The sequence below is a fragment of the Verrucosispora sp. WMMA2044 genome (genome assembly GCF_027497155.1).
GTDB classification, from domain to species: Bacteria; Actinomycetota; Actinomycetes; order Mycobacteriales; family Micromonosporaceae; genus Micromonospora; species Micromonospora palythoicola.
The window spans coordinates 5,913,623-6,028,965 of record NZ_CP114913.1; the positions used below are offsets into that span (position 1 = coordinate 5,913,623).

The window sequence follows — 115,343 nt, forward strand, 5'->3', positions numbered from 1 at the left end:
CGGCTGGTTAGCTACGTTCGGAAGGGATAACCGCTGAAAGCATCTAAGCGGGAAGCCTGCTTCAAGATGAGGTATCCCACCACCTTCGGGTGGGTAAGGCCCCCAGCTAGACGACTGGGTTGATAGGCCGGAAATGTAAGCCCGGTAACGGGTTCAGTTGACCGGTACTAATAGGCCGAGGACTTGACTACAACGATCGCTCGCGTCCACTGTGTAACTCACAACAAACAAACAACACACCCCTGACACGATGGTGTCGGCGAACGGTGTTGTTTGACATGTTGATAAGGTTACGGCGGTCATGGCGGAGGGGAAACGCCCGGTCTCATTCCGAACCCGGAAGCTAAGCCCTCCAGCGCCGATGGTACTGCACCCGGGAGGGTGTGGGAGAGTAGGACACCGCCGGACATTCTTCCCGTTCAGGGCCACCCACAGGGTGGCCCTGAACGCATTTCAGCAAGTATTGCGGGGTGCGCCCTTGGCCCAGCACGAGAAGCGCGCGACCTGTCCTAGGCTTGCTTCGTGGACGGCGTGCTGATGTTCGTGGTGGTCGTCGCCTGTCTGGCCGCGATCCTGGGCGCGCTCGGCTGGCTGGGAGTTCGTGTTCGTCGCCGCGGTATCGGCGGCGAGATGATGGGCCCGTTCGAGGAGATCTGGCATCCGGCTGCCTATCGATCTCGCATGGAGATCAGGGTGCAGGAAGAACGCATGGTTCCGACGCCGTCTCCCGACGACCTGGGTAAGCGGCGCCGTCGCGAAGCCGGTCAGGCATAGTCGCGCAGCTCGTCGGAGCGCCGCGACAGGGAACGGCCCCGCCGGCGCGGAGCCGACGGGGCCGTGACGGTGCTGGAGCCCGGTGGACGTCAGGCGGGTCTCTTGGCGCAGATGAAGCGGGGTTCCGCACTGTAGGTCCAGCTGAACTTCTCCCGCTTGACGACCTTGCCGTCCTTCTTGATGACCCGGAACGCGTCCTGGGTGAAGCCCTGGCTGCCGTTGGCGGGAATGCAGGTTGGCCCGGGCTCCAGGTAGACGGTCTTCGGCGAGGTGATGTTCCGCCGAGGGCCGTACTCGGTCTTCACGCTGTCCCAGATCGTCGTGCTCCACATCGACACCGTCACCGAACTGCCGGTGTAGGAGGTGTCGATCAGAACGCCGTACTCGGTGTTGTTGCGGAACTTGAAGTCGAGGTTGGGCCAGAAGATGGTCGACTCGATGACCGCCGGGTACCGGCTGAAGTAGTACGAGTGTGGCTTGTGCTCGACGTCCTCCAGGCCGGCGTAGTAGGAGGCGTTGAAGAGGGTCGTCGTGAACTGCGAGGTGCCGCCGCCGACGCCCGGCACCAGCTTGCCGTCGAGGATCACCGGCGCGTCACGGTAGCCCTGGGCGTAGCCGCGTTCGCCGGTGTGACCGTTCAGCGAGAACGTCTCGCCGGGCAGCACCACCGTGCCCTTCACGTCGTTGGCGATCGTCACGATGTTCTGGCTACGGGGCGAGGAGAGGCCGCCGGTGAAGTTGGTGGTGAAGGACGACACCTTCTCCTTGATCCCCAGGCTGCGGAGCTTCGCCGCGGTGAGCTTCGGCTCGACCGGCTTCAACTCGGCGGAGATCGCACGATCCTCGCCGCGTGGCAGGACGGCGAGCAGGTCGGCGCCGAGGCTGCTGGTGTCGACCTGCTTGCCGGGCCGTCCGTCCTTCACCTTCGGTTTGCCGCCGGAGATGCTCATCGTGGCGTTCTTCGGGGCCACCTCGACGGTGTCGAGCTTGCTGCCGAGCGCGGCCTTCAGCTTCTTGACGTCCACGCTGGGCGTGAGCTTGCCGGTCTTGTCGGCCTTGAAACGGAGGCCCTTCGCGATGGCCTCCGGCGCAATGGTGACCGAACCACGCTCCGTGGTCAGCTTGACCGGTGCCGCCACCGCCGGTTCGGCCAGCTCGGCAACCAGCCGGTCGACGTCCTCTCTGGTGCTGGCCGGGTGGTTCTCGACAAGCGGGACGGTCACCGGCTGCCCGCTCAACCAGCCCTGCTTGACGGCCTCGGCGGAATGCTCCGGGTCGATGGTGAGGCTGGGCTTCGGGTAGCGCACCTTCGGCTTCGTGCCGGAGAAGGTGATCGCCGGCATGGTCATCTTCCGGCCCTGGTCGCCCACGAGCTTCTTCAGCGCGGACTCCAGCTTCGGCACGTCGACCGAGACGACCGGCTCGATCTCCCGCGAACCGACCAGGCGGTCCACGGCGTGGGCATTCGTCGCGGCGGCGGCGGCCACGGTGGCCTCCACGTCGACGGTGAGCCCCACCTCGGCCGGATTGATCTCGGCCGTCCGCTCGCCGACGCGTACCTGGATGGGGGCCTGGAGTTCGGCCGCGCGGCGGTCCAGTTGCGCCTGTAGCTCCCGCGCGGCGTCCGTCCGGCTGCGCCCACCGAGTTCGGTGCCGAGGACGCTGGTGCCGCGCGGCACGTCACCCGCGTAGGCCCAGACCGCCACCGCGCCCACCGAGCCGAGCACGGCGGTGGCCACGCCGGAGGCGAGCAGCAGCCGGAACCGGCGGGAGCGGGAACGGTTGCCGTCCGGCGGAACGGGCGCCGGTCGGACCGGCTCCTCGATCGGCCAGCTGACCGCAGCCACCTGCACCGTGGGCCGATCGTCGGCCGGCGGGGGGCGTTCTTCGCCGTACAGCGTCACAACTACCTCTTAGCGACATACCGCATGTGGAGCCAGGGGATCCTACTCCGGAAGAGAACCACGGTAGCCAACCGAACCACCGTCGGGGAGCCCGAGCCGGCACGGAACTCCAGTCGTGCCCGTTCGGCGTGGCGAGCATGCCAGATTATCACTCATAGTGACGGTCGGATGTCCCGCGTGTCAGCGCCGACCGCGCCCGAACACCAGCCAGGCCATCACCACGGCAGCCAACGTGGCGACGGTCAGCGAGCAGCTCAGCACTCCCGTCACGGTGCGTGGCGCGACCAGGGCGGCTGCTGCGGTCAACCCGGCCGTCGCCAGCCAGAGGGGCGCGGCGGGCCATCGAGCGGCGGTCGCCACCCGATCGTTGACCAGCATGAACACCACCGCGTAGAGCGCCCCGACGGCCGCGAACATCGGCGCCGTTCCGGCCAGGTGCAGGTAGTCGGCGCCGCCGACAAGCCGGAAGGCCAGTTCGCCGGCGACCGCCGAACTGACCACCAGGACCGCCCCGCACGTCAGGATCAGCGCCAGGGCCACCAGTCGAGCCCGCCGATCACCCTTAGCCAGCCGGGGCAGCACCAGCAGCGTGACGACCTGAGGCGCCCAGAGGGCACCCTTGCTGAGGACCGCGCCGACGGCGTACGCGCCGGAGTCGGCCGCCGGTAGGAGTTGGCGGGCCAGGATCAGGTCCGCGTACGAGATGGTGAGCATCGCCAGCGTCGCTCCGCAGGCCGTCATCACCTGCCGCGCCCCCAGTCGCCGCCCAGCGGGGCTCTGGGCGGGTGAGGTTTCGGTCGGCACGACATCGGGGCGATCGGACGTAGCCGGGTCGGCCGGTCGCGGGTACTCGGGTGAACTGGCGAGACGGGCCAGGAGCGGCAGCGCGAACAGGCCGGTCAGGGTGGTCAGGAGCAGGCACACCTCCGGCCCCCGGCCGAGCAGCAGCCCGACGACCAGTCCCCCGTAGCGACCGAGGGCCACCGCGACCATCGCCGCGGCGAGCCGCAGGAAACGTTCCTGCCCCTGGAGTTCGCCGAGCCACCGGCCGCTGAGCACGGTGGCGAACGTGGTCGTGGCGAGCAGCAGCGTGAGTGCCAGCGGCAGCCGCAGGGCGATGGTCAGCACCGGTGCGCCGGCAACTGTCACCCCGGCCGTGAGGGCTGCGGTTCGTAACCCGAGACGACGGGTGTCACCAGCGCCCCTGCGGGCCCGGTGCGCGGCCACCGCGATCTGCAGACCGAAACCGGGTACCGCCGCGATCGCGGCCAGCGCGAGTACCGTCGCCAGCGCGCCCAGGTCGGCGGCGGTGAGCCGGCGCGCACCGAGCATCGGAACGACGTACGCCAGGGCGTTGGTCACCACGGTCGCGACGGTGACCGCGGCACCGGCCGCGCCGAGTCGCACCCGTGCGACGTCCCTGCTCGTGGTCTGGGCCATGCCGGCTCGGCCTACTCGGGCTTCGGTGCCGGGTTGCCGATCGCGATCTCGTTGGTGCAGAACGAGATGTCCGTCCCGCGCACGGTCAACTCGACCGAGTCCCCGCCGCCGATGATGCGGAAGAATCGCTGGTTGAGGCCCTTCTTGATCGGGAACTCGGCGGTGCCGGTGCCGAGCCGTAGCGTCCCCGTGCCGGTCGTCGAGCTGAGATAGCCGATCCGGACCACCCAGTGCCAGTCCTGACGGGGCTCGTTGAGCGGCATTCGTACGCTCTGCCCGCCGGAGACGAGGTAGCCGCAGCCTTCCTGCGGTCCCGGCTGGATGGTGCTGCCGACGACCGTGGCCACCTGGATGCGGCCGAGGGAGTCCAGCACCGACAGGTTGTCGGCCTCGTCCACGAACGTGGGACGGGTGCCGAAGGCGCGGAAGAACCGGGACTGCAGGTTGTACGGCCAGGACAGGTTGGGCACCACCTCGTCGGGCACCGGGCCGTCGAAGAACACCGTGTCCGGCGGCGCGCTGGCCATCTCGATCCGCACCGTGTCGACGTACGACCTGCCGGACTTGGCTGCCCACTCGTCGCTGTACCGGGACGTGGTCCAGACGGTGCCCAGGCAGATGGCGACGAGCACCAGGGCGAGCATCACGTGCACCGCCTCCCGGTAGCGCTCCGGCAGCGGACCGAACAGCCCGGGCGGAGGCGGAGAGTCGGCGGCCAGCGGTCGCCGTTCCGACTCGGCCGGTTGTTCGACGGACTGGCGCGGGGGCGGCGTTGGAGCCGTGGCGTCGTCCGGATCCGGCCCACCGGCCGGGTGCTGGCTGGCGACCGGCCCCGGGCTGTCGACTGCGCCGGCCTCGTCGTCCGGCACGCGTTCGGCGGCCAGCACCGACGGCGCCGGCTCGGCTGCTGCTGCGGGCTGCGGCTCGGGATCGACGGGAGCTTCCGCGTGGATGACGCCGAGCCTCGCCACCACCTGTTTCGGCGGCCCGGTCCGGACCGACTCGGCCAGCACCGGTGTGGTCGCGCTGGCCGTCGACGCGGTCGAGTCGGGGTCCGGTGCCGTCGAGGCGGCGCTCGGTGTGGCGACGGTGCGGTCCGGAGCCGTCCCGTCCGCTGGTTCCGGGTTGGTCTCCGACCCTGCCGGCGGTGTGTCGAGGACGGCAGGCGCGGCCTCGCCGGTGCCCCATGATGGGCGGGCCAGCCCGACCACGGCGACGCCGAGACAGATGGCGGCCACCACGACGACGTCGCTGACATACCGGGGCACGCCACCGGCGACCCCACTGAACGTGGAGCCGAGTCGGGTCGCGGCCAGCATGCCCGCCACCAGGACCAGGTACGCCCCGAGCAGCAGCCAGGCGCGGCCGGCGCGACGACGACGGCGTACGGTGGCCACGATCAGGGCCACGACGAGCGTCCAGGCCACCCACCTGCCGAGTTCCGGCGGTGCCGCGACCGGTGCGCCGTCCCCCGCCCCCAGCCATCGCCACGGCCCACCGACCAGGCCCGGCATCACCGTGGACCCGAGCATCTGGGTGAGGAAGGTGAACACCTCGCCGACCGACGTCGGCCGCCGCAGCGAGGACTCCGAGTTGCTCAGGTAGGCGGCGAGGAAGCCGAGCGACAGCGCGGTCAGCAGCAACCAGGACGGCCACCAGCGGCGGATGGTGGTCCAGATGGTGCGGAAGAAGCCCCCGTCGGCGTAGAGGGCGGCGGTGAGCAGGAAGACCAGCGCGACGACCAGGATCGCCTTCTCGAAGAAGACGAGGCCGAGCAGCACGGACAGGGCCAGCGTCACCAGATGCCGTTTGCGCCCGGTCTGCACATAGCTGACCTGTGCGCTCACCGCGAGCACCATGGCGATCTGCATCGGTAGCATGTTGACCCCGACGGCCCACCACGACGTGGCCTCCAGCGTCAGCGGGCTGAACATCAGCGCGCCGAGCGGCAGGAGCAGCAGCCAGGACGGTCGCAGCAGCCTGCGCAGCAACCGGAGGAAGGCGATGCCGAGGATCGCCTGGCCGAGCGCCATCAGCAGCACGTACGGCCAGTACACCATCCCGAGGTGTTCGGTGATCAGCCAGGTGATCAGCCGGCCGGCGGGCATGAGGTGGTTGTTGTAGAGGGTGAGCAGGTGCCCGACGGTCAGGTCGGACTCCGCCGCCTGTGTGATCATCACGTAGTCGTCGGCGGCCAGAAAGCCGCGCGAGGCCATCTGGGCACGCCACAGCACGCTGAGCGCGATGATCGCGAGCGCCGCCGTCCGGATCCGGTCGGTGCCCAGCCAACCGCCGGTGCCCTCCGCCGCCGGGGCACCGTCCGTGGGCATCGACGAACCCGCACCAACCCGGTCCGGGCGCGGTGCGTCCGGCCCAGCGGTCCGGTCGACCGTGAGGGGAGGCGGAGAGGGGTTCGCGGCCATGGCGGGAACACTGCCACACCGACCGTCGCGCCTTGCATCAGGTCAACGGATGGTTCGATGGTCATCGGGCCGACGAAGGCCGCGTACAGTGGCCGCCACCAGCGCGGCCGATCGCCGCGCGCCGGCAGTGGTGAGGTCGACGGATGCGGGAACGGCTGGTGCCGCACGCGGTGGCCGCCACCGTGACCACGGTGGTGCTCGCGCCGCTGGCCCTGCCCGGGTACGTGCTGCGCTACGACATGGTCTTCGTGCCCCGGCCGGCCCTGAGCTGGGAGGTGATCGCCCCGGCCACGGCCCTGCCCAGGGCCGTCCCACAGGACGCCGTGGTGGCCCTGGCCTCGCAGCTGCTCCCCGGGTGGCTGCTGCAACGACTGGTGCTGGTGGCGATTCTCTACCTGGCCGCGCTGGGTGCCGCACGGCTGGTGCCGACGCAGCGGGTCGGGGTGCGGGTGGTGGCCGCCTTCGGGTACGCGTGGACGCCGTACCTGGCCGAGCGGCTGCTGATCGGGCAGTGGGGGCTGTTGGTCGCGTACGCCGCGTTGCCCTGGTTGGTGCGGGCCGCGATCGGGGTGCGTGACGCCGAGCGGGGTGCCCTGCGTCGGCTGTTGCTGGCGGTGGCGGCGTCCGCGATCACCCCGACCGGCGGGCTGCTCGCCCTGGTCGTGGTCACCGTGCTGCTGGTTGGGCGGTACCCGGGGGCGACCCGGACGGCGCTGACCGGGGTGGGTACGACGCTGCTGCTGAACGCGCCGTGGCTGGTGGCCGGGTTCGTCAGTACGGGCTCCGGCCGATCCGACCCGGCTGGAGTGGCGGTCTTCGCCGCTCGCGCGGAGAACTGGGCGGGGCCGCTGGTGGCGCTGGCCGGCACCGGTGGAATCTGGAACGGACAGGCCACCCCGGCGTCCCGCAGCGGATGGCTGATACCACTGGCGACGCTGCTGGTGCTGGCGGTCGCCGGGTACGGCGTGCCGGTGCTGTGGCGCCGCTGGCCGCGGCCGGTCGTCGGTCGGCTCGGGTGGTTGGCGGTCGCCTCGTGGCTGGGTGCCGCGCTCGGGGTGCTGCCCGGCGGGGCCGGTCTGCTGGGCTGGTTGGTCACCGCCGTGCCGGGTGCCGGGTTGCTCCGCGACGGGCAGAAGCTGCTGGTGCCGTACGTGCTGCTGTTGGCGGTCACCGGGGCGCTCGGCGCGGAGCGACTGGCCGGACGACTCGCGACCCGGTTCGACCTGGCCACCGGGCGGGTGCTGCTGGCCGGCGCGGCGTTGCTGCCGGTGGCGGTGCTGCCCGACCTCGCCGTCGGTGGCGCGGGACGGCTGCGGCCGGTGGCGTGGCCGGCGGACTGGGAGACGGTGGCGCGGCTCGTCGACGAGCGGCCGGGCGAGGTGGTGTCGCTGCCGTTCCAGGAGTACCAGAGCTACGGGTGGAACGGTGGCCGGGTGGTGATCGATCCGGCGCCTCGTTACCTCGGCGTGTCGGTCCTGATCGACGACACGCTGCGCGTGGACGGTACCGCGGTCGCCGGTGAGGACCCGCGCGCCGCCCGGTTGCGTGAGCTGCTCGCGGCCGGTGAGCCGGTGGCGGCGGCCGGCCCGCGCTGGGTGCTGGTGCAGCGCGCCGCCGGCCCGACCCCGGACCCGGCGACGTTGGCCGGGCTGCGGCCCGTGTACGCCGGGGCCGAGCTGGCGTTGTACGAGAATCCGGCGTGGCGTCCGGCGGCGCGGCCGAGCCACCCCGGCCCGGTGGGCCTGGCGCACCTGTTGGCCGGAACGGTGGTGCTGGTCCTCGTTTCTTCGGGCACTGCGCGATGGTGCTACCGCGTGGTAGCGTCCCGGCACGCGAGTCCCGCGGAAGGAGAAGGTGGATGAGGAACCTGCCCGCGTTCGTCGCCGTCGGGGTACTCGGGGTCGTGCTCGGCATGCTCGGCAGCGTCGGTCTGGCGAACGTGCTCAGCCCGTCCGCCAAGGAGGCTGCCAACACCAAGGTGAGTGAGCAGACCGAGGCCCCGCTGTACGGCACGCGCTGACCTCGAACGGCGCAAAGGCGCCCGCAGCACGCGGGCGCCTTTCGTCGTGTCCAGGGTCGACGGCCTGAGCGCGGCCGATCGAGCTGGCCGGATCAGCGGGTCTGATCGGCCGGCTCGATCGGCCGGTCAGCCGGTGCGCTGAGTTGCCGCCGTGACCAGCTGAGCGAACCGGGCACCGGTCGCTGTCCAGGTGTAGCGGGCGGCATGGGACTGGGCCGCCTCGCCCATCGCCTTGCGCCGGACATCGTCGGCGAGCAGTTCCCGAACGGCCGCGGTGAACTCCTGCTCGTCGTCGACCAGCAGGCCGGTCTCGGTGTCGACCATCGCCTCGGCGACCCCGCCCGCGTACCTGAAGGCCACGGTCGGGGTGCTGCGGGCGGCGGCCTCCACGATGGTCAGACCCCAGCCCTCCTTGAGTGACGGGGTGAGCGCGAGCCAGGCCGAGCAGAGCAGGGCGTGCTTCTCCTCCTCGCTGACGAAGCCGGTGAACCGTACCCGGTCGCTGATCCCGAGGGCGGCGCATCGCTCGCGCAGCGGCTCCTCCCACCACCCCTGCCCGGCCACGACCAGCTCCAGCTCGGGCAGCTCCGCGGCCAGTTCGGCGACCGTACGCAGGGCGATCTCGACCCGCTTGTGCGGAACCAGGCGGCCGAGCACCAGCAGCGACGGGTTGAGGGTGCGGGGCAGGGACGGACCGGTCGCCGGAGGGGTTCCGTTGGGTACCACGTCGATCCGTTCGGCGTCGACGCCGAGGGTCGCCAGCTCGGCGCGGGTCGCCTCGGAGACGGTGACGTAGCGGCACCGCCGGTAGAGCCGGACCGCGAGCCAGGATTCGATCCACCACCCGAGTCGGCACATCCACGGTCCGAACACCACCGGCCACTGCTCCCGGTGCACGTGGTGGACCAGCGCGATGACCGGCCGCCCGGCGTAGAGCGGGGCGAAGAACGGCACGCCGTTGCAGACGTCGACGATCAGGTCCGGTCGGCCGAGACCTCGCCGGCTCAGCGGGCCCAGGCCGAACCGGCCGGCGAGGCAGACCAGCGCCGCCCGGAGGTACACGGTCATCCGCGAACCGCGACGCAGCACGCGTACGCCGGATTCGGTGGTCCCGGCGGGCCCGGCGTTGTCGTGGGCGGCACAGAGCAGAGTCACCCGGTAACCGAAGGTGACCAGTTCGGCGGCGATCCGCTCGATGTAGACCTCCGAGCCGCCGCCCTCTGGGTTGGTGGTGTCTCGCCAGTTGAGGAACAGGACGTGGCGGGAGGGGGTGTCGGTGTTGTCCACGCTGCTCCTACTGGTGAGTAAGTGAGCACGATCGCGCCACCCTAGGGCGGTCCGGCCCGGCTGCGCAATGGGCAGATCTGGCGGCGACGATCCGGTAACGGGTCGTGGCCGAGGGGTTTGCCGACGGGCCGAAACCTTGGCAGGGTGTGCAGCGCAACCGCGTGCGATGCCCGGTGTCTGGTGGCCGATGTCGTCGCGGCAGGTGTTGTGACCTGCGGCGGGACATCGTCCGCAGGCGTGACGAGGAGGTGAGGCGGCGGTGGTTGCCGACCGTCCCGCGCCGGCGCGCGTCCTGTCCCGCTGTTCGCCGGTGGTGCTGCTCAGTGCCGCCCTTGCGCTGCTGCTTGCCGGCTGGGCGGCGGTGTCGTACATCCGGGCCGATCGGGGCACCCCGACCTGCGTCGAACAGGTCCGGCTCCGGGTGGTGGCCGCTCCGGTGATCGCCCCGGCCCTCGACCGGGTGGCCCGAGCCAACGCCGGAAGCCAACCGTGCGTCTCCGTCGAGGTGCGGGCCCGACCGTCGGTGGCGGTCGCTCGGGAACTCGCCGACGACGCCGACGTGGCCGACGCGTGGCTGCCGGAGTCGACGTTCTGGCTGCGCCGGGCCCGTGCCGCTGGTGCTTTCGAGGTGCCCGGACAGGGCACGTCGGTGGCGAGCACTCCGGTGGTGCTGGCCGTCACCGACCGGGTCGCACGGCGATCCGGTTGGCCGGACAAGCCGCTGAACTGGGCGTCGCTCCTGGGTACCCGGGCGAAAGCGGTCCAGGTCGGGCTGCCCGATCCGGCGGCCGACCCGGCCGGGGTCGGCGCCCTGCTCGGCGCCCGTGCACTGGCCGACGACAACCGGGACTCGGCCGCGACAGTGGCGGCCACGTTGCGTCGGCTCGCCGAGCGGACCTTCAGCCCGGGCGAGGAAGCCAGCTCGTTGACCCCGAACCAGGACCTGCCCGGCCGGGTGAGCGTCGTCGCCGCCAGCGAACAGGCGGTGCTGGAACACAACGCCCTGGCGGCCAGCGGCAAGCTGGTGGCGGCGTACCCGGAGGTCGACGTGCCCTGGCTGGACCTGCCGTACGTGGTGCTGCCCGCCGCGCAGGGACGCGCCCGCGACGCCGCCGGCGCGTTCCTCGACACGTTGCTGACCGGCGAGGCCCGGGAGGTGTTCGCCGGTTACGGTTTCCGGACCGCGGCCGGTTTCCCGCCGGCCATGCCGGGGGACGACCGGCTGCGGGCCGAGGAACGCCGGCCGGTGCCGCTGCCCGCCGAGCAGACGGTCAGCGACGTGTTGACCGGTTGGAGCGGCGTGCAGCGCAGCGCCCGGATTCTCACCCTGCTGGACATCTCCGGTTCGATGGCCGCGCCGGTACCCGCCGGTGGCACCCGACTCGACGCCACGGTGCGGGCCGCTCGGGAGGGGGCGGCGCTGCTGCTGGACAACAGCGAACTCGGCATCTGGGCCTTCTCCACCAAGGTCGACGGCGACCGGGACCACCGCGAGATCCTGCCGGTACGCCCACTGGGTAGCCAGCGCAAACGGTTGACCGAGGCGTTGGCCGAGATCCGGGTCAAGCCGCAGGGCGGCACCGGGCTGTACGACAGCACGCTGGCCGCGTACCGCGATGCGCGCCGCAACTGGACGCCGGGCCGGATCAACCTGGTGCTGGTGATGACCGACGGGCGCAACGAGGACGACGACAGCATCGGCCGCGCCGACTTCCTGGCCGAACTCAAGCGGTTGCAGGAACCACGCCGCCCCTTGCCGATCATCTTCATCGGTCTGGGCACGGACATCGACCCGGAGGAGCTGAAGGCCATCACGAAGGTCACCGGCGGACGGGTTTTCGTCACCGAGCAGCCGGGCGGGATGCGGCGCATCTTCTTCTCCGCACTGGCCGACCTGAGCTGCCTGCCACCGGAGTGCCGCCGATGAGGGGAATTCCGGCGCGGCTGCGCCGCTCGCCCGGCACGGTGCTGTCGCTGCTGCTGCTCACCGCGATCGCCTTCGGCCAGCGGCCCGGTCAGGTCACCTTCGACACGAAACTCGACCTGGCCGCGAACCCGATCCACTTCATGGCCCGGGCGCTGCACCTGTGGAACCCGGAAGCCACCTCGGGTGAGTTGCAGAACCAGGCGTACGGCTACCTGTTCCCGATGGGACCGTTCTTCGCCGCCGGGCAGTGGCTGGCGGTACCGCCCTGGATCACGCAGCGGCTGTGGACGACACTGCTGCTGGTCGCCGCCTTCTACGGGCTGCTGCGGCTGGCCCGGGCGCTGCACATCGGCACCGAACCGACGCGGTACGCGGCGGCGCTCGGCTACGCGCTGGCCCCGCGGATCCTCACCGAGGTCGGCGCGCTCTCCTCGGAGGCACTGGCCGCCTCGATGCTGCCCTGGGTGCTGCTGCCGCTGGTGACCGTACGCCGGATCGGTTCTCCGCGCCGGGCGGCGGCGCTCTCCGCCCTGGCCGTGCTCGGCATGGGCGGGATCAACGCGGCGGTGGTGCTGATGGCGCTGCTGCTGCCCGGCGTCTGGTTGCTCACCCGACGGTGGGACGCGCAGCACGTACGGCTGGTCGCCTGGTGGTGCGCCTGCGTCGTCGGGGTCTGCCTGTGGTGGATCGTGCCGCTGCTGCTGCTCGGCCAGTACAGCCTCCCCTTCCTCGACTACATCGAGTCGTCCACCACGACCACCGCGGTGGCCTCCCTGTTCCAGGCGGTACGCGGCACCAACCAGTGGGTCGCGTACATCGTGCAGGGCGAGCCGTGGTGGCCGGCGGGCTGGCTGCTGATCGACCATCCGGTGCTGATGGCGCTGACCGCGGTGGTGGCGCTGATCGGGCTGGCCGGGCTGGCCGGCAACCTGCTGCCGCAGCGGCGCTTCCTGGTGACCGGGTTCCTCACCGGGCTGACCCTGCTCACCATCGGTTACGTCGGGGCGGTCGACAGTCCGCTCTCCGAGCTGGTCCGTGATCTGCTGGACGGCCCGTTGGCACCGTTCCGCAACGTGCACAAGCTCGACCCGGTGCTGCGGCTGCCGCTGATGCTCGGTTTCGCGCACGGTGTCGACGCGGTGGCCACCCGGATGCATCACGCCCTGGCCCGCCGTCGGCCCGGGATCCGGCTGCGTCCGCTGGTCTTCGTACCGGTGCTGCTGCTCGTGCTGGGTGCCGCCGCACCGGCCTGGCTGGGCCTGTTGCGTCCCGGCCCCGGCTGGTCCGACCTGCCGCCGCACTGGCGATCGGCGGCGACCTGGCTGGCCGACCGCGATGCGCTGGCCCGCACGCTGGTGGTGCCCGGCTCCGGCTTCGGTCAGTACGACTGGGGCCGCACGGTCGACGAGCCGTTGCAGGCGCTGGCCGAGGCACCGTGGGCGGTCCGCAACCAGATCCCGCTGGGGTCGGCGGGCAACACCCGGATGATGGACGCCGTCGAGGAGGTGCTGGCCAGCGGCCGGGGTTCGGCCGGCCTGGCCGACCTGCTCGCCCGCTCCGGCTTCCGGCACCTGGTGCTGCGTAACGACATCGACCGGACCCAGGTTGACGCGCCGCCGGTGACGGTGCTGCGTCGGGCGTTGGCCGACTCGCCCGGCATCGCCCGGGTGGCCACCTTCGGCACCACCGAGGCACTGTCCCGGACCCTCGGCAGCCCGGTGGACGACGGTGCCGGTGCCTCACCGGCGATCGAGGTGTACGAGGTGCGGCGCCCGGTCCCGACAGCCTCGGCGGTGCTGACCGCCGACGTGCCGACGGTCAGCGGTGGTCCGGAGTCACTGCTTCCCCTGCTCGAACAGGGGGTGGTGGAACGGGACCGACCCGTTTTGCTCGCCGGTGATCGGACCGCGTCCCCGGACGATGCGGTGGGCGACCGGTGGATCGTCACGGACGGTCTACGCCGCCGGGAGCGCGACATCGGCCGGGTCCGGGACAACCTCTCCCAGACGTTGACCGCGAACGAGGCGGGACGGCAGCGCCGGGTCGCCCTCGACGTGCTGCCCTTCCCTGGCGAGCAGCACCAGACGACCGCGACCTACCAGGGCATCCGTGAGGTGACGGCGTCCTCGGCCGCGAGCTTCGTGGACAGCTTCGGCCCGGCCGACCCGTCGCACCTGCCGTTCGCCGCCATCGACGGGGAGCGGGCCACGGCCTGGCACTCCGCGCCGTTGGTCGGGCCGGTCGAACAGTGGCTCCAGGTGGATCTGGACACCCCTCGCCAGGTCGACAGCGTGCGACTCGCGTTCGTGAGCGACCTGGCGGTGGGCTGGCCGGTGCAACGGTTCCGGCTCACCACGGACCGCGGCTCGGTCGATCATGAGGTGGCGCCCACGCTGGGCGGTCACTCGTACTACACGCTGCCCGGCCCCACCAGCCGGATCCGGGTGACGGTGCTGTCGGTGGCCGGCGGCCGCCTCGACGGGGCCGTCGGCATCGAGGAGTTGTCCATCCCGGACACCGAACCACGCCGCGCGCTGCGGGCCCCGGCGGATCTGCCGGACGACCTGTCGACGCCGGTCAGTTGGGCGTTCAGCCGTGGGCCGGCGGACCGCCCGGCGTGCTATCCGGCGCAGCAGACCAGCCCGGAGTCGGTGCCCGCCGGTGGCTCCGGTGGGGCGGCCACCCGGCCCGACGGCACGGTGATCCGTTGCGACCGGTTCCTCGCCCGGGCCGGTGAGGAACCACTGGGCCTGGACCGGTTGTTCCGCAACCCGGCCGCCGGCACGTACCGGTTGGAGCTGTCGGCGGTGCCGAGGCCGGGTGGTGAGCTGACGCTTTCCGGTACGAAGGTACGGGCGGCTTCGTCGTCCCGGCTGAGCGGCGACCCGGCGGTCGCCGCGTACGCGGCGATCGACGGTGACCCGGGAACGGCCTGGCTGGCCGGCACCGGAGACCTGCGTCCAACCCTGACGCTGCGCTGGTCCGGCGAGCGTCGTATCGACCGGTTGCGGCTGCGGGGGAGCGAGTTGCCGATCGGATCGCTGCCACGACAGGTGGAGATCCACACGCCCGGCCGCGAGGTGCGGGTGCCGGTCGAGGCCGACGGAACGGTCCGCTTCCCGGCGGTGCGTACCGACCGGCTCGAGATCGTGGTGCGGGAGACCGAGCACCGGCTGGCGGATCTGCGGGGCAACGGCTGGCCTGCCACGGCCGGCATCGCGGAGGTGGAGATCCCGGCGCTGGCGAGCCTGCTGAGCCCGGTCGACACCGAGACCCGGGTGGTGGAGCGCTGCGGTGACGGACCGACAGTCGAGCTTGCCGGTTTCCGGTACGACACCTCGGTCGCGGCCAGCCTGGCGGACGTGCTGGCCGGACGGCCGGTGCCGGTCGACATCTGCGGCGAGGACGGTGCGGTGCTGGACCTGCCGGCGGGCGGACAGCGGCTGGCCACCACGCCGTCGGCGGGTTTCGTGGTCCAGGACGCGACCCTGCGGCCGGACAGCGACGCGCGCCCCGCACCCCGGCACCGGGAGGTGACGGTGCTCGACTGGGCGGCGACCGACCGGACGGTCCGGGTCGCCGCCGGTGAACAGGCGTTGCTGGTGGTGCCGGAGAACGCCAACGCCGGCTGGACGGCCACTCTCGACGGGGAGACGCTGGCCAGTTCCCGGGTGGACGGGTGGCAGCAGGCCTGGGTGCTGCCGGCCGGCGCCGGCGGTGAGGTCCGGCTCGTCTTCGCCCCCGACCGGGCGTACCGGGGCGGTCTGGCGGCCGGCGCGGTGGCGGTGGCGGCCGTGCTGGTGCTGGCCGCTTGGCCGGCGCGCCGCCGGACGACGACCGACGGGGACGCCGCGGTGCCGGGCGGGGACGCGGCGGACGCCATCGCGGCGGAGGCTCCCGCCTGGGTGATCGGGGTGCTGCTGGTGGTGTTGCTCGCCGCGTTGGGCGGGGTGCTTCCGGTGGCCATCGTGCTGGCCGCGATGCTGCTGCGACAACTGGCGGTACGCGCGCTGCCGGTGGTGGTGCTCGGCGGGCTGACCGTGGCCACCGTGACCGCCGTGGCCGGTCGGCTGCAGGGGCACGGACAGGACTGGGCCTACCGGTCGTGGGTGCAGGCGGCGATGCTGGTCGCGATCGGTGCGGTGGTCGCCGCGGTCGTGCCGGTCCCCGGTGTACGCCCCGGACCAGTCGTCCCGGATGATGTGACGCCGGGCACGTCCGGTGGGCCGCCGGACGTGGCTGTCGGCCGGGGTGAGGAAGAGGACGGGACGGTGGCGCGGTGACGGCAGCGGACGACCGTACGCGGCGGGCGGAGCGACGCCGTTTCGCCTCGCTGCGCCGGTCGGTGGCCCTGTTCCGGGCGTTCCTGGTGGAGCAGACCGACCCCGACCACTTCTACGGCCTGCTGGCCGCCGACTCGGTACGTCAGGTGTCCGGCTACGCCGAGCTGGCCGGCCGGACACTGCTCGACGTGGGCGGCGGCCCGGGATACTTCGCGGCCGCCTTCCGAGCTGCCGGTGCCCGCTACCTCGGGCTGGATCCGGACGTCGGGGACTTCTCCGCGGCCGGCGAGTCGGTGGCGGGAATGTTGCGGGGCAGCGGCACGGCGCTGCCGATCCGTAGCGGCAGCGTGGACGTGGCGTTCTCCTCGAACGTCGTCGAACACGTCGCCGAGCCACCCCGGATGCTCGACGAGATGGTGCGGGTGACCCGGCCCGGCGGGCTCATCTTCGTGTCGTACACCCCCTGGTTGTCGCCGTGGGGCGGCCACGAGACGGCGCCCTGGCACTACCTCGGCGGCAACCGGGCCCGCCGTCGCTACGAGCGGCGGATGGGACGGCCGCCCAAGAACCGCTACCGGGAGACGCTTTTCCCGGTCTCGATCTCGGACACGCTGCGTTGGGCCAGGGGCAACGGTGACGTCGAGGTGCTGGACGCGTTGCCGCGTTATCACCCGTGGTGGGCGCGGTGGGTGATCCGGGTGCCCGGCGTTCGCGAGGTGGCGGCGTGGAACTTCGTGCTCGTACTGCGCAGGGCCGGTGAACGGCAGCCCGGTGCGGTGGAGAAATCAGAGCTGACCGGGGGTCGCGTGGCTATGTGACTTGGTAGTAACCTCGCGGCCATCCCACTGATTGACATCGACGATATTGAGCTCCTCAGGGAGGAAACATGAAGCACCGCGCCGTGGGTGCCGTGCTGTTCGGCGGCGGCGTCCTGCTCCTGGCGCTGGCCGCCGGGTTGGTGTTCGTCGTCAAGCCTGCGATGACCAAACTGCCCTACGACCTCGATTCGTCGACGTCGGTAGCCGAGGCAAAAGGGGCGACGTTCCTACAGATCACCAACGGCGCGGTCGCCATCAACCGGGGTGACCTGAGGTCAACCGTCCAGGTCACTCCGGAGCGTGTCAAGACCGCGGCGCTCAGCGGTGACCTCGCCGGTGACGCGGTGGTCTGGCGGGTCGGCCAGACCGTCGAGCGGACCGACTCCAAGGAACTGGTCAGTGCGTACGGTGCCGAACTGGCACTGGATCGGGTCTCCGCCGCGGCTGTGGATTGGAACGAGCAGTTCCTCGACGAGAGCGGCACGCCGGAGAAGGTCGCCTTCGCCGGTCAGGTCTACAAGTTCCCGTTCGACTCGGCGCAGGACAATTACGAGGTCTTCGACCGGGATCTGCGGCAGACCCGGATGGCCGAGTTCAAGGGCACCGAGGACATCAACGGCGTCGAGGCGTACCGGTACGAGCAGGTCATCACCGACGAGAAGCTGCCGTTGGCCACCGACCGGGTGGGACTGCTCCTCGGTGCGCTCGCCCCCGGCTCCACGTCGGGTGACGTCGTCTACAGCAACACCCGTACGGTCTGGGTGGACCCGGTCACCGGTTCCTACCTGAAGGTCCGGGAGCAGCAGAAGAAGGTGCTCGTGCCGAACACGGGCACCCCGGTGACGCTGCTCGACGCCGACTTCTCCTACAACGAGGAGACTGTGGCGTCCTCGGTGGACCGGGCCAAGGAGAGCCGGAACCAGCTCAACATCCTCGGTGTGTTCGCGCCGCTCGGGCTCGCCGTGCTGGGCCTGGTGCTGATCCTGGTCGGGCTGCTGGTTTCCCGTAGCCGTACGCCGGCCACCGTGGCCAGGCACGCCGCCGTGGACCCGGCACCGACCCGCGTCGACCAGCCGCCGGTGCGGGACGACGCGCGGGAGGCCGGGCCGTTGACCGACGAGATCCCGCCCGCCTCGACCAACTGGAAGTCCGAGGAGTCCACGGTGCCGAGCCAGCGGTCGGCACAGGGCGAGTCGGAGAAGCAGTAGCACCAGAAGTGACGTCGCGGGGCGGGCCTGTCAAGGTCCGCCCCGCGGTGTCAGAGTCGGGCCAGGGCACGGCGCAGCGGGTCGAGACCGAGCCCGCCGAGGTCGAGTGCCTGCCGATGGAACTCCCGCAGATCGAAGTCGGCGCCCTTGCGGGCCTTCGCGTCCTCCCGCGCCTGAAGCCAGATCCGCTCGCCCACCTTGTACGACGGTGCCTGCCCGGGCCAACCCAGGTACCGGTTCAGCTCGAAGCGCAGTATCTCGTCCGGCACCCGGCAGTGCGCCCGCAGGAACTCCCAACCAAGCTCCGGGGTCCAGCGCTCACCAGGGTGGAAGTCGAACGGGTTGTCCTTGGGAATCTCCAGCTCCAGGTGCATGCCGATGTCCACGATGACCCGGGCCGCCCGCAGCGCCTGGCCGTCCAGCATGCCGAGCCGGTTGCCCGGGTCGTCCAGGTAGCCCAACTCCTCCATCAACCGCTCGGCGTATAACGCCCAACCCTCGCCGTGCCCGGAGACCCAGCAGAGCAGCCGCTGCCAGCGGTTGAGCAGATCGGCCCGGACTGCGGTCTGGCCGATCTGGAGGTGATGACCGGGGACCCCCTCGTGGTAGACGGTGGTCACCTCCCGCCAGGTGGAGAAGTCCGTCAGACCCTGCGGCACCGCCCACCACATCCGACCCGGCCGGGTGAAGTCCTCGCTCGGGCCGGTGTAGTAGATCGAGCCGTCGCTGGTCGGCGCGATCATGCACTCGATCCGCCGGACCTGCTCGGGGATGTCGAAATGGGTGCCGTGGAGGTCGCTGATCGCCTGCTCGGCCAACTCCTGCATCCAGTCGCGGAACGCGTCCCGACCCCGGATGGTGCGCGCCGGGTCGGCGTCCAACGTCGCCACGGCCTCGTCGATGGTGGCGCTCGGACCGGCGATCTGTGCGGCCACCGTCCGCATGTCGGCCTCCAACCGGGCCAACTCGGCGAACCCCCAGGCGTACGTCTCGTCGAGGTCGATCCGGGCACCGAGGAAGTACTGGGAGGCCATCTCGTAGCGCTCGCGGCCGGCGGCTTGCTTCTCCCGCCCGTGCGGGGCCAGCTCGGTGCGCAGGAACTGGCCGAACTCGGCGGTCGCCGCCGTGGCCGCCGCCGCACCGCGACGCAGCTCGGAGCCGAGGCTACCCTCCTCGCCCAGCCGTTCGACAAGCCCGTGGAAGACGTTGTCACCGTCCGGATCGACCCAGACGTCGCACTGCTTGGCCACCTCGATCAGCTGGGTCCGCGAGCTGACCCGCCCGGCGGCCGCCGCCTCGCGCAACGTGGTCTTGTACTCCTCCAACGCGTGCGGGAAGAGGTTCAGCCGGGCGGCCAGGTTGGCCCGTGCCTGCTCCCCGTCGGTGGGCATCAGGTCGAAGACCATCCGGATCTCGTGCAGCCCGCTGGTGATGACGCTGACCTCGCTGGTGGTCTCGCCGGCGTCGTACAGGTCCAGTTCGAGACCGAGACGCTCCTGCATCGCCTCGCGCGCGGTGCGCTCGGCCTCCGTCTCCGGCTCGATGGTGCCGAGCTCGGCCAGGGTGCGTCGGGCCAACTCGGCGCGCGCGGCGTACCCGTCCGGTGACAGGTCGTCGAACTTGTCGTCATGGCCGGCGATGCCGACATAGGTGGCGCCGGTCGGGCTCAGCGCCGCCCACTCGGCGACGTAGCGGTCGGCCAGATCGTCGATTCTTCCCACGCTGCGCACCCTACGCGAGGTGGGCGTCGAGGTGGTGCCGCCGAACCGGTCAGGGCAGCAGGTCGGCCGGGTCGAAGTCGATCGGGAACGGCTCGTCGGCGCGGAGCCGGTCGCCGCTCACCGCCTTGGCGAGCGTGTCGTAGCCGCCGAACTTGCCGAGGGTGAACAGCTCCACCGCGACGTGCCGCAGCCGGCGCGAGATCTCCACCCGCATGAAGTAGGGCACCCCTCCCTCGGCGCAGCGCATCGGTTTGTCGACGAAGTCCTGCCGGCGGCTGCCGGGGGAGACGAACTCCACGGCCATGGTGCACAGGTGGGCCGGGATCCAGCGATCCTCCTCGTCGGTCTTCGGCAACGCGTGCAGCACGGTGAGGTCCGGCTGGATCCACCGCTGCGCGGAGAAGGTCAGGTTCACCTGCCCGAAGACGTAGAAGCCGTGGGCCTCGGCAGAGGGTGAGATCAGCCGGGCGAGCTTCATTTCGCCGTAGCTGTTCGTGCCGACCTCGGCGGGCGTCATGACCAACCTCCCGTCGATGCACTCGTATCGCGCATCGGGTAGCTCAGGCAACGGGAGGTAGCGGTCGGCGAGCTGGGTCGTCCACATGCCGTCGAGGTCGACGAGCGGGTCGAAGCGGATCGGCATCGCCATGGTGTTACACCTCCTCGGTCGGTCAACGCTCTACAAATGTAGGTGGTTTCTGTGGCGCGCGACACGACGGCCGAAAACCGCAGGACAATGTCGTACCCCGGCGGCAGAGTGTCAGGGGTGACAGGCGACTTCACCCCTGACCGACCGGCGTTGCGGAGCTGGCTGCCCGGCTTCGTCGCCCTCGCCGCGATCTGGGGTTCCAGCTTTCTCTTCATCAAGGTCGGGGTGGCCGAGCTGCACCCGCTGCACCTCACCCTCTACCGGGTCGGCTCCGGCGCGCTGACCCTGCTGGTGGTGCTCGCCGTGCTGCGTGACCGGCTACCGCGCGATCCGCGGGTCTGGGGTCACCTGACGGTGATCGCCGCTTTCGGGGTGGCGCTGCCGTTCACCCTGTTCGGCTACGGCGAGCAGCGGGTCGAGTCGATGCTCGCCGGCATCTGGAACGCGACCACTCCGCTTGTCGTGCTGCCGCTGGCGGTGCTGGTGTTCCGCACCGAGCGGCTGACCGCACGCGGTGCGGTCGGGCTGGGGCTCGGCTTCACCGGGGTGATGGTGGTGCTCGGCGTCTGGCAGGGCATCGGCGGTGCGCACTTCGTCGGCCAGCTGATGTGCTTCGGTGCTGCCGCCTGCTACGGCCTGGCCATCCCGTACCAGAAGAAGTTCATCGCCGGCAGCACCCTGTCGGGGCTGTCCCTGTCGGCGGCGCAGCTGATCGTCGCGGCGGCCCAGCTTGCGATCGTGGCACCGGTGGTGGCCGGTGCGCCGCCGCTGCCGACCGCGCTGTCGCCGCGGGTGCTCGCGGCCGTGCTGGCGCTGGGCGCGCTCGGCACCGGGCTCGCCTTCGTGATCCACCTGCGGAACATCCGGATCGTGGGCGCGACCACCGCCTCCACCGTGACGTACCTGATTCCGGTGTTCGCGGTACTCATCGGTGCCGTCGTGCTCGGCGAGCGGCTCACCTGGCACCAGCCGGTCGGAGCGCTGATCGTGCTGCTCGGCGTGGCCGTGTCGCAGGGCCTGCTCGGCCGTCGGCGTCGCCGGGTCGCGCCGGGGGTGGGCGCCCCGACGGCACCGCTCGTCGAGCCCGCCACCCGCTGACCGAACGCGGGTCAGCGGGGCGGTCAGGCGCGCGCCCAGGCGACCAGTTCGTCGGCCGTCCACGTGTTGACCACGCGATCGGCGGGGACTCCGCACCGGGCGGCCCGCTCGCAGCCGAAGCGCTGCCAGTCCAACTGGCCCGGAGCGTGCGCGTCGGTGCTGATGGCGAACCGGCAACCGGCCTCCAGCGCCCGCCGGATCAACCGCTTCGGCGGGTCCTGCCGCTCCGGCCGTGAGTTGATTTCCACGGCGGTGTCGTGTGCCACGCAGGCGGCGAAGACGGCGTCGGCGTCGAAGTCACTCTCGGCCCGGGTCCGGGCGCGGTGCCCCCGGTCGCCCGGCCCGGTCACTCCGGCCGGACGCGACGAGACCATCCGACCCGTGCAGTGGCCGAGGATGTCCAGGTGCGGATTGGCGACGGCGGTCAGCATCCTCCGGGTCATCTTCGCCCGGTCGTCGTTCAGCCCGCTGTGCACCGACCCGACCACCACGTCCAGCCGGGCCAGCAACTCCTCGTCCTGGTCGAGCGAACCGTCGGCGAGGATGTCGACCTCGATGCCGGTGAGGATGCGGAACCCCTCCGGCAGCGCCTCGTTGAGCCGGGCCACGTGGTCGAGCTGGCGGCGCAGCCGGTCCGCGGTGAGTCCCCGGGCCACCTTCAGCCGGGGCGAATGGTCGGTCAGCACCAGGTACTCGTGGCCCAGCTCCACGGCGGCCAGCGCCATCTCCTCGATCGGTGACCCACCGTCGGACCAGTCGGAGTGGGTGTGGCAGTCGCCGCGCAGGGCGGTACGCAGGGCGGTGGCCTCGGCGTCCAGGTCGCTGCCCTCGGTGGCGACCAGCCGGCGCAGGTAGACCGGCTCCTCCCCGGCCAGCGACTCGGCCACGCAGCGAGCGGTGACGTCGCCGACCCCGGCCAGCTCGGTGAGCTTGCCGGTCCGGGCCCGCTCGGCCACCTCCTCGGCCGGCAGCGCGGCCAGCGCCTTCGCCGCCGAACGGAAGGCGCGGACCCGATAGGTGGCCTCGTTCGCCCGCTCCAGCAGGAAGGCGATCCGGCGCAGGTCGGCGATGGGGTCCCGCTGCTGGTTCGCTCGCTGGCGCTCGCTCATGTCGGCAAACCTACGCGGCCGCGCCGCCGGTCGCGGTACGACCGGCGGCGCGGGGCGGATCAGGGTGCGGGATCAGGCGTACGGCAGCCGCACCAGGGAGCGGTTCCCGACACCGAGGGTGGTGGAGTTGTTGCCGATGGCGGACCACACCTCCACCCGGACGGTGCCACTCCGCAGGTTGCCGAGGGAACCGCTGCTGGAGTGCAGTCCGGCGGCCTGGGTGTAGTGCTCCCAGCCCGGCACCGGGTCGGTGGCGAAGTAGCGGTACGTCTCCACCCGCTCCCAACTGCCGTCACCGGTCAGGTCGTACGAGACGCGGGCCTGCACCCCGTTGCCGACCGCCGTGCCGGCGTCCAGGAACAGGTCGAACGCGGTCTGCCCACCGTTGTGGTCGAGGTTGAGCCCGGTCGCGGTGAAGACCACCGGGTTGCGCGGCGTGCCGTCGTGGTTCGCGCCGCCAGCGCTGCTCACGCTGGTCGTGCCGGCGCTGCCGGAGGCACCCAGACCGCCACCGGACAACAGGTAGCGCACCGGTGAGCTGGACGGCGGGTCGGTCGGCGTGGGAGTGGGCGTAGGGGTCGGCGTCGGGGTGGACGTCGGCGTCGGCGTCGGCGTCGGGCTCGGTGGCGTACCCCCGCCGCCGCTGCCTCCGCTCCAGGTGTGCGCCCCACTCGTGGTGGTGCGCCCGGCCGCCACGGTCAGCTGTGTGCCGTCGGAGAACCGTACGGTCAGCGGCGAACCGGAGATGTTGCTGGCCACGTACGTCCGGGCGCCGTTGCGGTTGAACACGGCGGCCAGCGGGTGGTCGGCGGTGATCCCGGTGTCGACCCGGCCGAGGGCGGCCAGGTTGCGGACCCAGTGGAAGGTGTGCGCCCTGCTCTCGCCCTCCTCCGGGGTGTAGCCGGGGTTGGCCCGCAGCTTGGCCAGCGCCGCGTCGGCGTCACCGAGGGCGAGGAACTGCCAGTGGATGTCCTGCCACACGGTCGGCTCGCCGCCGTTGTTGCGGACCAGTTCGGCGTACTTCACCGAGTTGTAGTTCGGGTGCTGGCCAAGGTAGAGGTGCCCACCGGTGATCGGCAGCAGGTTGATGCCCTGGATCATCTCGGGCTCGGCGCTGAACCAGGTGGCGTACGCGCCGCCGTCACCCCAGACCATGCCCACGTTGGAGTGTCCGAACTCGGTGGGGAAGTTCTCGCCGGTGACGTCGAACCAGTACTCGTGGATCGCCGCGGCCTGGGTGGTGTAGAGGTAGATGCCGGCGTCGCGTACCGCGGTGTTGCCGGTGACCTGTCCCCACTGGATCAGGGCGTTGGCGAAGTTCATCCCCTCCGACGACGACTCCTGGTTGTTGCCGCTGGCGAACGCGCCGTGCCCGGAGGCCCAGTCGTGCCCGGCGTAGATGTCGAAGTCGCGCAGGTACGGGAAGCGGGTGTCCGACCGGTCGTAGTTGTTCGCGTCCCGGATGAGCAGGTCGATCATGCCGCCGTACTGGTCCTGCCGGGCCCAGTTCGGGTCGAACTTGGCGAGCGTGGCGGCGGCGGCGATGTAGTAGCCGTAGTGGAAGTGGTGGTCGTTGAGTTCCTGGTCGGAGCCGTACGACGCCGGGTAGCCGATGAGCGTTCCCCACCGCTGGTCGTAGTAGAACAGCCGTTGGGTCTCGCCGGACGAGGCGGTGAGCCAGTCGTTGAGGGTGGCGCGGATGGCGTTCAGCGCCGAGGTGCGGGTCTCGCTGTCGCCGACCAGGTCGGCGATCTCGGCGATGCGGGCCGCCCGGCCGAGTCCCTTGCCGGTCCAGTAGGTGTCGTTGCCGCGCTGGTCCATCGGGTTGGCCCGCACCGCCGCCAGGTGCTGCCGCAGCGTGGTCAGGTCGGCGCCGGTTCCGGTGGCGACGGCGGGCAGCTCGGGCAGTACCCCGTTGAACCGCATCGAGGTGCGGAACTCACCGACGCCGGTGACCACCTTCATCCGGCCCCGGGCGGACGGGTAGGTCGGTGTGATCGTGGTGGCCCCGGTCAGCGCCCGCCACTGGTGCGGGTAGAGGCTGACCACGGTCCGCGTCTCGGTGCCCTCGCGGGGCGTGGTGGTGAAGGTGTACCGGGTCTCCACCCGGCTGGTCGCCGCGTTGTAGCTGTAGCTGACCCGGGTGCCGGTGACGTGGGCGTGCGCGTACTGACCGTAGGTGTTGGCGAGCTGGGTACGGGCGGTGCCGCCACCGGTGGCCGGCAGCAGTGCGACGGTGAAGTAGCCGCGCCCGGCGAGGTTGGAGCTGATCCGGCTGCCGCTGACGGTCCAGGTCGCGCCGGCCGGCGCGTACGCCACGTAGTCGTGGCCGCGCACGGTGAAGCCGATGCTGCTGCCGTTGTTGGACCAGACCGTGGGGCTGCCGCCGGTCGCGTTGATCACCGCGTCGCCGCCGCTGGTGCGGAAGTACGCAAGCGGCAACCCGTGGCCGATGGTGGCGCGCATCGTCCGCGCCCCGTCACTCCAGTACGGGGTGACCGTCCAGTCCGTCCAACCGTCCACCAGCGCGTTGGGGGCGGCCAGGCCAGCCACACCGACCCGGATGTCCTCGACGTACGGGTACTTGAACTCGCCCACCCCGGTGGCGGTGCCGGAGATGGCGGGAGTCGAGGTGGCGGAGAAGCCCAGCCCGTCGGTGACGGGTTGGTAGGACGCCGGATGCGCGTGCAGGGGCTCGCTGAAGGTGCAGTTCAGCCGCTTCCACAGCAGCGACGACCACCAGTCGTTTGTGGGTACGGCCCCCGATGGCGCGGCGGCGGTGACGTACTGCCGGGGGTTGTTGGCGATGGTGCCGCAGCCGCCGGGAAGCGGGCCGACCGCAGTGGTGGTGTAGCTGCCGGCACCGACCGGCGCGGCCTGCGCCGCGGAGCCGGCGATGACGGCCAGTCCGCCGAGGACCAGGGTCGCGGCGGCGGTGGCGGCCAGGATTCGATGGTGGGGGCGGCGTGGGACGGGAGGTCTCATCTTTCCTCCAACGCGTGCCGGCCCGGCCGCGCCGGTCGGCGCACGCTTCGTCGGGATTGTGAACTTAAGTGCTTGAGAGAGCGCTCTCTCTGGTTAGCCGGACGGTAGTTCACCGGCGAGACCTGCGTCAATGTTTCGGACTGATGAAACGCGGATGACGCTTGTCAGCGCGCGGGCGGTTTCCTCGGGCAGCCGTGCTTGCGATGCCAGGCGGCCACCTCGGCCGCCGGCTCCCGGTTGCCACCCTTGCGCCACGAGTTCAGGTACGGCGCGGGCCAGACCACACCCCGGCGGATCCACCAGCCGTCCTCGCCCAGGCACGGCGGGGAGATGCCGAAGTGCAGATGGCAGACGTTGTTGGCGTTGCCGGTGCGGCCCACCGTGCCGAGCCGTTGGCCGGCCCGTACCCGCACCCCGGCCTCGATGCCCTCGGCGATCTCGGTCAGGTGCGAGCCGTAGTAACGCACCCCGTCGTCACCGATGACCGACACGGACAGGCCGCCGTTGTACGGCCCCTGCGGACCGCTCTTCTTGTACCGGTCGCGCCGGCTGACCTCACCGATCGTGCCGTCGGTGACCGCGACGACCGGCTCACCGCAGTCGGCGAAGATGTCCGTTCCCGGGTACGCCGAGTGGGTCGGGTGGTACGCCACCTTCCTGGCGCGTACCGGAAAGACGTGGGGCAGGCCCTCGCGCGGTGCCGCCGTCGGCTGGTCCGGACGATCGGGTGCCGAGCTGGTCGCGCCGGGTGCGCCAGTGTTCGCAGCGACCGTCGGACTCACCGCGGCCGTCGGGCTGACCAGTGCGGTCGGCCCGGCGATCGTCGGTGCGTCGGGAGCACCGCAGCCGCTCACCGCGAGCACCGGCGCAAGCAGCAACAGGGCGTACGCGCGCCGGCGTCCGATCGTCAGCGGAACCATCCGGCCATCCTGACAGACTCGGTACGGTGGTGGGCACAGCGTCCGTTCGTGCGGAGGAGTGGGTACCGGTGTTGCCGTACAACCCGTCGGGCCTCTTTCCCACCGGACGGCCACCACGCCCCACCTACCGCGAGCCGAACCCGGTCGGCGGCGCCGGCGTCGCCGCGGGTGCGCTCGGAACCCTGGCCTGGCTGGTCCTCTTCGGCCTGCTCGGTGGCAGCCTCGTCGGGTACGTCTGGTGGACCCTGCTCGCCGGCGTGCTGGCCTGGCTCACGGCCCTGGTGATGGTCGGGTACGGCGACCGGGGAGTGGCGGCCGGCATCGCTATCGTCACCGCCGGAGGGTGGAGCATCGCCACCGCCGCGGTCGTCACCCGCTGGATGAGCAGCGGCGACTGGCCCCTCTGGTGAGCACCTCCGGCGGCGACTGCGGTGCGTCGTCGCGCGGACACCGAAACCCGTCTTGACTTCGATGGCCAGGACTCGGCACTCTCCCGGTATGGCCTGGACCACTCCGCGGCTGGATCCCGATCGCAGCCGCCGCCGCCTCCAGCTCCTGGCGCAGTTGGCGGACGCGCGCGCGGTACGCGAACGCGAACGGCCACAGCGCGCCCGCACGGCGCAGCTCCGCCAGCTGATCGCCACTCGTCGGCGTCTCGCTGGCTGAGCGGCTCGAAGATCCTTCCCCAGGAATGACCGGCCCTTCGGGGCGTTGACCGGTCGCCTGCCGACCCGACCGGCTAACGTGCACGCGTAACGGATCGGCGAGTGCTGTGCCGAGGCAACTTGGGGGAACCGTGTCGTACTTCGCTGCGGCCGTCGTGCGCGAGAAGGGCGGCTGGACCGCCGCCGAGCTCAGTCTGCGGGGTGCCGCCGACGTCGACGAGGTCGCCGAGCGGCTCCGCGACGTCGCCCCGGACGCGGACCTGTCGCTGCTGTTCGTCGAGGCGGACGACACCTATCTGGTGATCCTGCGCCTCGACGAGGGTGAGGACCTGCGGGTCTTCGGCTCCGACTCGGCGTACGCGGAGGAATCCCGGCTGGGCGCGCTGCTGGTCGGTGACCTGAAGACGTCGGTGACCGGGCTCGACGAGCCCGAAGAGGTGCGTCCGGCCGCCACCAGCGGTGACGAGGACAGCGACCAGCCTGCCGTCGACCCGGAGGCGGACCCGGTCGGCGAGGCGGATCTCCTGACCGACCTGGGCGTTCCCGCGCAACGGCTGCTCGCGCTCTGCGCCCACGAGGGAATGATGCCGGCCGACGTCACCGCCGAGATCTGCCAGGTGCTGGGCTGCGTCGACGACGTCGAGGAACTGCGTGAGGTCTGAGCCCTCCGACGTCACCGATCCGGCGCTGGAGACGGTCCGGCCGGGGCAACCCACTCCCGGATCGGTCGGTCGGCGCGGGCCGGGAGCGGACGAGGGCCTGGCCGACCCGACCGGCACCGGCCGGCGACAGCGCCACGAACTCTGGATGCGCCGCGCCCTCGAAGTCGCGGTGACCGGGGATGTTGCGCCCTCGGGCGGCGGTGCGGCCGGCGCGGCGGTCGGTGACGCCGTCGCAGGTGAGTCCGGCCAGTCCGGCGACGTGCCGGTGGGCGCGGTGATCTACGGGCCGGACGGCCGTGAGCTGGCGATCGGTCGCAACGAACGCGAACTGACCGGCGACCCGACCGCGCACGCCGAGGTGCTCGCGCTGCGCCGGGCGGCCGAGCGGCTGGGACACTGGCGGCTGGACGGCTGCACCCTCGTGGTGACCCTCGAACCCTGCACGATGTGCGCCGGTGCGCTGGTGCTGGCCCGGGTCTCGACAGTGGTCTTCGGTGCCTGGGAACCCAAGACCGGCGCCGCCGGTTCGCTCTGGGACGTGCTGCGCGACCGCCGGCTCAACCACCGGCCCGAGGTGTACGGCGGCATCCTGGAAGCCGAGACCGCCGCCGTCCTGCGCGCCTTCTTCCGCTGACGCCGAGGGTCAGGAGCGGAGCAGCGTGCTGGCGACCGCCCGGGCGGTGTCGGTCCAGGCGGCCGGTCGCAGGGTCGCCGGGTCGAGGCGGACGACCGCGCGGTGTCCTTCCGCGTACGTCGTGGTGCCGTCGAGCGAATGGAAGCGGAAGGCGTACCGGGCGCTGCTGGTGCCGAGGTGCTCCAGCCAGAAGTGCACGGCGACCGGGCCGGTGCCGGTGACGGGCGCGAGGTAGCTGATGGTGAACTCGCGTACCGCGTGGAACACGTCGGGCGTGCTGGCCCGTCCGGCCTGGTAGGCGACGCCACGGTCGGACCAGTACGCGGTGAGCGCCCGTTCCAGCAGCAGCGCGTACCGGGCGTTGTGCAGGATGCCGAGCGCGTCGAGATCGTCGAAGTGGACCATGGCGGGCTCGACGTGGCCGTACTCGACGGCCGGCTGTTCGGCGACTGCGTTACTCATGACGGGCCTTCCGGTAGCAGAGCGGGATCGGGGCAGAGCGCCCGCAGGCGGCCCAGCACGCCCGAGCGGGCGTGCCGGTAGGTGACCTCCGGGTCGAGTAGGCGGGAGCGCATGGCGGCGGCGATGCCGTAGGCGTCGATCTCGTACGCCAGCAGCGCGACATCGGTGTCGGCGGGCAGCTCGCCCAGCTCGACCGCCTCGGCGACGAGCCGTTCCAGGAACGCCGTCCAGGCCGCGATGACCTCGGCGAGGCGGTCACGGACCGCGCCGGGCCGGGCATTGAACTCGAACTCAGTGGTGGCGAAGAAGCAGCCGCCGGGCAGCACCCGGCCGGCGTAGAAGACGATCCGGGCCTCGTGCAGGGCGTGGATCCGGCGTACGCCCCGGGGGGTGCGCAGCGCCGGGGCGATTATCTGTTCCTGCCACTGGGCGACGGCCCGGTCGATGGTGGCGAGCTGCAACTCCTCCTTGGAGCGCCAGTGCGCGAAGAGGCCGGACTTGCTGACCCCGAGCGACTCGGCGAGATGTCCGAGCGAGAGCCCGTCGAGACCGCTCGCGGAGGCCAGGCTGACGGCGGCGTCCAGCACGGCGGTGCGGGTGCGCTGCCCCCGGGCGAGCCGGCCGTCGACGTTCATACGGCGAGACTACTAAAAAGAACGACCGGTCGTATATATTTATCGAGTGGAGACCGTCACACCGACGCCGACACAGCACGTCCCGCCACCACACGGGGGGTGGCGGGACGTCGCGGCGGCGCTCAGGCGGTGATGGTGTCCAAGGCGATCTCGACCATCTGGCTGAAGGTCTGCTCCCGCTCCTGGGAGGTGGTCTTCTCGCCGGTCTTGATGTGATCGCTCACGGTCAGCAGGGTCAGCGCCCGCGCCTTGAACCGGGCCGCGATCGTGTACAGCGCCGCCGACTCCATCTCCACCGCCAGCACGCCGTACTCCGCGAGACTGTCGTAGAGGTCCGGCCGATCGGTATAGAAGGCGTCCGCGGCCAGGATCGGCCCGACCCGCATGGCGATGCCGCGCCGCTCGGCCACCTCCACCGAGGTACGCAGCAACCCGAAGTCGGCCACCGGGGCATAGTCGATCAGCCCGTCGAAGCGCATCCGGTTCATGTTCGAGTCGGTGGACGACCCGATCGCCGCGATCACGTCGCGCAACTGGAGATCCTCGGTGAGCGCGCCGCATGAGCCGACCCGGATCAGCGACTTCACGCCGTACTCGTTCACCAACTCGTGGGCGTAGATCGACGCCGAGGGCATGCCCATCCCGGAGCCCTGCACGGAAACCTCGACGCCGCTCCAGCGTCCGGTGAAGCCCAGCATGCCCCGGACCGTCGAGTAGCAGTTCGCGCCCTCAAGGTAGGTCTCCGCGATCCACTTGGCCCGCAGGGGGTCTCCCGGCATCAGGACCCGCTCGGCGATCTCGCCCGGCTTCGCGCCGATGTGCGTACTCATGGCGTTGATCCTGCCAGGCCGGGCTGGCCGGGACCGGTTCGGCGTCGGAACCTGTGGTCCTGTACCCTCGTCGGCGGTGGCGTGTCCGAGCGGCCTAAGGAGCACGCCTCGAAAGCGTGTGAGGGTTTACGCCCTCCGAGGGTTCAAATCCCTCCGCCACCGCTCGTGAACAGGCGAAACGCCCGGCACGGTCCGTCAGGACCGGCCGGGCGCTGCGCACTCGGTCTCAGCCGGTGCTCAGGAGGCGGTCTGCTGCCCGGTCGTGGTCAGCCCGGGAAATCCCGCAGGTACTCCTCGAACGGGATGTCCGGCGCGGCGTCACCGCCGATTTCGATGAAGTGTTCAAGGTCGTCGTAGCCAGGCTGGCCCGTGACGAGCACCCGGAGCGGGTGGCCGGCGTGGTCGGCCAGGAATTTCCAGAGCGCTCGTGTCAGGTCCGGCTGGGCGGAGTTCGCCACGTATCCCACCTGGAAGTAGCGGATTTCGTCGCCATCGGGCCGGATCGGCTTGCCCAGAGCGAGGCACATCCGGCACTCGATGCATGCCAGCCACCCGTCCAGCGACATCAACCCTCCTTAGAACGCCATGCCCCGAAGACCCAGCATCGCCGCCGCCACCCGCTTGCCGTTCGGATCGTGCATCACGACCCACACGTGCCGGAACTTCAGCAACTGCTCGTCGGTCCGAGCACCTCAGAAGCCGATGGTCCGGGCAACTGTCGGCGGTAGATCGTGGACCTCGGCGGCGGCGCTCCGAGCCGGTCGTCGCCACTGCGACAGGTAAGAGATACGCCGGCCAGCAACTCCGGCCGTGGAGGTTGTCAGGTATGGCCGACCGGACATGGTTTTTGATCTACGTATCCCTAGGATGTGGGAGCGACTACGGGGATGTGAGGATTTTCGATGCGGCGCAAACTTGCCGGGATGAGTGTTCTGACGGTGTTGGCCGGGCTGGCGGTGAGTGCACCGGCACAGGCGGCGAGCGAGGTCCGGAACATCACCCGGGACGGTGTCGTCATGCAGCACCTGCGGGTAGCGAAGGCGGCCACCCCGGTGCAGGGGACGGGTGCCACCCGATCCGACTTCGACGGGGACGGTGTCGACGACATCGCGGTAGCTGCCGAAATCGGCGGTACCGACGCGATCCCCTACTACGCGACCGGTGGGGTCGTGGTGCGGTATTCGTCCGCGCCGCAGGTCGACTACCTGAACGGCACATGGACCATCAACCTTCCAGCTGCTTTCGGCAGCGATCTGGCGGCCGGTGACTTCAACGGTGACGGGTTCGACGATCTGGCGATCGGCGCCGAACTGGAGGTCGACCTGAGCAACAAGGCCCCCGGTGGCGCCGTCTGGATCATCCCGGGCAGCCGTACCGGCCTGGTGGTCGACTCGACCCGGCGATTCACCCAGGGGTCACCGGGTGTGCCCGGCGATTCGGAGGCCCACGACAGGTTCGGCTTGTCCCTGGCCACGGGCGACATCAACGGTGACGGGCGGGACGATCTGGCCATCGGTGCCCCCGGCGAGTCGATCGGCAGCGTGGTGGAGGCGGGTGCGGTCACCGTCCTCTACGGCGGGGTCGACGGCCTGACCGCCAGCGGCGTGCAGCAACTGCATCAGAACCAGGCCGCGGTACCCGGCACGGCAGAACATCGGGACCTCTTCGGGCGGTCTCTGGCGATCGGGAAGGTCAACAACAACAGGTACGCCGACCTGATCATCGGCGCGCCCAACGAGAACGACGGTTCCGGCGCGGCCGGCAGCGGGATGATCACCCTGATGTGGGGATCGGCAAGCGGGGTGAAGCTCAGCGGCGCCACCTCGGTCACCGGCGCCGCGATTCACCACGCGACCGGCCATCGGTTCACCATCGCCTGGTATCTGGGCAGGTCGCTCGCGGTCGGTGACGTCAACGGAGACGGTCTGGGCGAGGTTGTCGTCGGAGCACCGAGTGCCCAGGGCCCGGAGCCGAACATCAACGCCGGTCTGGTCGCGGTCTTCACCGGCCGCCGCACCGGTGGTCTATCCAGCAGCGCCGTGAAGGTGTTCACGCAGGCCACGCCGGGCGTTCCGGGTAGCCAGGAGGACGAGGACCGGTTCGGCGAAGCGCTCGCGGTGGGTGACGTGACCGGCGACGGTCGGGCTGACGTGCTGATCGGTGCGCCGGGCGAGGCGATCGGTACGAGGGCCGAGGCGGGCACGGTCGCGCTGCTCAAGGGGAGCGCGTCGGGGCTGACCGCCAGCGGAGCCCAGGGCTTCGACCAGAACCACTCGGTGGTTCCGGGTGGGGCGGAAAGCGGCGACCGGTTCGGCGCCTCGGTGGCGATCCTGAATCTCAACGGCACCGGCCCGCTGGACGCCGTGGTGGGATCGCCCGACGAGGAGGTCGCCGGAGATTCGGTGGGGTCCGGATCTGGGACGTTGTCCCGGTTCCACGGGGCTTCCGGCGGGCTGGTCCCGCAGTCGACTTCGTGGAGCGGGAGGTCGCTGAACACCGACCGCATATTCGTTGAGTGGTACGGCCGGGACCTGGTGCATCGGTAGCCGGTGCGGCCCCAGATGGTGAGGTTGGCGATGCGGCGGAGAGTGGCCGGAGTGTCGGCGCTGGCGGTGGCGGCCGGTTTGGCGGTGAGCGCCCCAGCGCAGGCGGCGGACGAGTTCTGGACCGTCACCCGGGAGGGCGTCACCCTCCAGTACCACCGGGTGGCGAAGACCACCACCGCGGTGACGGGTACGGGTGCCACCCGTTCGGACTTCGACGGTGACGGTGTCGACGACATCGCGGCCACGGGTGAGCCGGGGGACTTCAATCTGCCGCACCGTCCGACCGGCGTGGTCGTGGTGCGCTACTCGTCCGCGCCGCAGGTCGACTACTTCGCGGGGGTGCTGCCGCCCGATGGTGGCGCCCACTCTTTCGGCCTGGCGCTGGTGGCCGGCGACTTCAACGGCGACGGCTACGACGACCTGGCGATCGGCGACATGGACGAGGTCGACCCGGGCAACAAGACGCGGGCCGGCGGGGTCTGGGTCATCCCGGGCAGCCGCACCGGACTGGTGGTCGACTCGGTGCAGCACGTCAACCAGAGTTCCCCGGGCGTCCCGGGTGGGGCCGAGGAGTTCGACTGGTTCGGGTCGGCGCTCGCGGCCGGCGACATCAACGGCGACGGCCGCGACGACCTGGCGATCGGCGCGTTCCGGGAGGCGATCGGCAGCGTCGAGGACGCGGGCGCGGTCACCGTCCTGTACGGCGGTGTTGGTGGCGTGACCACCGTCGGCGCGCAGCAGTTGCACCAGGACCAGTCGGCGGTGCCGGGTTCCGCCGAACGCCGTGACCACTTCGGCCGGAGCCTCGCCATCGGGAAGGTGAACAACGACAGGTACGCCGATCTGGTCATCGGTGCGCCGCAGGAGAACGACGGTCAGTCCTGGGACGGCACCGGCATGGTGACCCTTATGTGGGGGGCGGCCAGCGGGGTGAAGCTCAGCGGCGCCACCTCGGTCACCGGCGCGGCGGTTCATCCGAAGACGGGGAACGAGCTGACGATCGCGTGGTACCTCGGTGAGACGCTCGCCATCGGTGATGTCAATGGCGACGGGCTCGGCGAGGTGATCGCCGGTGCGCCCGGCGCCCAGGCGCCGGCCGCTGAAGGAGGTCTCATCGCCGTCTTCACCGGCCGCAGCGGCGGCCTGTCCCGTGACGCAGCAAAGATCATTGATCAGGGTACGGCTGGGGTGCCGGGATCACCGGAGCAGGACGACCGTTTTGGCGGTGCGCTCGCGGTCGGTGACGTGACCGGCGACGGCCGAGCGGACGTGCTGGTCGGTGCGCCCGGTGAGGCGATCGGCACCAAGAAGAGGGCGGGCACCGTCGCGCTGCTGAAGGGCTCCGCTTCCGGGCTGACCGGCACCGGTGCCCAGGGTTTCGACCAGGACCACTCGGTCGTCCCCGGTGGTGCGGAAGCGGGCGACGTGTTCGGTAACTCGGTCGCCATCCTCAATCTCAACGGCACCGGCCCGCTGGACGCGGTAGTGGCTTCGGTAGGGGAGGAGGTCGCGGGCGACCAGGCCGCGTGGCCCAGCGGCACGATCTCACGGTTCCACGGCTCCGCCGCCGGGCTGGTTCCGCAGGCCGGCTCGTGGAGTGGCCTGTCGATGCGTACGGATCTGGTCAGCCCCCTGCGCTACGGCATTCGGATCGCCGGACCACAGAGCGGCGGGCCGCACTACTAGTGCACCGACCGAATCACACACCACAGCAGAACGGGGTCTTTCCATGCGGCGCAGAATTGCCGGAGTGTCGGTGCTGACGGTGGCGGCCAGCCTGGCGGTGGGTGTGCCGGCCGGGGCGGCGGCGGCCGAGGTCTTGTCGGTGACCCGGGAGGGGGTCACCCTTCAGGTGCACCGGGTGGCGAAGGCGGTCACCCCGGTCACGGGTAGTGGGCAGACCCGGTCCGACTTCGACGGTGACGGCGTCGACGACATCGCGGCCTCCGCCGACCCGTACGAGTACACCCGGCCCGAGTCACCGTCCGGCCTGGTCGTGGTGCGTTACTCGTCGGCACCGCACGTCGACTACTACACGAGCTTGATCTCGGCGGGCGGCGGCGAGTTGCGCTTCGGCGATGTTCTCGCCGCCGGGGACTTCAACGGGGACGGCTACGACGACCTGGCGATGGGTGACCTGGCCGAGTACGACCCCACCGCGAAGGTGCACGCGGGCGGAGTGTGGGTGGTTCCGGGCAGCGGCACCGGCCTGGCTATCGGCTCGGCGAAGCATTTCAGCCAGAGTTCGCCAGGCGTACCGGGTGACTCGGAGCAGGGGGACTGGTTCGGCTCGGCGCTGGCCGCCGGTGACCTCAACGGCGACGGCCGGGACGACCTGGCGGTCGGGGCGTACGGCGAGGCGATCGGCAGCATCAAGGAAGCCGGCGCGGTGACCGTGCTGTACGGCGGCGTCGGTGGCCTGAGCGGGACCGGTGCGCAGCAGTTGCACCAGGACCAGGCGGCGGTGCCCGGCTCGGCCGAACGCGGTGACCACTTCGGATGGACCCTGGCGATCGGGAAGGTCAACGGCAACAGCTACGCCGACCTGGTGATCGGGGCGCCGCAGGAGAACCAGAGCAGCTCCCCGACAGGCAGCGGCATGCTCACGCTGATGTGGGGTTCGGCGAGCGGGGTGAAGCTCAGCGGGGCCACCTCGGTCACCGGGGCGGCGCTACGCGCGGCGACCGGCCGCAGTGACAGCTACGTGTGGGATCTGGGCATGGCGCTCGCGGTTGGCGACGTCAACGGCGACGGGTCGGGCGAGGTGATCGCCGGAGCGCCGTTCACGCAGAGCCCGAACGGCAACGAGGGCATGGTCGCGGTCTTCCCCGGCAACTCGACCGGACTGTCCAGCAGCTCGGTGAAGCTCTTCTCGCAGCGTACGGCCGGGGTGCCGGGCTCGGCGGAGGTCGGTGACCTGTTCGGTGCGGCCCTCGCGGTGGGCGACGTGACCGGGGACGGTCGGGCGGACGTGCTTGTGGGTGCGCCGGGTGAGGCGATCGGTACGAAAGCCGAGGCGGGCACCGTCGCGCTGTTGAAGGGGTCGGCCTCGGGGCTGACCGGCACCGGTGCCCAGGGCTTCGACCAGGACCACGCGGTCGTGCCGGGCGGTGCAGAGCGGGCCGACCGGTTCGGTGGCGCGGTGGCGATCCTCAACCTGAACGGCAGCGGCCCGCTGGACGCGGTGGTTACCTCGCCCGGCGAGGAGGTGTCCGGCGACTCGGCCGGGTTCGGGTCCGGGTCGGTCGCCCTGTTCCACGGCGGCTCCGGCGGGCTCGTCCCGCAGTCCTCCTCGTGGAGCGGCCTGAGCATGCGTACCGACTTCGTCTGGCCCAAGTGGTACGGCCGCCGGCTGGCCACCCCGCAGACCGGTGGCCTCTACTACTGAGCATCCGTCAGCAGGGGGCGTGGCCCTCGACGAAGAGGCGGTGCGCCCAGTCGGCGTACCCGGCGATGATCTTCCGCACCGTCTGGCCGTCGTGCAGGAACAGGTACGCGCGGTCGCCGTCGCGGGCGAGCAGGCCGTCGAAGCGGTACGTCCCCTGTGGAGCGCGCAGTTCGCGTGCGGTCGGGTAGCTCGCCCGGACCTCGGCGACGGGTGAGCCGGCCGCGATGCCCTCCGGGGTGTGGACCGGGTCGCCGGCCCAGAGCAGCACCAGCCGATCATCGATGAAGATCGGGCTGAACTCGTCGTACCCGGTCAGCGTCGGGCCGCAGGCGTCGACGTCGGTACGCAGAATGCCGCGCCGGGTCAGCTCGCTCTCCGAGTCACCGAAGTCCACATCGGCCACTCCGTCGAGATCGACGACGCTCACCGATGCGACGGGCTCGCGGACGGCGATGCTGTCCGGTGGCATGACTCCGCTACCCGATGCCGAGGCAGCCAGAAGCAGTGCGGCGATGAAGCCGAATTGTCGCAATTTCATCAGAATCCCCCAGTCCCCAACGTGACGGGGGCGCTGAGGTTATTGCCGAGACTCCCATTCGTCGGCCAATTCGTCCCAATAGTCGGCGCTGAGCCCTCGCCGCCCGTGCGCGAGCCACCCCTCGGTGCTCCGCTCGACGTGTAACCCCAGCTCGGCGAAGGGGTCGATCCACCGGCCCGGCTCCACGCCCAGCTCGACAAGCGCCGCGTTGATCGGCCACGCCGGGCGTGGCCCGTCGAGCGCCGCGTCGAAGCGTGGCCCCCAGGCGAGGGCGCCGCCCAGCCAGACCGCCGCGGCCTGGTGCCCGGTCCCACCGGCGAACTCCGCCTCGACGTACGCCAGCGGGCCGCGCACCGACCAGCGGGCCAGGACCTCGGTCAGCGCGGGGGAGAGGACCAGCTCGAACGGTTGCTCCGGGCCGGGCTCGTCGGTGAGGTAGTCCGGCGGGTCGCCGGTCAGCTCCAGCACGAGCTGCGGCGTGACCGGCAGCAACGCGAAGTCCTGCCGCAGCTCACCGAGCACGGCATGATCCAGCTCGCGGGTCTCCTCGCGCAGCAGCTCGGCGTCCGCGACGACCGCGCTGAGCTGGTAACTCACCCGCCGTCCACAACCTGTGGATAGAACATGTGTACGACGGTGGTCAGGTCTCGTCGACGCTGGCGACGAAGGCACGCCAGGCGGCCGGGCTGAACACCAGCGCCGGGCCGGCCGGGTCCTTCGAGTCGCGCACGCCGACCACGTCGGGCAGGTTCCGGGCGACCTCGACGCAGTCGCCGCCGTTGCCGCTGCTGCGGCTGCTCGTGTGCCACCGGGCGCCGGACAGCTCCGGGGTGTCGTTCACTGCCATGACTGCGCCACCTCCCTGATCAGGTCGACCGACTGCCAGTGCGAGAGTGTCTCGCCGCGCACGTTCTCCCACGCGGCAAGTATCGCCGCGATCTCGGCCTGCTCGCTGACCACCTGCCCCTGCAACTGGTTGTCCAGGTATCCGGCGATGCGGTGATCGGGCGCGGTCGCCAGCACGAACGGGCCGTTCACCCCAGCGTATTCGCCCACTGTGGACGGCACCACATGTATCCGGATGTGCGGCCGGGTGGACGCCTCGGCGAGTGCCAGGAGTTGCTCGCGCATCACGGCCGGGCCGCCGACCGGCCGGCGCAGCACGGCCTCGTCAAGCACGGCGGTGAGCAGCGGCGGCTCCTCGCGGTGCAGGATCAACTGGCGGGACATCCGGTGGTCGACAAGCCGCGCCACCTCGCTACGCGGGATCAGGCCGCCGCCGGCGAGCACCGCGCGGGCGTACGCCTCGGTCTGGAGCAGGCCAGGTATCACCAGCGGCTGGTATGAACGCAGCGTGGTCGCCTCGCGCTCGATCTCCTGCCAGGGGCGGAACCAGACCAGCGCCCGACGTCTCGAAATGTCCGGCCAAATGTCCGAGACATTCTTCTGGAGTGCATCTGCCGCCGTGAGCCGGTGCCGGGCATGCGGGATCCGATCTTCGAGCAGCCACCGGCTGACCGTCTTCGGGTCGACGCCGACGCGTTCCGCGAGCGACTCGATCGTGTGCCCGGTGTCCCGCAGCGCCACCCGCAGCGCGTCGTTCATGGCCGCCTCCCATCGGACGTCTCGAATATCCGCCGACCATACCCACACGCCATGTAGTTGTCTCGTTACGTGCGGCAAGTTGGGGGGTGTCGATGGCGCGGCCGGTGGAGGTTCATCCCCCTTGACCCGGCGGTCGTGACATCGGGGGGCCGCCGCCGGGCGAGCAACCACGGCGGCCCCCATCCAGCACCGCTCGGCGGTGACGTCGGGGTGGGGCGGGCACGGACCTCGCGGCGTGGGCCGGTGCGGCCTCGCGGCGTCGCCGAGCCGGCGCGGGGGGTACCTGCACCTGCGCCGCCTGTCGAGCTGAGAGCGCAGACGACTCAGCCTGCTCCCGAGACGCGCGCCGGATGACCTGTGCAGGCAGTTCGACCGCCGGACGGAGCGAGGTGAGCAGTGCAGCATCGGTGCCGCCGTCCCGCGCCGGGTGAGTGCGTCGAGTCGATCACGCCGGGGGAGCTACTCCTGCTGACCCGCGCGGCATCCCCGCAGTTCGTCCGTCCGATCACGGTCCGGGTCATCCGGCACCGTACCGACCGGACCACCTATGACGGCTGGACCTGGATCGAGTGCTACCAACTCGACGCCCGGGGCGACGCGGTGGAGCGCCGCGAACTGTTCCTGATGCCGGCCGGCCTGATCCGGAGCGGCGACCGTGCTTCGCACCTGCGCGCCGGGCCGGGCCGACCGACCGAGGTGGGCCAATCGTCCGGGCCGGGCCAATCGTCCGAGCTGGGTCAGCCCTCCGAGGTGGGCCAACCGTCCGACGTGGGCCAACCGTCCGGGGCGGTGCGCCGATGAGGCGTCGTCGCCCGGAACACGTGCCGTCCCGCCCGACCTGGCGTTGCCGGAACTGCGGTGCCCGGTGGCCGTGCGGCGCGGCGAAACTCCGGCTCCTCCGCCAGTACCGGGGCGATCGGGTCGCGCTGCTGGTTCACCTCGTGACCCTGTACGCCCAAGCGGACGCGCAGCTCGGTGACACCTCGTCGGCGGTCGGGCTGTTCGACCGCTTCGTGTCCTGGGCGCGTGTGCGAGGTCAGGAGGCTGTCCGCGTACCGTCGCGGGAGCCGGACCGGGACGGGGCCGGCGCATGACCAGGGGCCGCTCCCGGTCGGAACGGCCCCTGCCCCCGTTGTCGCGCGTCAGCCCGGTACGACGCCGGGCTGTGGTGGTTGCTCGCCCGGACGGGCGGTGACGGTCGCCGCGACGGCGACCACGAGCCCGGCGACGGTGAGCGCGAGCACGAGCCACTGCGGGCCGAACGGGTAGTACTCGCCGGGCGTGAAGGCACTGTGCACGGTCAGCGGCGGGCCGCCTTCGACGCTGCCGTCCCGAAACACCCGCATGACGTTGCCGTAGAGGGCGACAGCCGGCAGGGCCAGCGCCGCCAGGGTCGCGCCCCAGAGCGCGGCGGCGGCGCGGCGTCGTCCGGGCGGCGCTGCCGCCATCCGGTACGCGACGGCCGCCGCGACCAGCCAACCGGTGAGCAGCCCGGCGGCGGTGCCGACGACGACCAGGGGCAGGAAAACGGCGGTACGCTGCGGCATCGCGAGGAGCGAGACGTCGCTGCGGATGTCGACGGAGCTGTTTCCTGCTGCCGGGTTCCAGCCCGTCACGTTGACCATCAGGCCGTCCGACTCGGCTGTGAAACGCGTGCCGTTCAACGGAATCTCCACGAGCGAGCCAGTGTCGTCGAGGGTGCCCACCATGCCGGTGACCGAGGTGAAGCCGGAAACAGACCAACCGTCGGCGGCGAGGCGCTGCCGGACCTGCTCGGCATCCCAGGTGCCGTGGACCCAGCTGAAAGAGCTGGCTGTGTCGGCGGTCCACGGTGACGACGAGTAGAGGGAGTGCAGAGTCTCGTCCCCACCGGCCTGCTGGGTGAGGCTGGCCATGGCGGCGTCGTCGGGCAGGTCGGCGAAGGTCTGGGCACCCAGCCAGGATCCGGCGGCAGCGCCGAAGCCGCCGATTATCAACGCGGTGAGCACCGCCGCGACCGCCACGAGAGGGCGACCGACGGGCAGCCGGAACCGCAGTCGCAGGCCGCTGCCGATTAGGTGCAGGGCCTCGGCGACCCGGGGTCGGCGCTGGCCCGGCTCCGCCATCTCCAGCAGCGTGGTCACCACCTCGGTGCCGTGCCGCCGCCGGTGCCGACGCGGGTAGGCGAGCAGCAGCGTGCGGTACCCACGCTCCAGCCGGTCATCGGCGGTCGGCCAGGCGGCGGTCATCCGGTCACCTCGCCTGCGGTCGGGGCGCTCATCAGGCCGAAGCTCAGCGCACCGCCCAGGCGTCTGCCCAACTGGACCTCGGCCGCGGCGGCGTGCCGGCGCAGCCGCTCGACCTGTGCCTGCAACGCGGTGGCTCCGGCGTCGCTGAGCCGGTAGTAGCGGCGCAATCGGCCCTCGACCGCCTCCTCCCGGTCGACGGTGACCAGGCCCTGCTCGGTCAGCCGGTCCAGCGCACCGTAGAGGGTGCCCGGTCGCAACTTGACCTCGCCCGCCGACAGCTCGTCGACCGCCCGGATGACCCCGTAACCGTGTAGCGGCTGCGCGGCCAGCGCGGTGAGGATCAGAAAGGTGGGTTCCTGCATTGGAGTGATGTTACGGTGACCGATATATAACGTCAACCGTTCATGGTGGCCCGGGTGCTCATGTCGTGCGTGCCGGGCACTGGGGGCAACGCATCACCGTCTGTCGCTCTATCGTTCTCGCCATGTCGGGGGCAGAAAGCAGCGAGCCGCCGCGTCGCGGACGGTTGGATCGCCACCGTGACCTGACGGGGTATGTCCTGACGCCGCTGTACACGCTCGTGGGGACCCCGTTGGTGGCCTGTCTCACGGCGTTGCTGGCCGAGGACGGTCAGCCGTACCCGTCCGTGTGCGACCCGGTCAGGGCCGCAAACGGATGCGAGGAACGCGTGCTCGGCATCGTGGCCGGGCATGTCCTGTCTTTCGCCGCGCTCTGGCTGTTGCTGTGGGTGCTGCCGTGGTGGCGAGGCCTGCGGCTGGCACGGATCCTGCTGGCCGTCATCGCCTCCGCAGTGGTCGTCGCCTTGGTGCTCCGGATCGACTGATGCCAGCCTGTCGGCCTCGTCGTCGAACCGACGAAGCAGTTCGCGTTGCGACAGGTGATGTCGACCGCGCCTGTCGAGACGACTCAGGGCCGGTCCCGTGGGGGCCGGCCCTGTCGTTTGTCCTGCTCAGGTGAGCGGAGGATACGAGATTCGAACTCGTGAGGGTGTTAACCCAACACGCTTTCCAAGCGTGCGCCCTAGGCCTCTAGGCGAATCCTCCGCGAGCCAGGATACAGGTCCGCGCCGAGCTTCCCACCCCACCACCCCCTGAGGATCCGTGGCCGGTCGGGTAGGCTGGGGGCACCTCCCGTGCGGCGGTATCTCGTGAACCTCCCCAGGGCCGGAAGGCAGCAAGGATAAGCGAGCTCTGCCGGGTGCACGGGGGGCCTTTCTGTCTCCGGCGCTCTCCGGCGCTCGCTGGCGTTCTCCAGTTGCGGCATCCTGGGGTTTCCCGGCCGCTGGAGGCCGCAAGATGCCGCAACCGGAGTGGATCACGCGTGGCGCGCACGCCGGGTGGGCCAGCCAGCGGCGCGGCCCGGGCGGACCGGCCGGGGCGACTCGGCGGGGTGGGTGGTCAGGCGGGCGAGGTCGGCGCAGAATGGCTCGGTCGAGAGGAGGCGGGACGCCGTGGCACTGGCGCTCTACCGCAAGTACCGGCCGCGTACCTTCGCCGAGGTCATCGGGCAGGAGCACGTCACCGAGCCGCTGTCGCAGGCGCTGCGTAGCGGGCGGCTCAACCACGCGTACCTCTTCTCCGGCCCGCGCGGCTGCGGAAAGACCTCGAGCGCCCGCATCCTGGCCCGCTCGCTCAACTGCGAGCACGGCCCCACCCCGGAGCCCTGCGGCACCTGCGACTCCTGTCGCTCGCTGGCCGGCGACGGGGCCGGCTCGATCGACGTCATCGAGATCGACGCGGCCAGCCACGGTGGTGTGGACGACGCCCGTGAGCTGCGGGAGAAGGCGTTCTTCGCGCCGGCCAACAGCCGTTTCAAGATCTATGTGATCGACGAGGCGCACATGGTCTCGTCGGCCGGCTTCAACGCGTTGCTGAAGCTGGTCGAGGAGCCGCCGGAGTACGTCAAGTTCATCTTCGCCACCACCGAGCCGGAGAAGGTCCTCGGCACCATCAAGTCGCGGACCCACCACTACCCGTTCCGGCTGATCCCGCCGAAGGTGCTCCGGCCTTACCTGGAGCAGCTCACGCAGGCCGAGGGCGTGGAGGTGGAACCGGCGGTGTTCCCGCTCGTGGTGCGCGCCGGTGGCGGCAGCGCCCGGGACAGCCTCTCCGTACTCGACCAGCTCATCGCCGGTGCCGGCCCCGACGGGGTGAGCTACGCCCGGGCCGCCGCGCTGCTCGGGGTGACCGACGCCGCGCTCATCGACGAGATGTGCGACGCCCTCGCCGCCGGGGACGGTGCCGCCGCGTACGCCACCGTCGACCGGGTCGCCGAGGCCGGGCACGACCCTCGCCGGTTCGCCGCCGACCTGCTGGAACGGCTGCGCGACCTGATCGTGCTCCAGCAGGTGCCCGACGCGGTGGCCAAGGGCCTCATCGACGGGCCGGACGACCAGATCGAGCGGATGGCCGCCCAGGCCCAGCAGCTCGGGCCGGGCACCCTGTCCCGCTGCGCCGACATCGTGCACGACGGCCTGGTCGAGATGCGCGGCACCACCGCGCCCCGGCTGCTGCTCGAACTGATCTGCGCCCGGATGCTGCTGCCGGGTGTCGACGACTCCACCGGCGGCCTGCTCCAACGCCTCGAACGGATGGAGCGCCGGCTCACCCTCGCCGGCACCGACGCGCCGCCGCCCGCCACCAACCCCCCGGCGGTACGCACCCAGCCTCCCGCCGCGCCCGCGGCTGCCGCCGCGAACCGGGCCGGGACCGGCGCTGCCGCGCCGGCTACCGCCACCTCGCCAGCCGGCCAAGGCAGTGAGTCGTCGGCCGATGGTGGCGGTGCGATCCCGAGCGGTGGTCCTGACAGCGGTGTCGAGAACGCCGATCGTGCCGAAGCCACCTCGGCCGCCGGCCCGGGGGCGGGCGGTGCCGCAGCGCCTGGTCGGGCCGACGCAGGTCACCACGCCGGCACGAACGGGGCCGGCGCCGGCCCGGCCGGCGGACCCGGTGACGACGGTTCGGGACGGCCGGGTGCCTCCCAGGGCGATGCGACAAACGGTGCCGCCATGTCCCGGCGGGCTGTGCCGGCGTCGGCGATCATGCCTGATCCGGCGACCCCGGAACCCCCTCGTCCCGGTGCGGCGGCTCCCGGCGCACTGGACGCGGTCGCGGTGCGCCGGGTCTGGCCGGAGGTGGTCGGCAAGGTCAACCGGAGCAACAAGCGGATCGCCGCGCTGATGCGCGACGCGGTCGTCCGTGACCTCGACGGGGACACCCTCGTGCTGACTGTGAAGTCGGCGGTGCTGGCCCGGATGATGTCCGACCACGCGCAGGTGCTCACCGACGCGCTCTACGAGGAGTTGGGCGGGCGCTGGCAGATCCGCTGCGAGGTGGCCGGTGAACGGGGCGGGGCGTCGCCTGGTCCGCACCGCAGCCCGTCCGCTCCCGGCCCGGCCCCGGTCGACGCCAGTCCGCAGGTGCCCGCAGGGCGGGCCGATCAGGGCAGCTCCGGCGGTGCCGCCGGCGCCCGTCGGTCGGATACTCCGGCTGCCACCACGGCTGAGGACAGCGACGACGACTGGCCCGAGCCGGCCCGCCCAGGTGGCAGCGCCCCGTCCGCTGCCGACGACTGGCCGGAGGCGGCCCGTCCCGGCGGCGGGTCGGTCGACGCGGCGGCGGACCCGTCGGGCGACCCTCCGGCGGCTGGCTCGCACACCTCGGCGGACCCGGTTGCGCCGGGCGTCCCGTCGAGCCGTGGCGCGGGTGACGGCTCACCGGTCGCCGGCCCGGACGGCGCGGGGACGCACGCCGGTGGGCCGGACGGGGCGCGGACGTTCGTCGGATCGGCTGGAGCGGCTACGACCGCCGGGTCGGGTGGGGCTCGGGCGAACGGTGGGTCGGGCGGCCATGGGCCCGGTGCCGCACCGCGCCAGGCGGGAGCGCCCAACGGCAGTGGCAGCTCCGGTGGTGCCCCGGTGAGCAGCGCGATCGCGGCGGCTCGGGCGGCCGCGGCCGGGCGGGGGACGCGTACCGCCAAGGGGGTCCGGCAGACCGCGGACGCGGAGTTCGCCGGCGAACCGCCGTACGACCCGGATTTCGACGGCCCGTTGCGCGGTGGCGCGGGACGTCCCGGCGTTGCTCAACCGCCCGCCACTCCCGCCTACGAGGGCTTCGATCCGGGTGACGAGCCACTCGACGAGATCGTCGACGAGAAGACCGCCCGCGAGTCGAGCGAGGAACAGGCCGTACGCCTGCTCCGCGACGCCTTCGGCACCGTCGAAAAAATCAGCGACTAACCCACCCCACCCCACCCCACCCCTCAGCGTCGATCTTGCAGTTCTCGTCTCCGCGAATGCTGCCGAAGCCGGCATAAGGGCGACCAGAAGTGCAAGATCGGCGGGAAGAAAGGTGACCGGGGTGCGGTGCGCGGGGTAGGTCGGTGGGTGGCGTTAGGGTGGGCGGCGGCAGAAAAGGCGAGTCGAGGGAGTCATCGTGCGGCCTGGTGGACAGCCGAACATGCAGCAGATGCTGAAGCAGGCGCAGAAGATGCAGCAGCAGATCGCCAAGGCGCAGGCTGAGCTGGCCGAGGCCGAGGTGACCGGCACCGCCGGTGGCGGCCTGGTGACCGCTGTCGTCGCCGGCTCCGGCGAGATCAAGAGCATCAAGATCGACCCGAAGGCCGTCGACCCGGACGACGTGGAGACGCTGGAGGATCTCGTCGTCGCCGCACTGCACAACGCCACCGAGGCGGCCCGCGAGTTGACCGAGCAGAAGATGGGCCCGGTCGCGGGCGGGATGGGCGGCCTCGGCCTGCCCGGGTTCTGAGCCCGCAGATGTACGAGGGCGCCATCCAGGATCTGATCGACGAGCTGGGCCGGCTGCCCGGCGTGGGGCCCAAGAGTGCCCAGCGGATCGCCTTTCACGTGCTGTCCGCCGACCCGGCCGACGTCAACCGGCTGGCCGGCGCGCTGCGCAAGGTCAAGGAGCTGGTGCGGTTCTGCACCAGTTGCTACAACGTGGCCGAGTCCGACACGTGCCGGATCTGCCGCGACCCGCGCCGCACCGACGAGGTGATCTGCGTGGTCGAGGAACCGAAGGACGTGGTGGCGATCGAGCGGACCGGTGAGTTCCGCGGCCGGTACCACGTGCTCGGCGGGGCGATCAATCCGCTGGAGGGCATCGGGCCGGACAATCTGCGCATCCGCGAGTTGATGACCCGTCTCGGCGGCGGCGCTGTGCGGGAGCTGATCCTGGCCACCGACCCCAACACCGAGGGCGAGGCGACCGCCACCTATCTGGCGTTGATGGTGAAGCCGATGGGGATCGCGGTGACCCGGTTGGCCAGTGGGTTGCCGGTGGGCGGCGACCTGGAGTACGCCGACGAGATCACCCTGGGCCGGGCCTTCGAGGGTCGTCGGGCCGTGTGACGGACCCGCCGAGCGGCGGGTCGTGGGGTGGCGCGGGTCGGCGTGACGTGCCGGTGGCGCGGCGATGACCCGCTGATGATGACCTCTGTGAATCTGGGCCTCCGCGTGCGGATTCACGGAGGTCGTAGTGCGTCGTGCCCTTGTCTCGTTGCTGGCGTTGGTGGTCCTTGTTCCGCTGGCGCCGTCCGGCACCGCGGCGTCAGCCGCGCCGTCCACTCCAGATCCTGATCCCGGGCCGCCCCGCCCGCCGCAGGCGGCACCGCTCGCACCGGATCGGGTACTGGATCCGGACCGTCGGCTCGGGAAGTCCTGGCGGCGTTCGGCCGATCGCGTGATGACCACCTCGGCTGACGAGACCGGCCTGCACATTCTGGTGGCGGATGCCGATACGGCCTACCAGTGGCGGACCGTGACGACCCTGGCGGAGCCCGGCGTGGCGACGGACCAGTGGGTGGGTCAGGCGTGCCTCACCGGGTCCGGTCGCACGGCGGTGGCGGTCTACGCTCCCAGGCAGTTCACCAACCGGGAGACGCTGTCCAACGCGGGGGCGTTCGCGGCCGTGGTGCACCTGGAGACGGGCCGGGTCACCAAGCTGCCCGAACGTTACTCGCTCGCGTACCACAACCCGGGCTGCGGCAGCGGGGAGAGCGTGGTGCTGACTCGGCTGGAACTGCCGGCGACCCCAGCGGCGGGCACCGACGCGCGGACGGTACTCACCACGGTGGACACCCGCCGCACGGGCGGTGGTCGTCAGGTCGTCACGCCCGGCCAGGTCACCTCCGCCATCCCGGTGGGGCAGACGATCGTCGCCGCCAAGGGTGCCGAACTGGTCAGCATCGATCGGCAGGGCCGGCTCACCACCCGGGCCCGCACCGAGGGGACCCCCTTCCGCCTGCTGCCCGACGGGGCCGACGACGTCGCATTCCAGGTGGCTCGGGCCGACACCACCGACCTGGTCCGCTACGCGGGCGGCGAGCTGACGACGGTTGCCTCGGCACCGCTCGGCTCGGTCAAGCTGCGGCCCGGTGCGGACGGTCGGGTCTTCGTGGTGGGTGGTCGTAGTGGTGCCCGGCTCGCCGGCCGATCGTTGCCGACCCGGTGGCGGTCTGTGGACGCGCTGCCGGACAGTGCCGTGTCGCGGAGCGGTGACCTGGTGGTGACGCGGGTGCGTACCGGCACCGAGGCGGCCAGGCAGGGTGGCGGCGCTGGTGACGGCCGACCGGACCGGGTGGCGATCTCGGCTCAACTCGCCGACGGGTCGGATGTGGCGTTCAGCGTGGCGCCGACGCTGGACCGGCAGGGCCGGGCGCGGACAGTTGCGGCCGGCGGCTCCGATGACAGTTCCGGCGGCGGCACGGACGCCCGGACCTCGGCCGCCGATCCGGACCCGGCGACCGTGCCGTGGGATCCGGACCGGTCCTGCGCGGTGCCCCGCAACGACGAGAACATCCAGGTCTACCAGCCCAGCCGGGAGCAGATGGAGTGGGCCGCCAACCTCGCGGTACGCGGCCAGTTGACCTTCCAGCGCCCGGCCAACTGGGCCAACAACGGGCTGCCGGCGTATTCGCCGCAGGGGATGTTTCCCTCGCTGCCACTGTCGGGCGGTGGCTTCGTGCCGGCCCAGGTGTTCCTCGGCATTCTGGCGCAGGAGTCGAACCTGCTCCAGGCCAGCTGGCACGCCGTGGACGGGCTCGCCGGTAACCCCCTGACCAGTCTCGGGTTCTACGGGCTGAATCTGACGAACCCCGACGTCACAAAGATCGACTGGGGCCACACCGACTGTGGCTACGGCGTCGGTCAGGTGACCACCGGCATGAAGCGGTCCGACACCGACCAGTGGATCACCGGTGTCCAGTGGGACTACACCAAGCAGCGGGCGGTGGCGTTGGACTACGCCACGAACGCCGCTGCCGGGCTGCGCATCCTTCAGGACAAGTGGAACACCACCCGCGACGCCGGTCTGATCGCCAACAACGGCGACCCGCAGTACATCGAGAACTGGTGGTTCGCCATCTGGGCGTACAACACGGGCTTCTATCCACAGGCCGGGTCGCAGCCCTGGGGTGTGGGCTGGGCGAACAATCCGAGCAACCCGAATTACCCGCCGGATCGACAGATGTTCCTCACCGCACCGCTCGACGTGCCGGATGCCAATCCGCCGGTCGACGACGACATCGGGTACGACAACGCCAAGCACCCCAACCACTGGTCGTACCCGGAGCGGGTGATGGGCTTCGCCTACACCTCGCTGCGCCGCTACAACTACTCGACGGGCAACTACTCACCGACGTACTCCACCGCGCTGGAGCGCAACAAGTTCGTGGCACAACCGACCCGGTTCACCTTCTGCGTACCCGCGCGCAACGCCTGCGACCCGGCCACCTCCCAGGTGCCCGGCGGCCACCCGGGCGAACCGGCGGGTCCGTGCACCCGGGACGACCTGAAGTGCTGGTGGAACGGCCCGGTGACCTGGACGGACTGTGCCATCAACTGCGGGCTGGAGACCCGGCGGTACACAAGCGTCGAGCCGCGCCCGTACGCGACCGCCATCTACGACTCGCAGTGCGGCCGGGCCGGCCTGCCGGACAACGCCCTCGTCGTCGACGACATCGACAGCGCCAACCCGCTCGGCCCGCAGGGCTGTGCTCGCAACCACACCCGGGTCGGCAAGTTCTCCTTCACCTACCAGGGACGACCAGGGCCGAACGGGACGACCATCTACCCCGGCAAGGTGGACACCCACCAGATCGGCGGTGGTTTCGGTGGTCATTTCTGGTTCGCGCACAGTCAGGCGTCCGAGAGTTCCCCGCACAAGGTCACCGGGCGTTGGACGACGACCAACAGGTTGAACGGCTGGGCCACGGTGATGGTGCACGTGCCGGACCACGGGGCACACACCCAGCAGGCGAAGTACACGATCAACACCGGGCAGGGGGTGAAGACCCGATACATCCCGACCCGGACCGAGCAGCACCGGTGGGTGAAGCTGGGCACCTACCAGTTCTCCAACCAGGCGGCGCAGTACGTCGAGTTGACGAACATCACCGAGGACGGCAAGGGCGTGGAGGACGTGGCCTGGGACGCGGTGGCGTTCGTGCCGCTGGCCGCCAAGCCCCGGCACTTCGTGGTGGCGATGGGCGACTCGTACGGTTCGGGAGAGGGCGCCGGCGGCTACTACGGCGAGACGGACAACAACTACGGCAACGAGTCCTGGAACGCCTGCCGGCGGACCAACCGGTCGTGGCAGATGCTGACCCGGCTTCCCGGATCGTCCAGTTCGATCAAGGATCGGGTGGCGGCACACGACCCGAACGTCGACTTCCAGTTCGTCAGCTGCTCCGGAGCGACTGCCGCGAAGATGAGGGGTACGTCGACGCCGGGTCACTGGCAGAGCCCGCCGGACACGTTCGGTGCGTACCGGCTACGGGCCGAGGGGCAGTTCCGGGAGATGTCGCAGATCGAGTCGGGTGTGCTGGACGGTAACACCACCCTGGTGCTGCTCTCGGCCGGCGGCAACGACGCCGAATTCCCTCGCACGATGGAACACTGCGCGATGGAGTCCTGCGACACCCCGGGCTACGAGTCGACGGTGCAGCAACGGATCGACAGCTCGCATCACCAGGTACGTCAGTTGATCGAGGCGATCGCGGCCCGCGCACCCAACGCCACGATCATGCTTGTCGGTTATCCGCGCCTGTTCGCTGACTACCATCAGGATCAGTGCGTCTTCGGTCGGCTCACCAGCAGCGAGATGAGCATGCTGAACCGGCTCGCTCTGCACCTGCGCGACGGCCAACGAGCCATGGTCGACCAGGCCCGGTCGGCGGGGCTCAGGGTCCAGTTCACCGACATGGTCGAGGGGCTGCTCGACCACGGCACCTGCCGCAAGTACGACACCAACCACGACATCCTGGTGCCCGACGACATCAACGGGGTGGTGGCCGGGCCGGAGGGCGAGGGAGACTTCCGATTGGTCGAGGGTGATTCTGACGCCCCCTGCGTCGGCTGGATCACTGTCGGTCTGCAGGTCTGCATCAGCCGCGCCTCGTTCCATCCGAAGGACACCGGCAACGTGACGTACGCCAATGCGGTGACCGCCCGACTGCCCGCCGTCGGCTACAACTGAACTGCGTCGGGGTGGGGCCGGCCGGTAGCGGCCGGCCCCACCGGTTTCCTGCGGCCTGAGGGAGGTCGAGGTGCGGCAGCAACGGGACGACCGGCCCTGGGCGCCGTCGGTGCTGGCCGCACTGCTGATGCTTGCCGTGCTGGCCGGCTGGTGGTGTGTCGCGGGAAAGATGCGCCAGCACCGCGAGGCGAACGACCGCGGCGAGACGGCGGCTGCGGCGGAACTCGACCGACGGGCCGGCAGCTACGCCGAGGCGGTGGTCGCCGCCGGGGCCGGGACGTCCGAAGACCGGTTGCGCACGCTGGCCGACGAGCAGGGGGTGGAGGTCTGGCAGATCCGTCGGGAGCCGGAACTGTCGCTTGTCGTCGAGTCGACCGAGCCCTACGGCCCATGGCCGGACGGACTGTTGCAACTTTGCCATCGGCTCGATTTCCGGGCACTGGGCACCCCGGATGCCGACTTCGATCTGGCACGTCTGCCCTCGTGCCCGGCCCCGCCGACACCGTGACCGGTTTCCGACGACGGTATGACACACTGCTGGTGATCCGCTCAATCGATGTAACAGAATGGTATCGATTGTTTGGGGTTATTGGGGGTTTTTGTCCGCGAGCCCGCTGGTCCACGTCACCGGGGCCAGGCACTAAGGACACGATCCGGTACCAAGAGCTTCCCGCGCCGTTTCCCGCCGGTCCGAACGGGAGCTAAGGTCACGGCCATCGGTGACCCTGTCACCACGTTGTCCGTACCCCTAAGGACGAGGTGAAGCACCATGCGTGCATCCAGGCCGAAGGTCGCTATCGCGGCCGTGGCGGCCGCGGCCCTCGCGGTAGCAGGCTGTGCCGAGAGCGACCGCGAAGGTTCCAGCGGTAGTAGCAAGGACACCCTGGTCTTCGGCGTCGCCGGAGACCCGAAGGTGCTCGACCCCAGCTTCGCCAGTGACGGTGAGTCGCTGCGCGTGGCCCGCCAGGTGTTCGAGACGCTGGTCCGCCCGGAGGAGGGTGGCACCAAGGTCAGCCCCGGCCTCGCCGAGTCCTGGGAGCCGGACGCCGCGGGCACCACGTGGACGTTCAAGTTGCGCTCCGGCGTGAAGTTCCACGACGGCACCGACTTCAACGCCGAGGCCGTCTGCGTCAACTTCGACCGCTGGTACAACGCCAAGGGCCTGATGCAGAGCCCGGACGTGACCGCGTACTGGCAGGACGTCATGGGCGGCTTCGCCGCCAACGAGGACGACACCCTCGGTGAGAGCCTCTTCAAGTCCTGCTCCGCCACCGACCCCACCACGGTCGCGCTGACCTTCAGCCGGGTCTCCAGCAAGATCCCGGCCGCCCTGATGCTGCCGTCCTTCTCCATGCACAGCCCGAAGGCGCTCCAGGAGTACGACGCCAGCAACGTCTCGGGCAGCGCGGACGACATCAAGTACCCGGCCTACGCAACCGAGCACCCGACCGGTACCGGCCCGTTCAAGTTCAAGACCTGGGACATCGCGAACAAGACGCTGACCCTGGAGCGGAACGAGGACTACTGGGGCGACAAGGCCAAGCTCAAGAGCCTGATCTTCAAGACCATCTCGGACGAGAACGCCCGTAAGCAGGCGCTGCGCTCCGGCGACATCCAGGGCTACGACCTGGTCGGCCCGGCCGACGTCCAGCCGCTCAAGGACGAGGGCTTCAACCTCCTGACCCGCCCGGCCTTCAACATCCTCTACCTGGCCATCAACCAGAAGGGGAACCCGAAGCTGGCGGACCTGAAGGTCCGGCAGGCGCTCGCCCACGCCGTCAACCGGCAGGCCCTGGTCGACTCGAAGCTGCCCCCGGGTGCTCAGGTCGCGGTGAACTTCTTCCCCGACACGGTCGAGGGCTGGAACGGCGACGTCACCAAGTACGAGTACGACGTCGAGAAGGCGAAGTCGCTGCTGGCCGAGGCCGGTGCCTCGGACCTGACCCTGCGGTTCCACTACCCGACCGAGGTCACCCGGCCCTACATGCCGAACCCGAAGGACCTCTTCGAGTTGGTCTCGGCGGACCTCCAGGCGGCCGGCATCAAGATCGAGCCGATCCCGCTGAAGTGGAGCCCGGACTACCTCAACGCCACCACCTCCGGCAGCGAGCACGACCTGCACTTCCTGGGCTGGACCGGCGACTACGGCGACGGCTACAACTTCATCGGCACGTTCTTCGACCGGCAGAAGGACGAGTGGGGCTTCAACAACAAGGCCCTGTTCGACAAGTTCCGGCAGGCGGACACCACCGCGGACCAGGCGGCCAAGGTGGCGCTCTACAAGGAGCTGAACGCCGACATCATGAACTTCCTGCCCGGTGTGCCGATCTCGCACTCGCCGCCGGCAATCGTGTTCGGCAAGGACGTGACCGGGGTCAAGGCGAGCCCGCTCACCGACGAGCGGTTCGCCACCGCGGAGTTCAAGTCCTGATCTGAAGCACCGACCACGGGCGGGCGCTGTGACCCACAGCGCCCGCCCGTGATCCCTTGCCCCCTTTCGAGGCCGCCGTGTTCCGGTTCATCGTCAGACGCCTGCTTCAGTTGATACCCACGCTGTTCGGGCTCTCCATCCTGTTGTTCATCTGGCTCCGGCGACTGCCCGGAGGCCCCGAGACCGCCATTCTCGGCGAGCGGGGCACACCCGAGATGCGCGCCGCGATCCGCCGCAATCTCGGTCTCGACGAGCCGATCCTGATCCAGTACGGCCGGTTCGTCCGTCGGATGATCCGCCTCGACCTGGGTACGTCCATCTCGACGAAGCGCGAGGTGACGACGGAGTTCCTGCAACGATTCCCCGGCACCGTCGAGCTGACCATCACCGCGATGGTGATCGCGGTCGGCATCGGCATCCCGCTGGGCTACCTGGCCGCCCGTCGTCGTGGCCGCTTCCTCGATCACGCCTCCGTCGGCGGGTCGCTGATCGGCATCTGCATCCCGGTCTTCTTCCTGGCGTACATCCTCAAGGCGATCTTCTCGGAGAACCTCGGCTGGTTCCCCTCCAGCGGCCGGCAGGACCCGACCATCGGCGCCACCCGGATCACCAACTTCTTCGTCCTCGACGGACTGATGACCCGGGAATGGGACGCCGCCGCCGACGCGCTCATGCATCTCGTGCTGCCGGCGCTCGCCCTGGCCAGCATCCCCTTGGCGATCATCGTCCGGATCACCCGGGCCAGCGTGCTCGAGGTGCTCAACGAGGACTTCGTGCGTACCGCCGAGGCCAAGGGTCTGACCGAGAACGTCGTCCGCCGCCGGCACGTGCTGCGTAACGCCATGCTCCCGGTGGTGACCTCGATCGGTCTGCTCACCGGTGGCCTGCTCTCCGGCGCGGTGCTGACCGAGACGGTCTTCGCCTTCAGCGGGATCGGCGCCTTTCTCGCCGACTCCATCAACCAGCGCGACTATCCGGTGCTGATGGGCTTCATCATGATCATCGCCGTGGTCTACGTGCTGGTGAACCTGATAGTGGACCTCTCCTACAGCCTGATCGACCCGAGGGTGAGGGTCCGATGACGACAATCGGTGGCAAGAAGCGAGAGAAGATCGACCGACTCGCCGAACTGGCCGCCCGCGACGAGGAGCGCGGGGTGAGCCTCTGGCAGGACGCCTTCCGCCGGCTGCGGCGTAACCCGGCCGCCATCATCGGCGCGGTCATCCTCACCGTCTTCGTCCTGGTCGCGCTGATCGGCCCGTTCCTGGTGCCGTACGGGCCGACGGACACGATGGGCATCCGGGAGGGCGTCATCAAACCGGGGCTCATCCCCGGATCCTCCAGCGAGCACTGGTTCGGTTACGACCATCAGGGTCGGGACGTCTTCAGCCGCATGATCGTCGGGGCCCGGCAGACCCTGCTGGTCGGCGTGGTGGCGACCCTGATCGGTCTCGCCGTCGGCGTACTGATCGGCGGTGTCGCGGGTGCCGCCGCAGGACTCGGCGGACGCTGGGGCCGATGGGTCGACAGCACCCTGATGCGGTTCATCGACATGCTGCTGGCGCTGCCCAGCCTGCTGCTGGCGGTCAGCATCGCCGCGCTGCTCGGACCGAGCCTGACCACGGTCATGATCGCGGTCGGGATGGTCTCGGTGCCGGTCTTCGCCCGGCTGCTGCGTGGCTCGATGATCGCCCAGTCCAACAGCGATTACGTTTTGGCCGCCACCTCGCTCGGGGTACGCAAGTCGAAGATCGCCCTGGCCCACGTGCTGCCCAACTCGCTCGCCCCGGTAATCGTCCAGGCGACGCTGACCCTGGCCACCGCGATCATCGAAGCGGCGGCACTGTCCTTCCTCGGGCTCGGCAATCCCGACTCGGCAACCCCCGAGTGGGGCGTGATGCTCGCCGACGCGCAGCAGTACCTGGGCATCCGGCCCGAGCTGGCCATCTACCCGGCGGTCGCCATCATCATCACCGCACTGGGCTTCACCCTGCTCGGTGAGTCGATGCGTGAGGCCCTCGACCCGAAGCTGCGGAAGTAGGCGTGCCGAGCATGAGAAGCGCGCACGTGACCTCCGTGGCTGTGAACGAAAGGGCGGTGCGGCATGGCACTGCTTGATGTCGAAGATCTTTCGGTGACCTTCGCCCGGCGCGGTCAACGGACCGTACGGGCCGTCGACGGAGTCTCCTTCTCCGTGGACGCGGGCGAGGTGGTCGGCCTGGTCGGCGAGTCCGGCTGCGGCAAGTCGGTCACCTCACTGGCGATCATGGGTCTGCTGCCCAAGCAGCCCGGTCTCCAGGTGGCCGGCAAGGCCGTCTTCGACGGCACCGACCTGCTCCAGATCGACGAACGGTCGCGGCGGGACATCCGGGGTCGCGACGTCGCGATGATCTTCCAGGATCCGCTCTCGTCGCTGAATCCGGTCGTGCCGATCGGTCTTCAGGTGACCGAGGTGCTGACCCGGCACCGTGGCATGCGGGGCGAGGCGGCGTCGAAGGAAGCGGCGCAGCTGCTGGACCGGGTCGGCATCCCCGATCCGAAACGGCGGCTGAAGGAGTATCCCCACCAGCTCTCCGGCGGCATGCGCCAGCGCGCCCTGATCGCCATGGCGGTGGCCTGCCAGCCCCGGCTGCTCATCGCCGACGAGCCGACGACCGCCCTGGACGTCACCATCCAGGCGCAGATCCTGGAACTGCTGAAGGACCTGGTCCGGGACTCCGGCACCGCGCTGGTGATGATCACGCACGACCTGGGCGTGGTGGCCGGCATGTGCGACACGATCAACGTGCTCTACGGCGGTCGGGTGGTGGAGACCGCGCGGCGGCGACCGTTGTTCCGTCAGCCTCGGCACCCGTACACCGTGGGGCTGCTCGGCTCGGTGCCGCGCCTGGACGCGGGACGCGGTGAGCGGCTGAACCCGATTCCGGGCTCGGTGCGGGATCTGCTGCCCTGGCCGGACGGCTGCGCCTTCGCCCCGCGCTGCGACCGCCGGGTGGATGCCTGCCTCGGCGAGCCACCGGAACTGGTGCTGACCCACGACGGTCGCAGCTACCGGTGCGTCAACCCGGCCCCGCTGCCGGGTCTGACGTCCGGCGACGAGGTTCGGGCGGCGGTACCGGGGCAGGCGACCCCGGGCTCGGTGCCCGCGCAGGCGGTGCCGGACGAACCACCGGCCGTGCCGGGCCTGGCCGCCGCCCCCAGCGAGGAGGAGACGCCATGAGCGAGCGCAGCGAGCGAATCATTCGGCTCAGTGTGGTGGTGCCTCATGGCGGCACGCAGCGAAGCGGAGTGCCGTCATGACCGGAGAAAACACCCTGGTCGAGGTACGGGACCTGAAGGTGCACTTCCCGATCAAGCGGGGGGTGCTGTTCGACCGCACGGTCGGTCACGTCAAGGCGGTCGACGGCGTCGACCTGCGCATCACGCGCGGCAGGACCTACGGTCTGGTCGGCGAGTCGGGCTGCGGGAAGTCCACGCTCGGGCGGGCGCTGCTCCAGCTCACCCCGCCGACCTCGGGCGAGGTCAGCTTCGACGGGGTCGAGCTGACCACGCTGGCGCCGAACAAGCTACGCGCGATGCGTCGCCGGATGCAGATGATCTTCCAGGACCCGATGTCCAGTCTCGATCCCCGGCAGAACGTCGAGTCCATCCTCACCGAGGGGCTACAGGCGCACGGCATCGGTGGTGACCGGGACGGGCGTCGCAAGATCATCGCCGAGACGCTGGACCAGGTCGGGCTGCCTCGCTGGGCGCTCTCCCGCTATCCGCACGAGTTCTCCGGTGGCCAGCGGCAACGCATCGGCATCGCCCGGGCGCTGGTGCTGGGGCCGGAACTCATCGTCGCCGACGAGCCGGTCTCCGCCCTCGACGTGTCGATCCAGGCCCAGGTGGTCAACCTCCTCGACGAACTCCAGGACAACCTCGGCCTGACCTATCTGGTGATCGCGCACGACCTGGCGGTGGTCCGGCACATCTCCGACACCGTCGGGGTGATGTATCTGGGCGCCCTGGTCGAGGAGGCGCCGAGCGACCGGCTCTACACCGAACCGCTGCACCCGTACACCCGGGCGCTGATGTCGGCGGTGCCGGTGCCCGACCCGGACGTCGAGGATCGCCGGGAGCGGATCCTCATCGCCGGCGATCTGCCGTCACCGGCCAACCCGCCGTCGGGCTGCCGCTTCCACACCCGGTGCCCGTGGGCGCAGCCGACCCGCTGCGCCGACGAGCGGCCCCAACTGCGGGAGATCGGCGACAGCCGGGTGGCCTGCCACTGGGCCGAGCAGATCGCCAGCGGGGAACTGCGTCCGCACAAGGTCAGTGTGCAGATCACGCGGCCGGCGGGCGAGGGCGAGGAGCCCTCGGTCGTCTCCGCCCCCACCGAGCCCGGCTCCTTCGTGTAGTTGGTCGTGCCGGCGGGCCCCTGGTGACCGAGAGCGTCCGAAGAGGCCCGCCTGACACTGGTGTCGCCGGTCCGCCGAGCCGTCATCGTGCCGCGATCAGCCTTCGGGCCGGTGCAGCAGGCCGACGGCGATGTCGTGCACCGCGTCCAGGCCGGCGGCGTCGGGCAGCGGTGCGCTGCCGCCGGTGACCGCGTACCACTCGTCGGCGTCCTTGTACTGCACGTGCAGGCTGACCCGCCCGTCGGCGAAGTCGGTGCGCAGGGTCAGCTCGCCGGTCACCACACCGACCTCGTCGGTCATCACGCCGCCCGGTCCCGGCACGATGTCGGCGGTGCGGCTCCGCGGGCCGGTGGCACCGCCGGCGTCGGCGGTCATCCCGGCGCCCGGCACCTCCACCGCACCCGCGGGGGCGCCGTCCGCGGTCATGCCGGCCGTGGCCGGGCCGGGGCTGCCGGTCGCCGCCGCCGCGTCCTCGCCGCCCGGGTCCGGCGTACGCTCAGGCGCCGGTGCACCGTCGGCGCCGGTTACGGCTTGCTCTCCCATGTGCAGCCCTCCAACATGTCGGCCAGCTCGGCCTGCTCGGCGCTCGTCACCGTCAGCCGCCAGTGGTGCTTCACCGCCACCCAGTCCCCGGCATATTGGCACCAGTATGACCGGTTTGACGGCTTCCACTGGGACGGGTCCTGGTCACCCTTTGCCCGGTTCGACGATGCGGAAACCGCGAAGAGCTGCGGGCGGTCGAGGTCGTTGGCGAAGTCACCCCGCTTCGAGTCGTCCCACTCGTCGGCGCCGGAGCGCCAGGCGTTGGCGAGCGGCACCATGTGGTCGATGTCCACGTCGGAGGGGTCGGTGAAGGTGCGGCCGTCGTAGACGCTCTCCCACCTACCACCGACCACGTTGCAGCCCGAGTGCTCGATGGCCTTGCCGTCACGCTCCAGCACGGTGTCGCGGACGTCGCAGTTCTGGCCGGTCTTGCGCCAGTGCGGGAAGCGGTTGCGGCTGTACCCGCGCATCGAGCCCGCCTCGGCGACGGTCAGCTCCGCGAGCATCTGGTTGATGTTGCCGCCGCCGGTAGGCGGAGTGACCGGCTCCTGCTCAAGCGGGACGCAGCCGGCCGCGCCGAGGGTCAGCGCCGCGACGAGCGCGAGCGCCACCGGGGCGCGCGATCCTGATCTGGTACGCACAGACGACACCTTTCCAGCTTGCGGGCTTCCGGCGATCCCGCACAGTACCCGGCCAGGGTTTCGGCGTTTCGTGGTGTCTGGCGGATGGTGCACGGCAGATTGGTAGCCATGCCCGAACCGACGTCCGCCCTCCGCCTGCGCAGCAGTGCCGGTCGGGGCACCCTGGCCGCCGCCGTGCTGGCCTCCGGCATGGTCTTTCTGGACAGCACCGTGGTCAACGTGGCGCTGCCCCACCTCGGCGCCGATCTCGGCGCGTCGGTGTCCGGTCTTCAGTGGACCATCAACGGCTACCTGTTGACCCTCGCCGCGTTCGTCCTGCTCGGCGGGGCGCTGGGGGACCGCTTCGGGCGTCGTCGGGTGTTCCTGCTCGGCGTGGTCTGGTTCACCGTCGCCTCCGTACTCTGCGGGCTGGCGCTGCGCACCGACTGGCTGATCGCCGCGCGGTTCCTCCAGGGTGCGGGGGGTGCCCTGCTGACCCCGGGATCGCTGGCGCTGCTTCAGGCCAGCTTCCATCCCGACGACCGGGCGAAGGTGATCGGAGCGTGGTCGGGACTTTCCGGCGTCTCCACCGCGCTCGGGCCGTTCATCGGTGGTTGGCTCATCGACGCCCTCTCCTGGCGGTGGATCTTCTTCCTGAACGTGCCGCTGGCGGTGCTCGTGGTGCTGGCGACGCTGCGCTGGGTGCCCGAGAGCCGGGACGAGGACGCGTCCCGCAAGCGCGGAACCCGCCAGTTCGACGTGGCCGGCGCCCTGCTCGGCGCCCTCGCCCTGGCCGGTGTCACGTACGCCCTGGTCGATGCCCCCGACCAGGGCCTGGGCTCACCGGCAGTGGTGGCGGCGGCCCTGGCCGGGGTGGTGGCCGCGGTGGTGTTCGTGGTCCTGGAGCGGCGCCGGGGGGAGACGGCGATGCTGCCCACCGGCCTGTTCCGCAGTCGGTTGTTCTCGGTGCTGAACTTCTTCACTGTGCTGGTCTACGCCGCTCTCGGCGGGTTCACCTTCTTCATCGCCGTGTACCTGCAGAACGTGATCGGTTTCTCGGCCCTGCTCACCGGCCTCGCGTTGCTGCCGATGACGCTGCTGCTGCTGGTCGGTTCGCCGCTGACCGGTGCGTTGTCGACGCGGATCGGGCCCCGGTTGCCGCTGACGGTCGGGCCGGTGCTGGCCGCCGTCGGGCTGCTGATGCTGCGCGGGATCGAGCCGGGGGCGTCGTACTGGGGGCAGGTGCTGCCGGGGGTGGCGATCTTCGGAGTCGGGCTGACCCTGGTCGTGGCACCGCTCACCGCCTCGGTGCTGGCCGCGGTCGACGACCGCTTCGCGGGAGTGGCCAGCGGCTTCAACAACGCCGCCTCACGGGTCGGTGGGCTGCTCGCGGTGGCGGCCCTGCCGCTGCTGGTCGGGCTCACCGGCACCGGGTACGAACAACCCGCCGAACTCACCGCCGCGTACCGTGGCGCGCTGCTCTGGTGTGCCGGTCTGCTGCTGGCCGGGGCGCTCATCGCCGCCCTGCTGGTCCACCGACCGGCCCGTCGCCCGCCGCCGGCCCAGCCCTGTCACTCGATGCCGGTCTCCACGCCGCCGAGATGAGGCAGGGCCCCGCCGGTGCGGGGCCCTGCCTGACGGATCAGCCCCGGGCGCGGTTGACGGCGCTGGTGACCGCCTTCACGGAGGCGGTGACGATGTTGGCGTCCATGCCGACACCCCACACCGTCTGCCCCTGCACCTCGCACTCGACGTACGCGGCGGCCTGGGCATCCCCACCGGAGGAGAGCGCGTGCTCGTGGTAGTCGAGCACGCGTACGCTCACCCCGGCCGTGCCCAGCGCGTTGACGTACGCGTCGATCGGGCCGTTGCCGATCGCGGTGATCGAGCGCTCCTGCCCACCGGTGTGGATCTGGGCGGTGATCTCGACCTTCCCGTCGGCGGTGCCGATCGTGTACTCGGACAGCGCCACCGCGGGGTCGCGCTGGTGGTCGAGCAGGTACTGCCCGGCGAAGATCTGCCACATGGTGGCCGGGTCGACCTCACCGCCGTCGTGATCGGTCACCTGCTGCACCACGCCGGAGAACTCGATCTGGAGCCGGCGGGGCAGGTCGAGCTGGTGCTCGGTCTTCATGATGTACGCGACGCCGCCCTTGCCGGACTGCGAGTTGACCCGGATCACCGCCTCGTAGCTGCGGCCCAGGTCCTTCGGGTCGATTGGTAGGTACGGCACCGCCCAGGTGAACTCGTCGACCGGCACCCCGGCCGCCGCCGCGTCGGCCTCCAGCGCGGTGAACCCCTTGTTGATGGCGTCCTGGTGGGAGCCGGAGAAGGCGGTGTAGACCAGGTCGCCGGCGTACGGGTGACGTTCGTGCACGGGCAGCTGGTTGCAGTACTCGACGGCCCGCTTGATCTCGTCGATGTCGGAGAAGTCGATCATCGGGTCGATGCCCTGGGAGAACAGGTTCAGCCCCAGGGTCACCAGGTCGACGTTGCCGGTGCGCTCACCGTTGCCGAACAGGCAGCCCTCGATCCGGTCGGCGCCGGCCAGCAGGCCCAGCTCGGCGGCGGCCACCCCGGTGCCCCGGTCGTTGTGCGGGTGCAGGCTGAGCACCAGGCTGTCACGCCGCGGCAGGTGCCGGTGCATCCACTCGATCGAGTCGGCGTACACGTTCGGGGTGGCCATCTCGACGGTGGCCGGCAGGTTGAGGATCAGCTTGCGGTCCGGGGTGGGGTCGATCACGTCGATGACCTTCGCGCACACCTCCAGCGCGTACTCCAGCTCGGTGCCGGTGTAGGACTCGGGGGAGTACTCGTAGAAGATCTCGGTGTCCGGGGTGTGGATCTCGGCGTACTTCTGGCAGAGCCGGGCGCCGCTGGTGGCGATGTCGGTGATGCCGTCCCGATCCAGCCCGAACACCACCCGGCGTTGCAGGGTGGAGGTCGAGTTGTAGAAGTGCACGATCGCCCGGTGGGCCCCACGCAGCGAGGAGAAGGTGCGGTCGATCAGGTGCTCCCGGCACTGGGTCAGCACCTGGATGGTGACGTCTTCGGGGATCAGGTCCTGCTCGATCAGCTGCCGGACGAAGTCGTAGTCGGTCTGGCTGGCCGACGGGAAGCCGACCTCGATCTCCTTGTAGCCCATCTGCACCAGGAGCTGGAACATGCGGCGTTTGCGCTCCGGCGACATCGGGTCGATGAGCGCCTGGTTGCCGTCGCGCAGGTCGACCGCACACCAGCGGGGCGCGGTCTCGACGTGCCGGGTCGGCCAGGCCCGGTCCGGCAGGTCGATCCGGAACTGCTGCCGGTACGGCTGGTACCGGGCGTACGGCATCCGGCTCGGACGCTGCCGGGCGATCGGATCGGAGTCGATGTCGGTGGTGCCGGCTGGGTGAGCCATGGCGGAATTCTCCCGTGGTCATGTGACGTCAGCGATGGAGGTCGGCGGCGAGGCCGAGGAGGATCCGGGAAATGCTGGCGGCGCGGTTCGACTCCGCGACGAGGTGCCGGCCGTCAGGCCTCGTCGCGGCGACCAAGGAGAAGGTGCACCTGCCACATGACAGAGTGACACTACGTGGTGGACGTCAGGTCTGGGAAGGGGCGTCCGGGATGTGGGACGAGGCTCGCGGCGCGATCCTCAACGCGTGATGTCCGAGCGGGTCAGCACCAGTTCGGCAACTGGCCGGCGACGGCGTAGCGAGGTCTCGTGGACCAGCAGGTCGGCCGGAAGGCTGAACGGGTCGCCGAGCTGCCCGATCGCCGTCACGACGTACGGTTCCACATCGGCGGGCAGATCGAGGTCGGCGACCAGACCGCGTCGGTCGAGGTCGGTCACCTGACGAACGTGCAGCCCGAGCGCGGTGGCCTGCACGGTCAGGTGGGCCACGGCCTGCCCCAGGTCGTATGCCGCGAACGGGTTGGCGGTGGCGTGCCGCGCGGCGAGCAGCAGGAGGCTGGCCCGGCCGGCCCAGCGCTGTTCGCCCGGCGGCAGGTTGACGAGGATCCGCTTGAAGGTCTCGTCCTCGCGGTGCCCGACGGCGAACCGCCACGGTTGCCGGTTGCCGACCGAGGGTGCCCACCGCGCCGCCTCCAGCAGGGTCATCACCTCGGCCGAGGTCAACTCCGCGACCGGGTCGAAGGAGCGGGGGCTCCAGCGGAAGGCGAGCAGCGGAGTGAGATCGGTCATGGGCAGAGTGTCCCGTATGGGCGATTTAGCCAAACCGGCCAGGGTGGGCAAATGTGGGCAAAGACACCCGTAACGGGATAGGTCGTCAGGGCGTTCCCGCGTGCCCGTCGGTACCGGTCGGCTCCGGGCCGGCGGGTGTGGTCGGGTCCACCGGCGCGGCCATGCCCAGCGGCTCACCCTCGACCACCGGGCCGGGCAGTTGAACCGTGCCGGGGGCCGGTTCGGGTGGCGCGGCCAGCGTCAGCGTGCCGAACGCCGCCCGTACCGCCGTCGGTGTGCCGTCGGCGTCGAAACAGTAGATGCCGACATCCAGCGGTGGGTTGATCGACGCCGCGGTGGTCTCCACCGAGTAGCAACTGCCGGTCGCCTCGGGCAGTGCCATGGCCGGCGACACCGACAACGGGGCGCGGCGGTCGGTGAGCACGTCGAGCCAGTCGGTGAACGGGTGCTGCACCCGGGGATCCAGTCGGCGCGGCAACGTGTCGTCGGGCTCACCGAGGCGTACGCAGCTCGCCGGTTCAGGTCGGGCGGCCGACGGCAGCCCGCACTGGAACAGCCCGTCCGCGATGGCGGCCAGCGCGATGTCGGCGGTGCCGCCGAGCGCCCCGCCCGGTACGTCCATCCGCCAACTGCCGTCATTGGCGCTGGTGAAGACGATCAGCCGGTCAGCGGTCCCGTCCACCCGCCACGTGTACCGGGCGACCAGGTGCCGGTCCTGGGCGGCGGCCGCGAGGGCGGCCAACTCGTCCCGGGCCGCGTCCGGGCCGGCCGGGCGTGGTGGAACGGTCGGAGGCGGTGCGGGGTCGGTCGGCGGATCGGGCGAGCAGGCGGCGAGGAGTGCGGGCACGGCGAGCGCGAGCGCGGCGATCAGGTGGCGGTTCGGGTGATGGGCGGCGGGCACCCGGTCATTCTGGGTGTTCGGCCGGGCTCGGCACAGCCCCGGGATGGCCAGCGTTCCCAGCGTGTCGCAGGCCACTGCCGTCGTGCCTGCGGGCCGGATCGTGGGATCACCTGACCTGGCGGTCAGAGACGCCCGATACCCTGAGGTCGTCCGACCCGCGCCGCCGGCCCCGGTGCCGGCGGCGTCGGCACGCTCAGGGCAACCGGGAGGGAGTGCACCGTCGTGGCACTCGTGGTGCAGAAGTACGGCGGGTCCTCCGTCGCCAACGCCGAGCGGATCAAGCGGGTGGCCGAGCGCATCGTCGCGGCCCGCAAGGCCGGCGACGACGTGGTCGTGGTGGTCTCCGCGATGGGCGACACCACCGACGAACTGCTCGACCTGGCCAACCAGGTGAGCCCGCTGCCGCCCGGGCGGGAGCTGGACATGCTCCTCACCGCCGGTGAGCGGATCTCCATGGCGCTGCTCGCCATGGCGATTCACAACCTGGGGTACGAAGCCCGTTCGTTCACCGGCTCCCAGGCCGGCGTGATCACCACGTCGGTGCACGGCCGGGCGCGGATCATCGACGTCACCCCGGGGCGCCTGAAGGGCGCCCTGGACGAGGGCGCGGTGGTCATCGTCGCCGGCTTCCAGGGCGTCTCGCAGGACACCAAGGACGTCACCACCCTCGGGCGGGGCGGGTCCGACACCACCGCCGTGGCGCTGGCCGCGGCGCTGCGGGCGGACGTCTGCGAGATCTACACCGACGTCGACGGGGTGTTCACCGCCGATCCGCGGATCGTGCCCAACGCCCGGCACATCAGGCAGATCACCTACGAGGAGATGCTCGAGCTGGCCGCCTGCGGTGCCAAGGTGCTGCACCTGCGTAGCGTGGAGTACGCCCGGCGGGCCGAGCTGCCGATCCACGTCCGTTCGTCATACTCGACAAACACCGGCACCATGGTCACCGGATCGATGGAGGAGCTCTCTGTGGAGCAGGCACTGATCACCGGGGTCGCCCACGACCGCAGCGAGGCAAAGATCACTATCGTCGGGGTGCCCGACGAGCCCGGCGCCGCCGCGCGGATCTTCGACACCGTCGCGGGCGCTGAGATCAACATCGACATGATCGTGCAGAACGTCTCCACCGAGGGCACGGGTCGCACCGACATCTCGTTCACCCTGCCGAAGACCGACGGTCCGACCGCGATGGCCGCCCTGAGCAAGATCCAGGAAGTGCTGAACTTCAAGGGTCTGCTCTACGACGACCACGTCGGCAAGGTTTCCCTGATCGGCGCGGGGATGCGGTCGCACCCCGGGGTGGCCGCCGGCTTCTTCGCCGCGCTGGGCCAGGCCGGGGTGAACATCGAGATGATCTCCACCTCGGAGATCCGCGTCTCGGTGGTCTGCCGGGACACCGACCTCGACGCGGCGGTCCGGGCCATCCACGAGGCCTTCGACCTCGGCGGCGACACCGAAGCCGTGGTGTACGCGGGGACGGGGCGGTAGCCCGGGTGGCCAGGCTGCCCACCCTGGCCGTGGTCGGGGCGACGGGAGCCGTCGGCACCGTGATGTGTGAGCTGCTCACCGGGCGGCGCAACGTCTGGGGCGAGATCCGGTTGCTGGCCTCCGAACGCTCCGCCGGGCGCAGGGTCCGCTGCCGGGGCGAGGAGCTGACCGTCCAGGTGCTCACCGAGGAGGCGCTCGACGGCGTCGACGTGGCGATGTTCGACGTGCCGGACGAGGTCGCCGCCCACTGGGCGCCCATCGCGGTCAGTCGTGGGGCGGTCGTGGTGGACAACTCCGGCGCCTTCCGGATGGATCCCGACGTGCCGTTGGTGGTGCCCGAGATCAACCCGGAACAGTTGCGAAACCGCCCCCGGGGGATCGTCGCCAACGCCAACTGCACGACGCTCGCGATGATCGTCGCGGTCGCCCCGCTGCACCGCGAGTACGGTCTGCGGGAGCTGGTGCTCGCCTCGTACCAGGCGGTCTCCGGGGCCGGTCAGGCCGGTGCGGACGCGCTGCACGACCAGTTGGCGAAGGTGGCCGGTGATCGGCTGCTCGGCTCGCGCACCGGCGACGTGCGGCAGGCGGTCGGCGACGAACTCGGCCCGTTCCCCGCGCCGCTGGCGCTCAACGTGGTCCCCTGGGCGGGCTCGCTGGCCGACGGTGGCTGGTCGTCCGAGGAGATGAAGCTGCGCAACGAGTCGCGCAAGATCCTCGGACTGCGTGACCTCAAGGTCTCCGCCACCTGCGTACGGGTACCCGTGGTGACCGGCCACTCGGTCGCGGTGCACGCCGTCTTCGCCACCGAGATCGACGCCGAGGGCGCCCGGAGCGTGCTGCGCAACGCGCCCGGGGTGATCGTGGTCGACGATCCGGCGGCCGGCGAGTTCCCGATGCCGATCGACGCGGTGGGCACCGACCCGTCCTGGGTCGGTCGGATCCGCCGTGCCGTCGACGACCCACGCGCCCTGGACTTCTTCGTCACCGGCGACAACCTCCGCAAGGGCGCCGCCCTCAACACCGCCCAGATCGCCGAACTCCTCGCCAACGACCTGACCCACCCCTGACACCACCCCCCACCCCCACCCCACCGCGCTCTTTGGCGTTGATCAAGAAGTTTGCGTCATTTTCGATCTCCTCGAAGACCAAAACTTCTTGATCAACGAGGCAGGGCGGGGGTGGGTGGGGTGGGGTGGGGTGGTTAGGCGGCGGAGAGGTGGACGCCGTCGCGGCCCTGGCGTTTGACCGCGTAGAGGGCCTGGTCGGCGCGGCGCAGGGCCAGTTCAGGTGGTTCGCCGGGGCGGGGGAGGGCCACGCCGACGCTGATCGTGCGGCCCACCCGGCGGGCCGCCTCGGTCAGCCGTTCGGCGACGCGTACCGCCTCCTCGGGGCGACTCACCTCGATCACCGCGACGAACTCGTCCCCGCCGATCCGGTACAACTCGTCGCCCTGGCGCAGCGCATCCTCCAGCGCCCGGGCGAGCCCGATCAGCACCCGGTCACCCGCCTGGTGGCCGTACGTGTCGTTGACGGTCTTGAAGCCGTCCACGTCGATCGCCAGCAGTGCGGTGCGGCCCGGGGTCACGGTGGCGATCCGCTGCCCGAACGGACCGGTGTGCCGCAGCCCGGTCAGCGGGTCGGAGCTGGCCTGCTCACGCAGCCGCTCCAGGGTGCGTAGCCGGTCCAGCAGGCCCCATGCCTGCCCGGCCAGCAGCTCCAACAGGTTGACCGTGGTCGGGTCCGGCCGCAGTAGCCGCTCATCGGCGACCAGCAGCACCCCGCCGCGTTCCGGTGGCCCGAACGGCACCGCCACCAGGGTGCTGACGCCCGCCCGGACCAACGGCTGATGCTCGTCGGTCGGTGGGTGACCGGCCTCGCCGAGCGTGTAGCCGGCTCCGTAGCGGTGGGCCCGGTCGATGATGCGTCCGATCGCCGGGGCGTCCAGCCCGGCCAGCTCGGTGCGCATCCGGGTCTCCAACTCACCCGGAGCGACCGTCGGGGCACCGAGTCGCGGCCCACCCCGGCCACCGAGCAGCAGCACGGCGGCGGCGAGGGTCGACACGTCCCTGGCCGCCGCGATCGCGGCCGTCATCAGCTCCCACTCGGTGGTGGCGGCAGTCATCGCCGAGACGTGCCGGAGCAGCTTCTCGCTGCGGCTCTCCGCCGGTCCACCGAGCGCCGAGATCCGGGTGCCGAGGCGGGCGGCGACCTGTTCGGCGACCACCTGCCACGAGACGAGGTCGGCCGGCCCGGTCCACTGCAGGTCGAGTACGCCGATGGTCCGGCCCGCCGGGTTCAGCACCGGTACGCACACCTCGGCGGTGACGTCGGGGCGTACCGGGATGTGTGCGTCGTCGACGGCGACATCCGGGACGACGGCGGAGCGCCCAGCGGTGTAGACCCGGCCGACGATGCCGGCGTCCGGCGCGACGGCGGCGAAGACCTGCCAGGACCCGGTGGCGGCGACGCAGCGCAGCCGGCCGTGCACGTGCAGCAGGACGGCGATCGTGGCGGGGGTGTGCCGGGCGAGGGCGTCGACGGCCGCGTCGCAGACCTCGGCGACGGTCGACGCCATGGGCAGGCGGACCGTGACGTCACGGATGACTTTCTGGTGATCCACTCGCACGTCGTCCCAGGTCGGATCCGATCCCGGTGGCGCCGGGTCGCGGATCAAGCGTACTCACGCGGAGCTGGGAGCCGGCTGTGGTCGTACACATGTGCTATCCACAGGGTGTGGACACGGCCGGTGGGGCCACGCGCGGGGTGCGGCGGCGATAGCGTGGGGATCCCAGGTCGAGTGGAGGCCCGATGCTCATCGCCCACCTCAGCGATCCGCACCTGACCACCGGCGTCCTCGGTGCCGAGCCGGCCGCTGGCCTGCACCGGGCGCTCGGCCGGGTGCTGGCGCTGAACCCCCGGCCCGACTGCGTGGTCATCACCGGCGACCTGGCCGATCACGGTCGTCCCGACGAGTACGCCGTGCTGCGCGAGGTGCTCGGGCGATTCCCGCTGCCGGTGCACCTGGTCACCGGCAACCACGATGACCGGGAGTCGCTGCTCGACGCCTTCGGCGGCACACCCTGGCTGGGCGGCGGGTTCTCCGCGCACTACCAGGTCGATTACCCCGGGGCGACAGTGGTCGTGCTCGACTCCCTCGTCCCTGGCTCGGACGGAGGGCGGCTCGGCGAGGAGCAGCTCGCCTGGTTGGACGGGGTGCTGGGGGCACGCCCCGACGTGCCGGCCGTGGTCTGCCTGCACCATCCGCCGGTCGAGGTCGGCATCCCGGCCGCCGACGCGATCCGGCTCGCCGACGGCGCCGAACTCGCCGAGGTGCTGCTCCGGCACTCTCACGTGGTACGCGTCGCCGCAGGCCACCTGCACCGTCCGGTGACCGCGACCTTCGCCGGCACGGTGCTGTCGGTGGCTCCGAGCACCTGGCGACAGTGCACGCTGACCATGAGCGACGACGAGCGGATCGGGTGGGTCGCCGAGCCGACCGCGATGCTGCTGCACGTGGTGTCCCGGTCGGGCTGCGTCACGCACACCGTCCAGGTGAGCCACACCGCCGGGATGACCTGCGGCTTCTGACCATATTCGAGGCAGCACACACCTGCACAGCCCGGACTCGCCGCAGCCGGCCTACGGTCGCTGCCGGCACCAGATCCGGATCACTATCGTTGAGTGATGAGCGTCTTGGTGATCCCGAGCGGTCCGGCCGGGCCCTCGCGGCGGGACGGACGATCCTCGTGCTGAGGCGGATCGTTCCGGTGCTGGTGGCGAGCCTGCTGCTGAGTGCGCCGGTGGTGACTGCCACGCTGGTCGGTGACCTGACCGGTGATGCGGCGCGGCATTTGGCCGCTGAGGGAGAGCCGCTCGACTATGCGGTGGAGCCGGTGAGCCTGGGCGTGACCGGCGATCGGTTGGTCGCCGTACTCGCCGGTGTGCTGGTGATCGCGTCACTGGTCCTGCTGGTCCGCGCGACCGCCACCCGCACGCTGGATCCTCGTTGGTGGACGGTGCTGGTGCCGCTGGTGCTCGGGGGTGTGCTGATCGGTCTCTCCTGGCGGATCGTGACCGCCGGGGTGATCGGAGCCAACATCGGTGCCGGTCTCGTCGTCCTCGCCGGTGGGCCGGTGCTGCTTGTTCTCCTGGTCGCCGCCATGGCGCAGGCATTCCGGGTGCGCCGGCGTCAGCGCATGATGGGTTGAGTGTCGACGGCGTCGCAACCTGCCAATACGGCCGCGCCGATGTGTCTCGACCGTGGACAAGGTGGTGAGTAAGGCGCACTTTGTCCGTTTGATGCATTCATGGGAGGATTTGCGGTTAAGGTCGGCTTGCCCTTCCCGAGGGTCGGGAGGGCTTGATCGATTAGAGGCCAGAACGTGACTGAAACCCGGCGAATTTCCGCCACCGCAGCGATGGCGATCGCCGTCGGTGCCGCAGTGCTGTCAAGTGCAACCCCGGCACTCGCCGCCCCCGGCGACGCGAGCGCCCGAGGCGTCGTGATCGACCTGTCCGCAGCCGTGGCTGGCGTACCGGTGATCACGGCCGACGCGGTCATCGGAAGTGTGACCGCACCGGCCGGCGGCGGCACGGACACCGACACCGCCCTGGCGATCACCATCCCGGGAGCCCTGGGCGTGACCGCCTCGGGCACCGTCGTCGAGGTGAGCGCCACCCGAGGCGAGACGGCCTCGTCGGCCAACGCCGAGATCGCCGACCTGGCGCTGGCCATCCTCGGGACCCCCGTCATCGACGCTGAGGCGATCACTGCGACGGTCAACTGCCCGCAGACCGGCGCGCAGACGGCCGACACCACCCTCACCGGGCTGGAACTTTTCGGCACGCCGGTCGACCTGCTGCCGAACACCCCCGGTGTCACCGCAAGCACCGCCGTCACGGTCGCAGGCCTGACCGACGCCGAGTTGGAGGCGACGCTGACCAGGGTCGAAACCGTCACCGACGACGGTGCCGTCGCCATCGCCGTGCAGGCGACCCTCCGGTTGAGCGGTACGATCATCGGCGGGCCCCTGCTGGACATCCCCGTCGGCACCGTCATCCTCGCCGAGGCGCGCTGCGAGCGCCCGCTCGGCCCCTCGCCGACCCCGACCCCGACACAGCCGACCGCGTCGCCCACGGTTGGGCCGACCCAACCCCCGACGGTCAGCCCTGTGCCCACCCTTCCGGTGACGGGCAGCGAACCGACGCAGCTGTGGTGGCTGTTCGGCGTCGGAGCCGCGATGGTGGCCCTCGGTGGTACCGCCACCCTGATCCTGCGTAGGCGCAGCATTCAGTGAAGCATGGGATTCGCATTCTGCAGTAGCACCGCGAGGGGTTTCCGGTCGGTCGGCCGGAAACCCCTCGCTGCTCCGGTGCGGTTCAGCACCGCCGCGTCAGCTGCGTCGTGCAGGCCGAGGCAGAGCCCTCAGCGCAGCGGAGACGGAAGCGGCACCTCTCCACTGAACGCCTTCGCCGCCAACTCGACGCGCTCCGGGTGGCAGGCGCGGTCTCCGAGCGGGTGACTGGCCACGTTGATGCAGCGTTGGCCGGGCAGGGCGTCGCAGATCGGGCATTGCAGGAACAGGCCGCCCGACGGCACCAGATCGACGCCCTGCGCCAGCGCGGCTCTGCCGATCTTGATTATTGCCTGGTAGAGGGCTTGATCCTGGTGGCGTGCGGCGGCGTTGGCGACATCCCGCATCCCTTCCCAGAACAGGTTGCGGGCGTCAGGCTCGTCCACATCGATGCGCATGACCGCGCATCCCCGTCGACCCATGGGCCAAACCTGACCTCCGAAACTCGCCGTGCTCGATACACGGGTCGGCGATGACGTTGTCACGCCCCAAAAAAGTGGGGCACATCCAGTGGCTGGATGTGCCCCTCACCTGGTCGGGGTGGCCGGATTCGAACCGACGACCTCTTCGTCCCGAACGAAGCGCGCTACCAAGCTGCGCCACACCCCGAGGCGTGCCGACAAATAGTAGCCCACCCGTCCCGGGGCTCAAACTCGGTACCCCGGTGCGGCGGTCAGCGCGGGATCAGCGTGAGCAGGCTGGCCTCCGGTGGGCAGGCGAACCGGACGGGGGCGGTCGGGTGGGTGCCGAGCCCGGCGGAGACGTGCAGCCAGGAGTCCGACCCAGGCCAGCGGTGCAGGCCCTTCGCCATCGACCGGGGCAGCCCGCAGTTGGTCACCAACGCTCCCACTCCCGGTACGCACACCTGACCGCCGTGGGTGTGCCCGGCGAGCAGCAGCCCGAAGCCGTCGGCGGCCATCTCGTCGAGCAGCGCCGGCTCGGGAGAGTGGGTGAGCGCGATGGACAGGTCGGCGGCGGGGGAGATCGGCCCGGCGACCGAGGCGTAGTCGTCCCGCTCGACGTGCGGGTCGTCCACGCCGGCCATGTCGATCGCCCGGCCGCCGGCCTTGACCGTGGTCCGCCGGTTGTTCAGGTCGACCCACCCGGCCCCGACGAGCACGTCACGCAGTTCCTCGGAGGGCAGCTCGACGCCCTCGGTGTACTCCCGATCGGGCAGGAAGTAGGTGAACGGGTTCTTCCAGACCGGCCCGGTGTAGTCGTTCGAGCCGAACACGAACGCCCCCGGGTAGTCGAGCAGGGGTTGCAGGGCCCGCAGCACGCCGGGCACCGCGCCCGGGTGCGCCATGTTGTCCCCGGTCACCATCACCAGGTCGGGGTCGACAGCGGCCAGCGAGGCAACCCACTGCTGCTTGCGTACCTGGTTGGGGGTCATGTGCAGGTCTGACAGGTGCAGCACGCGCAGCGGCTCGGTGCCGGTCGGCAGCACCGGCACGTCGAAGCGGCGGAGGGTGAACATGTTGCGCTCGACCAGGGAGGCGTACGCCAGAGCGGCGGCACCCGTCGCGACGGTCGCGGTCGCGAGCCGGAATAGTGTGCGCTTTCGCATGCCGATCAGGGTAGTTTGACCGTCCATGAGCACGCTGAAGGACCGCCTCACCGCCGACATGCGCGCCGCCCTGAAGGCCCGCGACGAGCTGACCACCTCCACCCTGCGGATGGCCTTGGCCGCCGTGGGCACCGCCGAGGTCTCCGGCAAGGCCAAGCGGGAGCTCAGCGACGACGAGGTGGTGGCCGTGCTGACCAAGGAGGCCAAGAAGCGCCGCGAGGCCGCCACCGCCTTCGCCGACGCGGGCCGCGCCGAGCAGGCCGCCAGGGAGAGCGCCGAGGGTGAGGTGTTGGACCGTTACCTGCCGAAGCAGCTCTCCGACGCCGAGCTGACCGCGCTTGTCACGCGGGCGCTCGCGGCGGGCGGCTTCACCGGCAAGGCCCAGATGGGCCCGGCGATGAAGGCGGCCCAGGCCGCGGTGGCCGGCCAGGCCGAGGGAGGCCGGGTGGCCGCCGAGGTACGCCGCCAACTGGGCCTCTGAGTCCTCCCAGCCGACAATCCGGCCCGCCCTGCTGACGGCGGCCCGGGACACCACACGAACGGGCGGGCACCCCGCGAGAGGATGCCCGCCCGTTCGAGCGCTGCTGGCTGGTCAGCCGCCGGGTCGGTCCGGCGGCCGGCCGGGATTGCTGGGCGGGCCGGAGGGCGAGCCGTTGCCGGGACGGTCGTTACCGCCGCCGTTGTTGTTACTGGGCTTACCGGCGCTCACCATGATGGTCACGATGCCGCCCTTGATGGTGCGACCGCTGGGGCTGGTGCCGGCGGCGGTGCCGGCGGGGCAGTCGGAGGTGACCCGGCTGCTGGAGACGATGGGTTCGAAGCCGGCACCGGAGAGGCGGGACTTGGCCTGGTCGAGGTCCAGGCATCCGACGCCCGGGATGGTGCGCTGGTCGCCCAGCGAGATCTTCTTACCGGGCGGCTCGAAGTCGATCCGCTTCTTGCCATCCATGGCGTCGCGCAGCGTCTCCCAGACCGGCGGGTTGATGCCGTCCGGCTGGTTGTGCTTCATCTTGGCGTTGGTCTGCGGCCAGTCCGGATCCGCCATGATGCCGGCCACCGCGTACTGCTTGGTCATCGCGACCAGGGCGGCGCTCTTCTCAGAGTCGGTGGTGCCCGACTTGCCGGCCACCGGAGCCTTGACGATGTACTTGGTCTGGGCCGCCGTCCGGCTGCCGCCGCACTTGCTGGTGGAGGAGTTGTCGCCGACCGGGCAGCGGGCCGCGTCCACCGCGGCCCGGGCCACCTCGGTGCTGATCCGCTTCTCGCAGCGTGGGTTGGCCACGTCCAGCTTGTTGCCGTCCAGGTCCCGGATCTCCTGCACCGGGATCGGCTCGCAGTACTTGCCGTCGGCGGCCAGGGTGGCGTACGCGTTGGCCAGATCCAGCGGAGTCACCTGCGAGACGCCCAGGGTGAACGCGCCCCACTGGTGCGCGGCCTCCTTGCTGTCGGCGAACTCCGCGTCCTTGCTCTGCCGGAACTGGATGCCCAGGCGCTTGGCCACGTCCACCACGTTCTCCGCGCCGACCTGCTGCTGCAACGGGACGAAGTACGTGTTGATCGAGGCGGAGAAGGCGCTCCACATGTTCTGCACGCCGCCGGCCTTCTTGCCGGAGTTCGTCGGGCAGTAGAGGTTCGTGCCCGGACAGGCGGCGGGACTGCTGCTGTCGATGATGTACTCGGACTTGAACTGCTGCGGCGCGTTGAAGGTGTAGCTGAGCGGGATGCCCTTCTCCAGCGCGGCCACGATGGTGAAGATCTTGAAGGTCGAGCCGCCCTGGTAGCCGGTGATGCCGTCGCCGCCGGTGAGCAGCGGGTTGACCGTGTTCGGATAGTTGCCCCGCTTGCCCTTCTCGCGCTGCTTCGGGTCGCTGTGCGGCTTGTTCTTGGGCTTGTCGGGGTTGTCGAGCTTGAAGTTCCGGTTCACCGACAGCGCCCGGACCCGACCGGTGCCGGGCTCGACCACCGCCACCATGGCGGCCTCCTTGGCGGTCACCGGCTTCGCCCTGCGTACCGCCTTGTCGGCGCCGGTCTGGGCCTGCTTGTCCAGGGTCGTGATGATGGTGTAGCCGCCGCTCTTGAGCCGCCGCTCCCGGTCGTACGAGGTCGACCCGAACGTCTCCTGCGACATCCACCAGCGGTAGAAGTAGTCGCAGAAGAAGCCCCAGGCGTTCTTGTTGGTGGCGACGCAGCCGTTGGGGGCCCGCTTGCCCTTGACCACCAGCTTGACGGCCTTGGCCTCGTCGGCCTGCTGCTGGGTGATCGCGCCGGTCTTGACCATGTTGTCGATCACGTAGTTGCGCCGGTCGACGGCGTGCGGGTAGCCGTCCTTGGTGGTCGGATCGAACGAGGTGGGGGCCTTCACCAGGCCGGCCAGCATGGCCGCCTCTTCGATCTTCAGGTTCTTCGGCGGCTTGTTGAAGTAGACCTGGCTGGCGGCGTAGACACCGTACGCGCCGTTGCCGAAGGCGGCGAGATTGAGGTAGCGCTCCAGGATCTCGTCCTTCGACATCTCCTTGTCGAGCTGGAGTGCGTACCGCATCTCGCGCAGCTTGCGGGCGCTGGTGTCCTCGGTCGCGGCGATCACGTCGGCCGGATGCGTGGCCGAGTACGCGATGCCCATCCGGACGTACTGCATGGTCAACGTCGAGGCGCCCTGGCGGTCGGCGCCGGCCTGGCTGTTGTTGACGAAGGCCCGGGCCACGCCGTTGAGGTCGACCCCGTTGTGCTTGTAGAAGTCGTGGTCCTCGGCGGCGATGATCGCGTTGCGCATGTTCTCCGAGATGTCGGCGAGCTTCACGTCGCGCCGGTTCTCGTCGTACATGGTGGCCAGCGGCGTCTTGCCGTCGGAGGCGAGAAGATAGCTGATCTGTGGGGCGCGGGCTACGGTGAGTTCCTTCGGCAGCGCGCCGAAGGTCTCCGCGCCGGCCTTGGCGGCCAGGCCCGACATCGCCACCGCGGGGAAGGCCGCAGCGGCGACCACCACGCCGGCCAACAACCCACAGATGAGTAGCGATGCGGCGTTGGTCAGGACGTTGTGGTCACGTTTCCGCATCCAGGTCACCTCGACAGGGTACGCGAACAGGTAACGAGGGGCGCCGGGGCGTCTTTTCCCCATTTCCTGCGCGCGCCGTCCTCGTTGTGCTAGACGCGTGGCACCGGGTGTCCGGTTGCGTGGATTCGAGCCGAGTCTCCTCCGTACGGAGGCGACCCGCAGCGTTTTTGCCGACCTCGGTGGGGTAAGCGGCTGTCCCAGGCCCGAGAGGCCGGGGTTGTCCGGAATGATGGATTTCGCCGACAACGTTGCGTAATCGGGCGACTACAGAGCATGATGTAGGCGGCGACAGTGCCACATGTCGTCTGTGCCGCCTTGGGGTAAGGCGTGCCGGACGACCCGGGGGATTGCCGGCTGGCCCGCGACGGCGTCGGTAGTACAGCAAGGGGGGACGTGTACAGATGGGCATGATCACTGACTGGCCGTCGTTGGCGGCGTGTCAGAACGGAGACCCGGACGCGTTGTTCGTACAGGGCGCCGAACAGAACGTGGCCAAGCGGATCTGCCGGAGCTGCCCAGTCCGGTACGAGTGCCTGGCCGACGCGCTGGACAACCGGATCGAGTTCGGCGTGTGGGGCGGCATGACCGAACGGGAACGCCGCGCACTGTTGCGTCGCCATCCCCAGGTCACCAGCTGGCGCAAGATGTTCGAGGCGGCGATGAAGAAGAACGCCAAGGACAAGGCCGGCAAGGACAAGATCCTGGCCGCGGCCGGCAACTGACCAACCGGCACGGTCGGCCCGCGGCTTCCGGCCGAACCGGCTGCGGGTCAGGGGTGGCCGATCGCCGCCGCGATCGTCCGTAGCCCGTCGACGTCATGCACGTCGGCGGGCTGCGCCGTCACCGACACGGTCGGCACCTCTGGGAACGCGTCGGTGAACCGTGCCGCCACCTGCTGCTCACGGACCGCCTGTTCGACCAGGGCGGCGTGGGCCCGCAACACCTCGACGGTGCCCTCGTGCCCACCGGACGTGGCCAGCCGGTCAGCGGCGGCGCGGCTCTCCGCCGCGCCCAGCTCGGCCACCGCCGGCTGGTGCACCCGGTTGAGCACCAGGCCGGCGAGCGGCATCTTCTCCGCGCGCAGCCGACCGGCGAAGTAGGCGGCCTCCCGGACCGCGTCCGGCTCCGGCGCCGCGACCAGCAGGAAGGCCGTCTCCCGGTCCTGGAGGATGCGGTACGTCTGCTCGGCACGCTGCCGGAACCCACCGAACATCGAGTCGAGCGCGGCGACGAAGCCGGACAGGTCGGTCAGCAGCTGAGTGCCGATCACCTTCTGCACCACCCGGGAGAACATCCCGAAGGAGGCGGTGACCAGGCTGAACATGCTGCGACCACCGGTTCGGGCCGGGGCGAGCAGCAGCCGTAGCATCCGCCCGTCGAGGAACCGCGACAACCGGGCCGGTGCGTCGAGGAAGTCCAGCGCCGAGCGCGACGGGGGAGTGTCCACCACGATCAGGTCCCACTCGCCCCGGGCGTGCAACTGGCCGAGCTTCTCCATCGCCATGTATTCCTGGGTGCCGGCGAAGGTGGAACTCATGGCCTGGTAGAAGGGGTTGGCGAAGATCTCGGCCGCCTTCGCCGGGTCGGTGTGCGCCAGCACCACGTCGTCGAAGGTGCGCTTCATGTCCAGCATCATGGCGTGCAGTTCGCCGCCGCTCTCCTCGACGTCGATCCCCTTGACCTGCCGCGGCGTGTTGTCCAGCTCGGTCAGGCCGAGGGACTGGGCCAGGCGCCGCGCCGGGTCGATGGTGAGCACCACCGTGCGGCGGCCGTGCTGTTCGGCGGCGCGCAGCGCCAGCGCGGCGGCCGTGGTCGTCTTGCCCACCCCGCCCGCACCGCAGCACACCACGATCCGGGCTCCCGGGTCAGCCAGGATCCGGTCGACGTCCAGCGGCGGCGCGGCGTTGTCGGAAGGCACCAATCGAGCGTATCGGGCTGACCGGCTCCGCGCGCCAGGCCGAGGCGAGGTGTGCGTCAATCACCGTGGACGAGCGCGGCGGCGAGCACCTCCAGGCCGGCCCGGTCCACCCCGTCGGGCAGCAGCGGCAGTTCGACCAGGGGCACGCCCAACTCCACCAGGTCGGTGCGGAGCGAATCCTCCAGCTCCCGGCGGATCATGAGGTCCCGCGCCTCGTCGTGCAGACCGGTGACGATGCTCTCGGCGGCCGGCAGTCCCGCCGCGCGCAGGCCCCGTGCCAACTCCGCCTCGGTGACCACCTGCGCGGTCGGCAGCGGTGCCCGGGTCCCGTTGACGATCACCCGCCCGACGTGGAAACCGAGCGAGGTCAGCTCGGCGATCGCGTCGACGGTCTCCTGTACAGGCATCTCCTCGAGCAGGGTCACCACGTGTACGGCGGTCATCGGTGAGCGCAGCAGCGCGGACACGCCCTCGCTCTGCGTCTTGATCGGTCCCACCTTGGCCAGCCGGGCGGTTTCGGCGGTGACGTTCAGGAAACGCCCGATCCGACCGGTGGGTGGCGCGTCCAGCACCACCGCGTCGTACACCCGCCGCTTGTCGACGGTGCGGGTGGTGGCCTCCTTGACCTTGCCGGTGAGCAGCACGTCGCGCAGACCCGGAGCGATGGTGGTGGCGAAGTCGATCGCCCCGAACTTGCGTAGCGCCCGGCCGGCCGCGCCGAGCTTGTAGAACATGTCGAGGTATTCGAGCAGCGCCTCCTCGGCGTCGACCGCGAGCGCCGACACCTCGCCACCGTCGGTGGCGTCGGCCAGGTGCCGTTCGGCGTACGGCAGCGGTTCGGTGCCGAAGAGCTGGGCGATGCCCTGCCGCCCCTCCACCTCCACCAGCAGAGTGCGCCGACCACCGGCGGCCAATCCCAGGGCGAGCGCGGCGGCCACGCTGGTCTTGCCCGTGCCGCCCTTGCCGGTCACCACGTGCAGACGGGCGGGCCAGTCGATGCCGGCCCGGTCGTTCGGTCGCTGCGCTGCTCCCACCCGTCGAGCCTATCCATCCGGCGTGCTCAGGCGACCTCGCAGACCCACCAGCCGGTCTTACGGATCACCGTGAAGCGCAGGTCCTGGTCGGCGATCTTCTCGTCGGCGGTGGTCACGGTCACCGTGGTGGTGACGGTTGCCCGGTCGCCGGTCTCGTTGTCCACCGTCGGGGTGTCCCAGCGGAACCGCGGGTTCTGGTAGGTCGCGACGTACTCCTCGACCTCGGCCACCTTCGCCCGGATCTTGTCCTGGTCGCGCGCGGCGGTGCAGACCAGATCCGCCGCCTTGGCGGCGTCCCGGTCCTGGTAGACGGCGGTCAGGAAGTCGTCGACGGCGACCGACGGATCCGGCGCCCCCTCGCCCGACTCGGTGTTGCGCAGGGTGAGGAACGCGGCCACGCCGCCGCCGGCGCAGAGCAGCAGCACCACCACCAGCGTGAGCGAGGCCAGCAGTGGGCCCCGCTTACGTGACGGTCCGGTCGGTGCGTGCTGCGGCCGGTACCCGCCCTCCGGCGGCCCGGGCGGCGCATCGTGGCCGGCGGCCGGCGGCGGGGACTGGGCCGGTGAACCGGCCGGCGGGAGGTCGGTGGGGCCGGTCGGGCCGCCGACGGGTGGCTGGGTCATCGGTCCCCCCGGGTGCGGCGCAGCACCGCGTACCGGCGGTGTGCGTGGGATCGGGTGGCCGGGCCGGGCGCCCGTCCAGACGGGAAGGGTAGCGGTCCGCGGTGCCGCTGCGGGGAGCCCGGTGTGTCGGGTACGCGGATCGCGATCAACTTTCCGCTGGTCGGGTGTCGCAAATGTGACCGAAGGCGATCGGGCACGCGCGTCCTGTTGATGGGACCGGGGTGGCGGTCCTACGGTCGCTCCGGCACGCTCCGGTCCGGACCGGGCGAACGGGTTCCGGACCGGTGGGCGGCGCCGTGACCAGGTACGACGCCCGGAGGCAGTCATGCGCGACACGGACAACACCCCCCGAGCCCAGTTCCCCGCCGGGCCGCGCCGGGGCAGCCGGACCGCTGGCGGAGACCCCTCCGGCCGGCTACCGGTCAACGAGCGGTCGTACCGGCGTCCCGCCGACCCGGTCGCCGGTGCCGAGCCGGCCGGTGGGCGGGAGGAGGACGGCCCCGGGTACGTCATCCATCTGCCCATCCGGGTGACCGACCTGGCCGCCGCCACCGCGTTGGCCGGTCGGCTGGCCACGTCGCTGAACTTCCTGCTCGAACTGGACGCCGGCGAGACCGAGGTGTCGACCGCCGACGACCAGAACAACCGGCACCGGGTCTTCTGTGACCTGTTGCTGCCGGACCGCACCCGCTGTCCCCAGCCCTACGACCATGCCGGGCCCTGCGGCGAACTGCCCACAGCGCCCGAGCAACGGACCGCACCCGAGCAGTGGCCCGACGCTGAGCAGCGTCCCGCGCCCCGACCGGCCGGTGGACCGTAGGCTGTGTCCCGAAGTGTCCGTGCCACCGAGGGAGCCCTCCACCGATGCAGAAGTGGGAATACGCCACCGTCCCGCTGCTGGTCCACGCGACCAAGCAGATCCTCGACAACTGGGGTGAGGACGGCTGGGAGCTCGTCTCCGTCGTCCCCGGGCCGAACCCGGAGCAACTGGTCGCCTACCTGAAGCGCCCGAAGGCATGAGTGTCGTGGCCAACGGACCACACGCCAGGCTGGCGGAGCTCGGACTGGAACTGCCGGAGGTGGTGCCGCCGGTGGCGAGCTACCTGCCGGCGGTGCAGTCCGGGCAGCACGTGTACGTCTCCGGGCAACTGCCGATGGTCGAGGGCAAGCTCCTGGCCACCGGCAAGGTGGGTGCCGGCGTCTCCGCAGAGCAGGCCAAGCAGTTGGCCCAGCGCTGCGCCCTCAACGCGCTCGCCGCGATCGACTCGCTCGTCGGTCTGGAGAACGTGGTGAAGGTCGTGAAGCTGACCGGCTTCGTCGCCAGCGCCTCCGGCTTCACCGGTCAGCCAGGTGTCATCAACGGCGCCTCGGACCTGTTCGGCACCGTCTTCGGTGAGGCCGGCCGCCACGCCCGCTCAGCCGTCGGCGTCGCGGAACTCCCGCTGGACGCGCCGGTGGAGGTCGAGGTCATCGTCGAGGTCTCCTGACCCTCCGCGATCTTGCAGTTTCCGCCCGGACGAAGACCCCTAACGAGGACGAATCGGGGACCGGAACTGCAAGATCGCGGAGGTGCGCTCGCGGAGTCGTACGATCGCAGCCATGGGAGGGCATGTGACGGGGGCGGTGACGGCCCTCGCCAGCGAACTGCCGGACTGGGTGACACTGCTGCGGGCACCGAATCCGGGGCCGATGACGCTCGACGGCACCAACACCTGGCTGCTGCGGGCCCGGCCCGGCGAACCGGCCGTGGTGGTCGACCCGGGGCCGGCGGACGAGGCGCACCTCGCGGCCATCGTCGCGCAGGGGCCGGTCGGGCTGGTGTTGATCACCCACGGCCATCCGGACCACACCGAAGGCTCGGCGCGCCTGCACGCCCTGCTCGACGGAGCCGACGTCCTGGCTGCCGACCCGGCGCACACGATCGGCGGTGTGCCGCTGACCGGCCCGGGACAGGACCTGGCCGGCTTCGGCCTGGACATCCGCCTGCTCGCCACCCCGGGGCACACCGCCGACTCGGTGTGCTTCCTGGCCGAGCGGGACGGCCAGCGGCTGATCCTCACCGGTGACACGATCCTCGGCCGGGGCACCACCGTCGTGGCGCACCCCGACGGGCACCTCGGCGACTACCTGACCAGTCTGGAACTGCTCTCGACGTACCGGGGGATGCCGGCGTTGCCAGGGCACGGCCCGGCGCTGGCCGACTGCGGTGCCGCCGCCGACTTCTACCTCGCCCACCGCCGTGCCCGCCTCGACCAGGTCCGGACGGCGCTGGACGCCGGCGCGCGAACCGCGGCCGAGGTGGTCGCCGTGGTCTACGCCGACGTGGACCGGTCGCTGTGGTGGGCGGCGGAATGGTCGGTACGCGCCCAGCTCGAATACCTCGGCCGGGAATCCGACGGCGGCGACGCGAGGTTGGATCCAGCGTGACCTGCCCGGTGTGCGGAACCGTCGCCGTGCCCGGCGCCCGGTTCTGCCACAACTGCGGCGCCGCGCTGCCGGCCGCCGCCACCCTGCCGGCCGCCGAGCGCCGCGTGGTGACCGTGCTCTTCGGCGACCTGTCCGACTTCACCTCCTGGTCGGAGGACCTCGACCCGGAACGTGTCGGCGCGGTCACCGACCGGGTCCTGGCCGCGCTGGCCGGGGCGGTCAAGACCTTCGGCGGGCACGTCGACAAGCTGACCGGTGACGGGATCATGGCGGTGTTCGGCGCTCCGGTGGCGCACGAGGACGACGCCGAGCGGGCCGTCCGAGCCGCCCTGTCCATGCAGCGGGCGGTGCGCCGGGTGCTCGACGACGAGCGGGGCGGCGGTGCGCCACTGGGACTGCGGGTCGGGCTCAACACGGGCGACGTGATCGCCGGCATCCAGGCCGCCATCGAGTACACCGTCATCGGCGACACGGTGAACACCGCCGCCCGGCTGGCCGACGCCGCCGCCGTCGGCGCGGTCTACGCCGGTGGCCGTACCGCCGCGGCGACCCGGCACGTCGCGAGTTGGCGGGCGCTGCGGCCACTGCGGCTCAAGGGCAAGCGCGAGCCGGTCGAGGCGTACGAGCTGCTCGGCCTGCTGGACGCGCCCGGTACCCGCTCCGGTCTTGGCGACGAGGCGCCGTTCGTGGGCCGGGAGACCGAGATCGGCCGGGTCGCCGGCCGGCTCGCCGAGGTGATCGACCGTACCGAGCCCCGGGTGTTGCTGATGACGGCCGAGGCGGGCATCGGCAAGTCCCGGTTCGCCGCCGAGGTGGAGCGCCTCGCCGCCGGCTACGACGTCGGTGCCGGCCGGTACGCCGCACACACCGGTGCCCGGGTGCTCTCGGTGCGCTGTGCGGCGTTCGGCGAGCGTCGCCGGCTGGCACCCCTCGCCGACCTGGTACGCGCCGCGACGGGGTTGCCCAACGACGCCGCGACCGCGGTCACCCGGGCAGCCGTGGAGGAACGGCTGCGTCGGCTCGGACAGCGGCTCAGCCGTACCCGCGCCGAGCCGGCCCCGGTCGCCACCGACCAACTGCTGGCCCTGCTCGGATACGCGGAACTGCCCGCCGGTGGCCCCACCGACCAGGGTGAGTGGAGCAGTGCCCAGCCGCCAGCCGACGTCGACGCGGTGCCCAACGCGGTGGCGGACCTGCTCAGCGCGCTCGCCGAGGAGGCGCCGCTGGTGGTGATCGTGGACGACCTGCACGACGCCACCGCGGAGACCATCGGCGCGTTGGAGATCACGCTGTCCCGGCTCGCCGGGCCGGTGCTGGTGCTGCTGCTCGGCCGGCCCGAACTGGTCCGTACCGCCGGTACCCTGGCCCGGGTCTCCGACGCCGAGGTGCAGCCCCTGCCGCCGCTGCGTGGTGCCGACGCGGCCCGGCTGCTGACCAGTTACCTCGGCGGCGGACGGTTGCCTCAGGCCGACGCCGACCGGTTGCTCGCCACCGCCCAGGGAAATCCCTTCTACCTGGCGGAACTGGTCACCCTGCTGATGGAGCGCGGCGCGCTCACCGCCGGGGCACGCAACACCTGGCGGCTGGCGCCCGGCTCACTGGGTAGTCGCCTGCTCTCCCGGGATCTCGCGGCGGTGCTCGCCGCCCGGATCGACGCCCTGCCCGCCGAAGCCCGCTCGGTGCTTCGGGACGCCGCGGTGGTCGGCGACACCGTGCCCGACGGTGCGCTGGAGGCGTTGCGGGAGCAGCGCACCGGCCGGGACGGCCGCCCGGCCGCCGTCGCCGCCGTCGAGCTGGAACGGGCCGTGGAGGAGCTGCTGCAACGCCGGATGCTGCACCGCACCCGAAACGGGTACGCCTTCGCCACTCCGTTGATGCGGGAGGCCGCGTACTCCGGGATCAGCAAGGCGGAGCTGGCGGAACGGCACGCCGCACTCGCCCGCTGGGCGGCTCCGGCGACCGAGACCGCCGGTCCGGGCGGCACCGGGGCCGGACCCGGCGGTTTCCCGGAGGGTGCCCGGGACGACTTCGTGGCCGAGCACGTCGAGCGGGCCACCGCGCTCGCCGACGCGGTCACGCTACGCCCGGACGCCCCGGCCCGGGCGGTCGCGCCGCTGGGCGTGGCGGCGCTGGGCCGGGCCACCCGACGGGCGTTGCACGCGGGGGAGCCGGCGCTCGCCGTCGAGTACGCCGAACGCGCCGCCGAGCTGGCTCGCGACGGAATACCCGCGGTCGACCGGGTGGCACACGCCCGGGCCCTGCTCCAGGTCGGCCGGGCGGCCGACGCCCTGGCCTCCGCCGAGAAGATCGCCGCGAACGCCGGAGAACCGGCGACGCGGGCCAGCGCCCTGCTGCTCGCCGGGCAGGCCCAGCAGGTGATGGGCGACCTACGGCGGGCCGAGTCCTGTTGGCGGGAGGCGCTTCAGGTGGCCGGCGACGCCGACCTGCCCACCCTGCGCGCCTCGGCGATGCGCCGGCTGGGCATGACCGACTTCCTGGTGGGCCGGCTGGGCCAGGCCAGCAGCCGACTGGCGGCGGCGTACCAGGTGAGCCTGGCCGCAGGGGACCGTCGGGGACAGGCGTGGTCGTTGCAGAACCTGGCCTGGGTGACCACCACCCGGGGCGACTTCGCCGGCGCGGATGCGGTGCTCGGTCGGGCCGCCCGCCTCTTCGCCGAGCTGAAGGACCCGTACGGACGGGCGTGGCTGCGCGGCACCACCGCCTTCGCCCGGCTGCTCGCCGGTCGGCTGCGGGAGGCGCGCCGCCTGGCCCGGGTCTTCCTGCCGTTCGGTGAACGGGTCGGTGAGGCGTGGGCGGTGGGCACCCTCCGGGCGGTCGACGCGTACGCCAACGCCGAGCTGGGGGAGCTGGTCGACGCCGACCGGGAGGCCCGTCGGGCGTACCGCGACTTCGCCGCCGCGTCGGACGACTGGGGTCAGGGCTTCGCGCTCGTCGTCCGGGGGGTGGTCGCCCGAGGGCTGGGCGAGCCGGAGCACGCCGCGGACCTGCTCACCGACGCGCTCGCGTACGGCCATCGGACCGCGCATCCGCTGCTGACCGGGATGGCCGGCACGCTGCGTGGCTTCGTCTCGTTGGAGATGGGTGACGTGGCCGCCGCCGAGCGGGACGCCCGCGCGGTGCTCACCACAGTGGAACCGCACAATCCGCAGGCACCGGCACAGGTCGCCCCCCGGGTGCTGCTGGCCACCGCCCGGTTGGCTGCCGGCGACTCCGCTACCGCGGTCGGCCTGCTCGCCCCGGTCGCGACGATGGCGGCCACCACGCCGTCCCTGCTCTTCTCCCGCCGGCAGTCGATGGCGCGTTACGCCTCGGCCCTGCTCGCCCATGGCCAGCGCGAACAGGCGTTGGACTGGGCCCGTCGGGCGGTGCGGGTGCAGGCCGAGGACGTCCGCAGTCAGGTGATCGCGGCGAGCGTACTGGCCGAGGCACTTGCCGCGTGCGGGCGGCCGGCGGAGGCCAAGGCCAGCGCCGAGGACGCGGTCCGGCTGGCGTACGCCACCGAGCAGCGCAGTGAGCGGGCCGCCGCGGAGGCGCTGCTGAACCGGCTGCGTACTCCCGGCTGACCGGCTCGGCCGCGACGTCGACGGGCTCCGCCCGGCGGCCCGGCCGGTGTGCCCACGCGGTGGGCGCGGGGTCGAGGACCGGGTCGGACCTCGATCCGATTCGTCCGGTCGATCGATGGCCGGTGCGGATCTGCCGGTTTCGGGGATGTGACCGGTCGGGGCCGGCGGCTAGCGTGGCGGGTGCACGCCACCGTCGATGTCGTCGGTCGTGCCGTCGAGGGGGGCGAAGATGAGGCTGCCGCGTTCGGTCGCCGGATGGACGATCGCGGTGTTCGGCGTGCTGGCGCTGGTGTTGGGGGCGGTCGGCCTGCTCTGGCCGGAGGCACTGCTGCGGATGCTCGGCTTCGAGATTCCACCGAGCCGCGCACCTGGCGACTACACGGGTGTCTTCGTGACGGCCTCCTCGATGGCCTCGTTCAACATGGGGGTCTACTACCTGCTCGCCACGGCCACCGAGTGGCGTGCCTTCTACCGCTTCACGGTGGTGTTCCGGCTGGTCACGTTCGCGGTTTTCACCCTCGCGGTGCTGGCCGACATCGCGCCGGGACGGTTCTTCGGGGTGGCGGCCTGGGAGGGCCTGGGCGCGTTGGCGACCGCCGGCGGCCTCTGGTGGGACGCACGCCGGTCCACCGGCGCGGGTACGACCGGTGTCCGGCGGATCATCGATCCGACGGTCGGGAGCGGATCGACTCCCGACGAAGCGGAGCGCGACGACGACCGGCGCGGTGCCGGAACATCGGCTGTGGGGCCGGCCACCGATGCGGTTCAGTGAGCGGCCGGCAGAGTTCGGTATTTTCGAGGTTGTGACCGACACCCCGCCCGGCGCCCTGCCGACGCCCATCGTGCCTGGTCTGACTGATTTGCAGGTATTCGCCCGAGGTGGCTACGCCACCGTCTACCGGGCGACGCAGATCTCGGTGGGTCGCGAGGTCGCCGTGAAGGTGGAGAACCGGACGCTGGTCAGCGACCGGGACCAGGCCCGCTTTCTGCGCGAGGCGCGAGCGGCCGGTCGGATGTCGTCCCACCCGCACGTGGTCGACCTGTTCGACGTCGGGGTCACCATCGACCAGCACCCATACCTGATCATGGAACTGTGCGACGGTTCGTACGCCGAGCGGATGCGCAACTCGCCGCTGGACGCCGTCGAGGCCCGCGATCTCGGTGTCAAGATCGCGGACGCCATCGCCCACTCGCACGCCGCCGGCGTGCTGCACCGTGACGTCAAGCCGGCGAACATCCTCCACTCGCATTTCAACCCGGCGGTACTCGCCGACTTCGGCCTCGCCGTGGTCGCCGAGATGCGGGACGCCTCGGTGGCGCTGGAGGTGCTCACGCCGGCGTACGCGCCGCCGGAGATGTTCAGCCACAGTCCACCGTCGCCGGCCGTCGACGTGTACGCGCTCTGCGCCACCCTCTACGCGGTCATGCACGGCCGGCCGCCGCGCTGGCAGAGCGAGCGCAACCCGAGCCTGGTCACCGTGCTGGAGATGTTCCACCAGCCGATCCCCGGCCTGCCCGGCGTCCCGAAGGCCCTGATCGACGTGCTGCGGGCCGGCATGGCCAACGATCCCGCGGACCGGCCGTCCGCCGCGGAACTGCGCGACCTGCTCACCAACCTCACATTGGACGGCTCAGGCGCAGCGGACGGCGGGGCGAGTCCCGGGGTGGCACCGATCGGCGGTGCTGCCACCGGTGGCCATGACGTCGGCCGCCCCGCACCGCCTGCCGGGGGCGGATCCACCACCGAGCGAAGCCGGCGCCGACGCTGGTTCCTCGGTGCGGCGGGGGTGGTCGCTCTCGCCGCCTCGGCGGGCGTCGGTGCCTGGGCGGCCGGTGGCGGGCCGTCGCCGCAGCCCAGCATCCCGGCCCGTCCGGCGGCAACCGGGATGCTCCGCCCGGGTTGCGCCACCCACCCCGAGGCGCTTCCCGCCGGTGCCCAGTGCGCGACGGAACTGGAGTGCTTCGGGCCGGTGCAGGTGCGTGGCCAGCGGGCCGAGGCCAGCCGGATGCCCTGCGACGCCCGGCACACCTGGGAGAGCTACGCCCAGGGGCGGTTGCCGGCCGCGCTGGCCGACGCCGGGCACGACGAGATCGTCGCCGACCCCCGAGTCCGGCAGGTCTGCAACGAGGAGACGTTCCGCCTGGTCAGTGGGCTGCGCCAGGCGGTTGGTTGGAATCTTGAGGTGCTGCCGCCGGCGGACGCGGACACCGACCTCACCTACCGCTGCCTGGCCGGGCGGGGCCTGAACGGGCTGGCTTCGCCCACGCTCACCAGCGGCTGATCCGTCCCTGACGGCCGGGGAGGGTCAGCGTGCCCGCCGATCGCGTCGATGTCGGTCCCGCATCGCGCGGACCGCCTCCCGGTCGCCCAGGGTCTCCAGTGTGTCGGCATCGATGCCGGACGGCTCGATCCCCGGCCCCACGGACGGCTGCCCGCGCTCGAGTCGAGCGTCGGCGTCACGCTGACGGGCAGCGGTGACGGCCACTCCCGCGACGGTGGCGAGCAGTACACAGAGCAGCGCGCCCGCCACCCCGAGCAGATCCTGCCGACGCCCTACCACCAGCACCGCGAGCAGCCAGAACGCCGCCAAGGCCGCGACCACCGCCACGGTCCGTGCGTCGGATCCTGAGAACCGTCTCACCCGTCCAGAATGTCGGAGATTGCCGATCTGTCAACAGCAGCCAGCTTCACCGCGCGGAACAGCTGACAAACAACAGCTGCCGGATGGCGGTGAGCTGCGACAGTGCCGGGCGAGTCGGAAATGCGCCCTTCTGGGCGACGACACTCGTCACCGGACGACCGACTGCCCGGTCGCCCGGTGCCGTCACCGGGGACCCCGCCGCGCCAACGGCCACGGGCGTGTGGTCACCGCCGGCCCGTCAGCGGGCACCGAGCCGTCGGGTGCCGGGCAGGTGGGTGATGCCCCAGGTGGCGATGCTGTCCAGCACCGGCGCGAGCTCCCGGCCGCGCTCGGTCAGGTGGTACTCGTACCGCCGGGGACGCTCGCTGTAGAGGTGGCGTGCGACGATTCCGCACTCCTCCAGCCGACGGAGCCGGTCTGCGAGCGTGTTGGTCGGCATCGCTTCGGCTGCGGCCGCCAGGTCGGCGAATCTGAGCTCACCGCGGAACAGCAGGTCACGCACGATGAGCAGGGACCATCGGTCGCCGACGAGATCCAGCGTGCCGGCGATCGCGCAGTCCGAGCGGGGGGCCGCGTTCCGGGTCGATGACATCCGCACCTCCGAGTCACTTGCGACATACAAGTTACCCCCCTAGAGTCACTTGCAAAACACAAGTCACTTGGAGGGGTCCGTGACCGTGCCCGCGCTTACCCGGTCTTCCTGGTTGTCGAGCCCACCCGCGATCGTCGCCGTCGGCTGGTTCTGCGCCGCGCTCGCGGCGAGCGCCCTGGGTGCCTTCCGTACCCCACCGGGCGACCCGCCGGTGGCGCTGGCCCTCGCCGCTGGCCTACCGCCGCTGACGGTGCTCGTCCTCGCCGGGTGCTCGTCACGATTCCGTGCCTGGGCCCGTAGTCTCGAGCTACGGTTCCTCACCCTGTTGCAGACCTGGCGGGTCGCGGGACTGGCGTTCCTGGCGCTCGCCGCCGTCGACGCGCTGCCGGCTGGCTTCGCCCTGCCGGCCGGTCTCGGCGACGTGGCCATCGGGTTGACCGCGCCGCTGATGGCGGCCTTCGTGGTCGACCGCGCCAACCGGATCTTCGTCGTCTGGACGGCCCTGGGCATCGCCGACCTGATTCTCGCCGTCACTCTCGGCGTCCTCTACTCGGCCAGTCCGGCCGGTCTGCTGCGCGCCGATCTCGACACCGGACTCATGTCCACCCTGCCGATGAGCCTCGTCCCCGCCTTCGGCGTCCCCATCACCCTGGTCGCCCACCTGCTGTCGCTGATCAGACTCTCCGGGCGCTGAGCGCCCGCCGGGACCAGCACGCCGGATGGTGGTACCTCGACACGGACGGCTACTTTCAGTGCCACAGGAGACACCGAACCGTAGCGAGGTTGCCAATGGGTGTAAGCCTCTCCAGCTCCCGGTGGCGCTCGGTGGCCACCACGGCGGCGGTCGCGCTGACCCTGCTGCTCGGTGCGGCGGCGGGCTGCGACAGTCGGAAGGAGCCGGATCTGCCGTCCGTGCAGGAAAAGCTCCGCGAGTCGCACATCTGGGGCCAGCCCGTCCTACGGATCGGGGTGGCCGACGACGAACCGCTGATGGGTGAGATCCGCGACGGGAACCACATCGGTTTCGACGTCGAGATCGCCCGGTACATCGCCGCCTCCCTCGGCTACGAGGGAGAGCATCGGCTGGAGTTCGTGGCGGTGTCCACGGAGGACCGGATCCCGGCTCTGCAGGGCGGGGTGGTGGACCTGGTGGTCTCCAGCTTCTCGATCACGGAAGAACGCAAGAAGCTCGTCAGCTTCGCCGGGCCGTACTTCGTGACCACGCAGGAGGTGCTGGTGCCGACCCGGCACAAGGACACCATCCGCACCATCGAGGACCTACGGAACCCGACGTACCGGATCTGCACCAGCGGCGGCTCCACCACCGAGGCGGAGTTGGAGAAGAACCAGGTCCGCACGCTCGTGGTGAAGGACGTCTGGGACTGCGTCAAGGGCATCCGGGCCGGCAAGTACGACGCGGTCAGCTCCGACGAGACGATCCTCGCCGGCTTCCTGGCCCGGTACCCGACCGAGTTCGAGATCGTCGACATGCCGTTCGGCACCAGCGAACTACTCGGCGTCGGCGTGCCGATCGGTGACCCGGCGCTGCGCGACCTGGTCGCCTACTTCCTCGACAAGAGCTACCAGCAGGGACGCAGCGGAGAGGCCAGTCCGTGGCTGACCGCGTACAACCGCACGTTGGGGCCGTGGCTGCGGGGCGAGAAACGGCAGCCGCAACCACTCGACGTACCGAGGCTCGTGGACTTCGACGACAAGGCACCGCAACGATGAGTGCGGCACCCGCCACCGCCGCCGACGACCCGGGCACCGACGGTCCACCGCCGCCCGTGCTGCGGACAGCCGCGCCGCCGTCGGCGTTGCCAACGGGGTTGCCGATCCCGGCTGGGCGGGCCGAACCGGGCCCCGGCGCGCTGCGGACGGAGGCCGCTGGCGGTTGGGATCAGGTGGAGCGGCGGGCCCGCGCCAGCCAGTCGTTCTGGACGGCGGTGGTCGGCGTACCGGCGATCTTCTCGGTGTTGCGGCTCGGCATCGAGGCCGGCGGGGAGTTGCAGACCACCTTGCTGCTGGTGGCCAACGTGGGACCGGTCAACCTGCTCGCCGGCTTCCTCACCACGGCGGCCCGCCTGCTCTCCACCGTGCTGGTCGCGGTGTTCGCGCTCGGCGGGGTGCTCGCCGCCAGCGGTCATCCGCTGACCCGCCCGCCGCTGTTCGCCCGGTGGACGCAGATCACGCCGGGCTGGTTCGTCGCGGCGAGCTTCCTGATGGCGCTGGTGACCTGGCCGCTGCTGTACCTTCCACTGCTGCTGCCCACCTTCGCGGCGGCTTTCCAGCTCCGGCCGGAACGCCTGCACGAGCGCCCCGCCGTGCGTGCCCTGATCCTCGTCGCGGCGTACGCCGGCTACCTCTGGCTGCTCGTGCCGACGCTGCGGGACGCCTGGCGGCAGGGCGAGCCGCTGCCGATCGTGCTCCTCGTCGCACCACCGCTGCTGGCTCTCTTCGTCGCCGGACCACTGCCCAGCGTGGTCATCCGCCCGCTCGCCCCGGTGACCCAGCTCGCCGTGCTGGTGGTGCTGGTCTGGGCGGCGCTGCCGGTGATCAGTACCCCGGTGCTGCCGCTGACGGTGACCACGGTAGGCGAAGCGGGCGCCGCCTCTGTGGATGCCACCGAGGAGATCCGTGGACACGTGGTCACCACCGACGACGTCAACATGGTGATCCTGCAGGAACGCGGCGGCGTGCGGTACGTGCCGGTCGACCAGGTACGCGGACAGGTGCTCTGCCCCTCAGAGGAGGAACTGCCCCGGTACCGGCTGCGCATCCACGACTTCCACGTCGAGGACTCGCTGCTGGAAGGACTCGGCCGTCGGGTACGCCCGGTCCACCGGGTCGACGCAGCCTGCCGCTGAGCCTGGGGCGACAGCGCGTCCGCCGTCGCGGGTTGCGGCATGTTGCGCCTTCCACCGGAAATGATCGCGCGACCTGCCGCATCTCGTGATGATCGAGTCAGTAGGACTTGTCCTGGCCGAGAACGTGTTGGGCGACGAAGTTGAGGATCATCTCCCGGCTGACCGGGGCGATCCGGCCCGTCCGTACCGCCCCGAGCAGGGTGGCCACGCCGTACTCGGTGGTCATGCCGGCGCCGCCGAGCGCCTGCACGGCGGTGTCCACCGCCAGCGCCGCCGCGTCGCCGGCCGCGTACTTCGCCATGTTGGCGGAGACGGCCGCCTCCAGGTCCCGGCCGGCGTCGTAGAGCGCCGCCGCCTTCTGGATCATCAGCCGCGCCAGCTCCACCTGCACCGCCGCGTGCGCGAGGGGATGTGCCACTCCCTGGTGGGAGCCGATCGTCCGGCCGCCCCACACCTTCCGGGTCGCGGTGTACTCCGAGGCGCGTTCGATGGCGTACCGGCCGGTGCCGGCGCCCATCGCGGCGACCGTGATGCGCTCCGGGTTGAGCCCGGCGAAGAGCGCCGGGAGCCCGGCGTCGAGCGACCCGCCGACCAGCGCGTCGCCGGGCAACCGCACCTCGTCCAGGTAGAGCAGGAACTGGTTCTCCGGCGACACGATCTCCATGTCCAGCTTGGACCGGGTCAGCCCGGCCGCGTCGGTCGGCACGATGAACAACGCCGGCTTCAACTTCCCTGTCGAGGAATCCTCGGTCCGGGCCACCACCAGGACAAACTGGGCCTCGTCGACGCCGGAGATGTAGCACTTGCGGCCGGACAGCACCCAGTCGTCACCGTCGCGGCGGGCCACCGTGGCGAGGCGGTGGAAGTTCGAACCGGCCTCCGGCTCGGTGATCGCAAAGACGATCTTCTGAGAGCCGTCGGCCAGCCCTGGCAGGTGGCGTTTGCGCTGCTCCTCGGTGCCGTGTCGGTTGATGACGGTGGCCGCGATGGCGGGGGAGACCACGAGCAGCAGCAGCGGGCAACCGGCCGCGGCCAGCTCCTCGCAGACGATGGCCAGCTCGGTGATGCCACCGCCCCCGCCGCCGTACTCGGTGGGGATGTTGACGCCGAGATAACCGAGTTCGCCGGCCTCCTGCCACAGCTCGGTGGTGTGCTCGCCGGCCTTCGCCTTCTCCACGAAGTACCGGTGGCCGTACCGCCGGCCCAACGCCCGCACGGCGTCGCGGAGTTGGTCCTGCTCGGAGGTGAGGTCGAAGTTCATGACGGCGACTCCTCGTCGGGGGTGACCACGGCCAGCACGGCGGCGGTGTCGACCTGACCGCCGGCCGGCACCGGCAGCTCGGCGACCAGACCGTCGGTGGGGGCGAGCACGGGATGTTCCAGCTTCATCGCTTCCAGGGTCAGCAGCAGGTCACCGGCGGCCACCCGCTGACCGACCCGGACGTGCACCCGGGCCACCGTGCCGGGCAGCGGCGCGACCAGCGACCCGGCGGCCAGCTCCGCGGTGGGCAGCGGGAAACGCGGCAGCTCGGTGAGGCTCATCGCCCCCTCCGGGCCGTCCACGAAGACCTGCGATCCCACCCGGTGTACGCGGTAGGTCCGCCGCACCCCGTCGACATCGAGCACGACCCGCTCCGGGTACGCCTCGACCAGCGCGACGGCCGGCGTTGCCGGGCCGGTGCCGCCCTCCGGGGTCGCGGTGCCGGCGGAGTCGGCGGAGGACACCGACCACTCGGCGAGGCCGCCCGAGCGGTCCAGCCGGTAGCGGGTCTCGATTGCCTCGCCGTCCGGGCCGGCGAACCGGATGACCTGCGGGAAGGCGGGCACATTGCGCCAGCCCGACGGCAGGCCGGCCAGCACCGGAGCGGTAGCCCGGCGAGCGGCGGCCGACGCCAGCGCGGCGGCCAGTGCGACCAGGGGCACCTCGGCGGCGGGCAGGATCGGCTCGAAGACCTCGGGGTGCCGGTCCAGGAAGCCGGTATCGACGTCGACGGCGGCGAACTCCGGGCTACGCAGGACGCGGACCAGCAGATCCCGGTTGGTGGCCACACCGTGCAGTTCGGCGCGGGCCAGCGCGCGGGCCAGGGCCCGGGCCGCCTCCGCGCGGGTGGGCGCCCACGCGATCACCTTGGCGAGCATCGAGTCGTAGTGGATGCTCACCGCCGACCCGTCGACCACGCCGGAGTCCAGGCGCACGCCCGGTGTGGCCAGCGGCCCGAACTCGGCCGCCACGCCGGGTAGGGCGAACCGGTGCAGGGTGCCGGTCGCCGGTCGGTACCCGTGCGCGGGATCCTCGGCGCAGAGTCGTACCTCGATCGCGTGTCCGGTGGCCGGTGGCGTCGCGGCCAGCGGCAGCGCCCCGCCCTCGGCGACCAGCAGTTGCAGCCGCACCAGGTCCAGCCCGGTGGTCAGCTCGGTGACCGGGTGCTCCACCTGGAGGCGGGTGTTCATCTCCAGGAAGTGGATCTCCCCGTCTGGCGCGAGCAGGAACTCGACCGTGCCGGCACCGACATAGTCGACCGCCCGTCCGGCGGCCACCGCCGCCTCGTGCAGCCGCTCCCGCACCTCGCCGGCCAGGACGCCGGGCGCCTCCTCGACGATCTTCTGGTGCCGGCGCTGGATCGAGCAGTCCCGCGCGCCCAGGGCGACCACGGTGCCGAGGCTGTCGCCGAAGATCTGCACCTCGACGTGCCGGCCCCGTTCGACGTACCGCTCGATGAAGACCGTGTCGTCGCCGAACGCCGCGGCCGCCTCGCGGCGCGCGCCGGCCACGGCCTCGGTGAGCCCGGCGGCGTCGCGGACCACCCGCATGCCGCGCCCGCCGCCCCCGGCGGACGCCTTCACCAGCACCGGAAAGTCCGTCACCTGCCCCGGGTCGGTCCAGGTGGGCAGCATCGGTACGCCGGCCTCGGCGAGCAGCGCCTTGGCGGCCAGCTTGTCGCCCATCGCGGCGATCGCCTTCGCGGGCGGGCCGACCCAGGTCAGGCCCGCGTCGGCGACCGCCGTGGCGAACTCGGCGTTCTCGGCGAGGAAGCCGTAGCCGGGATGGACGGCGTCCGCACCGCACCGGCGGGCCGCATCCAGGACGAGATCGATGCGCAGGTACGTCTCGGCGGGCGCGTTACCGGGCAGCCGGACCGCCTGGTCGGCCTCGGCGACGAACGGCGCGTCGGCGTCCGCGTCGGAGTGCACGGCGACCGTCTCGATCCCGAGCGCCCGGCAGGTGGCGAAGACCCGACGGGCGATCTCCCCCCGGTTCGCGACCAGCAGCTTCCGAATCACCTGCTGTATCTCCTTTCGTTCGCGACTGCGGGACTCCGCTTCGCTGCGTTCCTCGCGCTCACATCCGGAAGACGCCGAAGCCGGCGGTGCCCTGCACCGGTCCGCTGTGGATGGACGAGAGACACAGGCCGAGGACGGTACGGGTGTCCCGGGGGTCGATCACCCCGTCGTCGTAGAGCCGACCGGAGAGGAACAGCGCGCCGGACTGGGACTCGATCTGCTGCTCGACCATCATCCGCATCGCCGCGTCGGAGTCCTCGTCGAACTCGCGACCCCGGGCGGCGGCGGCCTGCCGGGCCACGATGGACAGCACCCCGGCCAACTGCGCCGGCCCCATCACCGCCGACCTGGCGTTGGGCCAGGTGAACAGGAACCTCGGCTCGTACGCCCGGCCACACATGCCGTAGTTGCCCGCGCCGTACGAGGCGCCCAGGTTCACCGTCAGATGCGGCACCGTCGAGTTCGACACCGCATTGATCATCAGGGCGCCGTGCTTGATGATGCCGCGTTGTTCGTACTCGGTGCCGACCATGTAGCCGGTCGTGTTCTGTAGGAAGATCAGCGGGGTGTCGCTGGCGTTGGCGAGCTGGATGAACTGCGTCGCCTTCTGCGCCTCCTCGCTGAACAGCACCCCCCGGGCGTTGGCCAGCACGCCGACCGGGTACCCGTGCAGTTCACCCCAGCCGGTGACCAGCGCGGTGCCGTAGGCCGGCTTGAACTCGTCGAACTCGCTGCCGTCGAGCACCCGGGCGAGCACCTCGCGCGGATCGAACGGCACCTTGAGGTCGGCGCTGGCGATGCCGAGCAGCTCCTCCGGGTCGTACTTCGGTGGTCGCGGCATCGGGTTGCGCGGCGCCAGCCCCCGCTTGCGCCAGTTGAGCCGGCGTACGCACTGCCGGGCCAGCCGGATGCCGTCGCGCTCGTCGGCGGCGAGGAAGTCGGCCAGGCCGGATGTCGTGGCGTGCATGGCCGCGCCGCCCAACGACTCGTCGTCGGCGTCCTCACCGGTGGCCATCTTCACCAGCGGCGGCCCGGCCAGGTAGACCTGCGAACGGTCCCGGATCATGATCGTGTAGTCGGACATTCCGGGCACGTACGCGCCACCGGCGGTGGCGTTGCCGAAGACCACGCTGACCGTGGGGATCTTCTCGGCCGAGAGCCGGGTCAGGTCGCGGAACACCCGGCCACCCGGAATGAAGATCTCCGCCTGGGTGGGCAGGTCCGCGCCGGCCGACTCGACCAGGTTCACCATCGGCAGCCGGTTGGCCAGGGCGATCTCGCCGGCCCGCCGGGTCTTCGCCAACGACCACGGGTTCACCGCGCCACCGCGTACCGTCGGATCGTTCGCGACGACCAGACACTCCACGCCCTCGACCACACCGATCCCGGTCACCACGCTGGCACCGACCGGAAAATCGGTGCCGTACGCGGCGACCGGCGACAGTTCGAGGAACGGGCTGTCCTGGTCCAGCAGCAGCTCGATGCGCTCGCGGGGGAGCAGCTTGCCGCGCTTGTGGTGCCGGGCCACGTACTTCTCGCCGCCGCCGGCTCGGGCGGTGTCGAGCGCGGCGTCCAGCTCGGCGAGGCTGTCCAGCAGCGCGTCCCGGTTCGCGTGGAAGGCCGGCGAGGATGGGTCGATCGCGGTGTCGAGTGTGCTCAAAGGCCCATTCCCTTCGCGATGATCTCGTTCATGATCTCGGTGGTGCCGCCGCCGATGCCGAGGATCCGGGCGTCGCGGTAGTGCCGCTCCACCTCGGCGTCGCGCAGATAGCCGAAGCCGCCGTGCAGTTGCAGGGCCTGGTCGACGACCCGGTCGGCGGCCGAGACCGCCACGTTCTTCGCCATCGCCACCTCGGTCACCACCGGCTCGCCCGCGGCCACCCGGGCGGCCACCTGGTGCACGTACGCCCGCGCCGCCTCGGCCCGGGTGTGCATCTCGGCCAGCCGGTGCCGGACCAGCTGCCGGCTCGCCAACGGCCGGCCGAAGGTCGACCGGTCACGGCACCAGGTGACGGCCAGCTCGACACAGCGCTGCGCGATGGCGTACGCCTGGGTGGCCAGGGAGAGGCGCTCGGCCGCGAACTGCTGCATGATCGCGAGGAAGCCGGTGTCCTCCTCGCCGATCCGGTTCGCCACCGGCACGCGTACGTCGACGAAGGAGAGTTCGGCTGTGTCCGAGCAGTGCCAGCCGAGCTTCTCCAGCCGTCGGCCGACGGTGAAGCCGGGCGTTCCCTTGTCGATGACCAGCAGGCTCAGCGTCCCGCTGCCCGGCACGCCGGTGCGGACCGCGGTGGTCACGAAGTCCGCCCGGACTCCGCTGGTGATGTAGGTCTTCGCACCGTTGACCACGTAGTGGTCGCCGTCGAGGCGGGCGTGGGTGCGGATGCCCGCGACGTCCGAGCCGCCGTCTGGCTCGGTGATGGCCAGCGCGCCGATCATCGAACCGGCGAGCGTCGGCCGGACGTACCGGTCGATCAGGTCGTGCTCCCGGCCGGTCGGGTCGACGCTTCCGGGGGCGTCGGGTCGCCTGGGGAGTCTGCCGCCGGACCCGGCGCCGGCCGCGGCGACCATGTGCGGCAGCGCGATGCCGTGCGTGAACAGGGCGGCAACAAGCCCCGACGAGCCGCCCGAGCGGATGATCTCCTCGGTGACGATGATCGAGTCGAGCAGGTCACCGCCGCTGCCGCCGACCGCCTCGGGGAAGCCGATGCCGAGCAGGCCGATCTTCGCGGCGGTCGCGTGCAACTGGCGGGGCACCTCGCCGGCCCGCTCCCAGTCGGCCAGGTGCGGCAGCACCTCCCGGGTCACGAAGGCGCGGGTCAGCTCCCGCAGTTGACGCCGCTCGGGAGTGTCCACGATCGTCACGGCCGCACCCCCCGGTCGACCGGTGCGACGCTGGCCGCCGGTTCGACCGGCAGGTCGACGATCCGCGAGCGCAGCAACTCGCCGAGGGCCTTGGCCTGCGGGTCGAATCGGGTGGAGGCGGCCACCCCGGCACCGAGCAGCCCTCGGATCACGAAGTTGACGGCGCGCAGGTTCGGCAGTTCGTACCGTTCCACTGTCAACGGGGCGGTCTCCGGCAGCAGCTCCGCCAGCCGCGCCACCGTGAGCCAGCCGCGCAGCCAGGCCCAGGTCGAGTCGGTACGCGCCCAGACTCCCAGGTTCGCGTCGCCGCCCTTGTCACCCGACCGCGCACCGACCACCTCACCCAGCGGGCCCCGCCGGGTCGGACCCGTCGCCGCCGGTCCAGTCACCTCGGTCGCCGGCTCGCCGGCGACCGTCCCGGTCACCGGCGGCGGGTCGATCGGCATCCGGGTGCCGTCGGGGAGCACGGCGACGTGGTCGACCGCCCCCTGCGGCACGGCGTCGGCGGCGAACACGCCGTACGGGGTGGCGTCGCCGGGCAGGGTGGTGAGGGTGCAGCCCGGGTAGGAGGCCAGGGCCAACTCGACCGCCGCCGCCGAGAAGGCCCGTCCGGCCCGCGTCCGGTCACCGTCGCGCAGATGTACGTGCAGCAGCGCGCTGGCCGTTTCGGTGTCGGCGGCATCCGAGTGGTCGGTGCGGGCCAGGGTGAACTCCAACCCGTCCGGGCCGACCGTCTCGGTCAACTGCTCCCGGACCAGGTCCGCCTTGGCCGGGATGTCCAGCCCGCAGAGCACGAACGTCATGGAGTTGCGGAAACCACCGAGGTTGTTGACGCCCACCTTCAGCGTGTCCGGTGGCGGGGTGCCCCGGGTACCGCTGACGAGCACCCGGTCCGGACCGTCCTGAACCAGCCGGACCGAGTCGAGCCGGGTGACCACGTCCGGGCCCAGGTACGCCGGCCCGCCCACCTCGTACAACAACTGCGCGGTGACGGTCTCGACGGTGACCGCGCCGCCGGTGCCGGGCTGCTTCGTGATCACCGCCGAGCCGTTCGCGCGCAGCTCGGCGACCGGAAAACCCGGGTGGCGTCCGCCGTCGGGCAGCTCGGTGAAGAAGCTGAAGTTGCCGCCGGTGACCTGCGCCCCGCATTCGATCAGGTGTCCGGCGACGGTGGCGCCGGCCAGCGCGTCGAGGTCGCCGCGCCCCCAGCCGAACCGGCTGATGGCCGGGCCGACGACCAGCGAGGCGTCGGTGACCCGGCCGGTCACCACCACGTCCGCCCCGGCGTCGAGGCAGGCCGCGATGCCGAACGCACCGAGGTAGGCGTTCGCGGTCAGCGCGTCCGGCCGGGCCAGGGCGTCACCCTCGACGTGCCCGATCCGAACCGGCAGCCCGAGCCGGGCGGCAAGGGTGCGGATCGCGGCGGCCAGCCCGGCCGGGTTGAGTCCACCGGCGTTCGTGACAAGCGTGACCCGCCGGTCGATCGCGGTGCCGAGACAGCCCTCCAGTTGCCGGAGAAAGGTCTTCGCGTAGCCCAGGTCGGGGTCCCGCATCCGGTCCCGGCCCAGGATGAGCATGGTCAACTCGGCCAGGTAGTCACCGGTCAACACGTCCAGCGCGCCGCCGTCGAGCATCTCCTGCCAGGCGGAGAACCGGTCACCGTAGAAACCGGAGGCGTTGCCGACCCGCAGCACCCCGCTCATCGGCGGCACCTCCGGGCCGCCGCCGCGCGGCCACGCCGCGCGCTCACGGCTGCGCTCCCGACGCGGTCGTGCGGGGAGCGCGGCCGGTGCCGGGCGGGCCGGCGAAGGCCTGGGCGACGTCCAACCACCCGTCGGCGACCGGCCCGGTGGCGACCAGGGCGGTGTCGGCGCGGTGCCGGCGCCGGGTCACCAGCAGGCAGAAGTCGAGCGCCGGACCGGTCACCCGGTCGGCGGCGTCCGCCGGGCCGAAGGTCCAGTTCTCCCCGCCGGGTGCCGTCAGCTCCACCCGGACCGGTGCCGTGGGCACCGCCCGACCGTGGGCGGCGAAGCTGTGCCCGACGGTACGGAAGCCGAGGTACGCGATGTGCCGCAGCCGGTCGGTGGCGGGCCGGGTGACGCCGAGCGCCTCGGCCACGTCCTCGCCGTGCGCCCAGGTCTCCATGATCCGGGCCGTCGCCATCGAGGCCGGTGACATGCGGGTTCCGTACCAGGGCAGCTTCTCTCCGGCGGGGGCGGCGGCGAGGGCTGCCGCGAGCGCCGAGCGGCCCTCCCGCCACCGCGTGAGCAGGACGGCGGGCGGGGCGAGGAACGCCGCCGCGCCGTCGTCGACCAGCCGGCCAGGGTCCGGTGCGGCGGTCACCGAGGCGTAGAAGGCCTCGGTGTCGGTCGCGGCGAGCCGGGCCACGTGATCCGTCCAGGCCAGGTGGGCGATCTGGTGGGCGATCGTCCAGCCCGTCGCCGGAGTTGGTCGCTGCCAATCCTGCGGCGGCAGCGGCGCGACGAGCGCGTCGAGCTGCTCGGACTCGGTGGCCAGATCCGTGAGCAGGGCGGTCAGGTCGACCATGGTGCCTCCGGGCGGGTGGGGGCGGTCAGGGAGCGGTGTCCGTGGCGGCGAGCAGCGCGGTCAACTGGGTCTTCCAGGCTTGCAGCAGCGCGGTGCGGCGGGTCGAGTCGTCGCTGAGCAGGTTGGCCACGCCGAGCCCGCGCAGCAGGTCCAGCGTGGCCTGCACCGCCTCGCGTACGCCGGGGCGCCGCTCGTCCACCCCGAGCAGTTCGACGGTCAGCCGGTGCATCTCCCGACCGATCCGGGCTTCGAGCGGCAGCAGGGCGGTCCGCAGCTCGACGTCGGTGCGCGCGGCCACCCAGAGTTCGAGGGCGGCGACGAAGAGCGGCCCGGTGAAGGCGGCGGCGAGCAGGTCCACCACCCGGTCCAGCCGGTCGGCGTCGGCCGGCAGGGCGTCGGCCTCGGCCCGCAACTCGGCCGCCCGCCGCTCGGTGAGGTGCCCGACGGCCGCGGTTACCAGGGCGGTCCGGGTCGGGTAGTGGTGCAGTTGGGCACCCCGGGAGACGCCGGCCCGAGCGGCCACCACGGTGGTGGTGGTGCCGGACCAGCCGTGCTCCACCAGGCAGTCGACGGTCGCCTCCAACAACCGGGCCCGAGTGGCGCGACTGCGTTCCTGCTGCGGAACGCGAGTCGATGCGGCAGGCATGCGGACAGCCTGCCGCCCTAAAAACAAACAGTCAAGACTGACTTTTTCGGGAGCCGTCGATAGCGCAACTTCAGGGCTGCTGTTGCATCCGGCGCGCGGCAGGCAACAACAACCCTGAAGTTGCACACCCAGCTATGTGGGCTCAGGAAGGTCAGACGCGGGCGCGGCGGGCCAGGCGCTCCGGGTCGAGGATGATGATGCTCTTGCCGTCCAGGCGGAGCCAGCCGCGCGAGGCGAAATCGGCGAGAGCCTTGTTCACGGTCTCCCGGGAGGCGCCGACGAGCTGAGCGATCTCCTCCTGGGTCAGGTCGTGCGTCACCCGCAGCACGCCGCCGTCGCGGGTGCCGAAACGCCCGGCCATCTGGAGCAGGTTCTTGGCCACCCGGCCGGGCACGTCGGTGAAGATCAGATCCGCGAGGGCGTCGTTGGTCCGGCGCAGCCTGCGGGCCAGCACCCGCAGCAACTGCTCGGCGATCTCCGGTCGGTTGTTGAGCCACGGCCGCAGCGCCTGCTTACGCAACCGGGCCAGCCGGCTGTCGGTGACCGCGGTCGCGGTCGCCGTACGCGGACCCGGGTCGAACAGCGACAGCTCGCCGACCATGTCCGACGGACCCATCACGGCGATCAGGTTCTGCCGTCCGTCCGCTGCCCGGCGGCCGACCTTGATCTTTCCGGACAGCAGGATGTAGAGACTGTCGCCGGGCTCGCCCTCGTTGAAGACGACCTCGCCCTTGCGGACCTCGATCGTCTCCATCTCCTTGGCGAGCGCCTCGGCCGCCTCCGGGTCGACACCCTGGAAGATCCCGCTGCGGGCCAGTACCTCGTCCATCGCGCACCTCCGGTTGCGCGTGCCGTCTGCTCGGCCTGGGTCCGCCGTCCGCTGATCCCTCGCGCGCCGACCAGTCTAGGCGCACGTGAGCAGGAATCAGAGGCGCACCCCTGGAATCTTGATCGTTGGGCGTAACGTGCCCGTCGTGATCACCATCTAGAATCCCGCGCCTGGTCAGGCCGGGACCGGCGGGGTGGAGACCCGGACGTAGGGTCACCCCGTGCTGCCCGAGCCCCTGCTGACCACCCGGCGCGAGGACGAACGCGACATTCCGGTGCTCGTCTGGCGTGCCGGGCGACCGCTGCTGGCGGTCAGCTCCGCACCGCTGGGCGGTGGCATCGGCGTACGGCGGTGGGTGCTGAACGCGACGGTGCCCATGTCGTACGACCGGAACGACCCCGCCGACCACCTGGCCGAGCTGGCCCGGGAGTTCGACCTGGACGGGCCCGGAGTGGGCCTGATGACCGGGGTCGACGTGGCCGAGGTGGCGCGGCGGACCGACACCGGCGTGCAGGTCTGGGCCACCGTCGGGCTGGGTACTCCGGTGCCGGCGGCGGCGCCGACCGTGGCGGCACCGGCTCAGCCGGTCGGCACGGTGAACATCGTGGCGTGCGTTCCGGCGCGACTCGGCGACGCGGCGCTTGTCAACGTGGTCGCCACGGCCACCGAGGCCAAGGCGCAGGCGATCGCGGAGCTGGGGCTGAACGGCACCGGCACGCCGACGGACGCGGTCGCCGTGCTCTGCCCGCCGGACGGGCCGGCCCACGCCTACGGTGGCCCCCGCTCCACCTGGGGAGCACCGTTGGCCCGGGCGGTGCACGCCGCCGTGCTGGCGGTGGGCCGCGAGACCGTCGTCCCATGGTCGGATCGGCTCCGGGGCTGAAACTCCCCACCCGATCGGCGGTCGATTCCGTGATATCCGCCCGGTAGGGTCGCGCACGATGTACGCTGCCGCCCTCGCCACGCCCCGCCCCCGCCCCCGCCCCCGCCGCCGCACCCGCGCCGTGCTGGGGGTGCTGCTCGCCGCCCTGCTCCTCGCCGGCTGCGCCGGCACCGACGAGGGCCCGCTCTGGCAGCCCGGCACGGGCGGCGGCGAGGGGGCACCCGTCGAATCGGCCGCCCCCGAGGTCAAGAAGATCTCGCTCTCCGCCACCGGCGACATCGTGATGGCCATGGCACCCGACCGGCTGCCCCCGAACAACGGCAAGGGCTTCTTCAACTCGGTGAAGAAGGCGCTCGCCGCCGACCTGGTCATGGGCAACCTGGAAGAGCCGTTGACGGTGGACACCGGGACCGGCAAGTGCGGTGCCAACTCCACCCGCTGCTTCCAGTTCCGGGCTCCGCCGGAGTACGCCGCCCATCTCGCCGATGCCGGTTTCGACCTGCTCAACCAGGCCAACAACCACGGGTACGACTTCGGGCCGAAGGGCTACGAGAACACCCAGCAGGCGCTGGAGGAGCACGGGCTGGAGCACACCGGCGCGCCCGACCAGATCACCGTCGTCGAGGTGAAGGGCGTCAAGGTCGCCGTCGCCGGTTTCTCGTCGTACCAGTGGTCGAACAGTCTCACCGACATCCCGGCCGCGAAAAAGGTGATCAAGAAGGCCGCCGACCAGGCCGACATCGTCGTGGTGCAGGTGCACATGGGGGCCGAGGGGTCGGAGATGACGCGGGTGCGGCCCGGCACCGAGATGTTCCTCGGCGAGAACCGGGGCGACCCGATCAAGTTCTCCCGCGCCATGATCGACGCCGGTGCCGACCTGATCGTCGGCCACGGCCCGCACGTGCTACGCGGCATGGAGTTCTACAAGGGCCGGCTGATCGCGTACAGCCTGGGCAACTTCGCCGGCGGCGGCAACTCGCTGAGCAACAACGGCCGACTCGGTTGGGGCGGTGTGCTCAAGGTGTCCCTCGAAGCGGACGGTACCTGGGCCGGCGGGTCCTTCACCTCCACGTACATGGACGGCGCCCGCAAGCCCACCATCGACCCCGACGACCGTGGTCTGGGGCTGCTCCGAGACCTCACCGAGCTGGACTTCGCGAAGACCGGCGCTCGGTTCACCGACTCCGGAAAGATCAGTCCACCCGACGCGGACTGATCTCCGGCGGCACAGGCGTTCGAGCCGGTCGGACCGGCGACGTAGGCTGGCCGTCGTGACCAGAAGCGCTACCGAGACCGACCTGGGACGCACCCGTCGCGCGCGGCGGATCGGCCGTGAGCTGACCGAGACACACCCCGACGCGCACTGCGAACTCGACCACGGCAGCCCGCTGGAACTGGCCGTCGCGACCATCCTGTCGGCCCAGTGCACGGACAAGAAGGTCAACGAGGTCACTCCGAAACTCTTCGCCCGCTATCCGACCGCCGCCGACTACGCCGGGGCGGATCGCGGCGAGGTGGAGGAGATGATCAAGCCGACCGGCTTCTACCGCAACAAGACCACCTCGTTGATCCAGTTGGGCCAGGCCCTGGTCGAGCGCTACGACGGCCGGGTACCCAACCGGTTGGCGGACCTGGTCACCCTGCCCGGCATCGGCCGCAAGACCGCGAACGTCATCCTCGGCAACGCCTTCGACGTGCCCGGCATCACCGTCGACACGCACTTTCAGCGGCTGGTGCGGCGCTGGGGGCTGACCACCGAGACCGACCCGGTCAAGATCGAGCACGAGATCGGGGCGATGTTCCCGAAGCGCGACTGGACCATGCTGTCGCACCGGATCATCTTCCACGGCCGTCGGGTCTGTCACGCCCGCAAGCCCGCCTGCGGCGCCTGCACCCTGGCGAAGCTCTGCCCCTCGTACGGCACCGGACCGACCGAACCAGCCGCTGCCGCGAAGCTGCTCAAGGGCCCCCGCGCCCGTGACCTCGCGGCCGCCGCGGGCGTCGACCCCGAGCTGGTCCCGGCGCAGGCGGTGCGGGCGGAGGCACCGTGAACCGCCGGCTCGCGCTGCTGACCCTGCCGCTGCTGCTGGTGCTCGCCACCGCGTGCACCACCGACCCCGAGGCCCCCCGGCCGGCCGGGCAGGGCACGGTGGCCGCCCGTCCCTCCCCGTTCGAGGGCTGCGCCGACCTGACCGAAGGCCCGGCCGGTCCCGGCGACGACGAGGCGACCGGCGACCCGCTGCCCGAGCTGACCCTCACCTGCTTCACCGGTGGCACGCCGGTCGCCCTGCGGAACATCCGCGGGCCGGCCGTGGTCAACATCTGGGCCTCCTGGTGCCCGCCCTGCCGCAAGGAACTCCCCGCCTTCCAGCGACTCCACGAACGCGCCGACGGGCAGCTGCGGGTGATCGGGGTGAACAGCCGGGACAGTCGCGAGGGCGCCCAGTCCATCGGTGAGGACTTCGGCGTACGGTTCCCGATGCTTGTCGACCAGGGCGAGGCGGTGCAGCGGGCACTGCGTCGCAACGCCGTCCCGCTCACCGTTTTCGTCGACGCCCGGGGCGGCGTCCGGCACATCGACAGCTCCGGCGCGCTGGACGACGCCCGCCTCGCCGAACTCGTCGGACAACACCTCGGTCTGACGGTGCGGGCGTGAACATGCCCGATCCGGCGGACCGTCAGCCGCCGGGCTGGTTGAAACCGCTGCTCGGTCGGCTCGGCACCGCGCGTACCGAGGACTTCACCCAACTGCGTACGCCGGAGCAGGGTGGCCGGGAGAGCGCCGTGCTGGTGCTGCTCGGCGAGGACGCCGCCACCGGCCCGGACGTGCTGGTGCTGCAACGGGCCGCGACCCTGCGCAACCACGCCGGTCAACCGGCCTTTCCCGGCGGCGCGGCCGACCCGGAGGACGCCGACGCCGCCGCCACCGCGCTGCGCGAGGCGAACGAGGAGGTCGGGCTCGACCCGACCAGCGTCACCGTGCTGGCCCAACTGCCGAGGCTGTGGATACCGGTGAGCGACTTCGTGGTGACCCCGGTGCTCGCCTGGTGGCACGCCCCGCACCCGGTGGACTCCCGGGAGCCGGCCGAGGTGGCGCACGTCGCCCGGTTGCCGATCGCCGAGCTGGTCGACCCGGACAACCGGGTCCGGGTACGCCACTCCAGTGGCTGGGTCGGTCCCGCCTTCTCCGTACGCGGGATGCTGGTCTGGGGGTTCACGGCCGGGGTGCTGGCCGCGCTGCTGGACATGGGTGGCTGGAGCCGTCCGTGGCCGCGCGGTCGAGTGATCGATCTTCCGCCGATCGGTGCGTCACCCGCCCCGTCGGCCGGCACCGACGAGGTCGACGAGAGCGCCCTGCGCTGATCTGACCGTCACCTTCCGCAAGCGATCGTCTTCGCGCGAGCCCCCGCCCCGTACGCTTGAGCCGTGTCGGCCGTGGATCTCGTCCTGCTGTTGCTCATGCTCGTGTTCGCGATCAGCGGATACCGACAGGGGTTCGTCATCGGGGTGCTCTCGTTCTCCGGGTTCTTCCTGGGTGCCCTGATCGGCCTGCAGGTCGGCCCGATGTTCGCCCAGCAGTTCGTGGACAGCGGCACCCGGGTGCTGATCTCGCTCGTCGCCATCTTCGGTCTCGCCGTGGTTGGTCAGGCGCTGGCCGGCTGGCTCGGCTCGCACCTGCGTCGTACCATCGCCAGCGATGTGGGACGGCGCGTCGACGACATCGGTGGCGCGTTCGTCTCGCTCTTCGCGGTGCTGCTGGTGGCCTGGCTGGTCGCGGTGCCGCTCGGCTCCTCCTCGCTGCCCTGGCTCGCCGCCTCCGTGCGGAGCAGTGCACTGCTCAACGTGGTGGACCGGGTGCTGCCCGACCAGGCGCAGCAGCTCTCCACCGCGCTGCGCGACACCGTCGACACCAACGGCTTCCCGGACGTCTTCGACGGGTTGCGGCGTACCCAGGCCCGGCAGGTCGAGCCGCCCGACCCGGCACTGGCCGGCTCCGAGGTGGTGAGCAGCGGCCAGCGCTCGGTGGTGAAGGTGCTCGGGTCGGCACCGAGCTGCTCGCGTCGGATCGAGGGGTCCGGCTTCGTGTACGCCGACGACCGGGTGATGACCAACGCGCACGTGGTCGCCGGCACCCGCTCGGTCGCGGTGGAACTGGGCGGGGACCGGTACGAGGGCGAGGTTGTCGTCTACGACCCCGACCGGGACCTGGCCGTGCTCTACGTACCCGGACTGCCCGGCCCGTCGATGCGGTTCGCCGCCGGGAACGCCACCACCGGGGCGGACGCGATCGTGCTCGGCTTCCCGCTGGACGGCCCGTACAACGCCCAGTCGGCGCGGATCCGCGACGTCGACCGGATCACCGGGCCGGACATCTACTCGTCGGGGAACGTGAACCGGGAGATCTACACGATCCGGGCGCTTGTCCGCAGCGGCAACTCGGGCGGTCCCCTGGTCTCCTCGAACGGCCTGGTGCTCGGGGTGATCTTCGCGGCGGCGGCCGACGACCCGAACACCGGGTTCGCGGTCACCGCCGCCGAGGCCCGCCCGGTGGCGCTGGCCGGTGCCGAACGCACCCGGGGCACCGACACCGGCGACTGCACCTGACGAAAGGTCAGCCCGACCGGCGCCGGGACCAGACGGTGAACCCGGTGGCGGTGGCGACGACCACCGCCACACCGAGCAGCCACCCGGCCAGCACGTCGCTGCTCCAGTGGACGCCGAGCGCGACCCGGCTGAACCCGGTCACCAGGGCGATCGTCAGCGCACCGAGCCAGACCGCCACGCGGGTCGCGGAACGGGGCCGGGTCCGGGGCACGAACACCACGAGCAGGATCCCGGCGGCGAGCATCGCGTTCAGCGCGTGACCCGACGGGAAGGCCAGCCCGGGTGCCTGCGCCACCGGGTCGGGCAGATCCGGTCGCCGTCGTCCCACGAGCAGTTTCAGCAGGGGGCCGAGCAGACCACCGAACACCATGGTGGTGGTGGCCCAGACCGCGAGCCGCCGGGCGCCGTCGCGGGCCAGCCAGATCACCAGGACCAACGCCGCGGCCCGCAGGGGCATCGGTGCGAAGAGGTCGGTCCAGAAGCTCATCGCCCGGACCCAGACCGGGTGATCCAGGGCGTACCCGTGCAGCTGAGTCGTGATCGCCAGGTCGAGTCGGCGCAGCGGCGGCCAGTCACTCAGCACCAGCATGGCGAGCAGCGCGAACGGCGCGACCAGCAACACGCCGGAGACGGCGTGCGCCGACCGCGCGGCCGGCCGGTCGTCCCGTCCGGGATCGTCCGAGTCGGCGGGTGCGGCCGGATCGACTCGCTCGAAGGTGCCCACGGCGATGGTTGTACCCCGATGGCCGGGCTGATCCCCGGCAAAAGCGCGAAAAATGCCGCGCTGACGACAGCGACGGTCGGTCAGCGGTACGACCGCCGGAACCGGCGCAGCATCAGCACCGCACCGGTGAGCAGCGCTACGAGGATGGCCGAGCCGATCCAGAGCCGCTCCGAGCCGGCGTCGTCCGGCGAACCGGCGGCCCGGGCCCGCCACCGGGTCTCCTGCCCGGAGCCGGTCAGACCGAGTTGCTCGGCGTCGGGATCGCCCGTCGTCGCGGAGCCGGGCGCGGGACCGAAGCCGGTCACGCCCGGCGGGTCGTTGTCGTCCAGCGGGTTCGCGTACGACGACGGCACCTCGGCGGTCAACGCCGCGACCGGGTCCACCAGGCCGTACCCGAACCGCTCGTCCCGACCGGTGGGCCCGATGTCCCTGGCGGTGACCAGCAGTCGGTTGACCACGTCGCCGGCGGACATCTGCGGATAGCGGGATCGCACCAGGGCGGCGGTCGCGGCGACCAGCGGCGCCGCGAAGCTGGTGCCCTGCACCCGCCAGTAGCCGCCCGGAGGACGCGCCCCCACCAGCCCACTGGCGGGGGCGGTGAGGACCGTGGCCCGACCGGTGATCGCGCCGCTCCACAGGTTGTCGCTGTTGCGCTCCAGGCCGGAGACCGCGATGACGCCGGGCTCGCGGGCCGGGTACCACACCTTCGCCTCGGGCGAGGTGGCGAGATTCCCGGTGCAGGCGACCACCACGACGTCCCGGGCGAAGGCGTAGTCGATCGCCGCGGCCAGCGCCGCGCTGTCACCACTGCCGCCGAGCGACAGGTTGATCACCTTCGCGCCGTTGTCGACCGCCCATCGCACACCCTTGGCGACGATAAGCGCGTCGTCGTAGCGGTTCTCCGCGTCCAGCACCCGCACGGGCAGGATCCGGGCGTCCGGCGCGAGCCCCACCACGCCGCGGCGGTCGTCGTTGCGCCCCGCGATCAGGCCGGCCACCGTCGTGCCGTGCCCGACCGGATCCGCCTCGGCCGCCCCGCTCGGCGCGACCAGGTCGATCCCGGGTAGCACCTGGCCGGTCAGGTCCGGGTGCGAACCGTCCACCCCGGAATCGATCACGGCCACGACCACGCCCCGCCCGGTCGAGGTGCGCCAGGCGGTCCGCGCGCCCAGCTTGTCGAGCTGCCACTGCTCGTCGCGGACCTGGTCGGCGCGGCGTGCCGAGTCGGGGTTGTGCGCCACCGGCGTGCCGACCGGAGCCGTCCGGACCGGCACGGCGGACGCGGGCACGACCGCGATGGCGGCCGACAGCGCGGCGGCGGCCGTCGCGAGCAGCGCGCGGTTGGCGAACCGCCCGGCCCTCGCCGGGCCACGGTGCCGCAGCCTGGTCACATCCTCAGCCATTCGTCGCGGGACACATGACGTTCGGAGATTACCGGTTCCGACCCGCCTACAGGGACGTTCCGTGGAGTCGGCGTCACTGTGGCGGCAGGTGAGCCAGTTGGACCAGGCGTACGCCCTCGCGTCGGGTGAACAGCCGGCCGCGCCCGGGCGGCAACGGACCCGGACGGACCGGACCGACGAGCGCCCCCTCCTCCGGGCTGCCCGACAGCACCAGGCCCGAGGTGGACAGTTCCCGTAGCCGCTGCACCAGCGGCTCGTACTGGGCGCGGGCGGCACCGCCGGTGCGGCGCGCCAGCACCAGGTGCAGTCCGACGTCGCGGGCGTGCGGCAGGTGTTCCTCCAGCGCCCGCAGCGGGTTCGCCGGCCCACTCGCCACCAGGTCGTAGTCGTCGACCAACACGAACAGCTCCGGGCCGGACCACCACGACCGCTCCCGCAACTGCGTCGGGCTGACCTGCGGGCCTGGTGCGCGGTCCGCCAGGTAACCGGCGGCCGACTCGACCAGGTCGGCGCTGTGCGCCGCGGCGGTGCCGTAGCCGATCAGGTGTTCGGTGGAGATGACGCCGAGCAGGCTGCGTCGGTAGTCCACCAGGATCACCCGCGCCTGTTCCGGCGTGAACCGGGCGACGATCGAGGTGGCCAGGGCGCGCAGGAACGACGACTTGCCACTCTCGGCGTCGCCGTAGACCACGAGGTGCGGCTCGGTGCCGAAGTCGAGAACCACCGGACGTAGGTCCGCCTCGGCGACACCGACCGGGATCCGCAGCCCCGTCGTGGCGTCGAGGTCCAGGTCGCCGTAGGGCAGCACGGCCGGAAGCAGCCTGACCGGGGGCGCGGCCGGACCGGACCACGCGTCACCGACCTGCTTCACCAGCCCGGCGGTGTCCGTGCCGGTCGTCCGGGGCAGCGCGGTGAGGAAGTGCAGGCCCGCCGGGGTGATGCCCCGCCCCGGGGTCCGCTCCGGCACGTGCGCCGCCGCCCGCCGGGCCACCACCGAGTCGGACGGATCACCGAGGCGCAGCTCAAGCCGGGAGCCGAAGAGATCCCGGATGGCCGGTCGGAAGTCCAGCCAACGCACCGCGGTGGCCACCACGTGCACGCCGTAGGAAAGCCCCCGGGTCGCCAGGTCGGTGATCAGCGGCTCCAGATCCTCGTACTCGCTTCGCAGCGTCGTCCACCCGTCGACGACGAGGAACACGTCGCCGAAGACGTCGGCATCACCCGCGTCGGTGCCGCTGTCGCGTCGCTGTCGCCAGGCGGCCATCGACTCCACACCCAGCTCGGCGAAGCGGCGCTCCCGGTCGGCGAGCAGGGTGGACATCTCGCCGACGGTACGGCGCACCCCGGTGGGGTCGGCCCGACCGGTGACCCCACCGACGTGCGGCAGGCCACGCACCGAGGCGAGCCCTCCGCCACCGAAGTCGAGACAGTAGACCTGCACCTCGGTCGGGGTGTGCGTGAGGGCCAGCGCGCAGACCAGCGTACGCAGCGCGGTGGACTTGCCGCTCTGCGTACCGCCGACCACCGCGACGTGGCCGGCGGCGCCGTCCAGCGCCAACCACAGCAGGTCGCGGCGCTGCTCGAAGGGCCGGTCGACGACAGCCACCGGCACCTGGCGGGCGCCGTGCAGCTCGGGATTGTCGACGGTCAGCCCCCGGACCGGGTCGACCGTGAGCGGACCGACCAGCTCGTCCAGGGCCGGGGCGGCGTCCAGCGGCGGCAGCCACACCTGGTGCGCCGGCGCGCCCTGCCCGGCCAGCCGGTCGACAAGCAGACGCAGCAGCGTCCGGGGGTCGTCCGTCTCGTCCTCGGCAGCCGGCGGGGCCGGCGGCTGCGGCACCGGTGTGACGTGGGTGGAGAAGGCGAGCAGCCGGGGACGTTCGGTTCCGGCCGCGTCGGCCGCCAACGCCCGCCGCCGCAACGGGCCGGAGATGTACGCGGTCTTGAACCGCCGCAGCGGCTCGGTGCCGAAGCGCAGGAAACCGTGCCCCGGCGACGGGGGCAGTTCGTGCGCGTCGGGCACCCCGAGCACCGTTCGGGACTCCAGCGAGGAGAAGGTCCGCAGACCGATCCGGTAGGACAGGTGAGTGTCCAGCCCGCGCAGTCGTCCCTCCTCCAGCCGCTGGCTCGCCAGCAGCAGATGCACCCCGAGCGACCGGCCCAGCCGGCCGATCTGGAGGAACAGGTCGATGAAGTCGGGCTTGGCCGACAACAGCTCGGAGAACTCGTCGCAGATCAGCAGCAGCGACGGCAGCGGGGGCAGCGGGTTGCCGGTCGCCCGGGCGCGCTCGTAGTCGCGCAGGCTGGCGAAGCTGCCGGTGCGGCGCAACAACTCCTGCCGGCGGACCAGCTCGCCGTTGATCGCGTCGACCATCCGGTCGACGAGCGGCAACGCGTCGGCCAGATTTGTGATCACGGCGGCGGTGTGCGGCAGGCGGTCGAAGGGCGCGAAGGTGGCCCCACCCTTGAAGTCGACGAGTACGAAGTTGAGCTGCTCGGCGGAGTGGGTGGTGGCCAGCCCGAGCACCAGGGTACGAAGCAGCTCGGACTTGCCGGAGCCGGTGGCGCCGATCAGCAGTCCGTGCGGGCCCATGCCGCCCTGCGCCGACTCCTTCAGGTCCAACTCGACCGCGCCGCCGTCCGGGCCGACGCCGATCGGTACCCGCAGCCGGTCCCGCGGCGATCTCGGCACCCACCCCTGTTCGGCGGTGAAGTCCTCCGGCTCACCGATGCCGAGCAGCTCCGGTAGACCCGGCTCGACACCGGGCGCGGCGTCGGCGCCCCCGGTGGCGGCCAGCCGCAGGGGTGCCAGCCGGCGGGCCACCGCCTCGGCCTCGGCGACCTCGATCGTGTCGGCCGTGCCCACCTCGGCCGACCCGTCGGAGGAGTGGGAGTGCAGTCGACCGTTGCGCAGCTCCAGCAGCAGCGAGAACCGGTCGAGCAGACGCGGTGGCGGGGTGTCCAGGTCGATCAGGGTCACCGCGTCGATGCCGCCGTCCCCGACCAGTTCGGTGGCGCCGGTGACGTCGCCGCCGTCGAACACGATCACCAGATGCGGCCCGTCCGTGGCCGGTCCGATCGGGCTGAATCTCGACCGGCTGGCCAGCACCTGGTCGAGCAGCCGTTCCAGCTCCGCCACGGAACTGGCCACCAGCCGCACCGGACCCAGGGCGTCCGTGCGGGTGGGGTGCTGGGCGTGGGGCAACCACTTGACCCACTCCCAGCGGGCGCGTCGTTCCGGCCCGGCACAGACGGCGACCAGCAACTCGTCCGGGGCATGGAAGACCGCGAGCTGGGTGAGCACGGCCCGGGCCAGCGCCTGCGCGGCCGGCGAGCCGGTGGGGCCGACCGGCGCGGCCCGGACGAAGACCCGGGCGAAGCTGCGCAGCGAGAGAGCCACCGGCAGGTCCGGCACCACCGAGTACGCGTCCAGGAAGCGGCGCAGCGCGCCCGCCGTCATCGGCTCCAGTTCCTCCGGTGGGCGGGTGACCGGCGGCACCAACGGCGTGGCCAGGGTCTGCGGCCCGACGGCGACCCGGACGACCGCGAAGTCCGGGTCCGTCGGCCGCCGCTCCCAGAGCCGGTGGCTGTGCACCGTCGACCAGAGCAGTGACGGATCGGGGTGCCGGTAACAGAGGCCGGCGCGCTGCCGCTCCACGGTCTGCCGCACCTGCCGACGCAGGGTGGCCAGATGCCGCAGGTACTCCCGGCGGGCCGTCATCATCTCGGACTTCGTCGGGCTGCCGGAGGCGCTGCCCCAGGAGGTCGCCAGCATCGCCAGGGAGGAGAGGCCGAACATGCCGCCGACCAGGTACGCGTACGTCCCGCCGCCGCGGCCGAACATCATCGCCATCGCGACGGTGCCGCCGAGCATCGGCAGCACCATCAGCAGCTGGTGCCAGCGCGTGCCGGTGCCGGCCGGAATCTCCGGGGGCGCCGGCAGCGGCAGGTCACCCACGGGCATGTCGGGCGCCGGGCGTCGTGCCGGCCGCCGGACGACGACAGTGGACACTCGACCTCCCGACTGCGCACGGTGACCCGAGCCTGGCTCATGGTAGGTAAAGTCCTGTCGTCCGCGCAGCAGCAGGCCGCTCGGGATGGAGATGAGTCGATGGCAGTCGGGCTGGCCCGGGTCACCGTCAGCACGCCCCGGCGGCGGGTCGACGTGGCGCTACCGGAGCAGGTGCCCCTCGCCGAGCTGCTGCCCGAGGTGCTGCGCCACGCCGGTGAGGGGCTCGCCGACGACGGAGAACAGCACGGCGGCTGGCTGCTCCGGCGAGCCGACGGCACCGTGCTGGCCGGCGGGCAGGCGCTGGCCGCTCAGGGGGTCCGCGACGGTGCGGTGCTGCACCTGGTGCCGGCTCGCACCGAGTGGCCGGAGTTCGAGTACGACGACGTGGTGGAGGCCCTCGCCGACGCCGCCCGCCAGCGGGGCGGGGGCTGGTCATCCGGTGCCACCCGGACGGCGGCACTCGCCGGTGCCGGTGTTCCGCTCACCGTCGGCCTGCTCGCCCTGGCGGCCGCCGGGCCCGGCGACCCCGCCGGTTGGCCGGTCGCGACCCTGGTGGCGAGCCTGCTGGTGCTGGCCGGCACCGTGCTGTCCCGCGCACAGGGCGACGGGCCGGCCGGCGCCACCGTCGGCGGTCACGCGCTGCCCTACGCGGCGCTCGCCGGTGCCCTCGCCGTCAACTCGGGCGATCCGGTCGGGCCGCTCGGCCCGCTGCGCTGGGTGGGCGCACCGGAGTTGCTCGCCGGGTCGATGGGGCTGCTGCTGGCCTCGGTGCTGGGGCTGTTCGGGGTGGCCACCCGACTGCGGGTCTTCGTGGCCGGCGCGGTGGTGGGCGCGGGAGCCGGATCGGCCGCCCTCAGCGGCCTGGTGCTCGAGCCGGCCGGTGCGGCCGCTGTCCTGCTGTGTGCGTTGACCTTCGCGGTCGGGGCCGCTCCGCTGCTGGCCATCCGGCTGGGCAAGGTGCCGTTGCCGCCGGTGACCCTGCCCACCGATCCGCCGAACGACTCGGACCGGGCCCGTGAGCTGCCGGATCGCGGTCGGGTGCGGGCGGCGGTGGCCCGTACCGAGGAGATGCTCACCGGCATGTTGATCGGCCAGGCCGTGCTGACCGTCGGCGCGGTCGTGATCCTCGTCAGCACCGGTGGCGTCTCCGGTTGGCTGCTGGTCGGGGTGACCTCGACGGTGCTGCTGCTACGTGCCCGACTCTTCACGACGGTCCAGCACCGGATCGCGCCGGTGCTGGCCGGCCTGGCCGGGTACGCGGTCCTAGGCGGGGTACTGGCCGGGGCGGCCGACGCGACGGTCCGGCTGATCATGGTCGCCGGTGGGCTGCTGGTCGCGTTGCTGGTGGTGGCGGGCGGCACGACGTACGCCCGCCGGCCGGTCTCCCCGTACGTCGGACGGGTCACCGACCTGGCCGACACCCTGCTGGTGGTCTCGGTGGTGCCGGTCGCCTGTGCGGTGCTCGGCCTCTACGGACGGGCCCGGGGGCTGCTCGGCTGAGCGTTCCCCGGGCCTCGTCGGCGACGTCAGTGGGTGGACTCGCCGCGTTCCTCGGCTTCCCTGGCGCGCCGGTACGAAGCCTGGATCTCCGCCTCGGCCTCGGTCCGACCCACCCAGGTCGCGCCCTCCACGGACTTGCCCGGCTCAAGATCCTTGTACACCTCGAAGAAGTGCTGGATCTCCAGCCGATCGAACTCGCCGAGGTGGTGGATGTCGCGCAGGTGCTCCTGCCGCGGGTCCTCGTAGGGAACGCAGAGGACCTTGTCGTCGCCGCCCTTCTCGTCCGTCATCCGGAACATGCCGATCGTGCGGCACCGGATCAGGCAGCCTGGGAAGGTCGGCTCGGGCACCAGCACCAGGGCGTCCAGCGGGTCGCCGTCCTCGCCCAGGGTGCCCTCGATGAAGCCGTAGTCGGCCGGGTACTGCGTGGAGGTGAAGAGGGTGCGGTCCAGCCGGATCCGCCCGGTCACGTGGTCCACCTCGTACTTGTTGCGGTGACCCTTGGGGATCTCAACCGTCACGTCGAAATCCATCTGCACGCTCCCTCGTTGGCCCACGCTGGCTTGACGGAACCGGCGGCAGAGCCAGGGAGGCGATTGCCAACCCGCCGACTCCGGCCGCCGCATAGTCTTCGGACCGAAGTAGTGTCACCCAGGCCGGTTCCCGGTGGGGGAGGAGGGGGTCGTGGGGAGGGAAGATTCACACTACCGTCCAGGCGATGCCGCCGAGGGCGCTACGAACCGACCGCCGGCCAAGCCGGTCGCCGGGCGGGTCCCGGTGCCGGACGCGCAGATCCTCCGACCACAACCTCCGACGCCGCCCGTAACACCGACAGCGGTGAACCGGTCCGAGGCGAACCCGCCCCTGGACACCTCGTCGCCGACGACACCGCCTCGGGGTGCCGCCTCCGGACGGGCCGCCGCGCCCGGCGCGGTCACCCCGACGAGCCCGGCCGCGCCCGGCGCGGTCACCCCGACGAGCCCGGCCGCGCCCGGTGGTGCCGCCCCGACGAGCCCGGCCGCCGGTTCGGTCGCCGCCGTTCCCACGAGTCCGGCCGTTCCCACGAGTCCGGCCGAGCCACCGACCGGACCGGCATCCGTGCCGGTGAGCCCAGCGCCGGTCGGGCCGGCGGCGGGCCCTACCGGCCAACCACCGGCCGGCGTCGCGCCACCACCGGTCGGGCCGGCACCGCGCCGGCGGCTGCCGCTGGTCCTCGCCGCCGTGCTGGTGCTGGTGCTGGTCGCCGTGGGCCTGGTCGTGGTCCGACCCGGGCCGGTGGAGCGCTGGTTGGGCGACGCGCCCGCGACACCGACGGCCAGCGGTGCGGTCGAGCCCGCGCCGGTCCCGGTGCTGGCCGCCGCCGACAGTGGCGCCCCGCCACCCAGCACGGACGGGCTCCGCAGCGCGCTGGAACCGCTGATCGACGACGCCGCGCTGGGCGGCCGGGTGAACGTCGCGGTGGCCGACGCCCTCACCGGTGAGATGCTCTTCGACCGCGGTGGCCGGGAGGGGACCGTGCCGGCCTCGGTGACCAAGCTGTTGAC

General features: G+C 71.5%; 96 protein-coding genes, 3 tRNA genes, 2 rRNA genes, 1 other RNA gene and 2 pseudogenes (2 of these 104 running past the window's edge). 57 read left to right on the forward strand and 47 right to left on the reverse strand.

The window, feature by feature from the left end; translation table 11 throughout:
* The 3 genes from O3597_RS26785 to O3597_RS26795 all read left to right on the forward strand — a co-directional run.
* Positions 1-191 (forward strand): 23S ribosomal RNA (locus tag O3597_RS26785); it begins 2,918 nt to the left of the window's first position.
* 100 nt (positions 192-291) lie between these two features.
* A 5S ribosomal RNA gene (gene rrf, locus O3597_RS26790) occupies positions 292-408 on the forward strand.
* 114 nt (positions 409-522) lie between these two features.
* Positions 523-774, forward strand: a complete 252-nt coding sequence (locus O3597_RS26795; RefSeq protein WP_281602771.1) for a hypothetical protein — start codon at positions 523-525, stop codon at positions 772-774.
* Between the two features lie 89 nt (positions 775-863).
* Here the strand turns inward: O3597_RS26795 and O3597_RS26800 are convergent, their stop codons facing one another.
* The 3 genes from O3597_RS26800 to O3597_RS26810 form a co-directional block, all read right to left on the reverse strand.
* A complete protein-coding gene (locus O3597_RS26800; RefSeq protein ID WP_281602772.1) occupies positions 864-2,678 on the reverse strand; it encodes a VanW family protein in 1,815 nt (604 codons plus the stop codon).
* Positions 2,679-2,858: 180 nt separating this feature from the next.
* Entirely contained in the window at positions 2,859-4,118 is a 1,260-nt protein-coding gene (locus tag O3597_RS26805; RefSeq protein ID WP_281602773.1) for a polysaccharide biosynthesis protein, read from the reverse strand.
* A gap of 11 nt (positions 4,119-4,129) precedes the next feature.
* Positions 4,130-6,448, reverse strand: coding sequence for a hypothetical protein (locus O3597_RS26810; RefSeq protein ID WP_281602774.1), 2,319 nt, complete (start codon positions 6,446-6,448; stop codon positions 4,130-4,132).
* Positions 6,449-6,684: 236 nt separating this feature from the next.
* Between O3597_RS26810 and O3597_RS26815 the strand changes: the two genes are divergently transcribed.
* Positions 6,685-8,403, forward strand: a complete 1,719-nt coding sequence (locus O3597_RS26815; RefSeq protein WP_281602775.1) for a hypothetical protein — start codon at positions 6,685-6,687, stop codon at positions 8,401-8,403.
* Positions 8,400-8,561, forward strand: coding sequence for a hypothetical protein (locus O3597_RS26820; RefSeq protein WP_164449583.1), 162 nt, complete (start codon positions 8,400-8,402; stop codon positions 8,559-8,561). Before O3597_RS26815 ends, O3597_RS26820 begins: the two co-directional genes overlap by 4 nt.
* Positions 8,562-8,687: 126 nt before the next feature.
* On the opposite strand, the gene O3597_RS26825 is transcribed toward O3597_RS26820, so the two are convergent.
* Positions 8,688-9,848, reverse strand: a complete 1,161-nt coding sequence (locus tag O3597_RS26825; RefSeq protein WP_281602776.1) for a glycosyltransferase family 4 protein — start codon at positions 9,846-9,848, stop codon at positions 8,688-8,690.
* A 259-nt stretch (positions 9,849-10,107) separates the two neighbouring features.
* Here O3597_RS26825 and O3597_RS26830 point away from each other — a divergent pair, with 259 nt between their 5' ends.
* The 4 genes from O3597_RS26830 to O3597_RS26845 all read left to right on the forward strand — a co-directional run bounded on the left by O3597_RS26830 (position 10,108) and on the right by O3597_RS26845 (position 18,084).
* Positions 10,108-11,775 carry a substrate-binding domain-containing protein gene (locus O3597_RS26830; RefSeq protein WP_281602777.1) on the forward strand — a complete coding sequence of 556 codons (1,668 nt, stop codon included), beginning with the start codon at positions 10,108-10,110 and terminating at the stop codon, positions 11,773-11,775.
* Positions 11,772-16,058, forward strand: a complete 4,287-nt coding sequence (locus O3597_RS26835; RefSeq protein WP_281602778.1) for an alpha-(1->3)-arabinofuranosyltransferase — start codon at positions 11,772-11,774, stop codon at positions 16,056-16,058. The genes O3597_RS26830 and O3597_RS26835 overlap by 4 nt, the downstream gene beginning before the upstream one ends.
* Positions 16,055-16,876, forward strand: a complete 822-nt coding sequence (locus O3597_RS26840) for a class I SAM-dependent methyltransferase (RefSeq protein ID WP_216592806.1) — start codon at positions 16,055-16,057, stop codon at positions 16,874-16,876. The genes O3597_RS26835 and O3597_RS26840 overlap by 4 nt, the downstream gene beginning before the upstream one ends.
* A 68-nt stretch (positions 16,877-16,944) precedes the next feature.
* The gene (locus O3597_RS26845; protein ID WP_281602779.1) at positions 16,945-18,084 is read left to right on the forward strand and encodes a DUF3068 domain-containing protein; all 1,140 of its coding nucleotides are present in this window, start codon (positions 16,945-16,947) and stop codon (positions 18,082-18,084) included.
* Positions 18,085-18,134: 50 nt separating this feature from the next.
* Here O3597_RS26845 and O3597_RS26850 read toward each other — a convergent pair whose 3' ends face one another.
* A complete protein-coding gene (locus O3597_RS26850) occupies positions 18,135-19,805 on the reverse strand; it encodes a DUF885 domain-containing protein (RefSeq protein ID WP_281602780.1) in 1,671 nt (556 codons plus the stop codon).
* Positions 19,806-19,854: 49 nt separating this feature from the next.
* Positions 19,855-20,454 carry a Uma2 family endonuclease gene (locus O3597_RS26855; RefSeq protein WP_281602781.1) on the reverse strand — a complete coding sequence of 200 codons (600 nt, stop codon included), beginning with the start codon at positions 20,452-20,454 and terminating at the stop codon, positions 19,855-19,857.
* A 117-nt stretch (positions 20,455-20,571) separates the two neighbouring features.
* Here O3597_RS26855 and O3597_RS26860 point away from each other — a divergent pair.
* Positions 20,572-21,687, forward strand: a pseudogene (locus tag O3597_RS26860) (DMT family transporter); the annotation flags it as partial.
* Here O3597_RS26860 and O3597_RS26865 read toward each other — a convergent pair.
* From O3597_RS26865 to O3597_RS26875, 3 genes are all read right to left on the reverse strand, one after another.
* Positions 21,576-22,661 (reverse strand): PHP domain-containing protein, encoded by a 1,086-nt coding sequence (locus O3597_RS26865; RefSeq protein ID WP_164449575.1) that lies wholly within the window; start codon positions 22,659-22,661, stop codon positions 21,576-21,578. The pseudogene O3597_RS26860 and the gene O3597_RS26865 sit on opposite strands and share 112 nt — an antisense overlap.
* A 72-nt stretch (positions 22,662-22,733) precedes the next feature.
* A complete protein-coding gene (locus O3597_RS26870) occupies positions 22,734-25,646 on the reverse strand; it encodes a glycosyl hydrolase (RefSeq protein ID WP_281602783.1) in 2,913 nt (970 codons plus the stop codon).
* A 164-nt stretch (positions 25,647-25,810) separates the two neighbouring features.
* Positions 25,811-26,566, reverse strand: coding sequence for a M23 family metallopeptidase (locus O3597_RS26875; RefSeq protein WP_164449573.1), 756 nt, complete (start codon positions 26,564-26,566; stop codon positions 25,811-25,813).
* Positions 26,567-26,595: 29 nt separating this feature from the next.
* Between O3597_RS26875 and O3597_RS26880 the strand changes: the two genes are divergently transcribed.
* From O3597_RS26880 to O3597_RS26890, 3 genes are all read left to right on the forward strand, one after another.
* On the forward strand, positions 26,596-26,976 hold the full coding sequence (locus O3597_RS26880; RefSeq protein WP_281604644.1) for a hypothetical protein: 381 nt from the start codon (positions 26,596-26,598) through the stop codon (positions 26,974-26,976).
* Positions 26,977-27,362: 386 nt separating this feature from the next.
* Positions 27,363-27,893, forward strand: a complete 531-nt coding sequence (locus O3597_RS26885) for a tRNA adenosine deaminase-associated protein (RefSeq protein ID WP_164449572.1) — start codon at positions 27,363-27,365, stop codon at positions 27,891-27,893.
* A gap of 145 nt (positions 27,894-28,038) precedes the next feature.
* On the forward strand, positions 28,039-28,527 hold the full coding sequence (locus O3597_RS26890) for a nucleoside deaminase (protein WP_281604645.1): 489 nt from the start codon (positions 28,039-28,041) through the stop codon (positions 28,525-28,527).
* 9 nt (positions 28,528-28,536) lie between these two features.
* On the opposite strand, the gene O3597_RS26895 is transcribed toward O3597_RS26890, so the two are convergent.
* The 3 genes from O3597_RS26895 to deoD form a co-directional block, all read right to left on the reverse strand.
* Positions 28,537-28,989, reverse strand: a complete 453-nt coding sequence (locus O3597_RS26895) for a hotdog domain-containing protein (protein ID WP_164450013.1) — start codon at positions 28,987-28,989, stop codon at positions 28,537-28,539.
* Positions 28,986-29,624, reverse strand: coding sequence for a TetR/AcrR family transcriptional regulator (locus O3597_RS26900; RefSeq protein ID WP_164450014.1), 639 nt, complete (start codon positions 29,622-29,624; stop codon positions 28,986-28,988). The genes O3597_RS26895 and O3597_RS26900 overlap by 4 nt, the downstream gene beginning before the upstream one ends.
* A 122-nt stretch (positions 29,625-29,746) precedes the next feature.
* Positions 29,747-30,454 carry a purine-nucleoside phosphorylase gene (gene deoD, locus O3597_RS26905; RefSeq protein WP_281602784.1) on the reverse strand — a complete coding sequence of 236 codons (708 nt, stop codon included), beginning with the start codon at positions 30,452-30,454 and terminating at the stop codon, positions 29,747-29,749.
* Between the two features lie 75 nt (positions 30,455-30,529).
* On the opposite strand from deoD, the gene O3597_RS26910 reads away from it, so the two are divergent.
* Positions 30,530-30,616: transfer RNA gene (locus O3597_RS26910), tRNA-Ser, on the forward strand.
* A gap of 104 nt (positions 30,617-30,720) precedes the next feature.
* Here the strand turns inward: O3597_RS26910 and O3597_RS26915 are convergent.
* On the reverse strand, positions 30,721-31,020 hold the full coding sequence (locus tag O3597_RS26915; RefSeq protein ID WP_281602785.1) for a hypothetical protein: 300 nt from the start codon (positions 31,018-31,020) through the stop codon (positions 30,721-30,723).
* A gap of 357 nt (positions 31,021-31,377) precedes the next feature.
* Here O3597_RS26915 and O3597_RS26920 point away from each other — a divergent pair, with 357 nt between their 5' ends.
* The 3 genes from O3597_RS26920 to O3597_RS26930 are packed head-to-tail and all read left to right on the forward strand — an operon-like array spanning position 31,378 to position 36,388.
* Positions 31,378-33,000, forward strand: coding sequence for an FG-GAP-like repeat-containing protein (locus tag O3597_RS26920; RefSeq protein WP_281602786.1), 1,623 nt, complete (start codon positions 31,378-31,380; stop codon positions 32,998-33,000).
* Positions 33,001-33,030: 30 nt separating this feature from the next.
* Positions 33,031-34,686 (forward strand): FG-GAP and VCBS repeat-containing protein, encoded by a 1,656-nt coding sequence (locus O3597_RS26925; protein ID WP_281602787.1) that lies wholly within the window; start codon positions 33,031-33,033, stop codon positions 34,684-34,686.
* A gap of 43 nt (positions 34,687-34,729) precedes the next feature.
* Positions 34,730-36,388 (forward strand): FG-GAP-like repeat-containing protein, encoded by a 1,659-nt coding sequence (locus O3597_RS26930; protein ID WP_281602788.1) that lies wholly within the window; start codon positions 34,730-34,732, stop codon positions 36,386-36,388.
* Between the two features lie 7 nt (positions 36,389-36,395).
* On the opposite strand, the gene O3597_RS26935 is transcribed toward O3597_RS26930, so the two are convergent.
* The 4 genes from O3597_RS26935 to O3597_RS26950 are packed head-to-tail and all read right to left on the reverse strand — an operon-like array spanning position 36,396 to position 38,531.
* Complete coding sequence (locus tag O3597_RS26935; protein WP_281602789.1) at positions 36,396-36,926, reverse strand: hypothetical protein; 531 nt, start codon at positions 36,924-36,926, stop codon at positions 36,396-36,398.
* A gap of 39 nt (positions 36,927-36,965) precedes the next feature.
* A complete protein-coding gene (locus tag O3597_RS26940; protein ID WP_164450021.1) occupies positions 36,966-37,523 on the reverse strand; it encodes a hypothetical protein in 558 nt (185 codons plus the stop codon).
* 43 nt (positions 37,524-37,566) lie between these two features.
* Positions 37,567-37,773 (reverse strand): DUF397 domain-containing protein, encoded by a 207-nt coding sequence (locus O3597_RS26945; RefSeq protein ID WP_281602790.1) that lies wholly within the window; start codon positions 37,771-37,773, stop codon positions 37,567-37,569.
* On the reverse strand, positions 37,764-38,531 hold the full coding sequence (locus O3597_RS26950) for a helix-turn-helix transcriptional regulator (RefSeq protein ID WP_281602791.1): 768 nt from the start codon (positions 38,529-38,531) through the stop codon (positions 37,764-37,766). Before O3597_RS26950 ends, O3597_RS26945 begins: the two co-directional genes overlap by 10 nt.
* 396 nt (positions 38,532-38,927) lie before the next feature.
* Here O3597_RS26950 and O3597_RS28625 point away from each other — a divergent pair, with 396 nt between their 5' ends.
* Together O3597_RS28625 and O3597_RS26960 are read left to right on the forward strand one after the other, a co-directional pair.
* A complete protein-coding gene (locus O3597_RS28625; protein WP_348650316.1) occupies positions 38,928-39,332 on the forward strand; it encodes a hypothetical protein in 405 nt (134 codons plus the stop codon).
* Positions 39,329-39,625: a flavin reductase gene (locus O3597_RS26960; protein WP_281602792.1), complete on the forward strand. Its 297-nt coding sequence runs from the start codon at positions 39,329-39,331 to the stop codon at positions 39,623-39,625. Before O3597_RS28625 ends, O3597_RS26960 begins: the two co-directional genes overlap by 4 nt.
* Before the next feature lie 48 nt (positions 39,626-39,673).
* Here O3597_RS26960 and O3597_RS26965 read toward each other — a convergent pair whose 3' ends face one another.
* Together O3597_RS26965 and O3597_RS26970 are read right to left on the reverse strand one after the other, a co-directional pair.
* Entirely contained in the window at positions 39,674-40,759 is a 1,086-nt protein-coding gene (locus tag O3597_RS26965) for a hypothetical protein (RefSeq protein WP_281602793.1), read from the reverse strand.
* A complete protein-coding gene (locus O3597_RS26970; protein WP_281602794.1) occupies positions 40,756-41,121 on the reverse strand; it encodes a PadR family transcriptional regulator in 366 nt (121 codons plus the stop codon). Before O3597_RS26970 ends, O3597_RS26965 begins: the two co-directional genes overlap by 4 nt.
* Before the next feature lie 65 nt (positions 41,122-41,186).
* Here O3597_RS26970 and O3597_RS26975 point away from each other — a divergent pair, with 65 nt between their 5' ends.
* Positions 41,187-41,603 carry a hypothetical protein gene (locus tag O3597_RS26975; RefSeq protein WP_281602795.1) on the forward strand — a complete coding sequence of 139 codons (417 nt, stop codon included), beginning with the start codon at positions 41,187-41,189 and terminating at the stop codon, positions 41,601-41,603.
* Between the two features lie 135 nt (positions 41,604-41,738).
* Here O3597_RS26975 and O3597_RS26980 read toward each other — a convergent pair.
* Positions 41,739-41,823 (reverse strand) — tRNA-Ser (locus O3597_RS26980).
* Positions 41,824-41,904: 81 nt separating this feature from the next.
* Between O3597_RS26980 and ffs the strand changes: the two genes are divergently transcribed.
* From ffs to O3597_RS27035, 11 genes are all read left to right on the forward strand, one after another.
* Positions 41,905-41,994: signal recognition particle sRNA small type (gene ffs / locus O3597_RS26985), an RNA gene on the forward strand.
* A gap of 236 nt (positions 41,995-42,230) precedes the next feature.
* Positions 42,231-45,017: a DNA polymerase III subunit gamma and tau gene (locus O3597_RS26990; RefSeq protein ID WP_281602796.1), complete on the forward strand. Its 2,787-nt coding sequence runs from the start codon at positions 42,231-42,233 to the stop codon at positions 45,015-45,017.
* A gap of 220 nt (positions 45,018-45,237) precedes the next feature.
* Complete coding sequence (locus O3597_RS26995; protein ID WP_166459246.1) at positions 45,238-45,546, forward strand: YbaB/EbfC family nucleoid-associated protein; 309 nt, start codon at positions 45,238-45,240, stop codon at positions 45,544-45,546.
* A gap of 8 nt (positions 45,547-45,554) precedes the next feature.
* Entirely contained in the window at positions 45,555-46,148 is a 594-nt protein-coding gene (gene recR, locus O3597_RS27000; protein WP_164450030.1) for a recombination mediator RecR, read from the forward strand.
* A gap of 334 nt (positions 46,149-46,482) precedes the next feature.
* The gene (locus O3597_RS27005) at positions 46,483-50,274 is read left to right on the forward strand and encodes a GDSL-type esterase/lipase family protein (protein ID WP_281602797.1); all 3,792 of its coding nucleotides are present in this window, start codon (positions 46,483-46,485) and stop codon (positions 50,272-50,274) included.
* Between the two features lie 70 nt (positions 50,275-50,344).
* Positions 50,345-50,782, forward strand: a complete 438-nt coding sequence (locus O3597_RS27010) for a hypothetical protein (RefSeq protein WP_281602798.1) — start codon at positions 50,345-50,347, stop codon at positions 50,780-50,782.
* A gap of 261 nt (positions 50,783-51,043) precedes the next feature.
* Positions 51,044-52,705 (forward strand): ABC transporter substrate-binding protein, encoded by a 1,662-nt coding sequence (locus O3597_RS27015; RefSeq protein ID WP_164450033.1) that lies wholly within the window; start codon positions 51,044-51,046, stop codon positions 52,703-52,705.
* 77 nt (positions 52,706-52,782) lie between these two features.
* Positions 52,783-53,787, forward strand: coding sequence for an ABC transporter permease (locus O3597_RS27020; RefSeq protein ID WP_093410022.1), 1,005 nt, complete (start codon positions 52,783-52,785; stop codon positions 53,785-53,787).
* Positions 53,784-54,746, forward strand: a complete 963-nt coding sequence (locus tag O3597_RS27025; RefSeq protein ID WP_164450034.1) for an ABC transporter permease — start codon at positions 53,784-53,786, stop codon at positions 54,744-54,746. The genes O3597_RS27020 and O3597_RS27025 overlap by 4 nt, the downstream gene beginning before the upstream one ends.
* Before the next feature lie 63 nt (positions 54,747-54,809).
* On the forward strand, positions 54,810-55,925 hold the full coding sequence (locus O3597_RS27030; RefSeq protein WP_164450035.1) for an ABC transporter ATP-binding protein: 1,116 nt from the start codon (positions 54,810-54,812) through the stop codon (positions 55,923-55,925).
* Between the two features lie 76 nt (positions 55,926-56,001).
* Complete coding sequence (locus O3597_RS27035) at positions 56,002-57,105, forward strand: oligopeptide/dipeptide ABC transporter ATP-binding protein (protein WP_164450036.1); 1,104 nt, start codon at positions 56,002-56,004, stop codon at positions 57,103-57,105.
* Between the two features lie 96 nt (positions 57,106-57,201).
* On the opposite strand, the gene O3597_RS27040 is transcribed toward O3597_RS27035, so the two are convergent.
* Together O3597_RS27040 and O3597_RS27045 are read right to left on the reverse strand one after the other, a co-directional pair.
* The gene (locus tag O3597_RS27040) at positions 57,202-57,648 is read right to left on the reverse strand and encodes a hypothetical protein (RefSeq protein WP_269738617.1); all 447 of its coding nucleotides are present in this window, start codon (positions 57,646-57,648) and stop codon (positions 57,202-57,204) included.
* Entirely contained in the window at positions 57,630-58,289 is a 660-nt protein-coding gene (locus O3597_RS27045; RefSeq protein WP_164450038.1) for an HNH endonuclease family protein, read from the reverse strand. The genes O3597_RS27040 and O3597_RS27045 overlap by 19 nt, the downstream gene beginning before the upstream one ends.
* 108 nt (positions 58,290-58,397) lie before the next feature.
* On the opposite strand from O3597_RS27045, the gene O3597_RS27050 reads away from it, so the two are divergent.
* Positions 58,398-59,873 (forward strand): MFS transporter, encoded by a 1,476-nt coding sequence (locus O3597_RS27050; RefSeq protein ID WP_281602799.1) that lies wholly within the window; start codon positions 58,398-58,400, stop codon positions 59,871-59,873.
* Between the two features lie 37 nt (positions 59,874-59,910).
* Here O3597_RS27050 and leuA read toward each other — a convergent pair whose 3' ends face one another.
* The 3 genes from leuA to O3597_RS27065 all read right to left on the reverse strand — a co-directional run bounded on the left by leuA (position 59,911) and on the right by O3597_RS27065 (position 63,355).
* Positions 59,911-61,668 (reverse strand): 2-isopropylmalate synthase, encoded by a 1,758-nt coding sequence (gene leuA / locus O3597_RS27055; protein ID WP_281602800.1) that lies wholly within the window; start codon positions 61,666-61,668, stop codon positions 59,911-59,913.
* Positions 61,669-61,905: 237 nt separating this feature from the next.
* Positions 61,906-62,454, reverse strand: coding sequence for a nitroreductase family protein (locus O3597_RS27060; protein ID WP_164450041.1), 549 nt, complete (start codon positions 62,452-62,454; stop codon positions 61,906-61,908).
* An 85-nt stretch (positions 62,455-62,539) separates the two neighbouring features.
* Positions 62,540-63,355 (reverse strand): hypothetical protein, encoded by an 816-nt coding sequence (locus tag O3597_RS27065; RefSeq protein ID WP_281602801.1) that lies wholly within the window; start codon positions 63,353-63,355, stop codon positions 62,540-62,542.
* A gap of 222 nt (positions 63,356-63,577) precedes the next feature.
* On the opposite strand from O3597_RS27065, the gene O3597_RS27070 reads away from it, so the two are divergent.
* Both O3597_RS27070 and O3597_RS27075 read left to right on the forward strand, forming a co-directional pair.
* A complete protein-coding gene (locus tag O3597_RS27070) occupies positions 63,578-64,843 on the forward strand; it encodes an aspartate kinase (RefSeq protein WP_164450042.1) in 1,266 nt (421 codons plus the stop codon).
* A gap of 5 nt (positions 64,844-64,848) precedes the next feature.
* A complete protein-coding gene (locus O3597_RS27075) occupies positions 64,849-65,910 on the forward strand; it encodes an aspartate-semialdehyde dehydrogenase (protein WP_164450043.1) in 1,062 nt (353 codons plus the stop codon).
* A gap of 134 nt (positions 65,911-66,044) precedes the next feature.
* Here O3597_RS27075 and O3597_RS27080 read toward each other — a convergent pair whose 3' ends face one another.
* Positions 66,045-67,463 (reverse strand): sensor domain-containing diguanylate cyclase, encoded by a 1,419-nt coding sequence (locus tag O3597_RS27080; protein ID WP_281602802.1) that lies wholly within the window; start codon positions 67,461-67,463, stop codon positions 66,045-66,047.
* Positions 67,464-67,651: 188 nt separating this feature from the next.
* On the opposite strand from O3597_RS27080, the gene O3597_RS27085 reads away from it, so the two are divergent.
* From O3597_RS27085 to O3597_RS27095, 3 genes are all read left to right on the forward strand, one after another.
* Positions 67,652-68,431 carry a phosphodiesterase gene (locus O3597_RS27085; protein ID WP_281602803.1) on the forward strand — a complete coding sequence of 260 codons (780 nt, stop codon included), beginning with the start codon at positions 67,652-67,654 and terminating at the stop codon, positions 68,429-68,431.
* 89 nt (positions 68,432-68,520) lie between these two features.
* The gene (locus tag O3597_RS27090; protein WP_281602804.1) at positions 68,521-69,051 is read left to right on the forward strand and encodes a hypothetical protein; all 531 of its coding nucleotides are present in this window, start codon (positions 68,521-68,523) and stop codon (positions 69,049-69,051) included.
* A 174-nt stretch (positions 69,052-69,225) separates the two neighbouring features.
* Complete coding sequence (locus O3597_RS27095; RefSeq protein ID WP_164450047.1) at positions 69,226-70,140, forward strand: hypothetical protein; 915 nt, start codon at positions 69,226-69,228, stop codon at positions 70,138-70,140.
* 128 nt (positions 70,141-70,268) lie between these two features.
* Here O3597_RS27095 and O3597_RS27100 read toward each other — a convergent pair whose 3' ends face one another.
* From O3597_RS27100 to O3597_RS27110, 3 genes are all read right to left on the reverse strand, one after another.
* Positions 70,269-70,595, reverse strand: a complete 327-nt coding sequence (locus O3597_RS27100) for a hypothetical protein (protein WP_281602805.1) — start codon at positions 70,593-70,595, stop codon at positions 70,269-70,271.
* A 134-nt stretch (positions 70,596-70,729) separates the two neighbouring features.
* A tRNA-Pro gene (locus O3597_RS27105) sits at positions 70,730-70,806 on the reverse strand.
* A gap of 64 nt (positions 70,807-70,870) precedes the next feature.
* Positions 70,871-71,764, reverse strand: a complete 894-nt coding sequence (locus tag O3597_RS27110; RefSeq protein WP_281602806.1) for a metallophosphoesterase — start codon at positions 71,762-71,764, stop codon at positions 70,871-70,873.
* A gap of 25 nt (positions 71,765-71,789) precedes the next feature.
* Between O3597_RS27110 and O3597_RS27115 the strand changes: the two genes are divergently transcribed.
* Complete coding sequence (locus O3597_RS27115; protein ID WP_164450050.1) at positions 71,790-72,245, forward strand: GatB/YqeY domain-containing protein; 456 nt, start codon at positions 71,790-71,792, stop codon at positions 72,243-72,245.
* A gap of 111 nt (positions 72,246-72,356) precedes the next feature.
* On the opposite strand, the gene O3597_RS27120 is transcribed toward O3597_RS27115, so the two are convergent.
* On the reverse strand, positions 72,357-74,816 hold the full coding sequence (locus O3597_RS27120) for a transglycosylase domain-containing protein (RefSeq protein ID WP_281602807.1): 2,460 nt from the start codon (positions 74,814-74,816) through the stop codon (positions 72,357-72,359).
* A gap of 401 nt (positions 74,817-75,217) precedes the next feature.
* Here O3597_RS27120 and O3597_RS27125 point away from each other — a divergent pair, with 401 nt between their 5' ends.
* Positions 75,218-75,538: a WhiB family transcriptional regulator gene (locus O3597_RS27125; RefSeq protein ID WP_155214342.1), complete on the forward strand. Its 321-nt coding sequence runs from the start codon at positions 75,218-75,220 to the stop codon at positions 75,536-75,538.
* Between the two features lie 47 nt (positions 75,539-75,585).
* Here the strand turns inward: O3597_RS27125 and O3597_RS27130 are convergent, their stop codons facing one another.
* Genes O3597_RS27130 through O3597_RS27140 form a run of 3 tightly spaced genes read right to left on the reverse strand, consistent with a single transcriptional unit; the run spans position 75,586 to position 78,391 of the window.
* Positions 75,586-76,737 carry an ArsA-related P-loop ATPase gene (locus O3597_RS27130; RefSeq protein WP_281602808.1) on the reverse strand — a complete coding sequence of 384 codons (1,152 nt, stop codon included), beginning with the start codon at positions 76,735-76,737 and terminating at the stop codon, positions 75,586-75,588.
* 53 nt (positions 76,738-76,790) lie between these two features.
* Complete coding sequence (locus O3597_RS27135; RefSeq protein WP_164450053.1) at positions 76,791-77,768, reverse strand: ArsA-related P-loop ATPase; 978 nt, start codon at positions 77,766-77,768, stop codon at positions 76,791-76,793.
* A gap of 26 nt (positions 77,769-77,794) precedes the next feature.
* Positions 77,795-78,391 (reverse strand): hypothetical protein, encoded by a 597-nt coding sequence (locus O3597_RS27140; RefSeq protein WP_164450054.1) that lies wholly within the window; start codon positions 78,389-78,391, stop codon positions 77,795-77,797.
* Positions 78,392-78,716: 325 nt separating this feature from the next.
* On the opposite strand from O3597_RS27140, the gene O3597_RS27145 reads away from it, so the two are divergent.
* From O3597_RS27145 to O3597_RS27175, 7 genes and pseudogenes are all read left to right on the forward strand, one after another.
* The gene (locus tag O3597_RS27145; protein WP_281602809.1) at positions 78,717-79,211 is read left to right on the forward strand and encodes a hypothetical protein; all 495 of its coding nucleotides are present in this window, start codon (positions 78,717-78,719) and stop codon (positions 79,209-79,211) included.
* 44 nt (positions 79,212-79,255) lie between these two features.
* Complete coding sequence (locus O3597_RS27150) at positions 79,256-79,411, forward strand: DUF4177 domain-containing protein (RefSeq protein WP_013736319.1); 156 nt, start codon at positions 79,256-79,258, stop codon at positions 79,409-79,411.
* Positions 79,408-79,878: a RidA family protein gene (locus O3597_RS27155; RefSeq protein WP_164450056.1), complete on the forward strand. Its 471-nt coding sequence runs from the start codon at positions 79,408-79,410 to the stop codon at positions 79,876-79,878. Before O3597_RS27150 ends, O3597_RS27155 begins: the two co-directional genes overlap by 4 nt.
* Positions 79,879-79,990: 112 nt before the next feature.
* Positions 79,991-80,818: an MBL fold metallo-hydrolase gene (locus O3597_RS27160; RefSeq protein ID WP_164450057.1), complete on the forward strand. Its 828-nt coding sequence runs from the start codon at positions 79,991-79,993 to the stop codon at positions 80,816-80,818.
* On the forward strand, positions 80,815-84,402 hold the full coding sequence (locus O3597_RS27165; protein WP_281602810.1) for an adenylate/guanylate cyclase domain-containing protein: 3,588 nt from the start codon (positions 80,815-80,817) through the stop codon (positions 84,400-84,402). Before O3597_RS27160 ends, O3597_RS27165 begins: the two co-directional genes overlap by 4 nt.
* A gap of 229 nt (positions 84,403-84,631) precedes the next feature.
* Positions 84,632-85,024 (forward strand): annotated as a pseudogene (locus O3597_RS27170) (hypothetical protein); the annotation flags it as partial.
* A gap of 181 nt (positions 85,025-85,205) precedes the next feature.
* Positions 85,206-86,684 (forward strand): serine/threonine-protein kinase, encoded by a 1,479-nt coding sequence (locus O3597_RS27175; protein WP_281602811.1) that lies wholly within the window; start codon positions 85,206-85,208, stop codon positions 86,682-86,684.
* A 24-nt stretch (positions 86,685-86,708) separates the two neighbouring features.
* On the opposite strand, the gene O3597_RS27180 is transcribed toward O3597_RS27175, so the two are convergent.
* Together O3597_RS27180 and O3597_RS27185 are read right to left on the reverse strand one after the other, a co-directional pair.
* The gene (locus O3597_RS27180) at positions 86,709-87,044 is read right to left on the reverse strand and encodes a hypothetical protein (RefSeq protein WP_164448654.1); all 336 of its coding nucleotides are present in this window, start codon (positions 87,042-87,044) and stop codon (positions 86,709-86,711) included.
* Between the two features lie 238 nt (positions 87,045-87,282).
* A complete protein-coding gene (locus O3597_RS27185; RefSeq protein WP_164448653.1) occupies positions 87,283-87,636 on the reverse strand; it encodes a helix-turn-helix domain-containing protein in 354 nt (117 codons plus the stop codon).
* Between the two features lie 79 nt (positions 87,637-87,715).
* Between O3597_RS27185 and O3597_RS27190 the strand changes: the two genes are divergently transcribed.
* The 3 genes from O3597_RS27190 (at position 87,716) to O3597_RS27200 (ending at position 90,503) form a co-directional block, all read left to right on the forward strand.
* Entirely contained in the window at positions 87,716-88,330 is a 615-nt protein-coding gene (locus O3597_RS27190) for a hypothetical protein (RefSeq protein WP_281602812.1), read from the forward strand.
* A 95-nt stretch (positions 88,331-88,425) separates the two neighbouring features.
* Positions 88,426-89,367 carry a transporter substrate-binding domain-containing protein gene (locus tag O3597_RS27195; protein WP_281602813.1) on the forward strand — a complete coding sequence of 314 codons (942 nt, stop codon included), beginning with the start codon at positions 88,426-88,428 and terminating at the stop codon, positions 89,365-89,367.
* On the forward strand, positions 89,364-90,503 hold the full coding sequence (locus tag O3597_RS27200; protein ID WP_281602814.1) for a hypothetical protein: 1,140 nt from the start codon (positions 89,364-89,366) through the stop codon (positions 90,501-90,503). Before O3597_RS27195 ends, O3597_RS27200 begins: the two co-directional genes overlap by 4 nt.
* 97 nt (positions 90,504-90,600) lie before the next feature.
* Here the strand turns inward: O3597_RS27200 and O3597_RS27205 are convergent, their stop codons facing one another.
* The 8 genes from O3597_RS27205 to O3597_RS27240 all read right to left on the reverse strand — a co-directional run bounded on the left by O3597_RS27205 (position 90,601) and on the right by O3597_RS27240 (position 100,672).
* The gene (locus tag O3597_RS27205) at positions 90,601-91,764 is read right to left on the reverse strand and encodes an acyl-CoA dehydrogenase (RefSeq protein ID WP_281602815.1); all 1,164 of its coding nucleotides are present in this window, start codon (positions 91,762-91,764) and stop codon (positions 90,601-90,603) included.
* Positions 91,761-93,785: a biotin carboxylase N-terminal domain-containing protein gene (locus tag O3597_RS27210; RefSeq protein ID WP_281602816.1), complete on the reverse strand. Its 2,025-nt coding sequence runs from the start codon at positions 93,783-93,785 to the stop codon at positions 91,761-91,763. Before O3597_RS27210 ends, O3597_RS27205 begins: the two co-directional genes overlap by 4 nt.
* A 58-nt stretch (positions 93,786-93,843) precedes the next feature.
* On the reverse strand, positions 93,844-95,445 hold the full coding sequence (locus O3597_RS27215) for a carboxyl transferase domain-containing protein (RefSeq protein ID WP_281602817.1): 1,602 nt from the start codon (positions 95,443-95,445) through the stop codon (positions 93,844-93,846).
* Positions 95,442-96,650, reverse strand: a complete 1,209-nt coding sequence (locus O3597_RS27220) for an acyl-CoA dehydrogenase family protein (protein ID WP_281602818.1) — start codon at positions 96,648-96,650, stop codon at positions 95,442-95,444. Before O3597_RS27220 ends, O3597_RS27215 begins: the two co-directional genes overlap by 4 nt.
* A complete protein-coding gene (locus tag O3597_RS27225; RefSeq protein ID WP_281602819.1) occupies positions 96,647-98,353 on the reverse strand; it encodes an acyclic terpene utilization AtuA family protein in 1,707 nt (568 codons plus the stop codon). Before O3597_RS27225 ends, O3597_RS27220 begins: the two co-directional genes overlap by 4 nt.
* Positions 98,354-98,396: 43 nt before the next feature.
* Positions 98,397-99,197 (reverse strand): TIGR03084 family metal-binding protein, encoded by an 801-nt coding sequence (locus O3597_RS27230; protein WP_281602820.1) that lies wholly within the window; start codon positions 99,195-99,197, stop codon positions 98,397-98,399.
* Between the two features lie 25 nt (positions 99,198-99,222).
* Entirely contained in the window at positions 99,223-99,843 is a 621-nt protein-coding gene (locus tag O3597_RS27235) for a TetR/AcrR family transcriptional regulator (protein WP_281602821.1), read from the reverse strand.
* A gap of 151 nt (positions 99,844-99,994) precedes the next feature.
* Positions 99,995-100,672 (reverse strand): Crp/Fnr family transcriptional regulator, encoded by a 678-nt coding sequence (locus O3597_RS27240; protein WP_013736306.1) that lies wholly within the window; start codon positions 100,670-100,672, stop codon positions 99,995-99,997.
* A 220-nt stretch (positions 100,673-100,892) separates the two neighbouring features.
* On the opposite strand from O3597_RS27240, the gene O3597_RS27245 reads away from it, so the two are divergent.
* The 6 genes from O3597_RS27245 (at position 100,893) to O3597_RS27270 (ending at position 106,160) form a co-directional block, all read left to right on the forward strand.
* Positions 100,893-101,555 carry an adenosylcobinamide amidohydrolase gene (locus O3597_RS27245; RefSeq protein ID WP_164448644.1) on the forward strand — a complete coding sequence of 221 codons (663 nt, stop codon included), beginning with the start codon at positions 100,893-100,895 and terminating at the stop codon, positions 101,553-101,555.
* Between the two features lie 58 nt (positions 101,556-101,613).
* Positions 101,614-102,771: a CapA family protein gene (locus tag O3597_RS27250; protein WP_281602822.1), complete on the forward strand. Its 1,158-nt coding sequence runs from the start codon at positions 101,614-101,616 to the stop codon at positions 102,769-102,771.
* 55 nt (positions 102,772-102,826) lie between these two features.
* Positions 102,827-103,606, forward strand: a complete 780-nt coding sequence (gene nth / locus O3597_RS27255) for an endonuclease III (protein WP_164448642.1) — start codon at positions 102,827-102,829, stop codon at positions 103,604-103,606.
* Positions 103,603-104,211, forward strand: a complete 609-nt coding sequence (locus O3597_RS27260; protein ID WP_164448641.1) for a TlpA disulfide reductase family protein — start codon at positions 103,603-103,605, stop codon at positions 104,209-104,211. The genes nth and O3597_RS27260 overlap by 4 nt, the downstream gene beginning before the upstream one ends.
* 2 nt (positions 104,212-104,213) lie before the next feature.
* A complete protein-coding gene (locus O3597_RS27265; protein WP_281604646.1) occupies positions 104,214-104,918 on the forward strand; it encodes a CoA pyrophosphatase in 705 nt (234 codons plus the stop codon).
* 63 nt (positions 104,919-104,981) lie between these two features.
* The gene (locus O3597_RS27270; protein ID WP_164448640.1) at positions 104,982-106,160 is read left to right on the forward strand and encodes a MarP family serine protease; all 1,179 of its coding nucleotides are present in this window, start codon (positions 104,982-104,984) and stop codon (positions 106,158-106,160) included.
* Positions 106,161-106,167: 7 nt separating this feature from the next.
* On the opposite strand, the gene O3597_RS27275 is transcribed toward O3597_RS27270, so the two are convergent.
* The 3 genes from O3597_RS27275 to eccCa form a co-directional block, all read right to left on the reverse strand.
* The gene (locus O3597_RS27275) at positions 106,168-106,782 is read right to left on the reverse strand and encodes a phosphatase PAP2 family protein (RefSeq protein WP_281604647.1); all 615 of its coding nucleotides are present in this window, start codon (positions 106,780-106,782) and stop codon (positions 106,168-106,170) included.
* A gap of 182 nt (positions 106,783-106,964) precedes the next feature.
* Positions 106,965-108,287 carry a type VII secretion-associated serine protease mycosin gene (gene mycP / locus O3597_RS27280; protein ID WP_281602823.1) on the reverse strand — a complete coding sequence of 441 codons (1,323 nt, stop codon included), beginning with the start codon at positions 108,285-108,287 and terminating at the stop codon, positions 106,965-106,967.
* Between the two features lie 73 nt (positions 108,288-108,360).
* The gene (gene eccCa, locus O3597_RS27285) at positions 108,361-112,299 is read right to left on the reverse strand and encodes a type VII secretion protein EccCa (RefSeq protein WP_281602824.1); all 3,939 of its coding nucleotides are present in this window, start codon (positions 112,297-112,299) and stop codon (positions 108,361-108,363) included.
* 99 nt (positions 112,300-112,398) lie between these two features.
* Here eccCa and eccD point away from each other — a divergent pair, with 99 nt between their 5' ends.
* Positions 112,399-113,799, forward strand: coding sequence for a type VII secretion integral membrane protein EccD (gene eccD / locus O3597_RS27290; protein WP_281602825.1), 1,401 nt, complete (start codon positions 112,399-112,401; stop codon positions 113,797-113,799).
* 26 nt (positions 113,800-113,825) lie between these two features.
* On the opposite strand, the gene O3597_RS27295 is transcribed toward eccD, so the two are convergent.
* On the reverse strand, positions 113,826-114,332 hold the full coding sequence (locus tag O3597_RS27295; RefSeq protein WP_093409905.1) for an inorganic diphosphatase: 507 nt from the start codon (positions 114,330-114,332) through the stop codon (positions 113,826-113,828).
* 667 nt (positions 114,333-114,999) lie between these two features.
* Here O3597_RS27295 and dacB point away from each other — a divergent pair.
* On the forward strand, positions 115,000-115,343 hold the beginning of the coding sequence (dacB, locus tag O3597_RS27300) for a D-alanyl-D-alanine carboxypeptidase/D-alanyl-D-alanine-endopeptidase (RefSeq protein WP_281604648.1). Its footprint extends 1,078 nt past the window's final position; only the first 344 of its 1,422 coding nucleotides appear in the window; it begins with the start codon at positions 115,000-115,002; the stop codon falls past the right edge of the window.

Coding starts and splice junctions, on each gene's coding strand:
- O3597_RS26805 (WP_281602773.1), bottom strand. CDS start 4,118: ATGGCCCAGACCACGAGCAGGGACGTCGCACGGGTGCGACTCGGCGCG.
- O3597_RS26810 (WP_281602774.1), bottom strand. CDS start 6,448: ATGCCCACGGACGGTGCCCCGGCGGCGGAGGGCACCGGCGGTTGGCTG.
- O3597_RS26815 (WP_281602775.1), top strand. CDS start 6,685: ATGCGGGAACGGCTGGTGCCGCACGCGGTGGCCGCCACCGTGACCACG.
- O3597_RS26820 (WP_164449583.1), top strand. CDS start 8,400: ATGAGGAACCTGCCCGCGTTCGTCGCCGTCGGGGTACTCGGGGTCGTG.
- O3597_RS26835 (WP_281602778.1), top strand. CDS start 11,772: ATGAGGGGAATTCCGGCGCGGCTGCGCCGCTCGCCCGGCACGGTGCTG.
- O3597_RS26845 (WP_281602779.1), top strand. CDS start 16,945: ATGAAGCACCGCGCCGTGGGTGCCGTGCTGTTCGGCGGCGGCGTCCTG.
- O3597_RS26855 (WP_281602781.1), bottom strand. CDS start 20,454: ATGGCGATGCCGATCCGCTTCGACCCGCTCGTCGACCTCGACGGCATG.
- O3597_RS26865 (WP_164449575.1), bottom strand. CDS start 22,661: ATGAGCGAGCGCCAGCGAGCGAACCAGCAGCGGGACCCCATCGCCGAC.
- O3597_RS26870 (WP_281602783.1), bottom strand. CDS start 25,646: ATGAGACCTCCCGTCCCACGCCGCCCCCACCATCGAATCCTGGCCGCC.
- O3597_RS26875 (WP_164449573.1), bottom strand. CDS start 26,566: ATGGTTCCGCTGACGATCGGACGCCGGCGCGCGTACGCCCTGTTGCTG.
- O3597_RS26890 (WP_281604645.1), top strand. CDS start 28,039: ATGCGCCGCGCCCTCGAAGTCGCGGTGACCGGGGATGTTGCGCCCTCG.
- O3597_RS26895 (WP_164450013.1), bottom strand. CDS start 28,989: ATGAGTAACGCAGTCGCCGAACAGCCGGCCGTCGAGTACGGCCACGTC.
- O3597_RS26900 (WP_164450014.1), bottom strand. CDS start 29,624: ATGAACGTCGACGGCCGGCTCGCCCGGGGGCAGCGCACCCGCACCGCC.
- deoD (WP_281602784.1), bottom strand. CDS start 30,454: ATGAGTACGCACATCGGCGCGAAGCCGGGCGAGATCGCCGAGCGGGTC.
- O3597_RS26915 (WP_281602785.1), bottom strand. CDS start 31,020: ATGTCGCTGGACGGGTGGCTGGCATGCATCGAGTGCCGGATGTGCCTC.
- O3597_RS26920 (WP_281602786.1), top strand. CDS start 31,378: ATGAGTGTTCTGACGGTGTTGGCCGGGCTGGCGGTGAGTGCACCGGCA.
- O3597_RS26925 (WP_281602787.1), top strand. CDS start 33,031: ATGCGGCGGAGAGTGGCCGGAGTGTCGGCGCTGGCGGTGGCGGCCGGT.
- O3597_RS26930 (WP_281602788.1), top strand. CDS start 34,730: ATGCGGCGCAGAATTGCCGGAGTGTCGGTGCTGACGGTGGCGGCCAGC.
- O3597_RS26935 (WP_281602789.1), bottom strand. CDS start 36,926: ATGAAATTGCGACAATTCGGCTTCATCGCCGCACTGCTTCTGGCTGCC.
- O3597_RS26945 (WP_281602790.1), bottom strand. CDS start 37,773: ATGGCAGTGAACGACACCCCGGAGCTGTCCGGCGCCCGGTGGCACACG.
- O3597_RS26950 (WP_281602791.1), bottom strand. CDS start 38,531: ATGAACGACGCGCTGCGGGTGGCGCTGCGGGACACCGGGCACACGATC.
- O3597_RS26960 (WP_281602792.1), top strand. CDS start 39,329: ATGAGGCGTCGTCGCCCGGAACACGTGCCGTCCCGCCCGACCTGGCGT.
- O3597_RS26965 (WP_281602793.1), bottom strand. CDS start 40,759: ATGACCGCCGCCTGGCCGACCGCCGATGACCGGCTGGAGCGTGGGTAC.
- O3597_RS26970 (WP_281602794.1), bottom strand. CDS start 41,121: ATGCAGGAACCCACCTTTCTGATCCTCACCGCGCTGGCCGCGCAGCCG.
- O3597_RS26995 (WP_166459246.1), top strand. CDS start 45,238: ATGCAGCAGATGCTGAAGCAGGCGCAGAAGATGCAGCAGCAGATCGCC.
- recR (WP_164450030.1), top strand. CDS start 45,555: ATGTACGAGGGCGCCATCCAGGATCTGATCGACGAGCTGGGCCGGCTG.
- O3597_RS27005 (WP_281602797.1), top strand. CDS start 46,483: ATGACCACCTCGGCTGACGAGACCGGCCTGCACATTCTGGTGGCGGAT.
- O3597_RS27015 (WP_164450033.1), top strand. CDS start 51,044: ATGCGTGCATCCAGGCCGAAGGTCGCTATCGCGGCCGTGGCGGCCGCG.
- O3597_RS27025 (WP_164450034.1), top strand. CDS start 53,784: ATGACGACAATCGGTGGCAAGAAGCGAGAGAAGATCGACCGACTCGCC.
- O3597_RS27030 (WP_164450035.1), top strand. CDS start 54,810: ATGGCACTGCTTGATGTCGAAGATCTTTCGGTGACCTTCGCCCGGCGC.
- O3597_RS27035 (WP_164450036.1), top strand. CDS start 56,002: ATGACCGGAGAAAACACCCTGGTCGAGGTACGGGACCTGAAGGTGCAC.
- O3597_RS27040 (WP_269738617.1), bottom strand. CDS start 57,648: ATGGGAGAGCAAGCCGTAACCGGCGCCGACGGTGCACCGGCGCCTGAG.
- O3597_RS27050 (WP_281602799.1), top strand. CDS start 58,398: ATGCCCGAACCGACGTCCGCCCTCCGCCTGCGCAGCAGTGCCGGTCGG.
- leuA (WP_281602800.1), bottom strand. CDS start 61,668: ATGGCTCACCCAGCCGGCACCACCGACATCGACTCCGATCCGATCGCC.
- O3597_RS27060 (WP_164450041.1), bottom strand. CDS start 62,454: ATGACCGATCTCACTCCGCTGCTCGCCTTCCGCTGGAGCCCCCGCTCC.
- O3597_RS27085 (WP_281602803.1), top strand. CDS start 67,652: ATGCTCATCGCCCACCTCAGCGATCCGCACCTGACCACCGGCGTCCTC.
- O3597_RS27100 (WP_281602805.1), bottom strand. CDS start 70,595: ATGCGCATCGATGTGGACGAGCCTGACGCCCGCAACCTGTTCTGGGAA.
- O3597_RS27110 (WP_281602806.1), bottom strand. CDS start 71,764: ATGCGAAAGCGCACACTATTCCGGCTCGCGACCGCGACCGTCGCGACG.
- O3597_RS27115 (WP_164450050.1), top strand. CDS start 71,790: ATGAGCACGCTGAAGGACCGCCTCACCGCCGACATGCGCGCCGCCCTG.
- O3597_RS27120 (WP_281602807.1), bottom strand. CDS start 74,816: ATGCGGAAACGTGACCACAACGTCCTGACCAACGCCGCATCGCTACTC.
- O3597_RS27125 (WP_155214342.1), top strand. CDS start 75,218: ATGGGCATGATCACTGACTGGCCGTCGTTGGCGGCGTGTCAGAACGGA.
- O3597_RS27140 (WP_164450054.1), bottom strand. CDS start 78,391: ATGACCCAGCCACCCGTCGGCGGCCCGACCGGCCCCACCGACCTCCCG.
- O3597_RS27145 (WP_281602809.1), top strand. CDS start 78,717: ATGCGCGACACGGACAACACCCCCCGAGCCCAGTTCCCCGCCGGGCCG.
- O3597_RS27150 (WP_013736319.1), top strand. CDS start 79,256: ATGCAGAAGTGGGAATACGCCACCGTCCCGCTGCTGGTCCACGCGACC.
- O3597_RS27155 (WP_164450056.1), top strand. CDS start 79,408: ATGAGTGTCGTGGCCAACGGACCACACGCCAGGCTGGCGGAGCTCGGA.
- O3597_RS27160 (WP_164450057.1), top strand. CDS start 79,991: ATGGGAGGGCATGTGACGGGGGCGGTGACGGCCCTCGCCAGCGAACTG.
- O3597_RS27185 (WP_164448653.1), bottom strand. CDS start 87,636: ATGTCATCGACCCGGAACGCGGCCCCCCGCTCGGACTGCGCGATCGCC.
- O3597_RS27195 (WP_281602813.1), top strand. CDS start 88,426: ATGGGTGTAAGCCTCTCCAGCTCCCGGTGGCGCTCGGTGGCCACCACG.
- O3597_RS27200 (WP_281602814.1), top strand. CDS start 89,364: ATGAGTGCGGCACCCGCCACCGCCGCCGACGACCCGGGCACCGACGGT.
- O3597_RS27205 (WP_281602815.1), bottom strand. CDS start 91,764: ATGAACTTCGACCTCACCTCCGAGCAGGACCAACTCCGCGACGCCGTG.
- O3597_RS27225 (WP_281602819.1), bottom strand. CDS start 98,353: ATGAGCGGGGTGCTGCGGGTCGGCAACGCCTCCGGTTTCTACGGTGAC.
- O3597_RS27230 (WP_281602820.1), bottom strand. CDS start 99,197: ATGGTCGACCTGACCGCCCTGCTCACGGATCTGGCCACCGAGTCCGAG.
- O3597_RS27235 (WP_281602821.1), bottom strand. CDS start 99,843: ATGCCTGCCGCATCGACTCGCGTTCCGCAGCAGGAACGCAGTCGCGCC.
- O3597_RS27240 (WP_013736306.1), bottom strand. CDS start 100,672: ATGGACGAGGTACTGGCCCGCAGCGGGATCTTCCAGGGTGTCGACCCG.
- O3597_RS27250 (WP_281602822.1), top strand. CDS start 101,614: ATGTACGCTGCCGCCCTCGCCACGCCCCGCCCCCGCCCCCGCCCCCGC.
- O3597_RS27265 (WP_281604646.1), top strand. CDS start 104,214: ATGCCCGATCCGGCGGACCGTCAGCCGCCGGGCTGGTTGAAACCGCTG.
- mycP (WP_281602823.1), bottom strand. CDS start 108,287: ATGGCTGAGGATGTGACCAGGCTGCGGCACCGTGGCCCGGCGAGGGCC.
- eccD (WP_281602825.1), top strand. CDS start 112,399: ATGGCAGTCGGGCTGGCCCGGGTCACCGTCAGCACGCCCCGGCGGCGG.
- O3597_RS27295 (WP_093409905.1), bottom strand. CDS start 114,332: ATGGATTTCGACGTGACGGTTGAGATCCCCAAGGGTCACCGCAACAAG.